104 protein-coding genes and 1 riboswitch (1 of these 105 cut by a window edge) are annotated in these 115,343 nt (G+C 36.2%); of the genes, 56 read left to right on the top strand and 48 right to left on the bottom strand.

Annotation, left to right across the window (positions count from 1 at the left end):
- A protein-coding gene (miaA, locus tag BXY58_RS02730; protein WP_185140457.1) for a tRNA (adenosine(37)-N6)-dimethylallyltransferase MiaA crosses the window boundary here: on the bottom strand, positions 1–560 show its 5' portion. 346 nt of this gene lie to the left of the window's left edge; the window shows 560 of its 906 coding nt (coding positions 1–560); the start codon lies at positions 558–560; the stop codon falls past the left edge of the window.
- 191 nt (positions 561–751) lie between these two features.
- Between miaA and BXY58_RS02725 the strand changes: the two genes are divergently transcribed.
- Positions 752–1,909 carry a methionine aminotransferase gene (locus BXY58_RS02725; RefSeq protein ID WP_120212526.1) on the top strand — a complete coding sequence of 386 codons (1,158 nt, stop codon included), beginning with the start codon at positions 752–754 and terminating at the stop codon, positions 1,907–1,909.
- Positions 1,909–2,475 (top strand): DUF2911 domain-containing protein, encoded by a 567-nt coding sequence (locus tag BXY58_RS02720; protein ID WP_120212261.1) that lies wholly within the window; start codon positions 1,909–1,911, stop codon positions 2,473–2,475. The genes BXY58_RS02725 and BXY58_RS02720 overlap by 1 nt, the downstream gene beginning before the upstream one ends.
- 57 nt (positions 2,476–2,532) lie before the next feature.
- On the opposite strand, the gene BXY58_RS02715 is transcribed toward BXY58_RS02720, so the two are convergent.
- Genes BXY58_RS02715 through hutI form a run of 4 tightly spaced genes read right to left on the bottom strand, consistent with a single transcriptional unit; the run spans position 2,533 to position 5,527 of the window.
- The gene (locus tag BXY58_RS02715) at positions 2,533–3,156 is read right to left on the bottom strand and encodes an HAD family hydrolase (protein WP_120212260.1); all 624 of its coding nucleotides are present in this window, start codon (positions 3,154–3,156) and stop codon (positions 2,533–2,535) included.
- A 3-nt stretch (positions 3,157–3,159) separates the two neighbouring features.
- Positions 3,160–4,074, bottom strand: a complete 915-nt coding sequence (hutG, locus tag BXY58_RS02710; protein WP_120212259.1) for a formimidoylglutamase — start codon at positions 4,072–4,074, stop codon at positions 3,160–3,162.
- 2 nt (positions 4,075–4,076) lie between these two features.
- Entirely contained in the window at positions 4,077–4,304 is a 228-nt protein-coding gene (locus BXY58_RS02705; protein WP_120212258.1) for a hypothetical protein, read from the bottom strand.
- Positions 4,301–5,527, bottom strand: coding sequence for an imidazolonepropionase (gene hutI / locus BXY58_RS02700; RefSeq protein ID WP_120212257.1), 1,227 nt, complete (start codon positions 5,525–5,527; stop codon positions 4,301–4,303). Before hutI ends, BXY58_RS02705 begins: the two co-directional genes overlap by 4 nt.
- A gap of 86 nt (positions 5,528–5,613) precedes the next feature.
- Between hutI and BXY58_RS02695 the strand changes: the two genes are divergently transcribed.
- The gene (locus tag BXY58_RS02695) at positions 5,614–6,285 is read left to right on the top strand and encodes a hypothetical protein (RefSeq protein WP_120212256.1); all 672 of its coding nucleotides are present in this window, start codon (positions 5,614–5,616) and stop codon (positions 6,283–6,285) included.
- Positions 6,286–6,313: 28 nt separating this feature from the next.
- Here BXY58_RS02695 and metF read toward each other — a convergent pair whose 3' ends face one another.
- From metF to BXY58_RS02665, 6 genes are all read right to left on the bottom strand, one after another.
- Positions 6,314–7,270, bottom strand: a complete 957-nt coding sequence (gene metF / locus BXY58_RS02690) for a methylenetetrahydrofolate reductase [NAD(P)H] (protein ID WP_120212255.1) — start codon at positions 7,268–7,270, stop codon at positions 6,314–6,316.
- A 19-nt stretch (positions 7,271–7,289) separates the two neighbouring features.
- Positions 7,290–9,971 (bottom strand): methionine synthase, encoded by a 2,682-nt coding sequence (gene metH, locus BXY58_RS02685; protein WP_120212254.1) that lies wholly within the window; start codon positions 9,969–9,971, stop codon positions 7,290–7,292.
- A gap of 3 nt (positions 9,972–9,974) precedes the next feature.
- Complete coding sequence (locus BXY58_RS02680) at positions 9,975–10,988, bottom strand: homocysteine S-methyltransferase family protein (protein WP_120212253.1); 1,014 nt, start codon at positions 10,986–10,988, stop codon at positions 9,975–9,977.
- Positions 10,989–11,183: 195 nt separating this feature from the next.
- Complete coding sequence (locus BXY58_RS02675) at positions 11,184–12,344, bottom strand: O-succinylhomoserine sulfhydrylase (protein WP_120212252.1); 1,161 nt, start codon at positions 12,342–12,344, stop codon at positions 11,184–11,186.
- Between the two features lie 83 nt (positions 12,345–12,427).
- On the bottom strand, positions 12,428–13,966 hold the full coding sequence (locus BXY58_RS02670; RefSeq protein ID WP_120212251.1) for an ACT domain-containing protein: 1,539 nt from the start codon (positions 13,964–13,966) through the stop codon (positions 12,428–12,430).
- Positions 13,967–13,970: 4 nt separating this feature from the next.
- Positions 13,971–14,912 (bottom strand): alpha/beta fold hydrolase, encoded by a 942-nt coding sequence (locus tag BXY58_RS02665; protein WP_120212525.1) that lies wholly within the window; start codon positions 14,910–14,912, stop codon positions 13,971–13,973.
- 52 nt (positions 14,913–14,964) lie between these two features.
- Positions 14,965–15,069: riboswitch (SAM riboswitch) on the bottom strand.
- A gap of 172 nt (positions 15,070–15,241) precedes the next feature.
- On the opposite strand from BXY58_RS02665, the gene BXY58_RS02660 reads away from it, so the two are divergent.
- Positions 15,242–16,048, top strand: a complete 807-nt coding sequence (locus BXY58_RS02660; protein WP_120212250.1) for a glucose 1-dehydrogenase — start codon at positions 15,242–15,244, stop codon at positions 16,046–16,048.
- Between the two features lie 352 nt (positions 16,049–16,400).
- Complete coding sequence (locus tag BXY58_RS02655) at positions 16,401–19,007, top strand: MGH1-like glycoside hydrolase domain-containing protein (protein ID WP_120212249.1); 2,607 nt, start codon at positions 16,401–16,403, stop codon at positions 19,005–19,007.
- 38 nt (positions 19,008–19,045) lie between these two features.
- Here BXY58_RS02655 and BXY58_RS02650 read toward each other — a convergent pair whose 3' ends face one another.
- The 7 genes from BXY58_RS02650 to BXY58_RS02620 form a co-directional block, all read right to left on the bottom strand.
- Positions 19,046–19,468, bottom strand: a complete 423-nt coding sequence (locus BXY58_RS02650; RefSeq protein ID WP_120212248.1) for an OsmC family protein — start codon at positions 19,466–19,468, stop codon at positions 19,046–19,048.
- A gap of 107 nt (positions 19,469–19,575) precedes the next feature.
- Positions 19,576–20,904, bottom strand: a complete 1,329-nt coding sequence (locus BXY58_RS02645; RefSeq protein WP_120212247.1) for a DUF58 domain-containing protein — start codon at positions 20,902–20,904, stop codon at positions 19,576–19,578.
- 206 nt (positions 20,905–21,110) lie between these two features.
- On the bottom strand, positions 21,111–22,106 hold the full coding sequence (locus tag BXY58_RS02640) for an AAA family ATPase (RefSeq protein ID WP_120212246.1): 996 nt from the start codon (positions 22,104–22,106) through the stop codon (positions 21,111–21,113).
- A 5-nt stretch (positions 22,107–22,111) separates the two neighbouring features.
- A complete protein-coding gene (locus BXY58_RS02635; RefSeq protein ID WP_120212245.1) occupies positions 22,112–23,281 on the bottom strand; it encodes a hypothetical protein in 1,170 nt (389 codons plus the stop codon).
- Positions 23,282–23,307: 26 nt separating this feature from the next.
- Positions 23,308–24,066 carry a DUF4129 domain-containing protein gene (locus BXY58_RS02630; RefSeq protein ID WP_120212244.1) on the bottom strand — a complete coding sequence of 253 codons (759 nt, stop codon included), beginning with the start codon at positions 24,064–24,066 and terminating at the stop codon, positions 23,308–23,310.
- Between the two features lie 13 nt (positions 24,067–24,079).
- Positions 24,080–25,051, bottom strand: coding sequence for an EI24 domain-containing protein (locus BXY58_RS02625; RefSeq protein ID WP_120212243.1), 972 nt, complete (start codon positions 25,049–25,051; stop codon positions 24,080–24,082).
- Positions 25,020–26,009: a stage II sporulation protein M gene (locus BXY58_RS02620; RefSeq protein ID WP_120212242.1), complete on the bottom strand. Its 990-nt coding sequence runs from the start codon at positions 26,007–26,009 to the stop codon at positions 25,020–25,022. The genes BXY58_RS02625 and BXY58_RS02620 overlap by 32 nt, the downstream gene beginning before the upstream one ends.
- Before the next feature lie 20 nt (positions 26,010–26,029).
- On the opposite strand from BXY58_RS02620, the gene BXY58_RS02615 reads away from it, so the two are divergent.
- The 6 genes from BXY58_RS02615 (at position 26,030) to BXY58_RS02590 (ending at position 32,964) form a co-directional block, all read left to right on the top strand.
- Positions 26,030–26,782: an RDD family protein gene (locus tag BXY58_RS02615; RefSeq protein ID WP_120212241.1), complete on the top strand. Its 753-nt coding sequence runs from the start codon at positions 26,030–26,032 to the stop codon at positions 26,780–26,782.
- Between the two features lie 212 nt (positions 26,783–26,994).
- Complete coding sequence (locus BXY58_RS02610; RefSeq protein WP_147366789.1) at positions 26,995–27,735, top strand: energy transducer TonB; 741 nt, start codon at positions 26,995–26,997, stop codon at positions 27,733–27,735.
- A gap of 119 nt (positions 27,736–27,854) precedes the next feature.
- The gene (gene miaB / locus BXY58_RS02605; protein ID WP_120212239.1) at positions 27,855–29,288 is read left to right on the top strand and encodes a tRNA (N6-isopentenyl adenosine(37)-C2)-methylthiotransferase MiaB; all 1,434 of its coding nucleotides are present in this window, start codon (positions 27,855–27,857) and stop codon (positions 29,286–29,288) included.
- A 53-nt stretch (positions 29,289–29,341) separates the two neighbouring features.
- Positions 29,342–30,628, top strand: a complete 1,287-nt coding sequence (locus BXY58_RS02600; protein WP_120212238.1) for a sigma-54 interaction domain-containing protein — start codon at positions 29,342–29,344, stop codon at positions 30,626–30,628.
- Between the two features lie 14 nt (positions 30,629–30,642).
- The gene (gene lptE, locus BXY58_RS02595; RefSeq protein ID WP_120212237.1) at positions 30,643–31,194 is read left to right on the top strand and encodes an LPS assembly lipoprotein LptE; all 552 of its coding nucleotides are present in this window, start codon (positions 30,643–30,645) and stop codon (positions 31,192–31,194) included.
- Positions 31,195–31,197: 3 nt separating this feature from the next.
- Entirely contained in the window at positions 31,198–32,964 is a 1,767-nt protein-coding gene (locus BXY58_RS02590; protein ID WP_120212236.1) for a hypothetical protein, read from the top strand.
- A 28-nt stretch (positions 32,965–32,992) separates the two neighbouring features.
- Here the strand turns inward: BXY58_RS02590 and BXY58_RS02585 are convergent, their stop codons facing one another.
- Together BXY58_RS02585 and BXY58_RS02580 are read right to left on the bottom strand one after the other, a co-directional pair.
- Positions 32,993–33,811 carry a GLPGLI family protein gene (locus BXY58_RS02585; RefSeq protein ID WP_120212235.1) on the bottom strand — a complete coding sequence of 273 codons (819 nt, stop codon included), beginning with the start codon at positions 33,809–33,811 and terminating at the stop codon, positions 32,993–32,995.
- A gap of 3 nt (positions 33,812–33,814) precedes the next feature.
- Complete coding sequence (locus tag BXY58_RS02580; protein WP_120212234.1) at positions 33,815–34,777, bottom strand: GLPGLI family protein; 963 nt, start codon at positions 34,775–34,777, stop codon at positions 33,815–33,817.
- 224 nt (positions 34,778–35,001) lie between these two features.
- Here BXY58_RS02580 and BXY58_RS02575 point away from each other — a divergent pair, with 224 nt between their 5' ends.
- From BXY58_RS02575 to BXY58_RS02550, 6 genes are all read left to right on the top strand, one after another.
- On the top strand, positions 35,002–35,331 hold the full coding sequence (locus BXY58_RS02575; protein ID WP_120212233.1) for a HesB/IscA family protein: 330 nt from the start codon (positions 35,002–35,004) through the stop codon (positions 35,329–35,331).
- A 3-nt stretch (positions 35,332–35,334) separates the two neighbouring features.
- A complete protein-coding gene (gene sufB, locus BXY58_RS02570; RefSeq protein WP_120212232.1) occupies positions 35,335–36,783 on the top strand; it encodes a Fe-S cluster assembly protein SufB in 1,449 nt (482 codons plus the stop codon).
- 35 nt (positions 36,784–36,818) lie between these two features.
- Positions 36,819–37,565: a Fe-S cluster assembly ATPase SufC gene (gene sufC, locus BXY58_RS02565; RefSeq protein ID WP_120212231.1), complete on the top strand. Its 747-nt coding sequence runs from the start codon at positions 36,819–36,821 to the stop codon at positions 37,563–37,565.
- 117 nt (positions 37,566–37,682) lie between these two features.
- On the top strand, positions 37,683–38,990 hold the full coding sequence (gene sufD / locus BXY58_RS02560) for a Fe-S cluster assembly protein SufD (RefSeq protein WP_120212524.1): 1,308 nt from the start codon (positions 37,683–37,685) through the stop codon (positions 38,988–38,990).
- A 212-nt stretch (positions 38,991–39,202) separates the two neighbouring features.
- Positions 39,203–39,715: a hypothetical protein gene (locus BXY58_RS02555; protein WP_120212523.1), complete on the top strand. Its 513-nt coding sequence runs from the start codon at positions 39,203–39,205 to the stop codon at positions 39,713–39,715.
- A gap of 9 nt (positions 39,716–39,724) precedes the next feature.
- Entirely contained in the window at positions 39,725–40,072 is a 348-nt protein-coding gene (locus BXY58_RS02550) for a tRNA-binding protein (protein WP_120212230.1), read from the top strand.
- 3 nt (positions 40,073–40,075) lie between these two features.
- Here the strand turns inward: BXY58_RS02550 and BXY58_RS02545 are convergent, their stop codons facing one another.
- The 6 genes from BXY58_RS02545 to BXY58_RS02520 all read right to left on the bottom strand — a co-directional run bounded on the left by BXY58_RS02545 (position 40,076) and on the right by BXY58_RS02520 (position 44,717).
- Positions 40,076–40,363 carry a hypothetical protein gene (locus BXY58_RS02545; protein ID WP_147366788.1) on the bottom strand — a complete coding sequence of 96 codons (288 nt, stop codon included), beginning with the start codon at positions 40,361–40,363 and terminating at the stop codon, positions 40,076–40,078.
- A 78-nt stretch (positions 40,364–40,441) separates the two neighbouring features.
- Positions 40,442–40,786 carry a DUF1801 domain-containing protein gene (locus BXY58_RS02540; RefSeq protein WP_120212228.1) on the bottom strand — a complete coding sequence of 115 codons (345 nt, stop codon included), beginning with the start codon at positions 40,784–40,786 and terminating at the stop codon, positions 40,442–40,444.
- Positions 40,786–42,624: an ABC transporter ATP-binding protein gene (locus BXY58_RS02535; protein ID WP_120212227.1), complete on the bottom strand. Its 1,839-nt coding sequence runs from the start codon at positions 42,622–42,624 to the stop codon at positions 40,786–40,788. Before BXY58_RS02535 ends, BXY58_RS02540 begins: the two co-directional genes overlap by 1 nt.
- Positions 42,625–42,680: 56 nt before the next feature.
- Positions 42,681–43,607 (bottom strand): M28 family peptidase, encoded by a 927-nt coding sequence (locus BXY58_RS02530; RefSeq protein WP_120212522.1) that lies wholly within the window; start codon positions 43,605–43,607, stop codon positions 42,681–42,683.
- 56 nt (positions 43,608–43,663) lie between these two features.
- A complete protein-coding gene (locus tag BXY58_RS02525; RefSeq protein ID WP_120212226.1) occupies positions 43,664–44,242 on the bottom strand; it encodes a hypothetical protein in 579 nt (192 codons plus the stop codon).
- A gap of 85 nt (positions 44,243–44,327) precedes the next feature.
- Positions 44,328–44,717, bottom strand: a complete 390-nt coding sequence (locus BXY58_RS02520; protein ID WP_120212225.1) for a DUF4293 family protein — start codon at positions 44,715–44,717, stop codon at positions 44,328–44,330.
- Positions 44,718–44,892: 175 nt separating this feature from the next.
- On the opposite strand from BXY58_RS02520, the gene rho reads away from it, so the two are divergent.
- Positions 44,893–46,638, top strand: coding sequence for a transcription termination factor Rho (gene rho / locus BXY58_RS02515; protein ID WP_120212224.1), 1,746 nt, complete (start codon positions 44,893–44,895; stop codon positions 46,636–46,638).
- Positions 46,639–46,715: 77 nt separating this feature from the next.
- Here rho and BXY58_RS02510 read toward each other — a convergent pair whose 3' ends face one another.
- Positions 46,716–47,009 (bottom strand): GNAT family N-acetyltransferase, encoded by a 294-nt coding sequence (locus tag BXY58_RS02510; RefSeq protein WP_120212223.1) that lies wholly within the window; start codon positions 47,007–47,009, stop codon positions 46,716–46,718.
- 82 nt (positions 47,010–47,091) lie between these two features.
- Complete coding sequence (locus BXY58_RS02505; RefSeq protein WP_120212222.1) at positions 47,092–48,303, bottom strand: type IX secretion system plug protein; 1,212 nt, start codon at positions 48,301–48,303, stop codon at positions 47,092–47,094.
- Positions 48,304–48,348: 45 nt separating this feature from the next.
- Between BXY58_RS02505 and BXY58_RS02500 the strand changes: the two genes are divergently transcribed.
- Together BXY58_RS02500 and BXY58_RS02495 are read left to right on the top strand one after the other, a co-directional pair.
- Positions 48,349–48,987 (top strand): MBL fold metallo-hydrolase, encoded by a 639-nt coding sequence (locus BXY58_RS02500; protein ID WP_120212221.1) that lies wholly within the window; start codon positions 48,349–48,351, stop codon positions 48,985–48,987.
- 12 nt (positions 48,988–48,999) lie between these two features.
- Positions 49,000–49,755: a hypothetical protein gene (locus BXY58_RS02495; protein WP_120212220.1), complete on the top strand. Its 756-nt coding sequence runs from the start codon at positions 49,000–49,002 to the stop codon at positions 49,753–49,755.
- A gap of 74 nt (positions 49,756–49,829) precedes the next feature.
- Here BXY58_RS02495 and pckA read toward each other — a convergent pair whose 3' ends face one another.
- The 12 genes from pckA to rimP form a co-directional block, all read right to left on the bottom strand.
- A complete protein-coding gene (gene pckA, locus BXY58_RS02490; protein ID WP_120212219.1) occupies positions 49,830–51,443 on the bottom strand; it encodes a phosphoenolpyruvate carboxykinase (ATP) in 1,614 nt (537 codons plus the stop codon).
- A 118-nt stretch (positions 51,444–51,561) separates the two neighbouring features.
- Positions 51,562–52,464, bottom strand: coding sequence for a GYDIA family GHMP kinase (locus BXY58_RS02485; protein WP_120212218.1), 903 nt, complete (start codon positions 52,462–52,464; stop codon positions 51,562–51,564).
- 172 nt (positions 52,465–52,636) lie between these two features.
- Positions 52,637–53,512, bottom strand: coding sequence for an ACP S-malonyltransferase (gene fabD / locus BXY58_RS02480; RefSeq protein ID WP_120212217.1), 876 nt, complete (start codon positions 53,510–53,512; stop codon positions 52,637–52,639).
- 126 nt (positions 53,513–53,638) lie between these two features.
- On the bottom strand, positions 53,639–55,645 hold the full coding sequence (locus BXY58_RS02475; RefSeq protein WP_185140456.1) for an amino acid ABC transporter substrate-binding protein: 2,007 nt from the start codon (positions 55,643–55,645) through the stop codon (positions 53,639–53,641).
- A 38-nt stretch (positions 55,646–55,683) separates the two neighbouring features.
- Entirely contained in the window at positions 55,684–57,258 is a 1,575-nt protein-coding gene (bshC, locus tag BXY58_RS02470) for a bacillithiol biosynthesis cysteine-adding enzyme BshC (protein ID WP_120212215.1), read from the bottom strand.
- A gap of 244 nt (positions 57,259–57,502) precedes the next feature.
- Complete coding sequence (locus BXY58_RS02465) at positions 57,503–59,425, bottom strand: putative porin (RefSeq protein WP_120212214.1); 1,923 nt, start codon at positions 59,423–59,425, stop codon at positions 57,503–57,505.
- An 87-nt stretch (positions 59,426–59,512) separates the two neighbouring features.
- Positions 59,513–60,949, bottom strand: coding sequence for a T9SS type A sorting domain-containing protein (locus BXY58_RS02460; RefSeq protein ID WP_147366787.1), 1,437 nt, complete (start codon positions 60,947–60,949; stop codon positions 59,513–59,515).
- 65 nt (positions 60,950–61,014) lie between these two features.
- Positions 61,015–62,469, bottom strand: coding sequence for a RagB/SusD family nutrient uptake outer membrane protein (locus BXY58_RS02455; protein ID WP_120212212.1), 1,455 nt, complete (start codon positions 62,467–62,469; stop codon positions 61,015–61,017).
- Positions 62,470–62,487: 18 nt separating this feature from the next.
- A complete protein-coding gene (locus BXY58_RS02450; RefSeq protein ID WP_120212211.1) occupies positions 62,488–65,451 on the bottom strand; it encodes a SusC/RagA family TonB-linked outer membrane protein in 2,964 nt (987 codons plus the stop codon).
- A 282-nt stretch (positions 65,452–65,733) separates the two neighbouring features.
- Positions 65,734–68,577 (bottom strand): translation initiation factor IF-2, encoded by a 2,844-nt coding sequence (gene infB / locus BXY58_RS02445; RefSeq protein WP_120212210.1) that lies wholly within the window; start codon positions 68,575–68,577, stop codon positions 65,734–65,736.
- Between the two features lie 107 nt (positions 68,578–68,684).
- Positions 68,685–69,917 (bottom strand): transcription termination factor NusA, encoded by a 1,233-nt coding sequence (gene nusA / locus BXY58_RS02440; protein WP_120212209.1) that lies wholly within the window; start codon positions 69,915–69,917, stop codon positions 68,685–68,687.
- A 46-nt stretch (positions 69,918–69,963) separates the two neighbouring features.
- On the bottom strand, positions 69,964–70,431 hold the full coding sequence (gene rimP / locus BXY58_RS02435; RefSeq protein ID WP_120212208.1) for a ribosome assembly cofactor RimP: 468 nt from the start codon (positions 70,429–70,431) through the stop codon (positions 69,964–69,966).
- A gap of 184 nt (positions 70,432–70,615) precedes the next feature.
- Between rimP and BXY58_RS02430 the strand changes: the two genes are divergently transcribed.
- The 15 genes from BXY58_RS02430 to BXY58_RS02360 are packed head-to-tail and all read left to right on the top strand — an operon-like array spanning position 70,616 to position 85,268.
- Positions 70,616–71,782 carry a nucleotide sugar dehydrogenase gene (locus BXY58_RS02430; RefSeq protein WP_120212207.1) on the top strand — a complete coding sequence of 389 codons (1,167 nt, stop codon included), beginning with the start codon at positions 70,616–70,618 and terminating at the stop codon, positions 71,780–71,782.
- A gap of 26 nt (positions 71,783–71,808) precedes the next feature.
- The gene (rfbB, locus tag BXY58_RS02425) at positions 71,809–72,888 is read left to right on the top strand and encodes a dTDP-glucose 4,6-dehydratase (protein ID WP_120212206.1); all 1,080 of its coding nucleotides are present in this window, start codon (positions 71,809–71,811) and stop codon (positions 72,886–72,888) included.
- A gap of 19 nt (positions 72,889–72,907) precedes the next feature.
- Positions 72,908–73,768 carry a glucose-1-phosphate thymidylyltransferase RfbA gene (rfbA, locus tag BXY58_RS02420; RefSeq protein ID WP_120212205.1) on the top strand — a complete coding sequence of 287 codons (861 nt, stop codon included), beginning with the start codon at positions 72,908–72,910 and terminating at the stop codon, positions 73,766–73,768.
- A 16-nt stretch (positions 73,769–73,784) separates the two neighbouring features.
- Positions 73,785–74,636, top strand: coding sequence for an ABC transporter permease (locus tag BXY58_RS02415; RefSeq protein WP_120212204.1), 852 nt, complete (start codon positions 73,785–73,787; stop codon positions 74,634–74,636).
- A 15-nt stretch (positions 74,637–74,651) separates the two neighbouring features.
- On the top strand, positions 74,652–75,908 hold the full coding sequence (locus tag BXY58_RS02410) for an ABC transporter ATP-binding protein (protein WP_120212203.1): 1,257 nt from the start codon (positions 74,652–74,654) through the stop codon (positions 75,906–75,908).
- Between the two features lies 1 nt (position 75,909).
- Positions 75,910–76,308, top strand: a complete 399-nt coding sequence (locus BXY58_RS02405) for a sugar 3,4-ketoisomerase (protein ID WP_120212202.1) — start codon at positions 75,910–75,912, stop codon at positions 76,306–76,308.
- A gap of 39 nt (positions 76,309–76,347) precedes the next feature.
- Positions 76,348–76,836 carry an acyltransferase gene (locus BXY58_RS02400; RefSeq protein ID WP_120212201.1) on the top strand — a complete coding sequence of 163 codons (489 nt, stop codon included), beginning with the start codon at positions 76,348–76,350 and terminating at the stop codon, positions 76,834–76,836.
- On the top strand, positions 76,829–77,929 hold the full coding sequence (locus tag BXY58_RS02395) for a DegT/DnrJ/EryC1/StrS family aminotransferase (protein WP_120212200.1): 1,101 nt from the start codon (positions 76,829–76,831) through the stop codon (positions 77,927–77,929). Before BXY58_RS02400 ends, BXY58_RS02395 begins: the two co-directional genes overlap by 8 nt.
- Positions 77,930–77,935: 6 nt before the next feature.
- Positions 77,936–79,456, top strand: a complete 1,521-nt coding sequence (locus tag BXY58_RS02390; protein WP_120212199.1) for a glycosyltransferase family protein — start codon at positions 77,936–77,938, stop codon at positions 79,454–79,456.
- Between the two features lie 34 nt (positions 79,457–79,490).
- Complete coding sequence (locus tag BXY58_RS02385; RefSeq protein ID WP_120212198.1) at positions 79,491–80,432, top strand: glycosyltransferase; 942 nt, start codon at positions 79,491–79,493, stop codon at positions 80,430–80,432.
- Positions 80,429–81,211 (top strand): glycosyltransferase family 32 protein, encoded by a 783-nt coding sequence (locus tag BXY58_RS02380; RefSeq protein WP_120212197.1) that lies wholly within the window; start codon positions 80,429–80,431, stop codon positions 81,209–81,211. The genes BXY58_RS02385 and BXY58_RS02380 overlap by 4 nt, the downstream gene beginning before the upstream one ends.
- A gap of 11 nt (positions 81,212–81,222) precedes the next feature.
- Entirely contained in the window at positions 81,223–82,302 is a 1,080-nt protein-coding gene (gene wecB / locus BXY58_RS02375) for a non-hydrolyzing UDP-N-acetylglucosamine 2-epimerase (RefSeq protein ID WP_120212196.1), read from the top strand.
- Positions 82,299–82,979, top strand: a complete 681-nt coding sequence (locus tag BXY58_RS02370; protein ID WP_120212195.1) for an NAD-dependent epimerase/dehydratase family protein — start codon at positions 82,299–82,301, stop codon at positions 82,977–82,979. The genes wecB and BXY58_RS02370 overlap by 4 nt, the downstream gene beginning before the upstream one ends.
- 3 nt (positions 82,980–82,982) lie before the next feature.
- On the top strand, positions 82,983–83,978 hold the full coding sequence (locus BXY58_RS02365) for an SDR family oxidoreductase (RefSeq protein WP_120212194.1): 996 nt from the start codon (positions 82,983–82,985) through the stop codon (positions 83,976–83,978).
- 3 nt (positions 83,979–83,981) lie between these two features.
- Positions 83,982–85,268: a nucleotide sugar dehydrogenase gene (locus BXY58_RS02360; protein WP_120212193.1), complete on the top strand. Its 1,287-nt coding sequence runs from the start codon at positions 83,982–83,984 to the stop codon at positions 85,266–85,268.
- Here the strand turns inward: BXY58_RS02360 and BXY58_RS02355 are convergent, their stop codons facing one another.
- Entirely contained in the window at positions 85,269–86,264 is a 996-nt protein-coding gene (locus BXY58_RS02355; RefSeq protein ID WP_120212192.1) for a glycosyltransferase family 2 protein, read from the bottom strand.
- An 80-nt stretch (positions 86,265–86,344) separates the two neighbouring features.
- Here BXY58_RS02355 and BXY58_RS02350 point away from each other — a divergent pair, with 80 nt between their 5' ends.
- From BXY58_RS02350 to BXY58_RS02335, 4 genes are read left to right on the top strand one after another with little or no spacing between them, the layout of a single operon-like run.
- Positions 86,345–86,902 (top strand): acyltransferase, encoded by a 558-nt coding sequence (locus BXY58_RS02350; RefSeq protein WP_120212191.1) that lies wholly within the window; start codon positions 86,345–86,347, stop codon positions 86,900–86,902.
- Positions 86,903–86,913: 11 nt separating this feature from the next.
- Positions 86,914–87,711, top strand: coding sequence for a glycosyltransferase family 2 protein (locus BXY58_RS02345; protein WP_120212190.1), 798 nt, complete (start codon positions 86,914–86,916; stop codon positions 87,709–87,711).
- Entirely contained in the window at positions 87,712–88,659 is a 948-nt protein-coding gene (locus tag BXY58_RS02340) for a glycosyltransferase family 2 protein (protein WP_120212189.1), read from the top strand.
- The gene (locus tag BXY58_RS02335; protein ID WP_120212188.1) at positions 88,647–89,762 is read left to right on the top strand and encodes a glycosyltransferase family 4 protein; all 1,116 of its coding nucleotides are present in this window, start codon (positions 88,647–88,649) and stop codon (positions 89,760–89,762) included. The genes BXY58_RS02340 and BXY58_RS02335 overlap by 13 nt, the downstream gene beginning before the upstream one ends.
- Here BXY58_RS02335 and asnB read toward each other — a convergent pair.
- Positions 89,757–91,580, bottom strand: a complete 1,824-nt coding sequence (asnB, locus tag BXY58_RS02330; protein ID WP_170144179.1) for an asparagine synthase (glutamine-hydrolyzing) — start codon at positions 91,578–91,580, stop codon at positions 89,757–89,759. The genes BXY58_RS02335 and asnB overlap by 6 nt on opposite strands.
- 59 nt (positions 91,581–91,639) lie before the next feature.
- On the opposite strand from asnB, the gene BXY58_RS02325 reads away from it, so the two are divergent.
- On the top strand, positions 91,640–92,449 hold the full coding sequence (locus tag BXY58_RS02325; RefSeq protein ID WP_120212186.1) for a glycosyltransferase family 2 protein: 810 nt from the start codon (positions 91,640–91,642) through the stop codon (positions 92,447–92,449).
- The gene (locus BXY58_RS02320; RefSeq protein WP_120212185.1) at positions 92,449–93,465 is read left to right on the top strand and encodes a glycosyltransferase family 2 protein; all 1,017 of its coding nucleotides are present in this window, start codon (positions 92,449–92,451) and stop codon (positions 93,463–93,465) included. The genes BXY58_RS02325 and BXY58_RS02320 overlap by 1 nt, the downstream gene beginning before the upstream one ends.
- Before the next feature lie 27 nt (positions 93,466–93,492).
- On the opposite strand, the gene BXY58_RS02315 is transcribed toward BXY58_RS02320, so the two are convergent.
- Positions 93,493–94,269, bottom strand: a complete 777-nt coding sequence (locus BXY58_RS02315) for a class I SAM-dependent methyltransferase (RefSeq protein WP_120212184.1) — start codon at positions 94,267–94,269, stop codon at positions 93,493–93,495.
- A gap of 90 nt (positions 94,270–94,359) precedes the next feature.
- Between BXY58_RS02315 and BXY58_RS02310 the strand changes: the two genes are divergently transcribed.
- The 5 genes from BXY58_RS02310 to BXY58_RS02290 all read left to right on the top strand — a co-directional run bounded on the left by BXY58_RS02310 (position 94,360) and on the right by BXY58_RS02290 (position 99,442).
- On the top strand, positions 94,360–95,505 hold the full coding sequence (locus BXY58_RS02310; RefSeq protein ID WP_120212183.1) for a glycosyltransferase: 1,146 nt from the start codon (positions 94,360–94,362) through the stop codon (positions 95,503–95,505).
- Positions 95,506–95,566: 61 nt separating this feature from the next.
- Complete coding sequence (locus BXY58_RS02305; protein ID WP_120212182.1) at positions 95,567–96,487, top strand: glycosyltransferase family 2 protein; 921 nt, start codon at positions 95,567–95,569, stop codon at positions 96,485–96,487.
- Positions 96,488–96,605: 118 nt separating this feature from the next.
- Positions 96,606–97,559, top strand: coding sequence for a 3-oxoacyl-ACP synthase III family protein (locus BXY58_RS02300; protein WP_185140455.1), 954 nt, complete (start codon positions 96,606–96,608; stop codon positions 97,557–97,559).
- A gap of 4 nt (positions 97,560–97,563) precedes the next feature.
- Entirely contained in the window at positions 97,564–98,757 is a 1,194-nt protein-coding gene (locus tag BXY58_RS02295; RefSeq protein ID WP_120212181.1) for a glycosyltransferase, read from the top strand.
- A 133-nt stretch (positions 98,758–98,890) separates the two neighbouring features.
- The gene (locus BXY58_RS02290) at positions 98,891–99,442 is read left to right on the top strand and encodes a serine O-acetyltransferase (RefSeq protein ID WP_120212180.1); all 552 of its coding nucleotides are present in this window, start codon (positions 98,891–98,893) and stop codon (positions 99,440–99,442) included.
- On the opposite strand, the gene BXY58_RS17185 is transcribed toward BXY58_RS02290, so the two are convergent.
- Positions 99,439–100,136, bottom strand: a protein-coding gene (locus BXY58_RS17185; RefSeq protein WP_425321069.1) for an IS1 family transposase whose coding sequence is annotated in 2 segments (ribosomal slippage) — positions 99,439–99,752 and positions 99,752–100,136 — 699 coding nt in all. Because the reading frame shifts where the segments join, the coding sequence is not laid out codon by codon here. The genes BXY58_RS02290 and BXY58_RS17185 overlap by 4 nt on opposite strands.
- 682 nt (positions 100,137–100,818) lie before the next feature.
- On the opposite strand from BXY58_RS17185, the gene BXY58_RS02280 reads away from it, so the two are divergent.
- The 4 genes from BXY58_RS02280 (at position 100,819) to BXY58_RS02265 (ending at position 104,407) form a co-directional block, all read left to right on the top strand.
- Positions 100,819–101,535 carry a polyprenol monophosphomannose synthase gene (locus BXY58_RS02280; RefSeq protein ID WP_120212179.1) on the top strand — a complete coding sequence of 239 codons (717 nt, stop codon included), beginning with the start codon at positions 100,819–100,821 and terminating at the stop codon, positions 101,533–101,535.
- 73 nt (positions 101,536–101,608) lie between these two features.
- Positions 101,609–102,034: a DUF4296 domain-containing protein gene (locus BXY58_RS02275; RefSeq protein ID WP_120212178.1), complete on the top strand. Its 426-nt coding sequence runs from the start codon at positions 101,609–101,611 to the stop codon at positions 102,032–102,034.
- A gap of 64 nt (positions 102,035–102,098) precedes the next feature.
- Entirely contained in the window at positions 102,099–103,229 is a 1,131-nt protein-coding gene (gene tgt, locus BXY58_RS02270) for a tRNA guanosine(34) transglycosylase Tgt (protein ID WP_120212177.1), read from the top strand.
- 83 nt (positions 103,230–103,312) lie between these two features.
- Entirely contained in the window at positions 103,313–104,407 is a 1,095-nt protein-coding gene (locus BXY58_RS02265) for an LptF/LptG family permease (RefSeq protein ID WP_120212176.1), read from the top strand.
- 73 nt (positions 104,408–104,480) lie between these two features.
- Here the strand turns inward: BXY58_RS02265 and BXY58_RS02260 are convergent, their stop codons facing one another.
- On the bottom strand, positions 104,481–105,191 hold the full coding sequence (locus tag BXY58_RS02260) for a biotin--[acetyl-CoA-carboxylase] ligase (protein ID WP_120212175.1): 711 nt from the start codon (positions 105,189–105,191) through the stop codon (positions 104,481–104,483).
- Positions 105,192–105,278: 87 nt separating this feature from the next.
- Here BXY58_RS02260 and rsfS point away from each other — a divergent pair, with 87 nt between their 5' ends.
- The 6 genes from rsfS (at position 105,279) to BXY58_RS02230 (ending at position 110,863) form a co-directional block, all read left to right on the top strand.
- A complete protein-coding gene (gene rsfS, locus BXY58_RS02255) occupies positions 105,279–105,641 on the top strand; it encodes a ribosome silencing factor (protein WP_120212174.1) in 363 nt (120 codons plus the stop codon).
- Between the two features lie 41 nt (positions 105,642–105,682).
- Positions 105,683–107,644, top strand: coding sequence for an ATP-dependent zinc metalloprotease FtsH (gene ftsH, locus BXY58_RS02250; protein WP_120212173.1), 1,962 nt, complete (start codon positions 105,683–105,685; stop codon positions 107,642–107,644).
- A gap of 133 nt (positions 107,645–107,777) precedes the next feature.
- Positions 107,778–108,356 carry an LUD domain-containing protein gene (locus BXY58_RS02245; RefSeq protein WP_120212172.1) on the top strand — a complete coding sequence of 193 codons (579 nt, stop codon included), beginning with the start codon at positions 107,778–107,780 and terminating at the stop codon, positions 108,354–108,356.
- Between the two features lie 9 nt (positions 108,357–108,365).
- Positions 108,366–109,241, top strand: a complete 876-nt coding sequence (locus BXY58_RS02240; RefSeq protein ID WP_120212171.1) for a phosphatidate cytidylyltransferase — start codon at positions 108,366–108,368, stop codon at positions 109,239–109,241.
- Between the two features lie 11 nt (positions 109,242–109,252).
- Positions 109,253–109,906: a phosphatidylserine decarboxylase family protein gene (locus BXY58_RS02235; RefSeq protein ID WP_120212170.1), complete on the top strand. Its 654-nt coding sequence runs from the start codon at positions 109,253–109,255 to the stop codon at positions 109,904–109,906.
- 162 nt (positions 109,907–110,068) lie between these two features.
- Entirely contained in the window at positions 110,069–110,863 is a 795-nt protein-coding gene (locus tag BXY58_RS02230; RefSeq protein WP_120212169.1) for an alpha/beta hydrolase, read from the top strand.
- A 32-nt stretch (positions 110,864–110,895) separates the two neighbouring features.
- Here BXY58_RS02230 and BXY58_RS02225 read toward each other — a convergent pair whose 3' ends face one another.
- The 3 genes from BXY58_RS02225 to BXY58_RS02215 form a co-directional block, all read right to left on the bottom strand.
- A complete protein-coding gene (locus BXY58_RS02225; RefSeq protein WP_120212168.1) occupies positions 110,896–111,273 on the bottom strand; it encodes a DoxX family protein in 378 nt (125 codons plus the stop codon).
- Between the two features lie 155 nt (positions 111,274–111,428).
- Positions 111,429–113,831, bottom strand: coding sequence for an endopeptidase La (gene lon, locus BXY58_RS02220; RefSeq protein ID WP_120212167.1), 2,403 nt, complete (start codon positions 113,829–113,831; stop codon positions 111,429–111,431).
- A gap of 270 nt (positions 113,832–114,101) precedes the next feature.
- On the bottom strand, positions 114,102–115,322 hold the full coding sequence (locus BXY58_RS02215) for an aminotransferase class V-fold PLP-dependent enzyme (protein ID WP_120212520.1): 1,221 nt from the start codon (positions 115,320–115,322) through the stop codon (positions 114,102–114,104).
- Positions 115,323–115,343 lie beyond the last annotated feature (21 nt).

The raw sequence follows: 115,343 nt of genomic DNA, 5'->3' as shown, positions 1-115,343 counted from the left end.
CTTCTTTTTTCTTTTGGTGAACTAAGATTTTCGGTGTAGGTTTTTCCGGTTTGCCAAATGATATCGATAGCTCGTAATAAACGCCTAGGATTGTCTTTATCTACAATTGAAAAATAATTAGGATCTAATTCTTCAAGCAATTTTTGCAAAGCTTCCAAGCCATCATTTTCCCAAAGTGATAATAATTTTTGTTGATTTTCTGCATTAGCTTCGGGCAAGTTATTCATTCCTTCCACAACTGCTTTTTCGTACATCCCGCTACCGCCAACCATTATGGCAATATCTTTTTCGGCAAAAATTTCATCAAGTTTTTTCAACGCATCAACTTCATATTGTCCGATTGAATAATAATCTTTGACACTAAGATTAGCCACAAAATGATGTCTGGCTTCCGCTAATTCTTCATCAGTTGGCATCGCTGTTCCAATTCTCATTTCCTTATAAAATTGGCGAGAATCACAGGAAATAATTTCCGTATCGAGATGTTTTGCCAAATCGATGGACAATCGGGTTTTCCCGATTCCTGTGCTGCCGATAATGGAGATGAGACGTTTCAACAAAAAATTTTTGCAAATTTACAATTTTGAATCACAAAGCCACAAAAGGTTTTTTTCAAACAAATTTTAAAGGCCCAGATAAATCGGAGATTTTGATTTTGCGGCTTAGGAGGATCTTTAAACTAAAAAATTTTGGGCCTTTGCGTTTAAATGCAGATACAATTCTGGAATTATTCGTTATTTTTACAGTCAGAATGTCATTCAGATTATCAAACTCCAAACTTCCTGATGTGAAAACGACGATTTTCACAGAGATGAGCTTATTGGCACAACAGGAAGGTGCAGTCAATCTTTCTCAGGGATTTCCGGATTATCAGCCTGATGAAAATTTAATCCAATATCTCGGAGATTTTGCAAAACAAGGACACAATCAATATGCGCCTTTGTCTGGAATCAAAGAATTACGAGAAGAAATTTCAAGGAAATTCAATGCTCAATATCAAGTGGATTATCATCCCGATTCGGAAATCAATATAACAGCTGGAGCAACTCAGGGAATTTTCACTATTATCTCTGCATTTGTGGGAAAAGGTGATGAAGTTATTATTTTTGAACCGGCTTACGATTGTTACGAACCTGCAATTATCCTGAATGGTGGAGTCCTGAAAAACGTCAAAATGCTTTATCCCGATTACGAAATCAATTGGGACGAAGTCAAAAATCTGGTTTCCGAAAAAACCAAGATGATGATTATCAACAACCCGAATAATCCTTCCGGAAAAATCTTTAAGCAAAAAGATATTGATGAACTAATTTCGATTGTAAAAAATACGGATATCATTATTTTGAGCGATGAAGTCTATGAAAGCATTATTTTCGATGAAAAAACTCATCTGACATTAGCCAAATATCCTGAACTGAAAGAAAGAACTTTCGTCGTTGGATCTTTCGGGAAGTTATTGCACATCACAGGCTGGAAAATCGGTTATGTTTGTGCACCATCGGATTTGATGACTGAATTCAGAAAAGTTCACCAGTTCAATGTGTTTTGTGTGAATACGCCGGCACAATTTGCAATTTCTAAATATTTGCAAAATGTGGATGATTTCAAATCCATCTCAACATTTTTCCAAACCAAAAGAGATTATCTTAAAAATGCTTTGAAAGAAACACCTTTCCAATTATTGGATTGCGAAGGAACTTATTTTTTATCTGCTAATTTTGGCGCAATTTCTGATAAGCAAGACAAGGATTTTTGCTACTGGTTAACCAAAGAATATAAAATTGCAACCATCCCGTTTTCTGCATTTTACAAGGATAAAACCGATGAAAAAGTCATTCGTTTTTGTTTTGCCAAGGAACAGGAAACACTAGACAAAGCCATAGAAAAGTTATTAAAAATTAAAATATAATGAAAAACCTAATCATCGCCACTTCTTTGTTAATAGGAGTTAGCGCATTTTCTCAAGCGAAAATTGACCCAACAAAACTGAATTATATGTCAGTTGACGTAAGTCCAATGGATGCGGTTTATTACCCACTTCAAGTGACTTCATCAAAAACGGAAACCCCAAAAGTAAAGTTAGAATACTCTCGTCCGCAGAAAAAAAACAGAGTAGTTTTTGGAAACCTTATTAAGTATGGAGAAATCTGGAGATTTGGCGCAAATGAAAATTCTGAAATCAAATTTTACACGCCAGTGACAATTGGTGGAAAAGAAATTCCTGCAGGAACTTACAGTATTTTCGCCATTCCGTTTGAAAAAGAATGGACGATTGTTTTAAATTCTGAAACCGATAAATGGGGTGCATATTTCTACGACAAAAGTAAAGATGTTGTGAGATTTAATGTTCCGGTTGAGAAAACAGCTTCTCCAATCGAATATTTTTCTGTGACGTTTGTACAGACAAAATCCGGAGCAGATTTGTACGCTGGTTGGGATAATACGCAGGTTAAATTCCCGATTGTTTTTAAATAATCTCAAAGATTTGTAATAATTAAAGCCTTGTCAAAATTTGATAAGGCTTTTTTGTTTTTAAAACTCTAAAGTCAACAAATCTTCAAAACTTTGAATCTGAATTTTTGGATTTTCGATTTTTCCAAAACCATAAGCGGCATAGATAAAATCAACGCCAGCTTTTTCAGAAGATTCTTTGTCCCAAATGGTATCGCCAACATAAACAGGATTTTGCAGGTTATTTCGTTCCACGATGAGCCTGATGTTCTTGTCCTTTGGGAAACCGTCGTTGCCAAAACATTCGAAATCCTCAAACAGATCTTCAAAACTAAAAAAACCGATGAAGTTCTCAATGTAACCCTTCATACAGTTGCTGACAATGAAAAGTCTGTAATGCTTTGTTAGTTTTTCTAATGTTTCCCTGACTTTTGGAAATAATTCGCCGCCGAACTCTTTGAGATATTGACTTTCTTTCTGAGCATAAATTGCCTCAAATTCTTTCAGCTTTTCTTTTGGAACAAAACTGAAATGTTGTGCAAAAATATCATCCATTTTCATCCCGGAAAAATCTCTCACAGTCTGAGATGTAATCCGGATATCGAACCCAACTTCCTGAATGCTATTATTAAAAGCTTTGACCACAGTTTCCGAAGCATTCCACAGTGTTCCGTCCAAGTCAAAAATAATACTGTCTCTTTTCATTACCTAAAACATAAACCATTCGTTCACCAAACTCGCTGCTAATCTTGCAGTTCTTTCCTGGATATCAAAGTTTGGATTCACTTCTGAAACATCTAGCGCTTTTATTTTTTCTGAAGATAAAATATGACGGTAAATCTGCATAAATTGACGGCCGGCAAAAATTCCGTTATAAGCAGGCGCACTGACTCCAGGCGCAATGGATGCATTGAAAACATCCATACAAACGGTGACGTAAACAATGTCCACATCTTCCAAAAATGAATTAATTGTAAACATCAGATTCGGAATATTTTCGGAGTAGATTTCGTCAGCAAGAATATATTTCATCCCAAAATCATCCGCAATTTCGAACAACTTTCTGGTGTTACTATTTTTCTGAATTCCTATATGTAAAGAGTGAATCTCGCCTTCCTGAGCGATTTGCCAAAATCCAGTTCCAGAAGTTGCCAATCCATTTTCCGGTTCTCGGTTATCAAAATGAGCATCAAAATTAATAATTCCGATTTTTTGATTGGGAAAAGCTTTTCTGATTCCGGAATAATGCGCAAAAGTAACTTCGTGTCCACCACCTAAAACAACAGATTTTCCTTGTTTTAATAACACTTTCGAAACTTTATCTGCTAATAAATTTTGTACAGCTTCAAGATCATTATTTTCACATTTGATATTTCCGAAATCTTTCAGAGAAAACTCAGAACTAACAACAGGAAAATTGGACATATTCTTTCTGATCAAATCTGGTGCATCCTGAGCTCCTACTCTACCTTTGTTACGTTTCACGCCTTCATCCACTGCAAAACCGTGTAAAACGAAATCATTAGGTTTAATATTTTCATAATCAGAATCTGTTGAAACTCTTTGAAAAATCCTGTGGTAAGATTCTTCTTCGCCATCAAAGCGGCCAGTCCAAATTTTCATTTTTAGTACTTTTTAATTAAATAAAATATTTGTTTGAAAAATTTATATAAAGAAAAAATCAACAAACCGATTATTGATAATACGACAGCTGTGATTAAAATATCTTGATATTTTATGGCACTATCTCCAGCTCTCTTGGTCATAACTGTAAATGCCCAAACAATAATTGCGTACCATAACATTCCTAAGGCAAGTAGAATCAGTATTAAATAAATTATTACTTTTTTCATCTTATTTTCTCTCCGTTGATATAAATATTTTTAGGCTTCAAACTTCCCTGATGATAAAGGATGTTCTGGAAATTATCCGTTTCGTAAGTAATGAAATCTGCTTTTTTTCCTTCTGCAAGAATTCCTCGGTCTTCTAAATCCAAAGCATAGGCCGCTCGGAAAGTTATCGCTGCTAAAACCTCAGCTGTAGTCAGTTTCTGATAAGTTGCCAAAATCGAAGCTTGAGTAACCAAATTTCCCATTGGCGCCGAACCCGGATTCCAGTCGGTCGCTATTGCTAAAATCCCACTTTTATCCAGAATTTTTCTTGCCGGAGCAAATGGTTCGCCCAAACCTAGACTTGCACCTGGCAAAGCAATCGCCACCGTATTTGAATTAGCAAGAAACTCAATATCTTCGTCTATAGTTGCTTCCAAATGATCGGCAGATTTTGCACCAACTTCCACAGCAATTCTGGAGCTTCCTGCCGTAAACTGGTCGGCGTGAACTGTAATTTGAAAGCCTAATTCTTTAGCTTTCAAAAGGAAAACTTTGCTTTCTTCCGGATGAAATGCTGATTTTTCAATAAAAATATCAACACGGCTAGCAAGGTTTTCTTCTTTTACTTTTGGTAGAATTTCATCCAAAATATAATTAAGATAATCTTCCGATGAACCTTCGAAATCTCTTGGTTTTAAATGAGCGGAAAGGCAAGTTGCAACTAATGTAACTTTTGTTAAACTTTGAGCTTTTTTGATGGACCGAAGCATTTTGAGTTCTTCATCGACATTCAATCCGTAACCACTTTTTATCTCGATGGTTGTGATACCTTGCTTAAGAAGACTGTCAACTCGTTTTAAAATTTCGTCAACTAATTCTTCTTCGGAAGCTGCTCTTGTATGCTGGACAGAACTCCAAATTCCACCGCCGGATTCTGCAATCTCGAGATAAGTTTTGCCTGCATTTCTCATAGCAAAATCATTCGCCCGATTTCCACCGAAACAAATATGCGTGTGTGCATCTACAAAAGCCGGAAGTGCGATTTGCTCATTATCAATAAAATCAATTTCAGAATCAGGAAATTTTTGCTTCAGAAAATCGAAATCGTTGACGTCTAAAATTTTTCCATTTTCAGTTAGAATTCCACCATTGGAAACGATTTCTAAAAATTCGTCATTTAACTTTCCTTTTAATGGAAGATTGTTGAGTGTGGTAATTTGCTTGAAAGGACCGGATAATTTCATATAATATCTTAAAAAGTAAAAATAATGATAAACTTTATCTTTTCTTAAAAAATTAAAATTGTATTTTTATAAAAATTTAAAAACAAATGAAAACTGTAATTATTACTATAAGTTTACTTTTCTGTGGGACACTTTTGCAAGCCCAGCAAATTGATTTTGCAAGGAACACGCAGTTTGTAAAATCTATGGACGAAATCAACAGCGGAAAAGCTGTATTAAAATATTCCGACATCAAAGGAAATGCTTTTTACAAAAACGGCTTCAATAATGCTAAAATAGGAGAAACAACTACAATTCTTCCGATCCGATACAATATGTTCAAAGATTCTTTTGAGATTCTTAATAATAATGATGTTTACGCCGTACCAAAAGACAATATATTTTCTACATTCACTTTTGTAAGCAGTAATGAAAAATTTGTTTTAGGAAAAGATGATGAAGGTTTTGCAGGATATTTTTTAGTGCTTTCAGAAGGCAAACATAAACTTTTGAAAAAAATGTTAGTTAAATTCTATCCAGAAGTTCCAGCACAAAATTCGATGGTTCCCGGAACGCCTGCAAAATTTGAAAAACAAAAGCCAATTTATTTTATAAAAACAGATGACAAAATTGTAAAACTCACCAAAAAGCCTGAAGACCTTATCAATGCTTTTCCTGAAGAAAAAAAGAATGAAGTTAAGGATTTTATCAAAAATAATAAAATAAAACTAACTGAAGAACTTGACCTAATAAAGCTGGTTAATTTTCTAAATAAATAAAAAAGAGATGCGTTTCGCATCTCTTTTGTTAAAAAACTTCTCTTCCTATCTTCAGAATATTATCACTTTTCCCCATCGAGTAAAAATGCAGAACGGGAATCCCAAAATCTAAAAGTTCCTTGCTCTGATTAATCGCCCATTCTATTCCAACTTCGCGAACATCGTTATTGGTTTTGCATTTTAGAACTTCATTAATGAGAGTTTCTGGTAAATCGATTTTGAAAACTTGTGGCAGCATTTGCAAATGTGTTTTGGTAGCAATTGGTTTGATACCCGGAATAATCGGAACATCAATCCCAATTTCTCTGGCTTGTTTTACAAAATCGAAGAATTTCTGGTTATCAAAGAACATTTGGGTCACGATGTAATCTGCACCAGCTTCTACTTTTTTCTTCAACATCTGAAGGTCATAATTCATAGAAGGTGCTTCAATATGTTTTTCAGGATAACCCGCAACACCAATGCAAAAACTATTATCTACGTCGGATTCTATCTTGCCGTGAAGATATTCTCCGATTCCCAAATCGTGAATCTGTTTAACCAAATCCGAAGCATATTTGTGTCCGCCTACAGAAGGTTCAAAATATTTTTCCCCTTTCATCGCATCACCTCTTAAAGCCACAATATTATTGATTCCCAAATACATACAATCCACCAAAAGATATTCGGTTTCTTCTTTTGTAAATCCACCACATAAAACGTGAGGAACGGTGTCAACATTATACTTGTTTTGAATTGCCGAGCAAATCCCCAAAGTTCCAGGGCGCATTCTCGTGATTTTTCGCTCCATCAAACCGTTTCCTCTTTCCAGAAAAATGTATTCTTCTCGAGAAGTCGTCACATCTATGAATGGCGGTTTAAACTCCATCAACGGGTCGATGTTCTTATATAAATCCGCAATTCCAACACCTTTTTGTGGCGGAACAATTTCAAAAGAAAAAAGCGTTTTGCCGTTGGCGTTTTTTATATGGTCAGTAATTTTCATTCAATAATTTTAAATAATATTAATCCGCTAAGTTTGGAGCCAGCCATTTTCTAGCATAATCCAATTCAACATCTTTTCTTTCAGCAAAATCTTTCAATTGGTCTTCATCAATTTTTCCTACCCCGAAATATTTAGATTTTGGATTCCCAAAATAATAACCTGAAACTGCAGCAGTCGGCCACATTGCCAGACTTTCAGTCAAAGTCACTCCAATATTTTCTTCAACTTTTAGTAAATCCCAAATCGTCAGCTTTTCCAAATGATCGGGACAAGCCGGATAACCTGGAGCTGGTCTGATTCCCAAATATTTCTCCTTGATTAATTCCTCGTTATCCAGCGTTTCATTTTCGGAATATCCCCAATATTCGGTTCTTACTTTCTTGTGAAGATATTCGGCAAAGGCTTCTGCAAAACGGTCAGCCAGAGCTTTTACCATAATGGCGTTGTAATCATCATTTTGTTCTTCATATTCTTTTGCCAATTCATCCGCTCCAAAACCTGTACAGACACAGAAAGTCCCAATATAATCCTGTTTTCCGGAATTCTCTGGTGCAATAAAATCACTTAAAGCAAAATATTCTTTGCCTTCGGATTTTTTATGTTGTTGACGCAGAGTCCTGAAAGTCGAAATTACATTCTGATTATCATCATAAACCAAAATATCATCTTGTTCATTCGCATTAGCTGGGAAAATTCCGAAAATACCTTTCGCTTTGAAACTTTTTTCTTTCAAGATTTTCTTGAGCATTATCTGAGCTTCATTGAACAAAATCGTTGCCTGTTCTCCAACAACATTATCAGTCAAAATCTCAGGGAATTTTCCGAATAATTGCCAACTTCTGAAAAATGGAGACCAATCAATAAATTCAACTAATTCATCCAAATTTTGGTCTTCGATAATGGTGATTCCTAATTTTTTTGGTGTTGGAATAATTTCATTTTCCCAATCGATTTTGAATTTTTTCTCACGCGCTTCTGCAATTGGAATGTATTCTTTATCAACTTGGCGATTTAGGAATTTTTCACGGAATTCATCATAATCTTTTCTGATTTCCAAAGCATAAGCATTGGATTTATCTCGATTCAAAAGTGCACTCACCACACCAACCGCTCTGGAAGCGTCATTAACGTGAACAACCGTGTTAGAATATTTAGGAGAAATTTTTACCGCTGTATGCGCTTTAGAAGTTGTTGCGCCTCCAATTAATAAAGGAAAATCGAGATTTTTGCGTTCCAATTCATCGGCAATATGAACCATCTCGTCCAGACTTGGCGTAATCAATCCGCTTAATCCGATCACATCCACTTTTTCATCAATGGCCGTCTGAATGATTTTTTCAGCCGGAACCATCACGCCCAAATCCACAATTTCATAATTGTTACAACCCAAAACTACGCTCACAATATTTTTCCCGATATCATGAACATCGCCTTTCACTGTTGCCATAAGAACTTTTCCGTTGGATTTTTGAGTCTGGTCTTTTTCTGCTTCGATGAAAGGCTGAAGATAAGCCACCGCTTTTTTCATTACTCTCGCCGATTTTACAACCTGAGGCAAGAACATTTTTCCGCTTCCGAAAAGGTCGCCGACAACGCCCATTCCTGTCATCAGATTTATCTCAATCACATCAAGCGGTCGTTTTGAAGTTTTTCTAGCTTCCTCTGTATCTTCTTCTATAAAACGATCAATTCCTTTGACTAAAGCGTGTGTAATTCTCGATTGTAAATCCTGTTCTCTCCAAGCGAGGTCTTCGGTTTTTTCTTTTTTTGTGGATTTATGTTTTTCGGAATAATCGAGCAATTTTTCTGTCGCATCGTCTTTTCTGTCAAGCATTACATCTTCCACCAATTCCAGCAAATCTTTTGGAATTTCGTCATATACTTCCAACATCGTTGGATTCACGATTCCCATATTCATCCCCGCTTTTATGGCGTGGTAAAGGAAAACAGAATGCATTGCTTCTCTCACAGAATCATTTCCACGAAAGGAAAATGAAACATTGGAAACGCCTCCACTTACTGAAGCGTTTGGAAGATTGGTACGAACCCAGCGTGTTGCTTCGATAAAGTCAATCGCGTTTCTGCGGTGTTCGTCCATTCCTGTTGCAACAGGAAAAATATTAAGGTCGAAAATAATATCCTCGGAAGGAAAACCAACCTGATTCACCAAAATATCATAAGACCTTTTGGAAATCTCGATTCTTCTTTCGTAATTATCGGCTTGTCCAACCTCATCAAACGCCATAATAATTGCTGCAGCACCATAACGTTTGATGGCTTTGGCCTGTTTGATGAATTCTTCTTCACCTCCTTTCAAACTGATGGAATTAACAACCGGTTTTCCTTGAACCACTTGCAATCCAGCTTGCAGAATTTCCCATTTTGAAGAATCTATCATAATCGGGATTCTGGCAATATCTGGTTCGGAGGCGATCAGATTCAAGAATCTGACCATTGCGGTTTTGCCGTCCAAAAGCCCGTCATCCATATTGACGTCAAGAATCTGAGCGCCGCCTTCTACTTGGTTTCTTGCAATATCCAGAGCTTCGGCATATTTTTCTTCTTTAATGAGACGAAGAAATTTTTTGGAACCAGCAACGTTGGTTCTCTCTCCAACATTGATGAAGTTGGATTCGGGTGTTATAATTAAAGGCTCGAGGCCTGATAATTTCAGATATTTTCTTTTACAATCTGTTTCCATAAATTATTGACTAATTACCGATAATTGTCTCGGCTTATAATTTTTTGCCAAATCAGCAATGGCGTTGATATGGTCCGGTGTTGTTCCGCAGCAACCACCAATGATATTAATTAATCCTTTTTCTAAATATTCTTCAACCTGATTGGCCATTTGCTCCGCAGTTTCGTCGTACTGACCGAAAGCATTCGGTAAACCGGCATTTGGATAAGCGGAGATTCCGAAATCTGTGTGATTGGCAAGAATTTCTAGATAAGGTGTCAATTGTTTTGCTCCTAAAGCACAGTTGAATCCGACACTTATCAAATCCATATGTGAAACAGAAATCAAAAATGCATCGGCAGTTTGTCCACTCAAAGTTCTTCCAGAAGCATCGGTAATCGTTCCTGAAACCATAATTGGAATAGTGATATTGCGTTCTTCTCTTATTTCATCAATGGCAAAAAGTGCCGCTTTTGCATTCAAAGTGTCGAAGATTGTTTCAACCAAAAGGATGTCGGAACCTCCATCGAGCAAAGCTTCTGCTTGTTGTTTGTAAGCGATTCTGAGTTCGTCAAAAGTGATGGCTCTGTAACCCGGGTCATTGACGTCCGGACTAAGGCTTGCTGTTCTGTTAGTCGGCCCGATTGAACCTGCTACAAATCTTGGTTTGTCGGGATTCTGAGCGGTAAATTCGTCACAGACTTTTTTAGCAATTTTGGCAGATTCATAGTTTAGTTCGTAAACCAAATTTTCCATATGATAATCCGCCATCGCAATGGTAGTTCCGGAAAATGTATTGGTCTCGATGATATCTGCACCTGCCAAAAGATACTTTCTATGAATTTCTTCAATAGCTTCAGGTTGCGTGAGAGACAGCAAATCATTGTTTCCTTTCAATGGCGATTTCCAGTCTTTGAATCGCTCGCCTCGGTAATCTTCCTCGGTGAAATTGTAGCGCTGAATCATCGTTCCCATTGCTCCGTCGAGAATGAGAATTCTGTTTTTTAGTGCGTTGTATAGTTGTTCTGAATTATTCATTTTTTAATTTAATTTTTATCGTCGATTGAAAGACCAATCTTCAACATAGCCCCGATAGGAACGGCATCCTTTTTTGTATTTCTGAAAATTTTCTATTGAGGACAAAACATCGTAAACAAAAAAGATATAGTGGATAGCGGGTTGGGAACTTGTTTCGAAGACGAAAACTTGTTGCTCCTAATTCCTTCGACTCCTTTAGTCTAAAGCTTGTTTTAAATCATTAATTATATCATCAATATTTTCTAATCCTACAGAACAACGCACCAATCCAGCGGTAATTCCAACTTCGTTTCTCTCCTCATCGGAAAGCTTGGAATGCGTTGTGGAAGCAGGATGTGTAACAATCGTCCTTGTGTCTCCCAAGTTGGCGGAAAGGGAACACATCTTAATTCTGTTCAGGAAATTTCTACCGCCCTCGATACCGCCTTTGATTTCGAAAGCAACAATATTTCCGCCTAATTTCATTTGTTTTTTAGCAATTTCGTAGCTTGGATGAGATTTCAGGAACGGATATTTTACCAATTCTACATTGGGATGATTTTCCAGAAACTCAGCCACTTTCAATGCGTTTTCGCAATGTTTCTCTACCCGAATCGCCAAAGTTTCTAAACTTTTGCTCAAAACCCAGGCATTGAATGGCGACATTGCCGGACCTGTGTTTCTCGCAAACAAATAAATCTCGCGAATCAAATCTGCTTTTCCAACAGCAACGCCGCCGAGAACACGACCTTGACCGTCAATCAGTTTGGTTGCAGAATGAACGACAATATCTGCTCCGTATTTAATCGGTTGCTGCAAGTAAGGTGTTGCAAAACAGTTGTCAACGATGAAAATCAGGTTATGTTTTTTTGCAATCTGTCCGAAAAACTCCAAATCCAACACTTCGATTGCCGGGTTTGTCGGTGTTTCCAGGTACAAGATTTTTGTATTTGGTTGGATATATTGTTCTACATTCTCAGCTTCCTCTGCTTTGAAATAAGATGTTTCGATATTCCATTTTGGAAAATATTTTGTGAATAATGTGTGAGTAGAACCAAATACCGACTGACAACTCACAATATGGTCGCCCGCATCAAGCAACGCTGCAAATGTTGAATAAATCGCCGCCATTCCTGTTGCGAAAGCGTAACCGGATTCCGCACCTTCCATTTTCGTGATTTTATCAACAAATTCTGTGACGTTTGGGTTGCTGAAACGGCTATAAAGATTTTTGTCTTTCTCTTCTGCAAAGCTTGCTCGCATATCTTCTGCATCCTCGAAAACGAAGCTTGAAGTGAGATATAACGGTGTGGAATGTTCGTCAAACTGAGTTCTTTCGGTTTGGGTTCTTATGGCTAGAGTTTCAAAATTTTCCATAAAATAATGTAACAATGTATCAGTTTAACAATTTACCAATGTCATTGTTACAATTTTACATTGGTAGATTGGTACATTATAATTTATTTTGTTTCACTTAATCTTAAAATATCTCCAAAAACGCCTCTGGCAGTTACTTTTGCTCCGGCTCCGGCTCCCATAATGACGATTGGATTTTCGCCGTAACTTTCTGTATAGATTTCGAAAATAGAATCAGAACCTTTTAATTGCCCCAATGCTGAATTGGCTGGCACAGAAATTAACTTAACATCCAACTCTCCTTTTTCTTTTTGTAAATCGCCGTGCAAATCGCCGACATATCTTAACACGTGGTCTGGTTGCTGATTTTCTTTGATGTTCTGGTAATCTGAATCCAGTTCTTGCAATCTTGAAAGGAATTCTTCTTTGGAAACTGACAGCAGAGTTTCCGGAACAAGATTCTGAATATTGATGTCATCAAATTCATTAATCAAATCCAGCTCTCTTGCCAGAATCAACAATTTTCTTGCAACATCATTTCCAGATAAATCTTCGCGTGGGTCCGGTTCGGTGTAACCTTTTTCCAAAGCTTCGTTGATAATGGTTGAGAATTTATCGTTACGAAGCGAAAAATTATTGAAAACATAACTTAATGTTCCGGAAAAAACACCTTTGATTCTTGTAATATTTTCTCCTGAAAGATGCAATAATTTAATGGTGTCAATTAGAGGTAAACCAGCACCAACATTGGTTTCGTAAAGATATTTCTTTTTATTTTTTTCTAATAATTTCCTGAAATTTCGATATTCTGAGATGGGTAGTGTGTTGTAGATTTTGTTAGAGCCAACGACATCAAATCCGTTCTCCACAAAAACCGGATAACTTTTCACAAAATCCTTACTCGCTGTATTATCTACCATCACCAAATTTTCCAAATGATGTTCATTTACAAAATCTACCAAAGACTGGACACTGGATTCTGTTTGAGAATATTTAATTTTCTGTCTCCAATCGCTTCCGAAACCTGCTTTGTTGAAAGCTACTTTCCTGGAATTGGCAATTGCAACGATTTTCAAATCCACTCTTTTACGATTCAGAATATCATAAGCTGAATCCAGAATCTGCTCAACCAAAGTTCCGCCAACATTACCGTGACCAATTAACGCAAGATGAACGGTTTTCGGTTTTCCGTAGATTTCGGTTTCGATGATATTTTTTGTGATTTCGGTCTGATTTCCGGTTACTACAATGTTGACTCTTCCGGCAGAAGCGATTTGACTCAACAACAAAGGGAAAATTTTATTTCTCTGAAGCTCTGATAAAATCTTGTTATAATTATCCGAAACAAATCCGATCACACTAAGATTTTCAATACTATAAATATTGCTAACGTGACCTTCGGCTTTTTCTTTTTCAAATTCTTTTTTCAAAACATCCACTGCATCCTGCGCATCATCTTCATCGACCAAGACAGAAATTCCGTTTTCAATCGCTTGCTGGGAAATTACACCAACGCTGATTCCGCCTCCATTCAAAGCATTAAAAATACGTGAATCCACACCGATTTGTCCAAGGAAATCTTTTCCTTCGAAATTCACTAAAGCTTTGTTTCTATAAATATTAATTGCGTTCTTGTCTGTCATCAGTTCAAAAAATTGGTTTTAAAATTGTGTTCAGTTGTTGGTATTCCATCAGGAAAGCGTCGTGTCCGTGAATAGATTTTATTTCGTGATACTGAACGTTTTTGTTTTTATTTTGTAAAAGTTGATAAGTATTTTTAATCTCAAAAGCCGGATAAAAAAGGTCTGAATCTACCGACACCAAATGGATTTCTGCATTGATATTTTCCAATTCTTTTTCTTTTCCGTTGATGTTCATCAGAAGATGATTGACGAGTTTGTAAGCTTTTAAACTAAATCTTTCGTTTAGCCGATCTCCGTGGAAGTTGAGCCAATCGTGAGATTTCAGAATTTGTTTTTCAGAATCTATTTCTCTATTGAATCTTGAGTTAAGAGATTCCGGTGTTCTGTAGCATAATATTGCGTGAACTCTAGCTTTTTCAAGAGGCTTTTCTTCTGATTCCAAAAGAAATTTCTGAACTAGACATTGGGAATGCAACCAATCCGAAGTTTTGAAATCTGTCGCAATCGGGATGAATTTTTCGGCTAAATTATTGTCTAAAGCCTGCATTTCCCAACCGATTGAGCCTCCAATTGAGCCTCCAACCAATGCGAATAATTTTTTGATTTTAAGTTTTTTCAATCCTTGCAGAAAAACCGATGCGATATCCTGAACTGTGAAATCTTCATAATTATCAATGAAAAATCCGTCAAAACCATTGCCTGGAATATTGAAACAGATAATTGTAAATTGATTAGTATCAATCACTTTTCCTTCTCCAACCAAAGATTTCCACCAGCCGTTTTCGCCAGCAACATCCGAGTTTCCGGTCAATGCGTGATTGATTAAAACAATCGGAGCCGAATACAGTTCTTTTCCAAAAAGCTGATAGCTTAATGGGATATCGAGAATTTTTCCGTTCTGAGTTTCGAAGTGTTGAATGTTGATATGTTGTAGCTTGTTTTCCAATTTCGTCTTGTAAAAAATTGAAAATGCTACGGGAAATGTAGAATAAATGTCTAGGTTATCTTTTCCGCCATTGCGGATAGAATTTAGCACCTTCTTCGTTTCCGAAGGGTTGCCAAGGTTTCACAGAGTCTAATCTCTCCACCTTTCTCGATAACATTTTCAATATGTGAATGAACAAATCTGGGCGCAAAGATAGATAAGAAATTATTATTTTTCCAAATAAACTGAAAAAAGTCAGTATAAATTTTTTATTAACAATCCAATTTAAGAAATTTATAACAGCAATTGTGTACAATATTTGCTTAACCAACTTCACCAAAAAATAAACAATGAACATTAATCTTAATAAACAAGTTGCTATTGTTACGGGTTCCAGCAGCGGCATAGGGAAAGGAATTGCTATCAGTCTGGCAAAATCCGGAGCCATTGTTATCGTGAATCATTCATCAGAACATTCTCGTCCGGAAGCTGAAGATACCCTGAAAACCATTGAGGAAAACGGTGGCGAAGGATTGATTATTCAATGTGATGTGAGTAAGGAAGACCAGGTTCTGGCGATGTTCCAAACAACTATTAATCAATACGGAACTGTAGATATTCTTATTAATAATGCCGGTTTACAGCAAGATGCAGCTTTTGTTGATATGACTCTTGCCCAATGGCAAAAAGTAATTGATGTGAATCTTACGGGGCAATTTTTATGTTCAAGAGAAGCAATTAAAGAATTCCTGAAGCGTGGAATGACCGAAAAGTCCAAAGCGCTTGGAAAAATCATCAATATCAGCAGTGTTCATGAGACGATTCCGTGGGCTGGTCACGCCAACTATGCTTCCAGCAAAGGTGCATTAAGAATGCTGATGCAGACTTTAGCTCAGGAATATGGAAAACAAAAAATTCGAGTGAATAATATTTGTCCGGGCGCAATACAAACACCAATCAATAAATCGGCTTGGGATAACAAGGAATCTTTTGATTCTCTGATGACCTTGATTCCGTATGACAGAATTGGGCAACCGGAAGACATTGGAAATTTAGCCGTATTTTTGGCGAGTGATTATTCAGATTATATTACTGGTGCGAGTATCTACGTGGATGGCGGAATGACGACGCTGGAGAGTTTTGCAGACAACGGATAATAATTATTAATGATGAATTATAAATTATTAATGTTTTTTTGTTGAATGTTAATGCAAAGATTTTTAAAGGGCTAAGGATTTTAATAAGGCTGAAAATCGATATTTTTTTATTTTGTCATTTATCTATTTCGCCAATCATTTATGGTTGAAAGAATGGAAAATCGTCAACATAGCCCCGATGGGAACGGCATCCTTTTTTGTTTTTTTTAGATTCCTGACTTTGTTCGGAATGACAAAGCGCCTGAAAAACAAAAAAGATATAGTGGACAGCGGGTTGGAATGTTCTAACAAATGTACAACCGTGTTGCTCCTAATAAAAATGAATAATTATTCTTGAAAAATAATTATAAAAATGAATGAAGAAGAAAAATTAAAAAATCCAAATTGGAAAAAGTGGGGACCTTACGTAAGCCACCGCCAATGGGGAAATGTACGTGAAGATTACAGTACCAACGGTGATGCTTGGGGATTTACCGGTCACGATACAGCGGAAGCGTGGACTTACCGCTGGGCTGAGGAAGGCATCGCAGGAATCTCGGATGAGAAGCAACAGATGTGTTTTGCACTTTCTTTTTGGAATAAAAACGATTGCAGAGTCAAGGAACGTTTTTTCGGACTGAGCAATTATCAGGGAAATCACGGCGAAGATATCAAGGAGATTTTTTATTATCTGGACAATACGCCGTCTCATAGCTATATGAAGATGGTTTACAAATATCCCATCAATGCATTTCCGTACGATGACCTCATCAATACGAATGCGCAGCGCTCCAACAAAGATCCAGAATACGAAATCATTGATACAGGAATTTTCGACAACGATGAATATTTTGACATTTTCATTGAATATGCAAAAGCTGGCGAAGATGATTTTTTAATCAGAATCGATGTTCATAATAGAAGTAATGAACCTGCTCCAATAGTAGTATTGCCAACACTGTGGTATAGAAATAACTGGATGTGGGGTTATAATGATTACAAAGCGAAACTTGGCTTTTCTAAGCCGGGCGAAATTGATGTTCATCACGATAGTCTGAGCATCAAAAAATTATATTCCAGAAACAGAAATGTGGATGCTTTGTTTTGTGAAAATGAAACGAATAGAGCAAGGTTATTCAATCTTCCGAAAACAGAAGGTTTTTTCAAGGATGGAATCAATCAATATATTACAAAAGGTTTAGATACTATTAATCCATCTAAAACCGGAACAAAAGCGTCTCTTCATTGTGAAGAAACCATAGAAGCAAATAGCAACAAGGTTTTCGAATTCCGATTGTCGCCTCATATTATGGATGATGCGTTTTGGGATTTTGATGAAATCGTTTCGAGACGAAAGCAGGAAGCCGACGAGTTCTATGCGAATATCCAAAAAGATATTGAAAATGAGGATGAGAAGAATGTCCAGAGACAAGCGTTTGCGGGTTTGCTTTGGAACAAACAATTCTACCATTACAATATCGGAAAATGGCTAAAAGGTGACCCTAATTTTCCAATCCAAAGGAAAGGTTTTGTACGAAACAGCAACTGGGAACATCTTCATAACAAAGATATTATCTCGATGCCCGACAAATGGGAATATCCTTGGTATGCGACTTGGGATTTGGCGTTCCATTGTGTGAGTTTTTCTGTGATTGACTCAGAATTCGCTAAGAATCAACTGATTACATTAACAAAAGAATGGTATATGCATCCGAACGGACAAGTTCCGGCTTACGAATGGAATTTTGATGATGTTAATCCGCCAGTTCACGCCTGGGCAACTTTCCGAGTTTTCAAAATCGATGAAAAAAACAATGGAAAACCTGACTTGGCTTTCCTTGAAAGAGTTTTTCAAAAATTACTACTGAATTTCACCTGGTGGGTTAACCGAAAAGATTACAATGGGAAAAACCTTTTTGGAGGCGGATTCCTTGGTCTGGATAACATTGGAGCGTTCGATAGGAATATGGAATTCAATGAAGGTGAACATCTCGAACAGGCCGACGGAACCAGCTGGATGGCAATGTACGCCCTGAATATGATGCGTATCGCAATGGAACTCGCGACTTACAATCCGGTTTATGAAGATATGGCGATTAAATTTTTTGAGCATTATCTTTATATCGCCGAAGCAATGGAAAACATTGGGGAAGACAAGCAAGGACTGTGGAATGAAGAAGACGGATTTTTCTACGATTTGCTCCAATTGTCTAACGGAGACAGTGTGAATCTGAAACTGAGAAGTATTGTTGGACTGATTCCGATGTTTGCCGTAGAAGTTGTGGAACATAGTATGTTGGAAAAACTTCCGGAATTCAAGAAAAGAATGGAATGGGTTCTGAAAAATAAACAGGATTTGACCAAATTGGTTTCTCAATGGTATGTTGAAGGCGAAGGCAACAAACATCTTTTAAGTATTCTAAGAAAAACAAGATTAACAAAAGTTCTGACCAGATTGGTGGACGAATCTGAATTCTTGAGTGATTACGGAATCCGCGCGATGTCTAAAGTCTATGAGGAAAATCCTTTCAGATTTACCGTTCACGACCAAGAACACGTAGTTTATTACACGCCTGCAGAAAGTGACAGCCGAATGTTTGGTGGCAACAGTAACTGGCGCGGACCAATTTGGTTTCCGATTAATTTCCTGATTGTAGAAAGTCTGCAACGTTTTCATTTCTTTTTTGGCGATGCTTTGACGATTGAATATCCAAAAGGAAGTGGTGTTCAGAAGAATCTGGAAGAAGTTTCAAAAGATATCAGCGACAGACTTTGTAATATTTTTCTGAAAGACGAAAACGGAAACAGAGCCTTCAATGGTGGTGTAGAGAAATTTAACCAAGACCCGCATTTCAAAGATTACATTATGTTCTTCGAATATTTCCACGGTGACAATGGTCGCGGTGTCGGCGCTTCCCATCAAACCGGATGGACTTCTACGGTGGCGAAGTTGATTCAACCGAGACTTTCCAGTCGATAAAATAAAAACCTTATCAAAATCGGATAAGGTTTTTTCATTTATTCTACAACTTGTCCATTGACACTGACTTCATAAGTGATTTCAACATTTGGCTCAAGCGTTTTTGAAACAGAACAATATTTTTCAAAAGATAATTCTGCTGCTTTTTTTGCTTTTTTCGGATCGATTTCACCTTCTAGGAAAAATTTCACTTTGATAGATTTGAAAGGCTTTGCTTCATCTACCTGAACTCTTTCGCCATCTACTTCCGCTTTGAAATCTGTAATCTTCTGACGTTGTTTTTTCAAAATCGAAACCACATCTATTCCGCTGCAACCGGCAACCGCCATTAACAAAGATTGCATTGGCGAAACACCTTTTGCGCCTGGCAGAGTCGTGTTGTCAAGTAAAATTGAGTTGCCTTGTTCATTGGAACATTCGAATAAAAAGTCGTCGTTGATTCTATTAAGTGTAATTTTCATTTTTAATTTTTTTAACACAAAGCGCACAAAGATTTTTCTACTTAATTTAATGCTTTTAAGTTCATAAAGACGCTTCGCTTAGATAAGATTTGTAATTAAATTCAAATTTACAAAATTCCTCTTGCTTTTATCTCCAGATATTTATTAATCACTTCTATATTGAGATTTTCCGGAAGTGTGTAAATGCTGTAAATCCCATATTTTCTGAGTTCCTGAATAATCAGTTTTTTTTCAAATTCAAATTTCTCAGCAATGATTTCGTCATAAATTTCCTGCATATTTTCCGGATTGATATTCAGCAATTTGTGAACCTCAGAATTCTTGAAAAATACAACTACCAAAAGATGATTTTTAGCGATGCCTCGCAGGTATTTCATTTGACGATTGAGGGCGTCCAAAGTTTCAAAATTGGTAAAAAGCAAAACCAAACTTCTTTGATTCAAATGGTATTTCGTATCCTGATACAGCCTTCCGAAATCACTTTCGAAGAAATCGGTTTGAACGTTGTACAAAGCTTCGGAAATCTTTTTTAATTGTCCGGATTTATTATCTGCAGCAACCTTATTTTCTGTCTTTTTAGCGAAAGTCATCATTCCGGCGCGGTCGCCCTTTTTCAGAATAATATGCGACAAAGCCATAGTTGCATTGATCGAATAATCCAGCAAACTTAAACCATTGAAAGGCATTTTCATTGTCCTGCCTTTATCAATTAACATCATAATCCGTTGTGATTTTTCATCCTGAAACTGATTGACCATTAATCTATTGGTCTTGGATGTCGCTTTCCAGTTGATACTTCGGATGTCATCGCCCTGAACGTAATCCCGGATTTGCTCAAATTCCATCGTGTGTCCCAGCTTTCGGATTTTCTTGATTCCGCCCAACAAAAATTCGTTTTGAAGCGCCATCAATTCATATTTTCTGAGATGAATAAACGACGGATAACTTGGCAACTTCGCGTCTTTTTGAAATGCAAATCTTCTGGAAACCAATCCGATTGGTGAATTAACATAAATATTCAGATTTCCAAAACTGTATTCACCACGCTCTTTTGGTTCCAGAATATATTCGAACAATGAATGATTTCCACTTTCGATATTTTTCTTGATCAGGAAATCCCGTTTTTGAAACTGGAACGGAATTTCGTCAATGATCTTAGTATTGATATTAAAATTATAGTTGTTCCGGACATCAATTTTCACCGAATTTTCATCGCCATTGGAAAGTTTTTCCGGCAAGACTCTCTGCGCATTGATTCCTTCTTTGTTTTGAAATAAAATTAAAGCATCCAAAATCGTTAACAGCAAAACAAAAACCAGTAACGAATTGGCTATCCACATCACCGGAAAGAAAAATGCCAAAACATAGCAGATTCCGACGCCGAATAACGCGAAGAAGAATTTGTTATTGAGGTATGTTTGTTTTAATGTTTTCACTTGAATCTATTCGTTAATTGAACACAAAGTTCACAAGTTTTTTAAATATTTAATGTTTTAATGTTCACAAAGGCGTAAAATTTAAGCAAGATATTATGAAAGGCTTCGACTCCGCTCAGCCTGACACTGTTCAAGTATTACTGTTAGTATTAGCGATGTCATCCTGAGCTTGTCGAAGGATTTACCTCTAATCATTAATGTAGTTATCACCTCGGAACTTCGATGCTTTCTAAAATTTGCCTGATGATTTCGTCCGCAGTTAAGCCTTCCATTTCACGTTCCGGAGACACAATAATTCTGTGTCTTAAAACCCCAAACGATGCTTCTTTAATATCTTCCGGTGTCACAAAATCACGACCCCGGATAGCAGCAAAAGCTTTACTTGCCGTCAGCAAAGCCAAACTTGCTCTTGGCGAAGCGCCGAGATATAAAAACTGATTTTCTCTTGTATTGATAATGATTTTTGCAATGTATTCCAGAAGGTTTTGCTCGACAATGATATCTTTTACCAATTGCTGATATTGCTTCAATTGTTGTCCCGAAATCACGGTTTGAACCACATCCGTCTTGTCTTCTAACTTATTGTGATGTTGATTTTTGATGATTTCAATTTCCTGCTCCAGATTCGGATAGCCGACTTCAATTTTGAATAGAAAACGGTCGAGTTGTGCTTCCGGCAATCGGTAAGTTCCTTCGTGTTCGATTGGGTTTTGAGTGGCAACCACCAAGAATGGTTCTTCCATTGGATATTTGATGCCGTCCATCGTGATTTGGCGTTCTTCCATCACTTCGAACAACGCAGATTGCGTTTTCGCTGGAGAACGATTAATCTCATCAATCAAAACAAAATTCGAGAAAATAGGACCTTTTTTATATTTGAAATCCGCTTCCTTCACATTAAAAACCGAAGTTCCCAAGATATCAGACGGCATCAGATCCGGCGTAAACTGGATTCTGCTGAAATCGACCGAAATTGTTTTCGCCAACAGCTTTGCAGTAATGGTTTTGGCGACGCCCGGAACGCCTTCTATCAAAACGTGGCCATTAGATAATAAAGCTGCGAGCAAATGCTCAATCATATTCTCCTGACCGACAATCACTTTGGCGATTTCTGCTTTTACGCGTTCCAGGTTATTTCGTAATTCCGTCATATCCAGCCTGGACTGGAATTCGGGCGCCTGATCTTGATATTGTTCTTCCATAATTGTTATTTTAAAATTTGATCCAGAAGCTGATTCATCTTTATCAAATCCTCCTTCATCACACTGGCGTAAGGGTCTTGTCCTTTTTTCACCAATGCAACTGCTTCTTTTATAAGTTCTATGTTTTTTCCGGTTTTCAAATGTAATTTAATAATGAATTGCTCATCCAGATGCTGCGTATCGATCAGTAAATCCATTCTTATTCTGTTCAAAAAGTATTGAGCTTTTTTGGCCATCATCTCGTGAAAATCACCTTCCTGAAGGTAAAGATTCCCTATGCTTCTGATAAAATCGAGAGATGTGTTTTTTAATGGTTCGATCACCGGCACAATCCGTTGTTTTCTTTTCGCATTGAAGAGCACAAAAATTAACAATCCCAGCAATAACAAATACCAGGCATATCTCAACGGTGGATTATTGAGAATAAAACGCATCGGCGACATAGACAACGGCGTGTCCGTTTCCACAAACCAAACCGTCTGTCTATCTGGGAGATATGACAAAATGCTTTCCAGGTATTTATTTTTTGACTTAAGGAGATAGTAATTTGTCAAAATCAATGGCTCCGAATGAACATAAAAATGTCCTTTTCCAAAGTTGATTTTAACAAAATCTGCACTTATCGAAGATTCGTTATTATTTTTTTTATGCAAAGTTTTTCCAAGAATTTCAATGTCACTTCTGATGTAAGAAAAACCCTGATTATCCGGAAGCTTATCAATCAGTAACCAACTGTCTGTTAATTTCTTATCCGTTAGCTGAAGGTAATAATTGTCCTCGAAACTCACTGTTTTGAATCGAAAACCCAGCGTATCTCTCAATTTGGCGGTTGTGTTGTTGGTGAACCACATTACATCGGAACCGTTAGCCACTTCATTCATAATATATTCCCAGGAAACATCATCTAGTTTTTTCTGAATGATTAAAATATTATGTGGTTTTTTATACTGTTTTTTTTGATAATAAGCATAAGGTGATATTCTTGCTTTTTCCAATTTGCCTTTGAATAAAGCGGTTGATTCCTGATCAAAAATATAAAGTCCAAAGGGTGTTTTTTTCTCTACATTATAATTTTTCCGCCAGTCCAAAACCGGCTTTTTGTTCATCTCAAACATACCCATCACAATCAGAATGATGATGAAAATGACAGCGTATATTTTGAAAGTTTTACTCATTAAGGTTAAATAATAAAATAGTTTTATCAGAATTTGTTAAAATAAGCTTTATAATGTTGATAATCTTTTTCTTCGGTTTTAAATTCTCCGTACCAGATGTAATCATAGATGTAAATGATGCGTCTGAAATCTTCCTTCAATTGATTGTTTTTCAATTCCCCAAGATAATCCCGATTGGTTTTTTCAGGATTCCAGGTGATGAGATTTTTATCTGATAATTTTTTCAGGGCCTGTAGAAAATGATAGCGGATTGCTGAACGGTAATCGTGTTGTTTTTCTAATTTCAAAATAGCTTCCGGAAAGTTGATTTCGTGGATATTTTCTTCCAGATCCTGATTCTTGATATTGATTTTCCTATTCTTCTTTCCAAACAAGAAATTTCCATCTTTAGACATCAGATACCGAACTAAAAGAAACAGCAAGGTTCCTATAATAGCGATTCCAAAAAAACGCAGGATATTGACTGTATAATCATTAGCCTTGTTGGGATCGATATCTTTAAAAATCTTTGATAGTAGTTTAGCAATCTGTCTTTTGACTTTATCCCAAATAGATTCTTTCGGTTTCAGGACTTCATAATCAAATTCGTTTCCTTTGTATTTGCTTTTATAATTAGGCGCAAAATTTTTAGGATAAAGCGTATTATCCGTAGAGTAATGGCTTTTGACTAATGAATCCGTCAGAATAAACTCTGACTCTGAATAATCTGCAGAATCGGTCACAACAACCTCTTCCACCTCTTCGTACTGAGAAAAAACAGGCGTTGCTAATGAAAAAGAAAACATTAAAATAAAAAATCTAAATCTCACCCTGTCCTATTGTATCAATTTCATTGAGATCCAGATTTCTGTGCAGATCTGTACGGCTGTCATAATATTGCAGCCCGGCATTAACATACATCACATTATACAAAACAAAGGTCACCAGTATCGATATCCCATACATCAGGAACATAAATATCCCAAATCCTCCGGAAAAAACCTGCGTCGGATCTTGCTGCGTTCCCATCTGTGGAATTGTAGCAAAACCGAAAATCATTATCATATATGGGATCATCGTAAAAATGGTCAAAACTACATAAACCATCACAAAAGTGATAACCGTAGATCCCCAATATTTCCAAAACTTGGCTTTACGGGAATCAAACATATCTGCAAAATTGACTCTCATTGCATAACTCAGAGAATCGAAAAAACCTCTTTTTGTACTCAAATAATCGAACAATGTATGATTAACGATATTGACAAATGCCGGCATCAGCAAAATCAATAAGAAAAATCCAATAATGATAATCATTAGAAAAGACGAAATCGCCATCATAATGAGCATCAAAGGTGTGACAATAAATAACATTCCCAAAAAGAAAATGATCATTTTTCCCACATTCTTTCGGATATCAGACAGCATTTGATCCGGTTTAACATTTTTATCTCCGGTTTCTGCAACCCGCTTCATATATAGCACAGGAAAAGCGTACATAATAATGCTAAGCGCAAGAATTAATATAAAAAAAATTGCGAAACCTAAAATCAATAATAAACTGTTATTCTGGAAATAAGCCTGAAAAAAATAAGTGTCTCCATTGACATTAGCGTTCATCAACTGTAAAAAGAATTCCCGATAACCAAATATGAAAATGATGACAAACAACAGCAACAGAATGCCATTAAGCGCAAAATAGTTCTTAAAATAATTTTTACCATATTCTTTGAAAAAGGTAAAAGTATCGCTAATCAAATTACCGAATTTTCTCTCCTGGTACAGCTGCATAGTTTAGTTTTTTGAATACAATATAAGGATATATAAAATAATAAAAGGCAATAACAGATAATGTTCCAAAAATGATAATAATGTTCAGCATCAAAGGCATTGTCTGTGCATATCTTGTCACAAAACCTTCTATAAGCCCTGCAAATATGGTAAATGGAACTGTGCTGAGATAGATTTTGAAACTATTTCTGAAACCCTGTTTAAAAGATTCTGATCTTGATAAAGTTCTGGGAAACAAAATGGAAGCTCCCAAAACAAGTCCGGCCATCGCTTCTACAACCATACCGAAAATCTCGAACGCACCGTGAAGCCAAATTCCTTTTGCACTTTCTAATAGAACATTCTGTGTTTTGAAAAAAAACTGAAATGCTCCTAACATAATGCTGTTCTGCATCAATGCATACAAAGTGCCGATTCCTCCGAAAATCCCGTAGATATACAGCTTTGTGCCTACCACAAGGTTATTAATGATAATCATAAGAGAGGTGCTCCAGTTAGCTCCTGTTCCATAGATAGCTGTCGGATCTCCTTTTTTGATATTTTCCAACGTCTGATTCACATAACCTTCGCCCAATATAAGCGTAGCAAAATCCTTATCATAAACAGACGAAATAACACCAATTCCTACGAATAAAATAAAGAAAACAAATGCATAATACAGATAACGTCTATATTGGTAAACTGTCAGTGGCACTTCTGTAGTAAAAAAGTATTTGATCCGGTTCTCCTCTATCCTTTTAGTTTTATAGATCTTCTGAAAAATCTGTGAGGAGAGAAAATTGAGGTAAACCGTTGTTTTACTTTTCGGATAATAGGTTTGTGAGAATGAGAGATCATTAATCAGATTGATGTAAAGCGACGAAAGATCATCCGGATTTTTTTTCATTTTTCCGTTGATCACCTGCTCGATTTCCAACCATTTTGCTTTATTTTGCTTTATAAAAGCCACTTCTCTCATAATGCTAAAATAATAAAAATATGAATCAGATTGCCATTAATACTTCGCAAAATGTGAATGTTAATTTCACATTGGCCGGTGTTGGAGAAAGGATCTTAGCTTTTTTTATTGATTTGCTGATCAAGGGACTTTATGTATTTATTATATTTTGGCTGATTCGTAATCTTTTTGATTTCGCAGGTTTTGTTAATGGTATGGATGGATGGTCTATCGGCGCCATCATATTTATTATCACATTACCGGTTCACATTTATACTTTAGTTTTAGAAAGCATAATGGAAGGTCAAACCGTCGGAAAAAAATTAATGAAGATCAAGGTGGTGAAGATTGATGGTTATCAGGCTGGATTTGGTGATTACCTGATGAGATGGATTTTCCGGTTAGTTGACATCTATACCAATTCCGGAATTGTTGCCATCTTAAGTATGATTATTTCTAAAAATCATCAACGTCTTGGCGATATCGCAACAGGAACGGCAGTTATTTCCCTTAAAAACAATGTGAATATTTCGCACACTATTCTGGAGCAATTGAAAGAAGATTATGTCCCGACTTTCCCACAGGTTATTTTGTTAAGTGATAATGATGTAAGAATCATCAAAGAAAATTTCCAAAAAGCAGTCAGGGCAGATGACCGTCAAATAATTAATCGATTAACTCTTAAAATTGTAGAAATCCTCAAACTAGATCCCGATTCTATCAAGCTTACCCAAAGACAATTCATCAGCATTGTCATCAAAGATTACAATTTCTATACAGGGAAAGATTTTTAGTAGATTTTGAATCCAATAAGTATATTTGCAGTAATAACCAACTTAAATTGAATCACGTGAAGAAATATCTTTTTCTCATTTTTTGCTTATGTTCCGGCTTTCATTTTTCCCAGACTAAAGAACAGACTGAAACTGCACAACTAGGCGGAATTTCCAGACCGAATTATCGAAATCAACTTATCATCTAACCACACAGACCACGGGAATAAACAATGAAAAATAAACTTCTAACATTAATATTAATGCTCTCATTCGTCAATTTATTTTCTCAAAATAAAGTTCTAACGGAATTTCCTAAAAACCAGCTTCCCTATATTGGTGGTTATGAAGCTTATTACAACGATTTTCATAATATTATTGCAGAACAAAATCTTCAGCCTTGCAATAATAAAAATGAACTCTATCAGTTCAGCGTACTCATAACTTCGGATGCTAGTATCAAATTTATAAAGGATGTCAATGAACAATACGTTGAAAAAAATAAATGTGCTTATAACTTAGCAAGACAAGTTGCACAATACCAAAAAAACTGGAATCCAGCAATTGTAGATGGCTTAAAAGAAAATGCCATAGCGAGATTCATTATATATCCGGATGATCTTTTTGAAAATTTCAGAAATGGCTACACTCCTGTTTTTACAGCTCCTGTTTTTAATTTATCAGAAAAAGATCATTTGGGTGAATTTCAAAAAGACCTTTTAAGCAAGCTGGATCTCAGACGTTTTGACTGGAATGACATTTTCACTGTTGAGACAGAATTCATAATTAATAAGGAAGGGAAAATGGAAAATATCATTCTGACTAAACCTTCTGGATTACATGAATTTGATAAAATGATAATCAACAGCTATAAGAGTATTCGCAAAAAATGGAAACCGGCCACTATAAATGGTATTCCCATTGATTATAGATTTAAACATACTTTGAGAGCTGTTACAGATCCACAATATTAAAATTAGTTCTATTTAATTTCTTATTTTTCAATTTACTGATCTGCCATTCTGTCACAATATTTTGTATCTTTGCAAATTAAATCAACTCAGAAGCTATTCTGAAAATTAAGTTTACAAAAGTGCAGGAAAAATATATAGACGAAACCAAACAAGGAGAAGCTTTTGCGATAGCAGAAAAACCCGAAAACAGCAAAAAATTGTTTTTGGAAAGTTATGGTTGTCAGATGAACTTCTCCGATTCCGAAATCGTTGCATCCATTCTTAACGAACAGGGCTATAATACGACGTTGAAACAGGAAGAAGCAGATTTGATTTTGCTAAATACTTGTTCCATACGTGAAAAAGCAGAGCAAACAGTTCGTATGCGTTTGTCTCAGTTCAAAAATCTTAAAAAAGAAAAACCAAATCTTACCGTTGGTGTTCTTGGCTGTATGGCTGAACGTCTTAAAACCAAATTCTTGGAAGAGGAACAATTGGTTGATTTGGTTGTTGGTCCGGATGCTTACCGAGATCTTCCAAATCTCCTTAAAGAAACCGAAGACGGCAGAGACGCCATCAACGTTATTCTCTCAAAAGAAGAAACTTATGCTGACATCAATCCGGTTCGTTTAGGCGGAAATGGCGTTACGGCTTTTGTGACGATCACAAGAGGTTGTGATAATATGTGTACTTTTTGCGTGGTTCCTTTTACAAGAGGCCGTGAAAGAAGCCGTGATCCGCATTCTATTATTGACGAATGTAAAGATCTCTGGAATAACGGTTATAAAGAAATTACTCTTCTAGGCCAGAATGTTGACTCTTATCTTTGGTATGGCGGCGGTCCGAAAAAGGATTTCGCCAAAGCTTCAGAAATGCAAAAATTAACAGCTGTGGATTTTGCACAATTGCTTGATTTAGTTGCCAATGCCGTTCCTGAAATGAGAATCAGATTCTCGACTTCCAATCCTCAGGATATGAACATTAATGTTTTTGAGGTGATGGCAAAACACAAGAATATCTGCAAATATGTTCACTTGCCGGTTCAAAGCGGTAGCGACAGAATTCTTCAATTAATGAATCGTCAGCACACGCGCCAGGAATATCTGGACCTGATTAAAAAAGCTAAGGAAATTGTTCCGGACATTTCTTTTTCACAAGATATGATCATCGGATTCTGTACAGAAACGGAAGAAGATCATCAGGATACGCTTTCATTGATGAGAGAAGTGGAATATGACTACGGCTATATGTTTGCTTATTCCGAAAGACCGGGAACGCCTGCTCACAAAAAAATGGAAGACGACATCCCAGCAGATATCAAACAAAGACGTCTGGCAGAAGTCATTGCTTTACAAGGTGAACTATCCAGAAAAAGAATGGCTTCTTATGTCGGTAGGGTTCACGAAATACTAATTGAAGGGGTTTCCAAAAAGAATAAAAACCAATGGAAAGGCCGCAATTCTCAAAATGCTGTTTGCGTTTTTGATATGTTGGAAGGACAAAAAATTGGTGACATTGTTTCCGTTTTCGTTCACGGGAACACGCAAGGAACGCTTTTGGGGGAAACGGTTTAATCATTCATAGCCTAGAATTTTTAAACTCAAATTTCAAAAACATCAATTAAACAATGGCAGACTTACAATCTATAAAAAACCGCTTCGGAATCATCGGTAACTTTCCTGCGCTTAACCGTGCTTTGGAAAAAGCTATTCAGGTAGCGCCGACCGATATTTCCGTTCTTGTAATTGGGGAAAGTGGTGTCGGGAAAGAATTCATCCCGAAAATCATTCATTCAGAATCCAGAAGAAAACATCAGCCTTACATTGTTGTCAACTGTGGTGCAATCCCGGAAGGAACGATTGACTCCGAGTTATTTGGTCACGAAAAAGGAGCGTTTACAGGTGCTACCTCTACCAGAAAAGGTTATTTTGAAGTTGCTGACGGCGGAACTATTTTCCTTGATGAAGTCGGAGAATTGCCTTTACAGACTCAGGTTCGGCTTTTGAGAGTTTTGGAAAGCGGCGAGTTTATGAAAGTCGGTTCTTCCCAGGTCCAGAAAACCAATGTAAGAATCGTAGCGGCTACCAACGTTAATATGATGAAAGCCATTCAGGATGGGCGTTTTCGTGAAGATCTGTATTATCGTTTAAACACGGTACAAATTGATATGCCTGCTTTGCGAGAAAGAAAAGGCGACATCCATTTGTTATTTAGAAAGTTTGCGATTGATTTTGCTGAGAAATACAGAATGCCTGAGCTAAGACTGACTGATGATGCGGTTTCTTATCTGGAAAATTATTCATTCCCCGGAAACGTTCGTCAGTTGAGAAATCTGGTAGAGCAAATGACTGTTGTTGAGCAGAATCGTGAAATTAATTCTGTGAAATTAGCAGAATATATCCCGATGAATGCCAACTTACCTGCTGTTGTCCAGAAAAATTCCGGTGGAAACTCCGGGTCAGACTTCAGTTCGGAAAGAGAGATTATGTATAAGATCCTTTTCGATATGAGGAGCGATATTAATGATTTAAAATCCTTAACTTCGGAACTGATTAAAAACAGAGGAAACAGCGATCTGAGTTCTCAGGAAAAAAATCTGATCAACAGAATCTACACACCAGAAACTCAAACTGCTAATCCTAATTCTTTGCTATATTTCGAAAATAATAACCAGAATGAAGTCCATCATCCGACAATCATTTCGGACAACGATGATCATCATTATAATGATGTAGAAGATATCGAAATTGAAGAAGCTAAACCAGAATCCTTGTCACTTCAGAACAACGAAAAAGATTTAATTATCAAAGCTTTGGAAAAACATAAAGGCAGAAGAAACAGAGCCGCGGATGAGTTGGGAATATCGCAAAGAACACTTTACAGAAAAATTAAACAATATAATCTTGAGGATTAAAAAGACTCAGAAAAATGATTCCAATATATCATCGTAATTTATTATTAAGGGCATTCAAAACTTGTATACTGTTACTTGTTTCCTCTTTTTTGATTTCCTGTTATAGTTTCTCGGGCTCTTCTTTGCGGGAAGACATGAAAACGGTAAAGATTAATCCGTTTCCGAATAACGCGGCGAACAACCTGCCAAGTCTGAGTCAGGATTTTACAGTGGCTTTGCAGAACCGTTTTCTACAAAGATCAGGCTTGAAAGGAGCAGTCGAGAATCCGGATCTATTGATCGAAGGAGAAATTACGGATTACAACATTACACCTACGAGTGTTGGAGCTTCCACAACCACGACAACAGGAAACATCATCCAGGCACAGCAAAATAAGCTGACCATTACGATAAAAGTTCATTACGAGAATATTAAAGATCCGACTTTGAACTTTGACCGAACTTATAGTGACGAAGCTGTTTTCAATAGTGATCTAGACCTTAATACAATAGAAACTGCGCAAGTGAAAATCGTGAATGAAAGAATCATCAACAAGATTTTCAATGATATTGTAGCCAACTGGTAAAATATGAATACAAGAGTTTTAGAATTAATCAAAAATCCGAAAATAATTACCGAAAATGACCTGCGGATTTTGGAATCGGAATCGGCAAAAATGCCTTATGCACAAAGTATAAGAGCACTTTACCTCTATGGAATCAATCTTTATCAATCAGAAAATTATAAAGAAAATCTTTCTAAAACCGCCGCTTACACAACTGATAAAAAAATACTTTATCACTTCATTAATTCGGAAAAGAATTCGAAAAAAGAGGAAATTCTACCTCAGATTAGTCCAGAAGAAAGCACTGAAACTCCAACAGTTAATAATACGATCCCGGAAGAGATAAAACCCGCGGAACCTGAATTAATTGCTGAAATTGAAAATGAAGAAAAGCCAGTTCTGAACAAGTTCGATGTTGAGAAAATCATCGAAGTTGAAGAAAAGAATCAGAGTCCGGAATTTGTAGTAGTTGACGGCGAAAAGAATCGTCTTCTGTATGAAGGTGAAGAAAATTTTCTGGAAGAAAAAGCACCAGAAGTCGATCTTGATGCGAGCAAGGAATCTGGTCAATTAATTCTTAAGGAAGAAATTAAGGACATCAACGCTCAGATCGAAGTTGATGAAAACAGATCCGAAGAATCAATTGCTGTACAAGAAGAACCAATTGTTGAAGAAATCAAAACAGAACAATCTGTTGAGGAAGCTGAGTTGGAAACTTCTAACGATATCAGTTTTGGCGGCATTCAGGATTTTCTTCCAGATGTCAAATTCTCGGTCCCAAAAAACCATTTGGATTATCTCAATCCTCCTAAAAAAGAGAAAAAAGAAGAGAAACCGTTTGAAGTAAAAATCAATTCTGAATCTGAAAATAAGGAAGTTTTCGTTGATAAAATTCCGGAAAAAGAATTAGAAATTGATGATGCTAATGGAATCAGTTTTGAAAACACTCAGGCTTTTGAAATCGAAGCAAATAAAAATCAAAACATTGAGTCCGAAATTTTAGAAAAAACTCAGGAAATCAGTTTCGAAAACACACCAACTTTTGAGACAGAAGAAGCTAAAATTGAAGAAACAGAACAACCTGAACCGGAAATAATTTCTCAAACTCCAGAAGTTAAAATTGAGGAAACAATTGAAGAACCTGTTTCTGAATGGAAACCGATGCAATTTTCCAATAATATTCCGGATGCTTTAATCGGAAAAACAGAAGAAAGAGAAATCCCGAAAATTATAGAAAAGACCGAAGTTACTGCATCAATTGAGATAAAGCCTCAAATTGCATCAAAGCCAATTGTTGAAGAAGAAATAAAACCGGTTGAAGAACGTAAAGCCGAAACAGATTCGGAAAGACCTGTTTTCAATGTTTCATTTTTTGGAAACGAAGTTTCTAAAATCGAAGAGAAAAAAGAAGCTCCGCCGATTGAGGAAAAAACCGAAGAAACCACATCAAAAGAAAGTAATGTAGGAACTTTCATCAACACCTGGCAAAGCTGGCTGAAAATCGAAAGACCTGCTGAAGACACTTCAAAAGTAAAAGAAAAAATCATTGATAATTTCATCGAGAATAATCCTAAGATCTCTCAGTTAAAAGAAGAAAGCAACTATGTTGTAAAAGAGAAAAAAGACGATATTTCTCACCTGATGACAGAGACTTTGGCGAAGTTATATACAGAACAGAAGCTGTATTCCAAAGCCATAAAAGCTTACGAAACACTTTCTGAGAAACATCCCGACAAGAAAAATTATTTCGAAGAAAAAATTGAAGAGATTAAAGAAATTAGAAAATCTTAAAACAAAAGTCCCAAATTTGGGACTTTTTTTATTTCAATTCGATTGGATTATTTCTGCTTTTGATTTCTGCTTCCATTTGTTTTTGTCTTTCCTGCTGCTGTTTCGGATCAAAAGAAGGTCCACGCCCACCGCCAGCCGGACCTCTTCCACCGCCACCAGCCTGAGAGCTAAAAAAGCTCATAGGATCTTTCTGGAATTTTTTCTCCATATCCGCATACTTATTTTTCGGAAGATTAATAAATTGACCTCTGGTTTGTGGCTGCTGAACTTCAGCAATTTTCTTAGTCTGCATCAGGTCAAAAGAATAATCGCCTTTTGCATCCTGAACTTTTACGATCAGACCTGGTAATCCGGAAAATTTATACGGTCCATCCTGCAAAGGAACTTCCTGAGTAAACCAGGCATACCAAGTCCTTCCTCCGAATTTAGTCTCGGCTTTTTGGGTTTGATAATCTCCGATTTTCACCGTTTCCGGTAAAATTTTCCAGTCAAAAACAGGCGATTCGTTATAAGAATATTGATCTCTTCCGATTCTTGATTTGTAGACCAAACTTTGATTGGTCAGGTCCTTTTCAATCGTGAATTGCATATTACTCCGCAAATTCTGCATCTGGGTTCTGTCAAAATTTTTGGTTGCTCTCATTCTTTCCATCAGAGAATCTCTCTTCAAAGTATTTTCTGCGTAGAAAAAAGATTTTTTCCCGTCCGTATCCAGATAGGCCTGTTCGGTTTTCTTTTCTGTGTTGGTAGAATCCGGCGTTAATGTCACCTGATAAACAAAACGTGTGCTTTGCTGGGCCATCAGCATTGGCATTGCTAAAACACTTAGTATTTTTAATAATTTCATATCTTATTTATTACTTAATTCTATTGGGTTTGTATTTCCAAAACTCATCATATTACCATTTCCTGTAGAACTTCTTGGTGTACTTCCCATTTGCACATCGGGAGTTCCCATTTCTCCATTCGGCATTCCGCCATTCATTCCTTGTCCCGGTTGACCGCCGAATCTGCCGTTCATTCCATTTCTTTGATGCATCCCTCTTCCACCGCCCGGACTGAAATTATCCAAATCAATTTCAGCATCTTTATTCTTTGCCATTTCCATTTTTACAGAAGCTTTATCACCTTGGAAATTAATTCTTGTCGATTTTCTCGCATCCGGTTTTATATCTTCAGAAAAAGAATTTGGAATTGATAATTTTTTGACGAAATTAAATTTGTAATCGCCTTTATCATCTTCCAATTTCAAAATAAGGCCTGGCAATCCTGATAATTTGTAAGGTCCGTCAGAGATTTTGATTTCCGGCGCAAACCAAGCTGTCCAGATTCTTCCTCCAAAATTGATCGTTGCCTTCTGAACTTTGTAACCATTATAATCCGAGGTTTGCGGAGAAATATTCCAATTCAATTTCCTGTCTTCCTGATAATACACCTGCTTAGAACCAATATTTTCAACAAAATTTATCGTTTTATCAGCGTAATCTTTTGTAATAAAGTATTCAAAAAAAGTCGGCTGAATTGATTTTCCATTTGCTAGTTTTGGAAATTCCGGTTTATTTTTTTTTGATTTTTTGATTTCCGGCTTTTCCTGCTGCCTCAAAACTGTTTTCAAAGAATCCCGCAACAATTTGCTTTCACTAATGAATAATGATCGATTATTTCTCACATCAAGAAAAGTGGTTTCAACCTTCATATCGACAAGATTGATCGTATCCGGATTCACTTCCGTACGATAAACATATCTTTCGGTCTGACTCATCATTTTTCCCAAAAAGGAAAACAGCATCATCAAAATAAAAATCTTCTTCATAAACTAATGGTTTGATTAACAAATCTCAGCAAAGTTAATTATAAGAACAATCAGAATTAATAATTGTTTCTTTTTTGACAACGATTTAACATTAACAAACTGTAATTCATTATAAAACGAAATGATAAAGTCTATTTAAAAATCGTTAAAATAGATGCCGTCGATTTGAGATTGCGAAAATTAGTTCGTACTTTTGTAGACTAAAATCAGTCTAAATAAAAACAATGATACAAGTAAGCGATCAGGCAAAATCCAAAGCAGCTCAGTTGATGACTGAAGAAGGCTTCAACCCTGAGACTGACTATATAAGAGTGGGCGTAAAAAGCGGCGGTTGTTCCGGGCTGGAATACGTTCTGAAGTTTGATAATGTAAAAGGCGAAACCGACCAGATTTTTGAAGACAATGGTGTAAAGATCGTTGTTGACAAAAAGTCAATCCTTTATCTTGCAGGAACCACGCTGGAATATTCCGGAGGATTGAACGGGAAAGGTTTTGTTTTTAATAATCCGAATGCGGCAAGAACTTGCGGCTGTGGAGAATCTTTTAGTTTATAAAATATGTCTAAATACACCGAAGACGACCTGAGAGTCGATCTCGAAAATCAAAAGTATGAATTCGGATTTGAAACAGATATCGAATATGAAGATTTCCCGATAGGTCTGAATGAAGATATCATCCGTGCGATTTCTGCCAAAAAAGAAGAACCGGAATGGATGACCCACTGGCGTCTGGAATCTTTTCGAATCTGGCAAAAAATGGAAGAGCCGAATTGGGCCAACATCAAATATCAAAAACCTGATTTCCAAGCTATCCGATATTATGCTGCGCCAAAGGCAAAACCAGAATTGGCAAGTCTTGATGAAGTGGATCCGGAATTACTGAAAACTTTCGCAAAATTGGGAATCAATATCGAGGAACAAAAAAGATTAGCGAATGTTGCGGTTGATATTGTTGTAGATTCAGTGTCTGTAAAAACAACGTTTCAGGAAACCCTAAAGGAGAAAGGTATTATCTTTTGCTCTATTTCCGAAGCGATCAAAGAACATCCGGAATTGGTAAAACAATATATTGGAAAAGTCGTTCCAAGAGGCGATAATTTCTACGCCGCTCTGAACTCCGCAGTTTTCTCTGACGGAAGTTTCTGCTACATTCCAAAAGGTGTAAGATGTCCAATGGAACTGTCAACTTATTTCCGTATCAATCAATCAGGAACTGGTCAGTTCGAAAGAACTTTGGTCATTGCAGACGAAGGAAGTTATGTATCTTATCTTGAAGGTTGTACAGCACCATCGAGAGATGAGAATCAGCTTCACGCTGCGGTTGTTGAATTGATTGCCTTGGATAATGCGGAAATCAAATATTCTACCGTTCAGAACTGGTATCCTGGTGACGAAGAAGGTAAAGGCGGCGTTTTCAATTTCGTAACGAAAAGAGGACTTTGTGAGAGAAATGCAAAAATTTCCTGGACTCAGGTTGAAACAGGTTCTGCTGTAACTTGGAAATATCCTAGCTGTATTTTGAAAGGAGACAACTCGGTTGGAGAATTTTATTCAATTGCCGTTACCAATATGCACCAATATGCAGATACAGGGACGAAGATGATTCACATCGGGAAGAATACCAAATCAACCATTATTTCCAAAGGTATCTCTGCGGGTAAGTCCAATAACTCTTATCGAGGTTTGGTAAAAGTAATGCCGACTGCAAAAGGAGCGAGAAACTTTTCTCAGTGCGACTCTTTGTTGATGGGTAACGAATGTGGTGCACACACTTTCCCTTACATCGAAATCAAAGACCCGACTGCACAGTTAGAACACGAAGCAACGACTTCGAAAATCGGGGAAGACCAGATTTTCTACTGTAACCAAAGAGGAATTGATACAGAGAGAGCAATTGCTCTAATTGTGAATGGATTCAGTAAAGAAGTTTTGAATAAGCTTCCTATGGAATTTGCCATTGAAGCTCAGAAGTTGTTGGAGATTTCGTTGGAAGGTTCAGTTGGGTAAAATTTAAATTAAACATAAGATATTAAACATATATAATGTTACAAATCAAAAACTTACACGCCAAAATTGAAGACGGCGACAAAGAAATTTTAAAAGGAATCAATCTTGAAATAAAACCAGGCGAAGTTCACGCTATTATGGGACCGAACGGAGCTGGAAAATCGACTCTTTCCTCTGTGATTGCAGGAAAGGAAGATTATGAAGTAACGGATGGCGAAATTATTTTCGAAGGAGAAAAAATCGGCGAAGACGCGCCTGAGGAAAGAGCACACAAAGGCATTTTCCTTTCTTTTCAATATCCAGTGGAAATCCCTGGAGTTACCGTTACCAATTTCATCAAAGCTGCTCTTAATGAGACAAGAAAAGCAAACGGCTTGGAAGAAATGGGCGCTAAAGAAATGTTGGGATTGATTCGTGAAAACTCTGAGAAATTAGGCATCAGAAAAGATTTCCTTTCCCGTTCTTTGAACGAAGGTTTTTCCGGAGGTGAAAAGAAAAGAAACGAGATTTTCCAAATGATGATGCTAAACCCGAAATTAGCAATTCTTGACGAAACCGATTCAGGATTGGATATCGATGCTTTGAGAATCGTTGCTGATGGCGTTAACAAATTCAGAAGCGAAGGCAACGCCGTTTTGTTAATCACGCATTATCAAAGGCTTTTAAACTACATTCAGCCGGATTTCGTTCACGTTTTGGCGGATGGAAAAATCATAAAAACAGGAGATAAATCTTTAGCACTTGAATTGGAAGAAAAAGGTTACGATTGGCTTTTGAACTAATTTGAATATTAAATATAATTGTCATTCTGAATGCAGTGCAACGGAATGAAGAATCTAGATTCCTCGTTCTTCGGAATGACAAAAACCACTCAACCGATGCAAAATCAAACCATTACAATGGCTTTATTTGAACAAACAACAAATCAACATTCAGATTTTTTGGAATCGCTTCGTCATACTTTTTTGAATGAAGAAAGAAAAAACGCTCTTCAGAAATTTGAAGCAAAAGGTTTTCCGACCAAAAAAGATGAAGAATACAAATACACGAATCTGAAGGAAATCACGGAGAAAGATTACAATTTTTTCCCTTCAGAAGCGCATCACATTACCAAAGAGCAATTGGACGAATTGCATTTGGGAGAAGAACATTTTGACTGGATTGTCTTCATCAACGGAAAACTTCACAAAGAATATTCTAATATTTCTATTGAAAATGCAGAATTTTTGACATTGAACGAAGCTCTCAATGATTCAGCAAAAAAAGAAACTTTCAACCAATATTTCAATACGATTGCGAGCAAAGAATTAGCATTCACAAACTTGAATCTGGCTTACTTCAATGAAGGATTTTTCCTGAAAGTTCCAAAAAACATCGTCATCGAAAAACCGATTCACGTTTTTTATATCTCTGACAGTCAGGAAGAAAATACATTCTACAATACAAGAAACCTTCTGATTGTAGAAGCTGGCGCCAAAGTAGAAGTGATTGAAAGTCATCATAATTTTGATGAGTCTTTTGTTTTCACCAACTCTGTGACGGAGATTTTCACATACCAAAATGCAAAAGCAGACTGGCACAAATTACAGAACGACAGTGATACTTCTTACCTTGTAGACCACACATTTGCGAAACAGGAAAGAGACAGCTTAACGACTGTGAACACGTTCTCTTTCGGAGGGAAATTGGTTCGTAACAATCTGGATTTCATCCACAACGGAGAAAATATCAATTCCTTTATGAACGGTATCACGATTATTGGGAAAGACCAATTGGTAGACCACCACACCGCTGTTCATCACAATACGCCAAACTGCGAATCTTACCAGAATTACAAAGGAATTTTCAAGGACAAATCGCACGGTGTTTTCAACGGAAAAGTGTTTGTGAACAAGATTGCTCAGAAAACCAATGCTTATCAGCAGAACAACAACATTTTGCTGGACGAAGGCGCAACTATCGATACAAAACCTCAGCTAGAGATTTTCGCAGATGATGTCAAATGTTCACACGGCTGTACCGTTGGTCAGTTGAACGAAGATGCGATGTTCTACCTTAGAGCTCGTGGAATTTCCAAGAAAGAAGCAAGAGCATTATTGCTTTATGCTTTCGCCAACGATGCGATGCAGAATATTGACATTGAGCCACTCAAAGTAAAAGTTTCCAAACTTCTGGCAGAAAAACTGGAAGTCCAAATGGAATTTTAAATATATCAAATCGCATCTCTCAGGTGCGATTTTTCATGGGCGGACATTTCGCGCTATCCACTCCTACTCCTCACTCGGCGGCTCCACTGCGTTCCGCCGCCTCGCTGTGGGGTAACCGTTACTATCACGGCCGCAGATACAACTTCTTTTGAAATATTTGTCGTTAAATTGTAAATTTGAATCTTCTCAGAACAAATTTAATTTTAGCACAAATGAACTACGAACAATTACAATTCAACCTCAACGCTTACAAAGAAACCGGCGAAATCCTGGACGCCGCAAGATTCCTCATTCACGAATTTGATTTGGATGACGAGAATTTTTTAGGATTTGGTTTTCGAGAGGAATTAGAAAAAAACTCAATTCTGTTAACTGCCAATGGCGAAATCGGGGAAATGCAGGAAGTTTTGATTCCAAGAAATCTTTTCGATTTTGATTTGACTTTGGTTCTCAATATGCTCGCTCACGAGATGCTACACGTCCGCCAGAAATCGCCAAAAATGATGATTATGGACAAAAATGAACGTGAATGGCAAGCATACTACGAAATGTTATTTCACACCAATTTTCCACAGATTCCAGAACTTTCCGATTATTATAAAAACTTCTTTGGTGAAAAAGCGTTGATTTATTACGGAAGAATAGGCGAAGGGAGTGAATTGCAATTAAAATATTTGGAGCAAAAACGTGAAGTTGAAAAGCTTTTGCAAGACATTAAAAAATAAAACCAATCAATAATGACAAAACCTGAAATAGCCTGGAGTGATTTTGAGAAAATCGACATCAGAGTCGGAACCATTATTTCCGTCAATGATTTTGAAAAAGCCAGAAATCCTTCCTATCAATTGGAAATAGATTTTGGAGATTTGGGAATCAAAAAATCTTCAGCTCAAATCACAGCTTTGTATCAAAAAGAGGATTTGATAGGAAAACAGATTCTCGCAGTTGTGAATTTCCCAAAGAAACAAATCGCCAATTTTTTCAGCGAATGTCTGGTTCTTGGTGTTTATGGAGAAAATAAAAGTGAAGTGACTTTATTGAGTCCGAGTTTGCCTGTGAAAAATGGATTGGAAGTTGGGTAATACTTATTTAATTAATCCTTCTTTCCATAAAATATAAGTGTATAAGGAATAAAGTTTTCTTTGATTGCTTTTATTAATCCAATTATATTTTTTGAACACTTTTTCTTTCAGAAGATTATCTAATTCATTAACTGTAATTTCTTTCCCTTGAAAATCAATTGAGTTTGAACAATCATTTTGGACATTATCACACAAAGTTTTATAATATTCTATTTCCGAAATATTTAGTTCGGGAAACTTTTTTATTAATCTTTCTGATATACCTTTTCCAAAATTCTTACCCCATTCCAATGACAACTTTAATGCAAAGTTTTCTATTTTGAACGGTTTATTTTTTCTGAATAATGAAAACATAATTTTATTCTAATTTTATTTGATATAAGTTTTCACTTCATCAAGAATATTGAAAATCAATTCCATTGGTAAGTCTTCATCCATATCCAGAAGTAAGATTTTAAACTTTTTTCTGCCTTCAGATAATAATTCTGGATAATCAACTCTATCACCGTGGTAAAAACTGAGATAATGCTTTTGATGTTGTTTGCTGTAATAGAAATAGCAGAGCATTTTCTTTTTATATTTCAAGAAAGGAAGTCCAAAACTGAACGTTTCGGTTATCAATGCATCAGAATTTAAAATCTTCTCTCGGATAAACAAAAGTGCACTTCTCGCAGGTTCATCTATCCGATAAAAATATTCCTGAATTGGATTCATTAATCAAAATTCTGAAGCTCAACCAACTTTTTGTAAGTTCCATCTTTGTCCATCAATTCCTGATGAGAGCCTTGTTCGATAATGTCACCTTTTTCCATCACAACAATATGATCAGCCTTCTGAATCGTCGATAATCTGTGCGCAATAACCAAAGACGTTCTATTTTGCATCATTTTTTCCAGTGCATCCTGAACATATCTTTCGGATTCTGTGTCTAATGCAGAAGTTGCCTCGTCGAGAATCATAATTGGCGGATTTTTAAGAACCGCTCTCGCAATAGAGACACGCTGTTTCTGCCCACCAGAAAGCTTGTTTCCATCATCACCGATATTGGTATGATAACCTTCCGGAAGTTGTGAGATAAAATCGTGAGCATTGGCAATCTTAGCCGCTTCTATGATCTCCTCTTCGGTAGCATTTGGATTACCCATCAGGATATTATTGTACACCGAATCGTTGAACAACACAGATTCCTGAGTTACCATTCCCAGAAGTTTACGATAGTCTGTTAGTTTAAGATTTTTGATATTATGTCCGTCAATTAGGATTTCGCCCTCGGAAACGTCATAGAATCTTGCCAGCAGATTGGCAATCGTCGTTTTTCCACTTCCCGATTGTCCAACCAAAGCAACCGTTTTTCCCTTCGGTAAATCGATGGAGAAATTCTTCAGAATTAGGTTTGATTTTTCGTAATAGAAACCAATATTTTTGAATTCAATTTTATCTTTTAACTCAGAAATTGGTGTTGGATTCGGAACTTCATCCACTTTCAAGTCGTAATCCAAAACTTCGGAAACTCTTTCCAGACTCGCCATTCCGCCTTGAATATTAGAAACGGCATTCGACAAACGTTTGGCCGGGTCCAGAATCTGGAAAAAAACTGCAATGAAGGCAAGGAAAGTTGCAGGATCACGATTGGTTCCATTAATGATTTCTGTGCCCGCGTACCAAGTGATTAGTAACATCGTCACAGAACCCAAAAACTCGCTCATCGGCGAAGCCAGTTCCCGTCTTCTACTCATTGCAATAGCGTGATGCTGCCATTGGTTTGTCGTTTTGTTAAAACGGTTTTTCAGGATTTTATCGGCGTTAAAAATCTTAATGACTTTTGACGATTTCAAAGTTTCATCTACCAAAGAGAAAAGATTTCCTAATTCTTCTTGTGCATTCTTGGCTTGTTTTTTTAAGCTTTTCCCAACCCACGAGATAATCCAACCCATAATTGGAAAAACGATTAAAGAGAATAATGTCAACTTTGGAGAAAGGAGAAATAACGCTGTTAATGAGGAAATAATCATAAACGGCGAGTTCACAATATCCACCAAAGAACCCATGATACCGCCTTCTACGCCGCCGATATCGTTGGAAATCCTGGACATCATATCGCCTTTTCGTTGTTCTGTAAAGAATGAAACTGGTAATTTCAGAAACTTATCGTACATCGCTGTTCTCAAATCTCTCGTAATCCCAACCCTGTAGTTAACCAATAAATACGAACCGATGTAACGGAAAATATTCCTCAATAAAAAGGCAATGGCTGTGATACAACAAAGAATCGCTAAAACTTTGATTCCGCCGTGTTCATCAATATTAACCTGAATTGTATAATAAGCCCAATCTTTGACATAAGCGAAATAATCCCCCATTCTACCATTCCAAACCGGTGCTTTAGTCGTATCGATGGCATCTACTGTGCCGAACATTATGCTCAAAATCGGGAGCAAAGTTCCAATAGAAAAGATTTGCAAAAGCGAATAAAGAATGTTGAAAAACATACTTCCCCAAAGGTATTTCTGATGTGGTTTTGCAAACCCTAAAATTCGTTGGTATGGCTTCATTAAAAAAAATTGAAAGGCAAAAATACGGAAAATAAATAGCTTAGTTCGGTAAGACGTTAGAAATCATATTTTACCTTATCGTTATATTTTGGCTGGAAGTTTTTAGTATTCAACTTATTGATTGTCTTTGCAAAGTTGTTGATGATATTCGTCAAGTTATCGGCATCTACAATATTGATATCATCATTCACAGCATGATAATGGGATGCCTTGTTCATATCAACAGTGGAAATAGAATGGGCGATGATTTTCTTTTTGACAAAATTCACATTGTCTGACCTGTAAAATAAATGCTGACCCTGATATGGGTCTGGATAAACTTTCAATCCATTTACTGCACTGGCATTAATCAATTCATCGAAGTCAGAAAACTCGTCACCTGTCATAAATACGGCATTTTTCCCGAATTGAGATTCGGTTGCCAACATTTCGAAATTGAAAAGTGCCTTAATATTACTGAAAACCGGGTTCAGACTTTGATTCTCGGATAAAGCTTTGGAACCAACCAATCCAATCTCTTCCGCATTGAAAGCCATAAAAACCATTGAGAAGTCTGTTTTTTTATCTTTGAAATAATCTGCTAAACCAATTACCGTAGAAACGCCACTAGCATCGTCGTCTGCACCGTTGTAGATATTATCGCCTTCTTTGTTATTGGTTCCGATATGATCAAAATGTGCTGAATAAGCTAAACTTTGTTCTGATTTTCCTTTCTTGATTCCACAAACATTGTAGCCCTTTTGTCCTTTGTATTCGAAAGGAATCAGATAAGAATCTCCAAAGCAGTAATCCAGATTATTTTTTTTGAATTCCTGAGCGATGTATTCCGCCGCTTTATCATTTTCAGGCGTTCCGAATTTACGACCTTTCATTTCGTCTGAAGCAAGCGTTGATACAATATTAATGACACGTTCTTTAGAAACTTCCTGCGCAAAAGTAAATAGAGAATTGGCTGCTAGAATAAAGAAGATTATTTTTTTCATTGATGGATTAATTTTAAAATGATAAGTCGATGTTTTACGGGATTTGTTACCAATCATTATGCATAAAGGTAATAGCGCTTGTAGATAAAGAAAACCTCGAATAGAATAAAAAAGATTAAAACACCTGCATAATAGCTATTCTTTTTAGAATTAATGAAAACCAAAGCTAAACTCAACGGAATGTGTGTCAACACCCGGATTCCATACAACGGCATCAACGATTCCAGATAATCCTTACCTTTATAAAGCGTATCGACCAGATCTAGGCAAAACATCACGGCGAGAAATCCGAAAAGCCACTTTCTGCGGGAAAAAAAGTAAGTTTTGTAATCGTTGTTATGGTCTTTCAAATCGGCAGGATAAAGCAGTGTACACAAGACAAAAAATAAAATAATATAACCAATAATGAAAATGTACTGCGTGAAAGTCCACGACGTGATCGCACGCAAACGGTATTCCCACCACCAGAAATGGATCATCAAAATAAAAATATACAGTACAAACAGCAAGTGAATCCAGAATGGCTTGTTCCTACCGGGATGCTGGATGAATTTGACGCTACCATTCAGCAAAGTTCCGATTCCCAGACTTAGGATAATGCTGATGATTGTTTTTAAGTGATTGAATGTGTCCACGTTATTAAGCTTCTAACAAATCTATTAAAATAAAAAACAGCCTCCAAAAAGGAAGCTGTTCTCACTCAAAAAAATCGTCGTAAGTCTATCGAAGTCTGTCTACAGATTTTACGAGCCTCTCATCTTTCTTGATGTAAATATTTGCCAAAAGCAAACATATTACCGAGATTAATGGGAAAATCGGCTCAATACCCTTCTCAGGAAATTGGATTCCTCCGGATAAGTTTAATAGCCAGTAAGTCAAAAGACCAATCAACAAAGCGTTTATAAAAATGCTGATGTTATTCAGCAAGATTTGTCTTTTACGGTTTTTGAAACTAAAAATGCTTAATACCCCAAACAAAATTAATATAACTGTCAGAGCATTAATCGTCAAATATCTACCAAGAATGTCAAAATCCTGTGCGGTGATGTTCAGGAAAACACTTCCCAAAACTGCTAAAAATATCCAGACTGTTTGTATTCTTTGTAACATCTTTATTATAAATCCTTTATAAAAAAGCTTAAAATCGTTTGCAAAAGTAAAATAATTTTTGCTTAATTCAAAAATTAATGTAGATTTGCATTGTAATCACCTATTTAAAAATGATAACCTCCTGGTTTTCATTCTTACTTATACACAAATAAAAATTTACCCTTTACGTATTTATATGTTTAATATTGAAACGCTACGGTCAAAATCCGATGAGGAATTGGCTCAACTTTCTAAAGATTTAGGCGTTAAATTGGCAAAGAAAAGCTCTCCGGAAGACACGGTTTTCGCCATTCTGGACTATCAGGCTTCTAATCCAAAAATCATCAAAGATTATCTAAACGCCACTCAAGAGAATATGACGAAAAAAACAGAAGAGAATTCTACTGAAAAAGCTTCTCCTGCCAAAAAAAGAGGCAGGAAACCTGCAGAAAAACCACAGGAACCAGTTGAAGCGACTCCAGTTGCAGAGACATCTGTAAAAGAAGAAGCACCAGCTGAAGAAAAAAAGACACAAAGCACTCCAAAGAAAAAACCAAGAGCGAGAATCAATCAAAATCAATCAGAGGAAGCAACAACTTCTGAAACCGCTCCCAAAGCTGAGGAAGTAACAGAGGAAGTCAAAGCACAGCAACAGCAACCTCAGCAACAAAACAATCAGCAGCAAAAGGCTAATCACAACAAAGGCCAGCAAAAAACACAAAGACCTCAACAGCAAGCGAATAATCCTCAACAAAATAGTTCGCCGCAAAACAATCAACCCACAGAAACGCAACAACCACAGGAAGCACCGAAAAAAGAATTCAACTTTGACGGTATTGTAACCATTGAAGGTGTTTTGGAAATTCTTCCTGATAATTACGGATTCCTACGTTCTTCAGATTTCAGCTATATCTCTTCTCCGGACGACGTGTATGTTTCTACCAACCAAATCAGAAATTATGGTTTGAAAACCGGAGATACAGTCAAAGGAATTGTGAGATTGCCGAAAGAAGGTGAAAAATATTTCTCGCTACAGAAACCTACAGAAGTTAATGGAAGAGATTTGGCTTTTATCAAGGATAGAGTTGCTTTCGAATATCTGACACCGCTTTTCCCTCAGGAAAAATTCAATTTGGCGGGTAAAAACTCAACACTTTCTACAAGAATCGTTGACCTGTTTGCGCCAATCGGAAAAGGACAAAGAGCAATGATTGTTGCACAGCCGAAAACCGGTAAAACTATTTTACTAAAAGATATTGCTAATGCTATTTCTGCCAATCACCCGGAAGCTTATATGATGGTTCTCCTCATCGATGAAAGGCCGGAAGAGGTGACGGATATGCAAAGAAGCGTGAATGCGGAAGTGATTGCTTCTACATTTGATGAAGCAGCTGACAAGCACGTCAAAGTGGCCAATCTGGTTTTATCAAAAGCACAAAGAATGGTAGAATGTGGTCACGATGTTGTGATTCTTTTGGATTCTATTACGCGTCTGGCTAGAGCTTATAACACGGTAACACCAGCTTCCGGGAAAATACTTTCCGGTGGTGTGGATGCTAATGCGCTTCACAGACCAAAACGTTTCTTTGGTGCGGCTAGAAAAATCGAAAATGGCGGTTCTTTAACCATTATCGCAACTGCTTTGATTGACACAGGCTCCAAAATGGATGAAGTTATCTTCGAAGAATTCAAAGGAACCGGGAATATGGAATTGCAATTGGATAGAAAAATCGCTAATAAGAGAATTTATCCCGCCGTGGATTTGGTAGCATCCAGCACAAGACGTGATGATCTTTTACAAGACGAGGCAACTCAGCAGCGTATGTGGATTATGAGAAAATATCTGGCTGATATGAATCCTCTGGAAGCTATGGAATTTGTTCAAAAACAAATGAAAGTGACCAGAAACAATGAAGAGTTTCTGATGTCTATGAATAAATAATTTTTCAGATTAAATAAAAAAGCTCGGCTCGCAATTGCGAGCCGTAACTTTAGTATTACCAAGGTAATAATTTATCTTTAGGCGACGAAAACGTCTTTCACATCTGATTTTCTGCTGAGAACGGCGTGGGCATAGGAACAATGCGCTTTGATAGACCAGCCATTCTTCCTTGCAAAATCTACAGATTTCTCAACAAGCATTTTTCCTAGACCTTTCCCTTCGAATTTTGGAAAAACCATCACATAACTTACAATCAGTTTTTTGAGTTCAGGAACGATGGTGTAAGTCAATCTTCCAATTTCTTCCTGTTGATTCTTCATTGATATAAATCCGCCATTTCCAGACTTTTTGTTTTCAAAGAGAAGTTCCATAAAATTCGTTTTGAAAGTTATTAGCTAAAATTATTCCAAAAAACCAGATTATTAGCAATGATTCACAAAATAATATAAATAATTATCTCACAGGCGTCCTGAACTCTCCATAACCAAGCAATCCATCGAAGTTTCTTCCGAATGGTGTGTAATATAAGAAGGCCTGATAAAGGTTTTCTGTTTGCCAGAAATTTCCATTGACTTCACCGTAATTCAGTTTGCCATCAGAACCTTTTGTCGCAATGATATAATTATAAAAGCCTTGTTTCAGATAGATTTTTGCAATATACTTCTGAGCTTTCTCATCATATTGCATTTGGCTGGTTTTGTCAGCTTTATAATCATTGAACATCCCAAGAACATAGAATTCTTTATCCGACTTCTGACTATCAAGAGCAAAATAAACCCAGGAATAATCCGCTTCTCTGTCCGCATTCCTTTCGATCCCTAAATCATTTCTGCGGAAATAGAAAGCACCATTCACGTCCGGCTGATATTGGTAATCACCAGGATAAGCCCAGACCGGATAGAGATAAGTGTAGTTTCTGCCATCGATGTTTTCTGTATTGGCCACCATATCCATCGCCTGATTCATAATCTTATTATCAAAATAATAGAACTCATTATTTCCCGGAAAAGCCAAATTCAGTTGTTGAAACAAAAGCTGATTTCCCATTGTTGAGCTGGCGCGCAGGTTTTTCAAAGCAATATCCCAATTGTTATTTTGAATCACACTTAACGAGAGCGATGACAAATTATTGGTAATTCCAGAACCATTTCCAGTTGCCTGAATTTCAATCCTTTGTTTCAGGTTGGGATTTTTAGCATCAATAAATCTTGTGACATTGATTCCCAAATTAGCCCCATCTTCATAGATACAAAATCTTCTTGTAAACAAAGGTTTTTCCTGAGAATCTTTGTAAACGATAATCTCATAATTTCCAGATATTTTTGGCTGAATTTTCTCATTCGGGAAAGCTAGTTCGTAGTGCGTATATTTCTGATAAGTATTGAAAGAATATTGGAAATTCTCAATCAAAGCATTCATACTTCCATTGGCAAATTCTGTGAAAAACAAACCGTCTTCTTCCCAGTTTTTATTGTAATGCTTGTAAGTATATCTATACAATTGGCTGCTGTTGGACAAATCATCGAATCTTAAAATCAATTGTCCACCTTGAGCAATAACCGGCGTTTCATCATTGGTTTTAGGATTAAAGATTTGGATACTTTTGATTTCCTGTCCAAAAGAAATTGCACTTAAAAAAAGAAAAAATAGTTTAATTACCTTCATCTTGCTAAGTTAATGTTTTATATTTTTACATCTAAAATAAAAAGAATGTTGCACGTAAAATCCTTTGCATTTAACCCGTTTTCTGAGAATACATACGTTATTTATAACGATGAAAAGGAGGCTTTTCTTATAGATCCGGGAAATATGCCCGAAGCAGAAACCGAAACTTTGTACAATTTCATCAAAACCAATGGGCTTAGTATCAAAAATATTCTGCTGACGCACGCACACATCGACCATATTCTTGGTTTGCAATGGGCTTATGATACTTTTGATGTTCCGATTTTAATTCATTCCAATGAGATGGAAATTCTTGACCGAGCTTCTTTCACTGCTAAAAATTATGGCTTTTTCTTTCCTGCTTTCAAAGGGGAAATTCAGCATATTAAAGAAGGTGATAGATTAAACTTAGGTTCTGAAACCATTGAAATTTTCGACGTCCCTGGACATTCGCCGGGAAGTGTTGCTTTTTATAATCAAAATAACGGATTTGTGATTTCCGGCGATGCGCTTTTTATGATGAGCATTGGGAGAACCGACCTTCACAAAGGCGATTATGAACAATTGATTTCGAGTATTAAAAATAAATTACTGACTTTGCCGGAAAGCACAAAAGTCTACAGCGGACACGGAGAACCAACATCAATCGGTTTTGAAAAAGAGCATAACCCTTTCCTTAAATAAAATTAATTAGTTATGAAATACAAGATTTTATTTTTCTTTTTATTGATTTCCAGTGTTGTATTTTCCCAAAACGAAAAGCTGGATAAAATTAAGACTGAAAATATTCAGAAAATAATTAAGTTATTTCAGACCAAAAATATTGACGGAATTTCTAAAATTGTCAATTATCCTCTGAGAAGAGAATATCCAATTCCTGATATTAAAAACAATGCTGAATTAAAGAAGAGATTCAATCAGATTTTTGATGCGAAAATCATTAATAAAATTTCAAATTCCAAAATTGAGCAATGGTCAGAAGTCGGCTGGCGAGGAATAATGTTGGACAACGGAGATTTGTGGATTGATACAGATGGAAGAATTACAGCCCTGAATTATCAAAGTCCATTTGAAACAAATCAAAAAAACACCATTATTGTTAACGAAAAGAAAAATCTATTTTCCACTTTGAGACAATATAAATCGCCAGTTTATAAATTGACAACTAAAAGTTATTTGATTAGAATTGATGAACTAGGCAATGGAAAATACCGTTATGCTTCTTGGAAATCAGATAAAAAAGAATCTACAAAACCCGATTTGATTTTGACTAATGGTGAAATCAGAATGGAAGGAAGCGGCGGTAATCATACCATTACTTTCAAAAAAGGCGAGTTCAGTTACATTATTTACAGAGGAATTATTGGCGAAAAAGATGCACCGGAAATCGATTTGACCGTTGAACAAAACAATAAAGTTATCCTTCAACAAGACGGAAAATTGATACAATAGTTTATGTTGTCAGGCTGAGGCTCTCGAAGCCCATTAATAAAAAAACGCTTCCAAAATTGGAAGCGTTTCTGTTTCTAGTCCTGATGAACTTCTGATAAAATCGGTCCCGAAGAAACCAATTCCAGAGCTTCGTCATTATCTGTAAATTGCTCAAAATACTTAATATATCTCGCAGCCAAATCTTTAGCCTTAGCTTCCCAATCAGAATTATTCTCATAAGTATCTCTTGGATCCAAGATATTTTCAGAAACATTTGGTAATGCAACAGGGAATTCCAAATTCATTACAGGAACTTTATTAGTTGCTGCATTATCAATGCTTCCATCAATAATAGCATCGATAATCGCTCTCGTATCTTTAAGAGAAATTCTCTTTCCAGTTCCGTTCCAGCCTGTATTTACCAAATAAGCTTTTGCGCCGTGCTCTTTCATTTTTCCAATCAACGTTTTGGAATACATCGTGGGATGCAATGTCAAAAATGCTTCTCCAAATGCCGGTGAAAAAGAAGGTGTCGGTTCTGTGATACCGCGTTCTGTTCCTGCTAATTTTGATGTATATCCGCAAAGGAAATGATATTGCGCCTGTTGGTCTGTCAAGATAGAAACCGGAGGCAAAACCCCGAATGCATCTGCCGACAAATAAATGATTTTACTCGCGTGACCAGCTTTGGAAGGCAGAACAATTTTGCTGATATGATAAATTGGATAGGAAACTCTTGTATTTTCCGTAATCGAACCATCAGCATAATCTACATTCCCTTCGTCGTCTGTTACGACGTTTTCCAATAATGCATCTCTTCTGATAGCGCCATAGATATCCGGTTCTTTTTCCTTGCTAAGATCAATTACTTTTGCGTAGCAACCACCTTCGTAATTGAAAACACCATTGTTATCCCAGCCGTGCTCATCATCGCCAATCAGATAACGTTTTGGGTCTGCAGAAAGCGTTGTTTTACCTGTTCCGGAAAGTCCAAAGAAAACCGCTACGTCACCGTCCTCACCTACGTTGGCTGAACAATGCATAGAAGCCATTCCTTTCAAAGGGAGGTAATAGTTCATTATTGCGAACATTCCTTTCTTCATTTCTCCGCCGTACCAAGTTCCGCCGATAATCTGCATTTTCTTGGTCAAATCGAACATTACAAAAACTTCAGAATTAAGCCCGTGTTGTTCCCAATTTGGATTGACAGATTCGGAAGAATTAATCACTACAAAATCCGGCTCTCCATAATTTTGAAGATCATAATGAGAAGGACGGATGAACATATTCATCACAAAATGAGCTTGCCAGGCCACTTTTGTCACGAACCTCACTTTCAGTCTTGTATCCTCATTAGAACCACAAAATGTATCGATAACGTAGATTCTGTCGCCGGAAAGGTCTTTGGTAACGATGTCTTTTAACTCATCAAAAACTTCGACTGTAGTTGGACGATTGATATTGCCGTCCCACCAAATCGTATCCTGAGTGATATTGTCTTTTACAATATATCGGTCTTTTGGAGACCTGCCGGTAAAAATTCCCGTTTTTACAGCCACAGCTCCCGACTTTGTCAAAACGCCTTTAGCAAATCCGGAATTATTCGGATCCATTTCCGCCTGGAAAATTTCTTCATAAGTTGGATTGTGGATGATTTCTTTCGGATTGAAAATACCTTGACGTTCAAGATAAGATTTTAACTTGTCCATTTTTAATTTTTTTTGAAGATTAAAGGTGTTGCGACAAATGTAAAAATATCAGCGAATTATCAAAGTTTTTATAAACTGACATTCATCAGTTAAAATAAAATTTATAATTAGTTAATAATCAATTAATTAAATCCGGCCAAGAAAATATTCTGGGGAAACCTTGCTTTTTGAAATAGCTTTCATAATCTCCAAATTTGGACGCAAGGACGAAATCTCCACCCCAAGCTCCCAAACTTTTGACAAAGCTCGGGCAATTTTGGAAATATTTTTCTTTTACAGTTGGGATTCCGAGAAAATCAGACAGTTTTTGCTCGTGAATTGTCATTAATTCTGAAAATTCTTCCAAATTTTGACTATTGACAATCATTTTGGTTAATTTAGAATAGTCATTGATTAATTCCGTTGAAGTTGGCTTAGACTTGTAATGAGAAATCCCTTCTCTTGTATCTTGTTTTTGATTGAGATGAATGAAAATCAGTTCATTTTTAAAACTCGGATTGAAATCAATTTTATGATAAGTCCTTTCCGGAAAACGGCTGTAGAGAACTGCAGATTTTTCTTTGGCAACAGCAACGTCATAACCACTTCCGCCTAAACTGATTTCGTTCAGAATAAAAGCATCGATGTTTGCCCATTCTGCAAGATTATTCATCAAGGTAGAACTGCTTCCTAATCCGAAGTCTGAAGGAAACTGAAGATTAGTTTTGATGTGATAAGAAGTATCACTTTTTAGTTTGGTATCAGAAAGATTCTGAACATTTTTGAGTGTTTTAAGAATGAACTCCGAAGCTTTGGAATCATTGGTTTCGAAGATTTCCCAATTTTTATAATTGATAACAGCTTTGAGCCATACTTGATTCTGATGATAAGCTTCCCAAACAATCAATGACTTCTGGTCTTCATTCTCTGTATAAAAAAGCTCTTGTCCCAGCTTTGTTGGAATAGCCAGGACAAGAGCGCCATCAACAGCAACATATTCTGAGGTAAGCATTAACTTGCCTGGTGAAAATATCCTGCTCATTTGTTGATTGTTTTATTTTTTAATAATCGTTTTTTTGGAACATTGAATTGCAGCAACCCGACTTGAGCGGAAATCCTTTTTGCTTTTTTGCTAAAAATTAAAAAGATTGGGAGCCCTTCGACTTCGCTCAGGATAAACTACAGGCGGATTAAGCTGCTCTAAAATTCTATTCTTAGATTGCAGAAGCAACCGTTACTTCCGGATTAATTTTTTTAATCAAACCTTGAAGCGTTTTTCCAGGTCCAACTTCTACGAAGTTACTTGCTCCGTCTTTTATCATATTCTGAACACTCTGAGTCCATTTTACCGGACCTGTCAACTGAGCAATCAGATTTTTCTTGATTTCTTCCGGATCAGAAACCGCAGTTGTTGTGATGTTTTGATAAACCGGAATCGTTGGATTTCTGAACTTTGTATTTTCAATCGCCGCAGCCAATCTCTCTTGGGCAGGCATCATCAATGGAGAATGGAAAGCACCATTTACAGGTAGCAACAAAGCTCTTTTTGCACCAGCCGCTTTCAAAGCTTCACAAGCTTTTTCTACAGACGCTGTTTCTCCAGAAATTACTAATTGTCCTGGACAGTTGTAATTGGCAGGAACAACAATTCCCTCGATTTCTGCACAGATTTCTTCAACTTTCGCATCTTCCAGACCAAGAATTGCAGCCATAGAACTAGGATTAATATCACAAGCCATTTGCATTGCCTGTGCTCTTTCGGAAACTAATTTCAGTCCGTCTTCGAAAGACAAAACACCGTTAGCAACCAAAGCAGAAAACTCGCCTAAAGAATGTCCGGCAACCATCTGAGCGCCTAAACCGTTCGCTACTTTTACAGCAGCAACCGAGTGTAAGAAGATAGCAGGCTGAGTTACGCTGGTTTTTTTAAGGTCTTCGTCTGTCCCATTGAACATTACTGAGACAATATCAAAACCAAGAATATCATTGGCAGAATCCATCAGGTCTTTCACATCCTTTCGGGAATCGTAAAGTTCTTTTCCCATCCCGACAAACTGTGAACCCTGCCCAGGAAATACAAGTGCTTTCATATATTTATAAATGATAATTGATGAATGATAAATGATTATATCATCAATGTTTTAAATTTTATTTTATTTCTACGGGTGAAAGTGCGAATCCTGAATCAATTATCATTCATCACATATCAACTATAATTATTGCATCAATCTCACCACTCTGTAACCGTTGTTGATGTAAGCGCCGTTTGGTTTTGCTTTTACAAACTCGAATTTGGTAGCCAGCTGTGTTTGTGATTTACCGATTTGTTTGAAGATTTCTCCTTTTTTATTTTCTCTCGTTAGCATATCATTCATCACGTCGAAACCGATTACCGCATATTTTGAAGGTGTTTTGCAGTATTTTACTTTGTAAGCAGCAAGAATTTCTTTTTCAAAATCTCCGTCATAATTAATTTTTCTGTCCATCAGATAAACCAGACTTGCTCTGGAAAGGTCATCCACATTTTTCTCAAAACTTGGACTGTAGAACATACTGAATGCTTTTACACCTTCTGTTTGTTTTCCAAGATTAATGATTTTGGAAGCAAATGCAGCACCTGCAGATTCGTCATCATCAGCCAAAATCGCAATCACAGGAACCGATTGTCCAGTCATCATATTATTTTCCAGCTGAATTTCTGATGAGGAATTAACAATAACTACATTCGGTTTTGACAATGATTTTTCCAACCCGGCTTTAATTGCGTTAGCATTCGCTTTGGAATTGTCTGCAACGATATAGATTTTCTGGTCCTGATAAACCTGACCAACTTCTTTTACGATTCTGTCTGAATAAACCGAATTTTCAGTTTCGACGATAATCAGATTGCTGTAATCAAAAAGGTCTTCGGAGTTAGCAAATGGTGCAACCACAGGAATCTTTTTGTCATTGACGAATCTTAGAACTTCAAGAACACTTGATTTGAAAAAAGGTCCAACAATCAAATCTGTATTATCCGGATTGATTTGAGAAAGGCTATTTTTAAAAGTCGTTTCGTTTCCCGCATCTACCACTTTGATGTCCAGTTTTTGTCCGTTGGTTGCATTTCTTTCCGCAGCTAATTTCGCACCTGTCAGGAAATCCATAGACATTGTTCTGTACTTTGCATCATTAGCATCAAACCCGAAAGGCAACATCAAAACAACACTCAAAACATCACCTGCTTTTTTAGAATACATCGGATCTTGCTTCTTGATTTTCAAAGTCATTCCAGCTTTCAAACCATCGGCAAGATTTGGATTAAGGCTAATCAATTGGTCCAGCGTTACATTGAATCTGTTCATAATACTGAACATTGTATCGCCACTTTGAACGGTGTAAGTTACATAATCATCTTCTGAAGAAGCTGTGTTTGAAGAGTTTTTCACAGGTTCTGAAAGCGTAGTCTGTCTTGTCGTTTCCGTCACCGGAGCCGAAGTTGTATTGCTTTGAGAATTATCTTCAACTTTGATAGAATTATTAGAAGAAGTTGCAACAGAATCAGAACCCGAAACTCTGATTGTTTCACCTGGTTTCAAACCAGAAGATTCCAATCCCGGATTCAATGCGAATAACTGCTTCTGAGTCAGGTTGAACTGTCTCGATATTTTATAATAATTGTCTTTTGCCTGAACAACGTATAAGCCTTTGTCAGAAGAAGCTGTTTCAGTTTTCGTTACCGTTTTTACTTCCGCAGGTTTTTCTGTAATTGTTGTGGTCTGAACAGCTGCTGTTGCTGCAGGTGCAGAACCACCGAACTTCTGAATGTTATCTAAAGGCAAAGTAATCTTATCCCCTATTTTCATATGAGAATCCAGTTCAGGATTCAGTTTTCTAAGGTCAGCCTCAGAAATCTGATATTGTTTTGTAATGCCGTAAATGGTTTGCTTTGGCTGCAACGTAATGGTTCCTGTTTTTCCTGTTTTAGTTACAGAATTTGTAGAAGCAGGCGTGGAAGCTACGGTTTTTGTACCGCCACTACTTTTTGAAACGACAATAATATCGCCGATTTTCAGCCCATTATCTTTAGCGGAAGGATTCATCCGATACAATTCATCTACCGTCAAACCATATTGTTTAGAAATCCCGTAAGGCGTTTCCTTAGCTAAAACGGTGTGGGTTTTCTGCGCAGAAAGCCCCAAAAAGCTGATAAGTCCCGATAAAATGAAAATCTTTTTAATCATCCCTTTCTTTATATGGTTACAAAAATAATGCTTTCAATTTAAATGGGCGAAATAATCAATTCCGATTTTTGAACATCCATTTGTTGATAAGTTTCAGCAATCCATTCTTTTCCCAAATCTGCGTAAAACACGCTGAAATTCAAAACTCTTTCCTGCCAGGTTCCGCCCGGATGAACTTTCAGAAATAAATTCTGCATCTGTTCAAATTTCTCAGACTGCTTTATTTTCTCAGCTTTCAAAAGACGTTTTTGCATTCTTTTGAAAGATTTTAATTGTCGAGTTTCCTCTGCATTCACAAGGTTTACAAACGTTTTGTCTGTTTGTTCTGCCTTTGTTTTTATTTCTGAAAACGAATTAATTAAATCTTGTTCTTTCTGTTGAAGAAGCAATTTGATTTCGTTATTATCTAATATTTTTTGATTGATAACTTCCGCAAAGTTTCCGAAGAAATCTTCAATCTTCAATCCTGAATTTTCAATTTTTCTGAAGGTTTTTTCTTCCAGAAACAACATCGAGTTTCTCGGAATCAAAATCGGGAAAGGAAGATTAATGGATTCGAAATAATCTTTCAACTCTATCCAATACATAATCTCAGCGTTTCCGCCAACATAAGCCAGATTTGGCATAATCGTTTCCTGATAAGCAGGACGAAGAACCGCATTGGGACTGAATTTTTCGGGATGATTTTCCAGTTCGTTGAGAATTTCCTCTTGAGAAAACTTCAAATCGGTTTCTAGAATAAAACAATCATTGTTAATTTTTTCTATCCGATTTCTGGTTTCCGTCAAATAAAAAAGATTGATTTCTCTTGGATTGACCTGAACTTTGTGATATTCTTTCTCGAGAAATTCTCTTTGATTTTTAGTTGTTTCGAAAAGCTGATTGGATAATAATTCTTGACGGAAGATTTTTTTAACCTGACTTTTCAGTTCTTTTTCGTTTCCGTCAATCGTCAGTAACCCGTAATCTGCAAATAATTGATTGACCAAATACCGAATGGCTTGCGTGTGGGTTTTCCCTTGTTGATAGGCTTTTTTAATCCAGAGAATCAATTCGGTACCATAAACATTATCTTTGAATTCTTTCTCAAATTCCTGAACAAAAAAGTTCTCATCGATTGTAATCCTACCAACATCGCCACCAGCATTACCTTTGATTTCGTAGTAATGGTCACGTGTTTTGAAGTGGTTGATTTCTTCAAAATCGTGGTCTTCTGTTGCCATCCAAAAAACAGGAACAAAATTATACTCTGGGAAATTGGATTTTAAAAATTCTGCAGTTTTGATAGTCTGCAAAATCTTATAAACAAAGAAAACCGGACCTGTAAATAGATTGAGCTGATGTCCAGTCGTAATGGTAAACGTATTTTTATCTTTTAGAGAAAACAGATAATCCAATTGTTTTGGAGACATCTGCTCTTCCTGATTCTGTGACAAGATTGCATCATAAAGCAATTCTCTCTTATCATCGGAGTACGAATTTTGTTTCTCAGAAATTTGATTTTTGAAGTTGTCTAAATCGAATGTTTTATTCTGAAATCCGTCCAGTTTTTTTCCCAAGAAATCTTTGATAAGTTTTGGAATGCTGTTTATATGTTCGAAACCGATGGTCATTTGGTTGATACTTTTTATATTTTTAAACGCAAGGTTCGCAAGGTTTTTTTAACAACTTATTGTTTTTAAGATACGCAAAGGCGTTTTACTCAACAAAGTTTTAAGCTTCTATTTATTTACAAATGTTGTTTTTATGTTTTAATTGCAGCCCGACTTGAGCGGAAATCCTTTTTGCTTTTTTGCTAAAAAGTAAAAAGATTGGGAGCGGAAGGCGGAAATAGCTGCCATAATTACTCTAACAAAATTAGTGGAAAAGATACCAAACCACACCCAGGTTCAGACGAAAATCATAAATCGGATAATTGGGCACTGTAAACGATTTGTTCTGCATAAAGGTCTGGTTAATATGCTGCCCCTCGACGTAGAAAAACATCCTCTTGACTCTCATATTGATGTAAACATCAGCAATCGGCTGTCCACCAATGGAATATGCGTTTGTTCCTGGTAAAATATACTCATTAAGAATTGGTGAAAATTCTCGAGACGCAAATTTGGAAAAGTAATATAATTTCACACCAGCCTGAATTTCTGCTGCTTTTTTGAACGCCGGCGCCTGATAATATAAATTGACTCTTCCAATAAAATCGGGCATCGGCAAAAGATTATCGTTGGTCAAAGCTTTTTGGAACAATACCCTTCCGTTCAAGTGAAATCTTTTATAGTTGGCTGTCGCTTCTCCACCAATCTGAGAAATGTTGAGCGAGGAAGAACTCTGTTGTGGCTTTGCAGAATTATCAAAATAAGTATAATTATCGATTCTGAAATAATCTACAAAAAGCTGGGTATTGAACCATTTTGCCAACCTTAACGTTCCTCCAATTTGGGTTACGACTTCGTTATTCGGGTTTTGCAGATAATAATTGTAGTTGAGATAATGCGAAGAGTTAACCAAATAGTTAAAGCTTGGATAAGCGGACTGGAAATTAACCCGACCTTCTACCAAATAATCTTTGATAGGTTCAAAAACCAATTCGTTGGTGGTTTTGATATAATCTCCGAATTCTGAACCTTTGGAAATTTCCAAGAAAGATTTGAGTTGAATCTTATCTAACAATTTGATTTGTAAATTCCCAACCGCACCAAATCTCTGTTCTTTGAAATAACCCGGAATATTGAGGACTGGATAAGCATTTTTGTTCCCGAAAGTGATGTATTGATGTCGGAATCCTGCATCCAGCTTAAATTTCTCATTATCCCAAACCAAGCTGAAAGTGTTGCTGAGATTGTTGGAGAACTTTTTATTAGTTAATGGAAATCCTGAAATATCCATTCCGCCAAAAAAATCTATAGCCGAAGCTGTTTCTGAGAAATAATATTTATTACCCTGATGATAAATCGTATGTCTTAACTTGAATGGATATTTAGCCGGATCAAAAGGGGCGAACTCCTGGCTGAAATAGTATCTCCTGTAAGAATATCTTGATTCGACGCCGGATAAATTGGTTTCAATATTTTGCCTGTTATTGAATCTCGAGTCACCGCTTAGAAATACATCCAAATCAGCAATTCCTCCATTTTCCTGGTTGTTGACATTCTGGTGAATGTAATGAGCATAAGCTTCGTATTTGTTATTTTTAGAAATATAATGTCCGCTAAAAATGGTGTTGTTACTCGAAGCCAGACTGTTCCGATAAAGTCCTTGTGACCGTAGACCCATATACTCTATCGCAAAATTGAAATTTTTGCCGACATTCTGAGTATATGTGGTTTGTAATTGACCACCATTTTTCATTGCATTGTTGTAGAAAAATGTAGTCGTTGGCGTTTTTACATCGTAATAATTGATGTCATTTTCGCCTAAAAGATAGAATGATTTGTTTTCTGGGAGAAGACTGAGATTCTGTTCAGAATTCTTTTCATAAACTAAATTTTGAAATCCGGATCCAATATTGGCATACTGAATTTTGCCAAAATTATCCTTCTTGTTATACTGAGTAACGATATATGATCTCTCAATAGCAAAAGTGGTGTCATAGATTTTCTTTTCGGAAAATCTTTTTTTCACCTGATAATCATATATGGTAGGTTTGTATATCTCTAACGAATCTTTTTCCCCAGAGTCTATTTTTAAGGTATCTGAAGGCAATTGGTTAGAATCTGTTTTGTTGACTTGCTGTGCATGAATCAAAACACAAAAAACAAGGAACAGTATTGATAAATATTTCATCAAGGAAATTTGAGTACAAAAGTAGTAATTATCCTCCAATAAAAAACCCCGCAATTTGCGGGGTTGGATTATGTAAAATAATTGAAATTATTTTTTGATCACTTTAGTGTTTTCAACACTTCCGTCAGTATAAATAGCTTGTGCTACATAAGTACCTTTTGCAAGATTAGAAACATTAACTTGTCCGTTAGATTTTTCTCTTTTAACAACCTTACCAGAAAGATCGATAATCGCAATTTCTTTGATATCTTTAGAAGATTTTAAGTTAACAACATCAACAGCTGGATTTGGGAAAGCAGTTAATTTAGTTTTGTTAACATTAACATCAGAAACTGCTAAAGTAAGATCTCCAGAAAGAACACTGAAAGAAGGGAAAGGTAATCCGGTAGCAGTACTTTGAGCTTGGCTAACCCCACCAGTAAAACCTACAGTTGGACTAATGAAAGATAATGAACCAAAATATTTTTCATATGTAGGATCATTTCCTATCTCCGTCCAATTTAATCCTCCATCTGTTGAATAAGAAGATCCCAAATCATATCCTGAACTTACATAAGTGTTTGCTGTTCCTGGCACATATACTATATTATTAGCATAAAAAGGTCCATTTGGTGTAATTGGAGTCCAGTTCGCTCCACTATCAGTTGTTGAATACAAAAGCGATACACCATCTTCGTCAGATGCCAATAAACCATTTGTTGAATCTCTAAATGCAACATCAGCTGTAAATCCTGAAACTGTTACACCACCAAAATCAACAGCTGGAGTTTGAAACGCCTGCCAAGAAGCCCCTCTATTTGGAGAATAAAGAACTCTTCCTAAATCTGTTCCCAACCAGATATTATTACCTTGAACCGTGATTTTGTTTGTATATCCAAATTCAGCTCCATTAAGTGGTGCTGGTGCAGTTCCAGCAGGAATATTTGTCCAAGTCGTGCCTCCATTTGTAGTGGTATACATTTCAAATCTTTGATTTGCTCCAGACTGAAATGGATCACCAGCTGCAAAACCAACATTTTCATCCCAAAAATGAACGACATTAGCAAAAGAAACACCTGTGTTAAAAGAAGCTGTTGTTTGTTTAGTCCAAGAAGTTCCTGCATTGGTTGATTTCCAAATACCATTTTGAGATCCTGATCCAGAGCTAACAATCCAAGCAGTTGTTGCAGAAATTGGATGCATATCACCTATAGTAGCAGCTGCAACAGGCCCCGTTACTAATTTGTTTGTCCATGTGTTTCCGCCATCAGTTGAAAGGCCAATATATCTCCCCGTATCTGTGGCTGAAGAAGAAGCAGTATCACTAAACCATATCGTATTAGCGTCTACCGCTTTAACGTTAGTTGCAAAATGTAGAGCGGGAGCTCCAGTCGTTTTTGTAACCCAAGTTGGAGTTTGAGCTTGTGCTAAGCCGGTGATAGAAATCAAAGCTAAAGAAAATAATATTTTTTTCATAAGTAAAATTTTTAATTTAATTGTAAATATAGAAAATAAAATTGATTTATAAGCAATTTTAATAAACAAAGCTCACTATTAATCAATATATGACAAAAAGCTCATCTAAAAAATGAGCTTTTTTACAAATTATATTAGTTGTATCCTGGATATTGAGTTAGATTTTTATTGGAATTAAGATTACTCAAACTGATAGGTAGCACATACAATTTGTCCCCTGGTTGGACATCACAATTCATCACACAGTTTGTGGATTTAGTAATTGGTAGATTATATCTTTTCAGATCTAAAAATCTCTGACCCTCACCAAAGAACTCTTTACTTCTTTCCGTTAAAATATCATTTAGTAAATTAGCACCACCCGTATAAGTAGAGCCATTCCTACTTGTTACAGAAAATGCATTTAATTCCTGAAGAGCTAAATCGTTTTGTCCTGTTAAATACAATGCCTCAATTCTATTAAGTTGAGCTTCTGCAAATCTTAATATTTTAATATTTCTCGTATAAGATGAGTTTACACCATCTTCATCATTTGTTTTCACTGGATATTTTCTAAGCCAATATCCTTTAGGTGTCTCTGTACTTCCGGAATTTAATGAAAGTAAACCTCTTCTAACATCTACATTTCTGAAGCTATTATAGAATGCTTGTGTAAAGTTTAAACTTCTTCTGCTTCCATCGGATCCCCCACCTTGACTATCATAGTAAACTGGTAAAGCACCATTCGCTCCAAGTCCTGTTACAATATTTGAGTTCTTATTCTGGTCTAGCTCCCAAATAGTTTCCGGTTGCCCCTCAGAAATGGCATCATTTACAGACGTAAAATAAGCAGCATAATTAGCTCTTGGAACGGCTGAATATTGTGTACTTGTAGTTACTTCTGTTGCATATTGTAAAGCTAATTGAGCATCACCAGGAGCTCTTCTTGTTAAATATACCTTGGATAATAGTAATTTTGCAGCTGTTTTACCGAGTGTTGTTCTAGTTCCGTCTTGTGCACCATCAACTCCTGCTTTAAGATCAGAAATAATTTGTTCAAAAACTTCTGCAACACTTGCCCTTTTTGGCAATGCTAAAACATCATAATTCTCTAATACAATTGGGACACCATATTCCTGGTTAACACCAGATTGCGGCGCAGGAGAATAATAATTCACTAATGTAAAATAAGCATATCCTCTCAGTATTTTTGCTTCAGCTTTCATCCTTTCGACATTAGAATTTATAGCAACATTTTTGTCATTAATGACCATATTACACTTCATTATGACATTGTACATTAGAGCATAGAAGCCAAAATCACTTTGATTAGAGTTATAATTTTTATTTCCAGTAAGAGCAAATGTCGTATTGAAGGTAAAAAGCTTATCACCTAATAGGTCTCCAAAAACCATTATTTCCGTACCATATCCATTGACGCTTGACATTTGATAATAACCGCCGTTTAATAACAATTGTAACTGTTCTTCATTTCTTGGCTCTTCAATATTTACTATGCTATTTCCAGTAAGATCCAAATCACTTTCACTACAAGAATTTAAAAAATTAATTGCAAATAATGATGATATTATAAATATATATTTTTTCATTTTCAAAGTTTTAAATTATTAAAATCCTAATTGAATACCCATTGAAACTGTTCTTAAAACAGGTGATGCATACCAATATCTTCCTTTTCCTAACCAAGACCAAGAGTTGGTATTAGATTCTGGATCATAATTAAGATCTTTATCAAAAACATAAGTCAGTAGATTAGTTCCTCTTAGATATATCGTAAAGTTATTTAATCCCACACTTTTTTTGAAGACATCTCCTAAAGAATATGCTATTCTCATTTCTTTTAATCTAATATGATCGCCTTTATTTAAAAATCGAGATGATTCTAGTCGTGAAGTACTCGGATTTGTCAAGATCGCTTTTGGATTGCTCGCATTAAAATTTTCCATGCCTGGTGCATCTGTCCAGCTATCATATAATGCATCAGTTATTTGGTTACGAGTAGGAAATGCGCCATCGTGGATTGTATATGAATGTACACCATTAGAAACATAGAAATCGAATTGTCCAGAAAGTAAGAAACTTAATGAGAGATTTTTATATTTAAATTCGTTAGAAATGCCAACATTGTAAATTGGAAAAGCACTTTTACCCATCCAAGCTCTTTGTGCATCTGTTCTTACATTAGTCACATCTGTTTTAGAACCATCAGTATAAAATAAAGCATCTCCAGCTTTTATTCCTTTCGTAGGGTCGTCTTGCTGTGCAATTCCTGCCCACTGTACCACATAATATTCTCCTAATACGTGTCCTTCAGCAAGAGCTACCAATTCATTTGAGCTATCTGATGTATCACCATTGAAAGTAACAAGTTTTTGTCCCTCTAATCTATCTACCATTGTTTTAGAATATGCTCCATTTGCACTAACATTCCATTGAAAATTACTATTTTTAATTGGTGAACCTTCTATTACTAATTCAAAACCAGAATTATTTAATTTTCCAATGTTTGCATATTGAGCACCTGGTCCTCCTGATTCTGCTGCAGGGTAAAAATCAAAAATCGTTTTATCAGTAATTTTTCGATAGTAATCTAATGTGAATTTCAAGCGATCATTGAAAAATCCAATTTCTCCTCCAATATCCAGATGTTTTGATTCTTCCCAAGATAAGTTAGGATTCCCAGCATTATTGAATCCAGCATAACCAGGATTCCCTCCCCATCCATATGTATAATTATAGAATAGGTTAGTCGCAGAATTATACTGAGGCCCCCATTGATCAGCATAAGGAATATTACCTAAAACACCGTAACTAGCTCTCAAATTAAAAGTAGAAAACAACGCAGGCGCAAATGATTCTTGAGCTACATTCCAAGATCCCCCCAATGACCAGAATGTTCCAAATTTTTCATTGCCTAATGTTGAATTACCATCTCTACGAAGTTGCCCAGTTACCGAATATCTTTTATCATAACTATAGCTCAATTTTCCAAAGTAAGACAACTGCCTCCATTGAAGATCGTCATTAGACACGAACTGCTCATTAGAATATTGAAAATATGGATCGGGATTATTCATTGTGAATGTCTGGGCACTTAAAACATTATAAATATGATCTTGATATTCTATACCTGCGGCAGCACCAATAGTATGTTTGTCAGCAATTACTTTATTATAGCTTAGAGAGTTTACCCAATTATATTCAAAAATAGTTGTTCTGTGATCTCCCAAAAAGCCCTGGTTATCTTCCATTATGGTGTATACAGGATGTCCGGCTTGGATATTTGTCATCTCTTTCATGAACTGAGTCTGCGTGCCAAACGTAGAATTAAATGAAAAATCTTTTGCAAAAGAGTAATCCATGTTTGCAGAAGCTATAAATGTATTAATTCTAGAATCCTGTCTTGCCTCATTTAATATTGAAACCGGATTGAATCCTGACCTTGCTCCTACATCATCACTTAATTCTTGGTTATAGCTACCATCATCATTATAGATAGGTCTTAAAGGAGACAACATTATTGATTGGGTAACTGGATTTGCTGTTGCTCTACCACCAAAATAAGTGCTTCTTTTGATATTAGAGTAATTTACATTCATCCCAAATTTTAATTTCTCTGAAGCTTTGTGATTCACAGCAGCATTTAAACTTATTCTATCAAAACCAGCTGTTAAGACCAAAGGCTTGTTTTGATAGTATGATCCACCAATTCTAAAAGAAGTATTTGAATCCCCACCTGAAACACCAAAATTATATGTATTAACAACTGAATTATTTCTGTTTACAGCTTTTGTCCAATTTGTATTTGTATTTTTTAGCTCACCATTATTATAATAGGTCGGCTCATAAACACTTAAGAAGTATCTTCTAGCGTCATCCATATTTTGGATAAGATCAGCCGATGTTTTTATCCCTCTACTATTCCACATCAATATTGATCCATACTTGATGTACTCCTCATCATTCATTACTTTGAGTTTATCAAATGCTCTATCTTGAATTCCAGTTTCAGTGGAAAACTCAAATCTGGTTTTTTGATTAAACTTACCTTTCTTAGTTTTAACAATAATGACACCATTTGCTCCCCTGGAACCATATAAGGCTGTTGCAGAAGCGTCCTTTAAAACATCTACTGATTCAATTGCATTTGGATCAATTGCAGCTAATGGATTCCATGACTCCATTACTTGAGCATTGTCAGCTCCTTTCCCAATAACGACACCATCAATTACATATAAAGGATTGGGAGTTCCTATCAAAGAGCTCACACCTCTGATAATAACTAAATTAGATGATCCAGGGTCGCCACTGGCAGAAGAGAAATTAAGACCAGCTACTCTACCATTTAACACCTCATCGATAGAAGAAAAAGGTGTAGACTCAAAATTAGCTTTAGAAACTGTATTGTAGGAACCTACTTTTTGAGCAGGATCTAATTTGATGTTTCCGATTACTACAACTTCTTCAATATCTTTTGTAGAAGCAGTATCTTTCTTTGCTTTCTGTGCCATTAATGCCTGTCCCGTAAAGAACAACACGCCAACGGATAACAATCGTAATTTTACATTCATATTAACACTATTTAATTATAATCTGCAAATATGTTAAAAAAAATTAACACAGACAATGTCTAAAAAAAGATCTTGTAATCAAATTATATTTTCATTAAAAAATATCCATCCAAAAAACAATAAAATTTACAAATTAATCAAAATATAAACATAAAAATAAAAATTAAACAAACTACAATCATGTTAATTATTGAATTAAATAGAATTTTAAAATATTTATTTAGAATAATTCTAAATAAATATTTTAATATAAAAAAACCTGCTTCTCAGCAGGTTTTAATATTATTTCAACTTTTTCTTAACAGCTACTTCTTCGTAGACTTCAAGAATATCGCCGACTTCTATATCATTATAGCCTTTGATATTAAGACCACATTCATAACCTTTGGTTACTTCTTTAACATCATCTTTAAAGCGTTTCAAACTTTCCAGCTCTCCATCGAATTTCACAATGCCATCTCTTAAAAGTCTAATCTTAGAATTTCTGGTTACTTTTCCTGTAAGAACCATACATCCTGCAATCGATCCGACTTTAGAAATCTTGAACACTTCTCTGATCTCAACATTACCAATAACTTGTTCTTGTATCTCCGGAGAAAGTAATCCTTCCATCGCTTCTTTCACTTCATCAATTGCTTTATAGATAATAGAGTAAGTTCTGATTTCAACTTCTTCTTTATCAGCAATATCTTTTGCATTTACACTCGCTCTTACATTAAATCCGATAACAATCGCATCAGATGCTGCAGCTAGTAGGATATCACTTTCCGTAATCTGTCCTACTCCTTTGTGAAGAATGTTAACTTGTATTTCCTCAGTTGACAATCTTTGTAACTGATCAGACAATGCCTCTACGGATCCATCCACGTCACCTTTAAGAATAATATTCAGTTCTTTGAAATCTCCTAAAGCGATACGACGGCCAATCTCATCCAACGTAAGATGCTTCTTAGTTCTGATAGATTGTTCACGTTGAAGTTGTTCTCTCTTATTAGCAATAGATTTCGCTTCTCTTTCGTCAGCAAAAACCCTGAATTTATCACCCGCAGTTGGCGCTCCGTCCAAACCAAGAATGGTAACAGGAATTGACGGCCCTGCCTTTTCCATTGGTTTACCTCTTTCATCCAACATAGCTTTCACTTTACCGTGATTTTTCCCAGCCAGTACATAATCACCAACTGTTAAAGTTCCATTTTGAACTAACATTGTAGCAACATATCCACGACCTTTATCCAAAGCTGCTTCAATGACTACTCCACTTGCTTGTTTATTTGGATTAGATTTCAATTCCAAAAGTTCAGCTTGTAAAAGAACCTTTTCTAATAACAACTCAACATTGTTACCAAATTTAGCTGAAATTTCTTGTGCCTGAACATTTCCACCCCATTCTTCAACCAATACATTCATAGCAGAAAGCTGCTCTCTGATTTTATCAGGATTAGCATTGGGCTTATCCACTTTGTTGATGGCGATAATCATCGGAACACCAGCAGCTTGTGCGTGTGCAATAGCTTCTTTGGTTTGTGGCATTACATCATCATCGGCAGCCACTACAATAATCGCAATATCGGTAACTTGCGCACCTCTCGCTCTCATCGCTGTAAAGGCTTCGTGACCTGGTGTATCTAGGAATGTAATTCTCTGTCCGTTTTCCAGTTTCACGTTATATGCACCAATATGCTGCGTAATACCTCCGGATTCACCGGCGATAACATTTGTTTTTCTAACATAATCCAGCAATGATGTTTTACCGTGGTCAACGTGTCCCATCACCGTTACGATAGGTGCTCTTGGTAACAAATCTTCTTCTGCATCCGGCTCTTCTTCGGCTGCAGCTTCTTCGATATCAGCATCCGAGAATTCGATTTTATAACCAAATTCATCAGCTACTAAGGTTAAAGTATCAGCCTCAAGACGCTGGTTCATTGTTACCATCACGCCTAAGGAGAAACAAGCAGAAATAACTTCTGTTGCACTGACGTTCATTAATGAAGCCAATTCACTTACCGTAATGAATTCTGTAACTTTTAAAGTTCTGTCCTGTGCGTCAATCTCTTGCTGAAGTTCGTCTTGCTCTCTTCTCCAGGTTCTCTTTTCTTTTCTATGTTTAGATCCTTTAGACTTACCGCCTTTGTTAGTCAGTTTTTCTAGAGTTTCTTTAATTTGATTTTTAACTTGCTCATCGGTAAGCTCAACAGGCATCACACGAGCTTGTCCTCTGTTGTTACCGCCGCGGTTGTTATTATTTCCACGGTTGTTATTATTTCCGCCACGGTTTCCGCCTTGATTATTACCACCTTGGCCTTGTGGTCGGTTTTGACCGCCTTGACCTGGTCTGTTTCCTCCACCTTGTTGATTGTTTCCTTGACCTGCGTTATTCTGTCCCGGAACATCCTTAGTAATTCTTTTTCGCTTCTTCTTTGCAGCATTGTTAGAATTACCAGAAGGTTTTGGTTTATTAAACTGAGAAAGGTCGACAGTCTGTTTTAAAATTTTCGGGCCGTCTAATTTTTGATAAACCGTTTCAATTTTTTGAGGTTCGTCCGACTCAGGGGTAGAAGGCGGTTCTGGTTCAGCTGCTTTTTCAGCTTTCACTTCAGGTTTAGCTTCTTCCTTAGCAAATGGAGCTGGCGTTTCCTTCACCTCTTCTTTTTCCTTAGAAGCTTTTGGTTTGTTGCTTTCCAGTTTTGATAAATCGATTTTATCCAAAACTTTGAACTCTTGTTTCTCTTCCTTCTTAACAACTTCCGGCTTTTCCTCTTGTACTTTTTCCTGCACCGGTTCTGCTGGAGCTGTCTCTTCAGTCGGTTTTGCAGAATTAAGATCTATTTTTCCTAGAACCTTGGTCTCAGGTCTTAGATTTGCTTTGGCTCTTATTACCTCAGGAGCTTTTTCTTCAATTGCTAATTTTTCATCAGGAACTTTAGAAATCACAACCTCATGAGAAGCTTTTCTTTGTTCTCCATCTTTTCGGAACTCAGCTTCCAATGCAGAAAATGCCTGGTCTTCTAATAGAGCGTTAGGATTACTGTCCACAGCTATGCCTTTGCTCTGGAGATATTCCACAGCTCTGGGTATAGATATGTTCAGTTCTTTAACGGCTTTATTTAATCTTATTTTTGGCATAAATATTAATTTGCTTTGGCTTTTAGCGTTTTAAGCTTTCAAGCTTCTATTTTTCTTTTTATTAAGTTATTTGATTCTCAGAATTAATTCTGAAATAAATTTCAATCTTATTCTAATTCTTCTCTTAGAATATTTTTCACTTCTTCAATTGTTTCCTCTTCCAGGTCAACAATATTCAGCAACGCTTCTGTATCTTTATCAAGAACACTTCTTGCCGTATTCAATCCGACTTTTTTGAACTCATCGATAATCCAAGATTCGATCTCGTCATTGAATTCTACCAATTCAACATCATCATCTTCCGAAGTTTCTCTGTAAACATCGATCTCATATCCTGACAACCATGATGCCAATTTGATATTCTGACCTTGTTTTCCAATCACTTTAGAGATCTCGTCAACCGGTGTGTAAACCAAAGCATAATTAGTTTCCGGATTAACCTCAATCTTATTAATTGTAATGTTTCCTAAAGCTCTTTTCACAAGAATCTCAGGATTCTTAGACCATTGGATCACATCGATATTCTCGTTTCTTAATTCTCTTACGACTCCGTGGATTCTTGAACCTTTCACACCGACACAAGCGCCAACCGGATCGATTCTGTCATCGTAAGCATCTACAGCAATTTTCGCTTTTTCACCCGGGATTCTAACTACTTTTTTCAAGATAATTGTTCCATCCTGGATTTCCGGAATCTCAAGCTCTAATAATTCTTCAAGGAATTTAGGCGCTGTTCTGGAAACCATAATCTGAGGTTTTGATCCTCTGAAGTCAACACTTTCTACAATTGCTCTTACATTATCACCTTTTTTGAAAAAGTCAGAAGGGATTTGGTTTTCTTTTGGAAGGATGAATTCATTGCCTTCATCATCCAGCAAAATAACATGTTTGTGACGGATGTGGTGAACTTCTCCAACGACCAATTCTCCGATCTTATCACGGAACTGATCGTACAATGCTGCATTAAAATGCTCCTGGATTTTTGTAGCCAAGATCTGCTTAAGTGTTAAGATATTTCTTCTTCCTAATTTGGATACAGGAATCTCTTGCGTATATTCTTCACCTACTTCAAAAGTCGGGTCAATTTTTCTAACTTCAGAAATCTCGATTTCCAGGTCATCATCCTCAGACATCTCATCCTCAACAATGACTTTGTTCAAAAAGATCTGAAAATCTCCTTTATCAGGATTCACAATCACATCAAAATGGTCATCAGAATCATATCTTTTTCTAAGAAGAGTCTTAAGAGAATCTTCGATAATAGCCATTAAATCTATTTTGCTGATATTTTTTATCTCTTTAAAATCACCAAAGGCTTCTATTAAAGCTAAATTATCCATATTTTTATATCAATGATAATGAGCAATTCTTCAATCACTCTATTTGTTAAAATTTTATTACTACTAATGCTTTTTTGATTTCGGAATAAGGAATTTCTTTATCTTCAACCACATCTTCTTTTCCTTTCCCGATTAATTTTGGGCGTCTGTATTCTAACCGGATTACAATTTTCTCATCATCCACATTCACCAACTCTCCTTCAACTTTGGAATCATCGCTTAACAATATATCAATTGATCTTCCAATATTTTTCCTGAATTGTCTTGGAAATTCCAATGGCTCACTCAATCCCGCAGACATCACCTGAAGGCTAAAGTCGTGAATCTCACGATCCATATTGAATTCAATCGCCCTGCTTGCATCTAAACAATCCTGAAGCGTAACACCATTGTCACCATCCAAAATCACTGTGATATCCGAAGAAGCAGAAATTTTAAGATCTACTAAAAAAAGATCTGGTCTTGTTAAAAGAAACTCGTTAAGCAAACGATGTATTTCCGATTTAAAATCCATAATTATCACCTCCTAATTATATCTACGAAAAAAGGCATTCTTGCGAAAGCCTTCCCATTTTTCCCGTAAATCTTTTGCAAATATAATTATTTTTTCTTTAATATACAAGAAACCAATTATTTCAATTATATATACTGCAAGTAATTTTTTCTTATTTTTGCCTGAATTTTAAAAATTATTCTTTGTGAATATTACAATTGTTGGAACCGGATATGTTGGACTGTCTAATGCTGTTTTGTTAGCGCAACATCATAATGTAATTGCCCTGGACATTATTCCGGAAAAAGTTGAAATGCTCAACAATAAGCAATCTCCAATTGATGACCCTGAAATTACAGAATTCCTAAAAACAAAAAGTCTCAATCTAAAAGCAAGCCTTGATAAAGAAGAGGCTTATAAAAATGCGGATTTTATTATAGTTGCCACACCAACAGATTATGACCCTTCAACCAATTACTTCAATACGAATAGTGTTGAAAATGTGATAAAGGAAGTTAAAATAAACAATCCAAAAGCAGTTGTTATTGTAAAATCAACTGTTCCTGTTGGGTTCACCGAAAACCTGAAAAAAGATTTAGACTTTAACAACATTATATTTTCTCCAGAGTTTTTGAGGGAAGGAAAAGCACTTTATGATAATCTTTATCCCTCGAGAATTATTATTGGAGAACAAAGTGAGCGGGCAACAGTTTTTGCAAATCTTTTGAAAGAAGGCGCTATAAAAAAAGATATACCCACTCTTTTTACCAATGCAACAGAGGCAGAAGCTATCAAATTATTTTCAAATACCTATTTGGCAATGCGTGTAGCTTACTTCAATGAATTGGATAGTTATTCCCAAATACACGGATTGGACAGCCGTCAAATTATAGAAGGCGTAGGACTAGATCCAAGAATAGGTTCTCATTATAACAATCCATCTTTTGGATATGGTGGCTATTGTCTCCCAAAAGACACCAAACAATTGCTGGCCAATTATAATTCGGTTCCCAATAATCTTATTCAAGCTATTGTGGATGCTAATCGCACAAGAAAAGATTTTATTGCGGATTCTATTTTGGAGAAAAAACCGAAGAAAGTTGGTGTTTATCGATTAATAATGAAATCCGGATCAGACAATTTCCGGGCATCAGCAATACAAGGCATTATGAAAAGGATTAAAGCAAAAGGCGTGGAAGTAGTTGTTTATGAACCTGTTCTGAAAGAAGATTCTTTTTTTGGATCGAAGGTATCTCGGGATTTGGAAGCTTTTAAACAAGAATGTGACATTATCATATCCAACCGAAATACTCCAGAATTGGAGGATGTAAAAGAAAAAGTATATACCAGAGATTTATTCGGAAACGATTAAATTTAAAATTATTTTATAAAACATTTATGAAAAACATTATAATCACCGGAGGTGCCGGTTTCATAGGTTCTCACGTAGTTAGAGAATTTGTGAAGAACAATCCAGATTCAAAAATCATCAATCTTGATGCTTTAACCTATGCTGGGAATCTTGAAAACCTGAAAGATATCGAAAACGAACCTAATTATGTTTTCGAAAAAGCAGATATTACAAAGCCAGAAGAGCTTAGAAAAGTTTTCGAAAAATATAATCCCGATGCAGTGGTACATTTAGCTGCTGAAAGTCATGTAGACAGAAGTATCACTAATCCCAACGCATTTATTAATACGAATGTCAACGGAACGGCCAATCTTCTCAATCTTTGTATTGAATTCTGGACTTTGAATCCAGATCACACGCACGGAAGATTCCCGAATGAACCGAGAAAAAACTTATTCTATCACGTTTCTACAGACGAAGTTTATGGAAGTCTTGGCGAAACTGGTTTCTTTTTGGAAACAACGCCTTATGATCCACAGTCACCATATTCAGCTTCAAAAGCAGCTTCTGACCATTTGGTAAGAGCTTATGGAAACACTTACGGAATGCCTTTTATTTTGTCTAATTGTTCTAACAATTACGGACCAAACCATTTCCCTGAGAAACTGATTCCGCTTTGTATTTCTAATATTCTGAACGAAAAACCATTACCAATCTATGGTGACGGAAAATACACAAGAGATTGGTTATTCGTAATTGATCACGCCAAAGCAATTCATCAGATTTTCAACGAGTCTAAAACCGGAGAAACTTACAACATCGGAGGTTTCAACGAGTGGCAGAATATTGATTTGGTGAAGGAATTAATAAAACAATTGGATGCAAAACTAGGTAAACCAGAAGGTTATTCAGAAAAACTGATTACTTACGTTAAAGACAGACCTGGACATGATAAGAGATATGCTATTGATGCTTCAAAATTAAATAAAGATCTAGGTTGGAAGCCATCTGTAACCTTTGAAGAAGGTCTTGGAAAAACAATCGACTGGTATCTGGAAAATAAAGAATGGCTGGAAAATGTAACTTCCGGTGATTATCAAAAATATTACGAAGGTCAGTATTCATAAAAACACAAACTAATACCAAATGAAAGGAATTATTCTTGCCGGAGGCTCCGGAACCAGACTTTATCCATTAACGATTGCTGTGAGCAAGCAACTGATGCCTGTTTATGACAAACCGATGATCTACTATCCGTTGTCGACATTATTGTTAGCCGGAATTAAGGATATTTTAATCATAACGACTCCGCACGATCAGGAGGGATTTATTAAACTTTTGGGAGATGGTTCTCAAATTGGTTGTAATATCCAATATAAAATACAACCAAGTCCGGATGGTTTGGCGCAAGCTTTTATTCTTGGTGATAAGTTCATAGGAAATGATGCGGCAGCTTTGGTTTTGGGTGATAATATTTTCTATGGTTCCGAAATGGGAACTTTATTAAAAAACAAAACCAATCCGGATGGCGGTGTTGTTTTTGCCTACCATGTTTCTGACCCCGAAAGATACGGTGTTGTAGAATTTGATGATGATTTCAAAGCACTTTCTATTGAAGAAAAACCTCTGAAGCCAAAATCAAATTATGCTGTTCCTGGATTATATTTTTATGATAATGATGTTGTAGAAATTGCAAAAAATATAAAACCCTCTCCAAGAGGTGAGTTGGAAATTACCGATGTGAACAATGTTTACTTAAGTAAAGGCAAGCTTGAAGTTGGTGTTTTGGACAGAGGTACTGCTTGGCTAGACACAGGAACTTTCGATTCTCTTCAGGACGCTTCAGAATTTGTAAGTGTTATCGAAAAAAGACAAGGTTTCAAAATCGGGTGTATAGAAGAAATTGCCTTCAGAAACAAATTCATTAATGAAGAAAAACTTCTGGAAACAGCAACAAAATATGGTAAAAGCGGCTATGGTGAATATCTGAAAAACCTTATAAAATAATTAAACACAAGCACAAATGAGTGATTCTCATAATCAGCAGTGGACAGAAACAATTGAGTCTAATCATTCTCTTTTTGATCTTAATCTTAAGGAAGTTTGGCGTTACAAAGACCTGGCTTATATGTTTGTAAAGCGTGATTTTGTTTCCAGCTTTAAGCAAACAATTTTAGGCCCTGTTTGGTTTTTTATCAATCCAATTTTTACAACCGTTGTTTATCTGGTTGTTTTTGGAAATATTGCAAAACTATCTACGGATGGTGCTCCAAAAATCCTTTTTTATCTTGCCGGAATTACATTATGGAATTATTTTTCATCTTGTCTTACTTCAACATCCAATGTTTTCACAACTAATGCAGGAATATTTGGCAAAGTTTATTTCCCTAGATTGATTATGCCTATATCCATTGTACTTTCCAATTTGATGAGATTCGGCGTACAGATGGGACTTTTTCTGGTTGTATTTTTTTATTATCTATTCAAAGGAGAAGTACAGCCTAACTGGTGGATTCTTGCCACTCCTTTTTTAATTATATTAATGGCGGTTTTTGCTTTGGGAATGGGAATGATATTTTCTTCATTAACAACCAAATATCGTGATTTACAAATGCTGCTAACCTTTGGTATCAGCTTGTATATGTATGCCACTCCAGTTATATATCCGGCTTCCAGCTTAAGGGGAATTTTCAAAACTATCGCATTTTATAATCCGCTGACAGGTATTTTCGAATGTTTCAAATATGCCTGGTTAGGTGTTGGAGATTTTAATGCTACAATGTTGATGATAAGCACTATTCTTATTTTCTTAATACTCGCAATAGGTACTGTTATTTTCAATAAGGTTGAAAAAGGCTTTATGGATACTGTTTAATTTTAAAATTAAAAAATGGCATTAGCATTAAAAGCTGAAAATATATCAAAACAATACCGTCTGGGGCAAGTTGGAACAGGTTCGCTCTCCCATGATCTTAATCGTTTTTGGCACCAAATCCGGGGTAAAGAAGATCCTTATTTAAAAATTGGAGAATCAAACGACAGAACTCAGAAAGGAGAAAGTGATTATGTTTGGTCTCTGCGCGACATTAATTTTGAAATAGAGCAAGGTGATGCGGTAGGCATTATTGGACGAAATGGCGCAGGAAAATCAACTTTATTAAAATTATTAAGTAAAGTTACAAAACCAACGACCGGAAGAATATTAACCAGTGGTAGAATCGCATCATTATTAGAGGTCGGAACGGGTTTCCATCCGGAAATGACGGGCAGAGAAAATGTTTTCCTTAATGGCGCAATCTTAGGAATGACCCGAAAAGAAATCGTAAGAAAATTTGATGAAATTGTTGATTTCTCCGGAGTAGAAAGATATATAGACACTCCTGTAAAACGCTATTCGTCAGGGATGTACGTCCGATTAGCTTTTGCAGTTGCTGCTCATCTTGAATCGGAAATATTGATTGTTGATGAGGTCCTGGCGGTTGGTGATGCCGAGTTCCAAAAAAAATGCCTCGGAAAGATGGGTGATGTGAGTAAAGGAGAAGGAAGAACAGTTCTGTTTGTAAGTCATAATATGACAGCTGTTAAAGAATTATGCAATAATGGTATTTTATTAAATCAGGGACAATTATTATATACAGGAAGTGTGTCTAATACAGTTGCAGAATATCAGAAAAACAACGAAAAAAGAAGCTCTTATATTGACAATGGTAACCCAGAGGAAGCCATTGGTAATGAAAATATTAAAATCCTAGAATTCACAGTTGTACCAGCAAGTGGAAAATTTTTAGATATAGAATCTGGCGCTCGTGTCAAACTTCGTTTTTTTAATTATAAAGAAAACATCAATCTTGATGCAACATTTGAATTAAGAACCTATGAAGAAAATGTGGTGTTCCATACAGGCGCATTGATTTCTACTAATAATGATTCGAAAAGAAAAGAATATACTGTAGAGTTCGAATTACCTCAGAATCTTTTAAACGCAGGAAATTATTATTTCAAACTTATTTTTGGGGAAAACCAAAGAACTGCTTTATTTATAGCGAATGAGATTGTCGGTTTCGAGGTAGAAAATATAAAAATCGGTAAAAATATGAAAGTTTTACCCGGTGTTATAAGACCCAATTTTGATTATAAAATATCTTGAAATGTTAAAAGAACCTCATATCATTAAATTCGATAAAATCGGATCCTCACAACTTGGCTTCATAACCGTAGCAGAGTATCCGCAAAATATGCCATTCGAAGTTAAGCGTGTCTACTGGACCTATTATACTCCACAAGACGTGACGAGAGGTGGACATGCTCATAAAGAACTACAACAGATCATTTTTGCTGTTTCAGGAACAATAGAATTTACGACAGAAGACAAAGAAGGAAAAAAAGCAACTTTTATCTTGGATGAGCCATCCAAGGGACTTTATATACCAAAGCTGATTTGGAGAGATATCAAGTTTTCTCACAATGCTGTACTATTATGCTTAGCTTCTGAAGAATATAGTGAGACAGATTATTTCAGGAACTATGAAGATTTTAAGGCTTGGTAATAGCTAACATTATTCTTATTGCTAATATTATATTGAATTATGATTAAGATCCACCCTTTAGCAGATGTTCAATCTGAATCAATTGGAGAAGATACTATGATTTGGCAATTTTGCGTAATTCTAAAAAATGCAAAAATTGGAAAAAACTGTAATATCAATTGTCAGGTTCTTATAGAAAATGATGTTGTCATTGGAGATAATGTTACTATAAAGCCCGGCGTTCAGGTTTGGGATGGCGTCACAATAGAAGACAATGTTTTTATTGGACCTAATGTTACTTTTACAAACGACCTTTACCCTAAATCCAAAAATACGGAGTTTGAACTTCTGAAAACAACGGTTAAAAAAGGGGCTTCCATTGGCGCTAACGCTACAATATTGGCAGGAATAACCATTGGTGAAAATGCTCTTGTAGGTGCCGGAAGTGTTGTGACGAAAGACATCCCAAGTGATACGGTTTGGTTTGGAAACCCTGCAAAACAAAAAGGAACAATAAATAACGGAAAAATATCATACACAAATGATTAAATTCTTAGATCTACAAAAAGTAAACTTACTTCACCAAGAAGAAATTGAGCATAAGTTAATAGAAGTATTCCGCTCAGGGTGGTATCTTTTGGGTACTGAAGTTAAAAATTTTGAAGCTAATTTATCTCAATATATTGGGACCAAAGAAGCTATAGGTGTGGCTAATGGCTTGGATGCCCTGCGTCTAATCTTCAAAGCTTACATAGAATTAGGTTTTATGAAACCCGGAGATGAAGTTATCGTTCCAGCTAATACATATATCGCATCTATCCTTGCATTATCGGACAATGGTTTAACTCCAGTTTTGGTTGAACCAGATATTAATACTTATAATATCGATATTTTTAAAATCGAAGAAAAAATCACTCCAAAAACCAAAGCCATTTTTATTGTACACTTACAAGGCCGGGTTGTTTTTTCTGAAGCATTAAAGAGCCTTGCAACCAAGCATAATCTTAAAATCATCGAAGATAATGCTCAAGCTATTGGTGCAGAATGGAATGGGATCAAAACCGGAAACCTTGGAGATGCTGCTGGATTTAGTTTTTATCCCGGTAAGAATCTTGGCGCTCTTGGTGATGCAGGTGCTGTTACAACCAATGATGATGAATTAGCAAAAACCATCCGCGCCCTTGCCAATTATGGATCTAATGAAAAATATGTGAATATCTACAAAGGTCTTAATTCCAGATTAGATGAGATCCAAGCTGCTGTTTTAGATATAAAATTAAAATATATTGATGCAGAAAACTTACAGCGTAGAAGAATTGCAGAACAGTATATTTCTGAAATAAAAAATTCGAAAATAATACTTCCGGAAAATCCTGAAAATGATAAAGAACATGTCTGGCATGTCTTTGTAATCAGAACTTCGGAAAGGACATCTTTACAAGAATATCTTACCAATAACGGGATCCAAAGTTTGATACACTACCCAATCCCTCCACATCAACAAAAGGCTTATCAAGAGTGGAATAATTTGTCTTTCCCTATTACAGAAAAAATACATGAAGAAGTTCTGAGCTTACCCATCAGTCCTGTCATGAGCACTGATGAAATCTCAAAAGTAATTGATGTATTAAATAAATTCTAAAGAATAATGTCTATTCTAGAGAACAATAGAAGATATCTTAAAACAAGGATTAAAACAGCTCAAGAATTATATGAAGAAGGTTTATACGAAGATTGTATAAATTATATTGAGTTAACAGCTGTTTTTGCCTGGCTAAATTTTAGTGGATTTTATAAGCTGCATTCTTTGGAGAAAATCCTCGTTGAGATTGGTAAGACATTGAAACCATTCGAGAAAAAATTACCCAAAGCCGATCCTAAAGAAAAAAATGTATTACACATCTGTACCGAAATAAAAAAAGTAGGTGGTCACTCTGCGCTTTTATTCAATTGGATAAGATTAGATTCTGACAATAAACATACAGTTATAACAACTGCTCAAGATCTAAGGGATGCAGAAAATATTGCTTTTTCTTATAATGAGAAAAATGCAGCAAAATTGATTAGCTTAAAACACCAGCCCAAATTACAAAAGGCTGAAGAGTTGAAACAATATATTGCTAATGGTGATTATGATTACATCGTTTTGCACACCAATCCCAATGAGGTTATTCCGGTTTTAGCACTGTCAGATGAAAATATAAAAACGCCTGTTCTACTCCTCAATCATGCTGACCATACTTTTTGGTTAGGAACCATAATTACTGATATTTTGATTCAAATAAGAGAATCAAATATTGATCTTGATAAGCAAAGGAGAAATATATCTGACCAATCTGTTTTACCAATCCCACTAAAGTCTCCTGATTTCATAAAAAATTATCAGAACGACGGTCATAATGATCAAATTAATATTATAAGTACAGGGAGTTTGTATAAATATACTCCAAATGAAAATTATAATTTTTATGAAGAGATACTTACTATTGCACAAAAGCATTCCAATGTTAAAATAAATATTGTTGGCGTTGATAAAACCTCCGTTTTTGCAAAACAATATCAGCATCCTAATATCAATTATCTTGGCGTTTTAAATCCTGAGGAATTAAATAAGATTGAAAATCAAATGGATATATTTCTAGAAGGATTTCCTTTACCTTCGTTCACCGCATTACTCCAGGCCGCTCAGAAAAAAATTCCATTTGTCTTGCATTATAATCCTTTGAGTTCTCTTAAGCTTTTCAATGACGATAAAAGTCACGGAATCATTTATCCAAAAAACAAACAAGAATGGAGAGACCTGGTCAGCGATTTGGTAGAAAATTTCAATACCCGTAAAGAAATTGCTGAAAAACAGTATGGTCTTGTAGAAAAATTATATTCTGAAAATGCCTGGAAAGATTTATTAAAAAAAATCTACCAAAAAGCAGATTCCAAACAACATCGCATCAGTAATTTTACGGAAGATGTTTTTTACAGTACAGAAAACGAAAGAATGCTAAGTAAAATTGACAGCTACATGATATCTCATTTCAGATACACGGAACAGCTCGGTTTTTTAAAAAAAATAAAAAAATTAGCCCAAGTATATCCAAAAAACAAAAATGTAAAATACGCCTTAAGCAAGACTCAAATTTTTAATTATATCTTTGAAAAACATATTAACTAATAATCCTATTTTATAAAACATTCGGAAACTAAAGATGAATAATAATCCTCTGGTCGCGGTTTTTATGATTTCTTATAATCAGCAGGATTATATAGTAGAAGCATTATCAAGCGTACTTAATCAAAAAACAAATTTTGATTATCATGTTTTTTTATCAGATGACGCTTCAACAGACAGTACGCAACAGGTTGTAGACAATTATTTGGAAAACCATCCGAAAAAAAGAAATGTAACTTTCATCAAACAAAAAAACAATCTTGGATGGATGCCCAATTTCATTTACACATTACAAAGGTGTCAAGATTCCGGCGCTAAGTATATAGCGCTGTGTGAAGGTGATGACTTTTGGTCAAATGAGGATAAACTTCAGAAACAAATAGACTTATTGGAGTCCAATGACGATATTGTAATGGCTTGTCACCGTTACAAAGAATTATACAATGACGGCTCTACCTCGGATTGTCCCTTTTTTAGAAAGGATTTTTTTCAGGGTAAAGATTCATTCAAATTTACACAGGCAGATTTTGAAAAATTTATCCGCATCCAGACAATGACAATTGTTTTCCGATCAAATGCATTGGATCTCAGTCTTAGAACGAAGTATCAATTTTACTGCGACACCCATATCAAACATCATATCCTTGATCACGGCGCTGCCATATATACAAAAGATAATGATGCTGTTTACCGAGTTCATGGCAACAATGTTTTTTTATCTCAGGACGAAAGAAAAAAAATTAAGTTCACTTACGATGTATACAAAGATCTCATAGAGAAAAACAACTCTGTAGGTTATAAAAATTTGTTAAATATATCAATGAGGCAAAGAATTAACAGTGAGTTAAAGAACAAAAGATTAAATGTTTTCGATTCCTACTACAGACAACTATTGCTTCAACAATTGAGGGATACAGGATCTGTGGCTCTATTCGCTAAAAATTTTTTCAAAGGACTGATAAATACTAAGAATACATGATCCCAAAAAAAATACACTACTGCTGGTTCGGAGGCAATCCAAAACCGGAATCTTTCTACATCTGTCTCGATTCTTGGAAAAAGAATCTTCCGGATTATGAGATCATAGAATGGAATGAATCCAACTTCGATATCAATTGTTGCGAATATGTTCGTCTTGCTGCAGAAAAGAAGAAGTGGGCTTTTGTATCAGATTACGCCAGAGCATTAGCTCTATTTGAGCAGGGCGGCATCTATATGGACATTGATGTAGAAGTGAAACTTCCATTGGATGAATTTCTAGTTCATCGTGCCTTTTCCGGGTTCGAAATCAAAGGTTCTCCATTTACTGCACTTTGGGCGACAGAACAAAATCATCCCTGGCCAAAAATGGTTTTGGATTTTTATCATCAAAAAAATGATTTTGATTTAACCACCAATACTGTATTTGTTTCGGACTTGCTTACAAAACATTACCAAGCCGACCCTGAAAAAGACGAGTATCAGGAGTTAGCAGACGGCATTGTTATCTATCCCTCAACATATTTTTGTTTAGATTTGCCTAAGAATTATGCTAGTCATCATTTTGTAGGAACGTGGCATGAGAGAGATACTCCAAACCCATTTAAAGATTATGTGCATGCTTATCATTCAATGAAAAATTTGGCTGACATAAGAGAAGGAAAAAAAGAAATCCATAATGCTGTGAACAATATGCATATCATTTCAGCTGATGAGATGTTGAATCAATTTCCTTTAAAAATGTTGATCAAACATATCTTGAGAAGAATCAAACCTTAAAAAACACTGTTATGAATGATAAAATTGCCATCATCTACGGAACCAGGCCAGAGTTTTTGAAAATTTTCCCTGTTGTTAACCAATTTCGTCAGCAGAAAAAAGATGTTTTTTTGGTGAATACCGGTCAACACGATGATCTTCTTACCAAGATGGAAGAAAGTTTTGGTATCATTCCTGATGCAAGACTTGCCGTACAATCTTTAGATTTTACAAATTCTAATTTGGTTGCAAAACTTATTAATAGCATATCAGATCTTGTTCATAAGGAAAGCATTAATAAGATTGTTGCTCAAGGAGACACATTTACGGTTTTAGCTTCTTCTATTGTCTCTTTCATGGAACAGAAAAAATTCTATCATATTGAGGCAGGCCTAAGAACCTCGGATATCAAACTCCCTTTTCCAGAAGAGTATAACAGAAGAGTCGTTTCATTAGGTACGGATATTAACTTTGCGCCGACCGAACTTTCAAAAACTAATCTTATAAAAGACGGCATCGCTGCCGAAAAAATTCTTTTAACGGGAAATACGATTGTAGATATGATACAACTGATTCTTGATAAGGAAAACATTGAGATAGAGTATCAAAACAAGGTTTTTATTACAGCACATCGTCGTGAGAACATAGGCCAGCCTTTACAGCAAATATCCCGGTCTATTATGGAGCTGGCAAATGAAAATCCTGACATTATTTTTGAATGGGCACTTCATCCAAACCCAAATACAAGAAAAATTATTCTCGACACTTTCAACTCAGAAAAACCTGAAAATCTAATCTTTCTAGAGCCATTGGCGTATGTAGAAACGATTAAAAGAATGGCTGTTGCAAAACTTATCATTTCAGATTCCGGCGGGATTCAGGAAGAAGCTCCCAGCCTTCGGAAAAGAGTCTTGATTCTCCGTGAAGAAACAGAAAGACCGGAAGTTTTGGATTGTAACTGTGGTATCTTGGTTGGCAGTGATCCGAATAAAATAAAATCCACATTCAGACAAATTTGGAATGATCCCAAGGCTTATATTTTTGAAAATAAAAATAATCCGTTTGGTGACGGAAAAGCCTCTGAAAGAATTGTAAAAACACTATTAATATGATAGTCGGAAAAGGTCTTATAGCATCATTATTCCACGAAAGTGAATGGAAAGATACCATTTTCTTCGCATCTGGAGTTTCTAATTCCCTGGAAACCAGAATTTCCGAATTTTTGAGAGAAGAAGATCTTGTAAAAAAAACAATATCCGAAAATCCGGGTCAATTATTCGTGTATTTTTCTACTTGCAGCGTTTATGATTCATCCAAAACAGGCAGCGATTACGTTCTTCATAAACTGAAAATGGAACAACTGATAAAAAACTCTTGTCAGAAATATCTGATTTTAAGAGTTAGCAATGCTGTTGGAAAAGGTGGTAATCCTAATTTGTTGATGAATTATCTTATCCGTTCCATTAAGAACAGCGAAACCATTAACGTTCATACAAAAGCAACCAGGAATCTCATAGATGCTGATGATATAAGAAACATCACTTTCCAATTAATAGAAAAATCAGAGTTCAATAAAATAGTGAATGTGGCTTATGTTCAGAATTATAGTATTATCGAAATACTGGAAATCATTGAACGTTTTTACAATACCAGGATCAATCTTAATCTTATTAAAAGTGGTTCCGGCTATGATATTAATATCCCGGATGTTGAAGATTATTTTAGAATTAACAATCTTAATAACAAAGAATCATATCTTTGCCGAATATTAGAGAAATATTACTCTTAAACTATGAACGATTTCAAAGAAAAACTTAATAATAAAAATATCTTAGTCACTGGTGGAGCCGGTTTTATCGGTTCCAATCTTTGTGAAGAACTTATAAAACTCGGCGCAAATGTGACTTGTCTGGATAATTTTTCCACAGGCTTCAGAGAAAATCTGGAAGCAATCAAAAATCACCCAAATTTCAAATTAATTGAAGGTGATATCCGCAATTTGGAAGATTGTAAAAAAGCTTGTGAAAACCAGGATTTTGTTTTACACGAAGCGGCGCTTGGCTCTGTTCCAAGGTCAATCAATGATCCGATTACAAGCAACGATGTGAATGTAGGTGGGTTTCTGAATATGTTAGTAGCTGCCAGGGATGCCAGCGTAAAAAGATTTGTATATGCCGCAAGTTCATCAACTTATGGCGATTCCGAAAGTCTTCCAAAGGTTGAGGATGTGATCGGGAAACCATTATCACCTTATGCGATTACAAAATATGTCAACGAGTTATATGCTGATGTTTTCAAAAGAACTTATGACTTTGATACCATTGGTTTGAGATATTTCAACGTTTTTGGAAGAAAGCAGAATCCGAATGGTGCTTATGCAGCGGTAATTCCTAAATTCGTGATGCAATTGATGAATCACGAATCTCCCGTAATCAATGGTGGCGGAGAATATTCCAGAGATTTCACTTATATCGATAATGTCATCCTTATGAATCTCTTGGCAATAACGTCTGACAACTCAGAATCCTTAAATCAGGTTTACAATACGGCTTTCGGAGAAAGAACAACCCTTAATGATCTCGTAAGCAATCTGAAAGAATATTTATCCGATTTTGATCCTAAAATTGCAGATATAGAAGTGATCTACGGCGATTATAGAAAAGGCGACGTCCCGCATTCTCTTGCGAGTATCGACAAAGCAAAAAACTTATTGAAATATCAGCCAAAACACTCTATGAAAGAAGGTTTGAAAGAAGCTGTAAAATGGTATTGGAATAATCTTAAATAAACAATGAATCATAAAATTACAATAATAGGTCTTGGTTATGTCGGTTTGCCATTAGCAAGATTATTCTCTACAAAATATCCAGTCGTAGGATTTGATATTAATGAAAAAAGAATTGCAGATCTCAATGCAGGAAAAGATGATACTTTGGAAGTTGAAGACGATTTGTTAAAATCTGCTTTGGTTGCAAACAATCCAGATTTTGGAGCAACAGGATTATTCTGTTCCAATCAATTGGAAGATATTGCAGATTCTAATATTTATATTGTAACCGTTCCGACACCTGTCGATAAAAACAATCGTCCGGATCTTACCCCGCTTTATAAAGCAAGTGAAACAGTTGCCAAAGTTCTTAAAAAAGGAGACATTGTCATCTATGAATCGACTGTTTACCCCGGTGTTACAGAAGAAGAATGTATTCCTGTGCTGGAAAAAAATTCGGGTTTGAAATTCAATGTGGATTTCTTTGCCGGTTATTCACCGGAAAGAATCAATCCAGGCGATAAGCTACATACAGTTGAAAAAATCCTGAAAGTAACGGCCGGCTCTACTCCGGAAATCGGAAAAATAGTTGATGATCTTTACAAATCGGTTATCATCGCAGGAACGCATTTGGCTCCAACCATCAAGGTTGCAGAAGCGGCAAAAGTGATAGAAAATTCTCAGAGAGATATTAATATTGCCTTTGTTAATGAATTGGCAAAGATTTTCAACCTGATGGGAATTGACACGCACGATGTGTTAACTGCTGCAGGAACCAAATGGAACTTTCTTCCGTTCAAACCAGGTTTAGTTGGCGGACACTGCATTGGCGTCGATCCTTATTATCTCGCTCAGAAAGCTCAGGAATTCGGCTATCATCCGGAAATCATTTTGGCTGGAAGAAGGATGAATGATTCTATGGGACAATATGTTGCCAGCGAAACTGTGAAGCAAATGCTGAGACAAGATCTAAAAGTTAATGGTTCGGATGTTTTGGTTTTAGGTTTCACATTCAAAGAAAATTGTCCTGACGTTAGAAACACAAAGGTCGTAGATGTTGTTAAGAATTTAGAAGATTACGGCATCAATGTTTCCATCTATGATCCGTGGGCCAATCCGGAAGAAGTAAAACACGAATACGGTCTCGAAACCTCAACCAAACCACCTTTCAAAAAATACGATGCTGTAGTTTTAGCAGTTTCTCATAAAGAATTTGAAAGTCTTAATATCAAAAATCTCCTTTCTGAAAACGGCATTATCTATGATGTGAAAGGGATTTTGGAAAAAGAAAATGGAATAACGCGATTGTAATTAACGATCAAATCTCCATCGGAAAAATGGATATCCAATAAACAAAGGCAGGCGGTGAAATAAGTCCTGCTTTTTTATTTTCAGAGAGTAGTCTGAGGAAAAATAGTCAATTATACTCAACGATTTCATTTGATTGTAAGCCTTGTAACTTTTTTTCCAGAGTGCTTCATTTTTTTGTCCTTTCCAATTCATCTGCAACGTTGAAGCCTTAAAATCGATCAGATACTCAAGGATCATTTTCTTCTTATAGGAATCTTTCTCTTCACTGTACGCTTTATCCATATAAGACGCAATCGTGATCCAGTTGCCAAAATGCTTCTCTCCCCTGTTATGAATAATCGATGCGCCATGGAAATAATACAGATAAGTATCTTCTCTAAGGAAAGCAATTTTCTCAAATTTCAACATACTCTGGAAACTCCACAGAACATCCTGAGAAAACAGATCTTTTACAAAATATAATTTGTGTTTCATAAGAAAATCCATTCTAACCAGCTTATCGCAAGCCATGACAGGATACTGGCCTTTTACAAAATTCCGGACGATTTCTTTATTCCCTTCAAGAATATCTTTTTTGGAACTGACCGGGAAATAATTTCGTTTCCAGTTTTCTTCTTCATTGATGCAGACACTTTGCCCCAGGACCATTTCCGCATTGGTTTCTTCTGCCATTTTTACAAGATGATCAATTGCATAATTTGTGATCTCATCATCGCTGTCAAGAAAATAGATGTATTTTCCTTTTGCCCGATCAATCCCTGCGTTTCTCGCCATCGACAGACCCTGATTTGTCGACTGATCAAATACAATAAAATTAAACTCCGGATTTTTCTGAATAAATGCCTCTGCGACCTCCATTGACGCATCTGGTGTTACATCATTGACCAAGATACATTCGATATTTTTGTAGGTTTGATTAACAACCGACCGCAGACATCTTTCGATAAATTTTTCAACGTTATAAACAGGTATTACGATGGTAACAAGAGGAGTCATCAGGTGTATTTTAATTTTAAACAAAAATATTGAAATAAACCTTAAAACTCTATCTTTGTATTAAATGATTTGAAAATAAAATGAAATCACTCCTGGGCTTGTTATTTATCAAAATAAAAAACTTTGTTAGACTTTGCATAATTTCTAAACAGCGTGATTCTTTTTTTACGCCATCCAGCCGAATTCATCCCAGTTTCAAACTTGGTTCCGATAATGTTTTAGATATTTCTCCAAATGCGAGATTTGACATCGAAGAAAGTGTGATCATCAATCAAAATAATTTCATTACTGTAAAACCAAATGCCAAATTGAGTATTGGCAAAAATACTTATATCACAAGAGCAACAATTTCTTGTCTTGGAGAAATTGAAATTGGCGAAAACTGTATCTTAGGCGAAGGGATGAAAATCTTTGACCACAATCATCAATACACAAAAGAGCCTTTCTCGGTTTCCAAAACAGATTTTAATATTGGTAAAGTAAAAATAGGCAACAATGTTTGGACTGGTGCAAATGTGGTAATACTAAAAGATGTAACGATAGGAGATAATGTAATATTGGGGGCCGGCTGTGTAATTCATAAAGATGTTCCTGACAACACAATTATCATTAATAAGCAAGAGCTGATAATACATTAAATTGATTTTTTATGAAAAAAAGAATTAATGAACTAATCAATTTTTTTTACTATCGTTTCCTACAATTAACAAGTAAAACCGTTCGCAGGCAATTAAAAAATCCTAAAGAGATTCCTATAATTATCATCAGCTTCAATCAGCTTGAACATTTGAAAAATTTAGTAAGTTTTTTCTTAGATAGAAATTTTACGAACATAGTTATTGTAGATAATTGCTCAACATACGGACCTTTGCTAGACTATTTTGAAACAATCAAGGATAAGGTAACTTTAGAGAGACAAGCTAGCAACCTAGGTTATAGAGTATTTTTTAACTCTCCGGAATTGATAGAAAAATATACCCAGGGCTATTACATCATCACTGATCCTGACATTTTACCCAATCCCAAATTACCAGAAAATTTTCTAAAAAGTTTTATTTCAGAATTAGGGAATAACTTTAATAAAGTTACCAAGGTTGGCTTTGCATTAAACTTACAGAATATCCCTGATTTTTATCCTAACAAGGACAAGGTAATACATTGGGAAGAAAAATATTGGAAAGATGAAATTAAACCAGAAATATATAACGCTGATATAGATACTACATTTGCTTTATATAAACCTCTTTATCCTAAACGTTTTAAAAATGTAAACTATTATCAAGCATTACGATTTGCAGGGAATTATACTTGTGAACATATGGGCTGGTTTATAGATCCTAATAATTATAATAATGAGCAACGTCATTATTTTGGAGTCGCAGATAATTCTGCCTCCTGGAAACTTAACCAACAAGGAGAATTAACTGGTTATAAAAAAGATTATTAAATGTTCTCTATCATCATTCCTAATTATAATCACGCGAGATTTTTGAAAAAAAGAATAGATTCTATATTGAATCAATCTTTTGTTGACTTTGAAATAATTATTCTGGATGATTGTTCTACTGATGAGAGTCTATCTATACTGGATTCTTACAATGACCAGAGAATAACACATAGACTCTATAACAAGAAAAACTCAGGAAGCCCCTTTTCACAATGGAAAAAAGGCGTGGAACTTGCAAAGTATGATTATATTTGGATTGCTGAAAGCGATGATTTTTCCAGTTCTGATTTTTTAGATACTGCTAATAATATCCTTTCTGATAATACAGATGTTTCACTTTATTATTGTGATACCAACCTGATTGGAGAGAACGAGGAACCTTTTCATAACACTATCCAAAAATACACCCAAGAGCTTGATGAAAATCTGTGGAATAATGATCATAAAATAGATGGATCTATTTATGTTAAGAATTATTTATCTAAAAAAAATTTCATCCTTAATGTTAGTTCCGTTATTTTTAAAAAAGATCTGGGTATAAAAGCAATCCAGAAAATACAAAATTTTAAAACATCAGGAGACTGGCTTTTTTACTCTCACATTCTCCTGGAAGAAGGCAATGTTTATTTCCGAGCGAGTAAACAAAATTTTTTCAGACACTCTCCTCAATCTACCAGAAATTACAATACTCTTGAAAAAAGAGAATTGAGAATCTTAGAGAAAATTAAGGTGAATCAATTTTTTATTGAAAATATAGATTATACCATTAAACAGAAAAAAGAAATTTCTACAAGCCTTGTAGACGAGTGGATCCGTTATCATTCTTTGAAAGAATGTTTTCTAAATTCTTTTTTTACTATTACACAATTTCCTCTTTTAAATATTTCAAATATTGATCTACTGACAAAAGCTATTTTAACCAAATTAATTAACCGATGGAAAAAATAAAAATTGCTATTGCAACAAACGGGAGACTGAAGCCGATGGGAACCTTTAGCAGAAATTACATAGAATATCTACCTTTTTCAAAAATAGTACTTTTCGGCGGTTTTGTTCCTTATTTTTATATGGGAACATCTCAGAAACAGCAAAAAATTCTTAGATATTGGTATTCTTTACTGTCGTTTAAAAATCAAGAAAAACTTAGTCAATTAATTAAAAACAGATTTAAAAAAATATTACAGAAAGAAAAAATTGATTGTGTCTTAGCTGAGTTTATGAACACAGGGTCAGCAATTCGTGAAGCTTGTGAGGAGTTAAATATCCCAATCGTTTCGAATGTGTTAGGCTATGAAATACACCAGGATGCAGTTTTGAAAAAAAACTACGAAAGCTATAAAAAGCTTGCAGCTTATAAGTCTATTGTTGTTCCTGTTGCGAAGAACATGGTTCCCAGGTTAAAAAAAATTGGTTTTCAAGAAGAGCAAATCATTTTCTCTCCACTTGGAGCCAGAGATGAGTTTTTTGAAATACATCCGGATTATTCTTCTCAAAATTTTGTTGCAATAGGAAGATTTGCTGAGATGAAATCTCCATTGTCAACGATCAAAGCTTTCCATAAAGTATTAAAAGAATGTCCAAATGCTAAACTACTTTTTGCAGGTGAGGGAGAACTTTTTGAGGACACAAAAAACCTCGTTAATCAACTGAATATCCAGAACTCTGTAGAATTCGTGGGTTGGGTCACGCCGGAAGAACAGATTAATTTACTTTCTAAGAGTGCCATCTTTATTCAACATTCAGTAACCACTTCTACAGGGGATGCAGAAGGTACACCTGTAGCAATATTAGAAGCCTCTGCCGCAGGTCTTCCAATAGTTTCTACCAGACATGGCGGCATTGTTGATACAGTAATAGACGGAAAGACAGGTTATCTCGTAGAAGAAAATGATTGGGAAGAGATGGGAAATAAGATGATTGAACTTCTACAAAACCCTGATCGTTTAAAAGAATTTGGGCAAAACGGCAAAAAATTTATTTCCGAGAATTTCTCTATGAGAAAACATATCGAAGAGGTAGAAAAAGCAATCCGCAAAGCTGTCAACTTATGAATGTTCTTCCATCCAAATTCCAAGTACCAATAACGACCAGTGTTTATAGTTATAATTTAATTGCTTCTGAACCTCATCAAAATTCAATTTATTAAAGATTTTCGAAGTAGAATTCTTTAAAATTTTTGTTGTCAAGTCTTCCATTTCGGTTATTTTTAACCAATCAGCAATGGGAGCACCAAAACCCTGTTTCTTCTTATTTAGAATGTTTGATGTTAATAGGTCTCCAAATGCCTTTCTCAGAATAATTTTGGTCTGACTGGAATTAACTTTATATTTTGTTGGAAGCGCAGAGCAAAACTCAACTAAATTTTTATCTAGGAAAGGCGTTCTTAATTCAATAGAATGCATCATTGCAATACGGTCATCTTTAACCAGATAGTCTCCCGGAATCACATTCGTAAGATCCATTTTCAGACAAGTGTTCAGGTTGTTCTTATCTAAATTAAAGAAGTATTGATGTTCATAATTCTTATTAGTTGTGAGTAACTTAGATGTTTCTTCATTAGAAAAGTTATTATGAACTTTTCCTTTCTGATAAGAAACAATATCCGGAAATTTGGATCTAAATATCTTATCCAGGAAATATTGTCTCTGTTTTTCCAATCCTAGCTTCTCGCTAACCGTTGACCCAATTTTATACAGAGGTAATAAAGCAGAGTTTGCACTTCCTTTCTCAAGAATCTCTTGTTCTTTTTGATACCAACCATAACCACCAAATAATTCATCTCCGGCATTTCCGGTAATTACTACAGTCATATTCTTGGCTGCTTCTTTACAAATGGTATATGTTGCCAATATCGCCGTATCTGCGATAGGCTCGTCCATTTTTTTCAGAACCTCAACCAGGACTTGCGGTATCTCAGAGTTTTGTAAACCAACCTCTTTGTGATCAGTCTTATATTTTCCGGCGATACTTCTTGCATCAGGCATCTCGTCCCAGTCCCCTTGATACTGAAAGCCAAGAGTTGTTAGATTTTGATTTTTGTTCGCAGAGAGTGCCACTAATGTTCCGGAATCCAATCCGCCGCTAAGGAAGGCTCCAACTTTCACATCTGCCACCAACTGTTTCTCGACAGATTTTTCAACTAATTTTTTAAAGTTTTTAATCGCTTCCTCCTCAGAGATCTGTAATTCATCATTCGGAAAATTCCAATATTGAGAAATCTCAATTTCACCATCTTTATAAACCAATTGGTGCGCCGGAGGTAAGACATTTATGTTTTTATAAATACTCTGCTGGCTATTGACGTACATATGCCGTAAAAAGTGATAAATAGCTTCGTCATTCAATTCAGCATCAATAAGATTGGTAGCCAGAATGGCTTTGATTTCAGAAGCAAAAATAAATTCTCCATTTTTCCCAATAGCATAATAAAAAGGCTTCTCTCCAAATCGATCCCGAGCACAAAATAGCTGTTGCTTCGCTTCATCCCATATTGCTAAGGAAAACATGCCATTCAGTTGTTGGGGAAGTTCGAAACCACTTTTCTGGTATAGAGACAATATTACTTCTGTATCTGTATTACTTTTGAAAGGATAATCTGATATTTCTGTCTTTAGATCGCGGTAACCATAGATTTCGCCGTTGAAAACAATACATTCATTCTTTGTGTTAGAATACATAGGCTGGTGTCCGTCACTTGAAAGGTCGACGATTGCTAATCTTCTGAAGCCTAAGAAGCAGTTTTGAAAAAACTCGTGACCTTCATCATCAGGACCGCGGTGGATTATAGAATCGGTCATTTTTTTCAGAGTATCTCTGTAGGAATTTTCCTCAAAAATATTTTTCTTTACAATCCCAGCAATTCCGCACATATAGCAATATTTAAGGCACAAATCTAAGATTATTTTGTTAATTTTGAGCATATTATTAGATGATGAAAAAATTTTCGGTTCTTATAGCCCACTATAATAATTTTGAATATTTCAAGGATTGTTATAAAAGTCTTATGAAGCAAACCTTCGAAGATTTTGAAGTGATTTTGGTAGATGATTGTTCTACTGATGGTTCATTCGAAAAGATAGAAACCTTGGTAAGGGATGATGCTAGATTCTATCTTTATAAAAATGAAAAAAACCAAGGCGTTGGATATACTAAAAGAAGATGTATAGATATGTCCAATGGTAAAATCTGCGGATTTGTTGATCCGGATGACGCTCTGGCCGAAAACGCAATAGAAATTAGTTTAAATAATCATACAGAAAAAAATGTAGTAACCTATTCTAGATTTTTGCTATGTGACGATCATCTAAATCCAATAAAGTTGTTCCCTCATTCGCGAGCGGTTAAAAATGGGGATAGCAAGTTTTTCAATGTATTTTTAGAAGCTAATCATTTTTTCACTTTCAAAAAATCAGCTTATGACATAACTTCCGGTATCAATCCGGATCTCACTTCAGCTGTAGATCAGGATTTATATTTAAAATTGTATGAGACGGGGTGTTTCACGTTCATCAACCAGCCGCTATACTATTATAGATTGCATTCAAACGGAGTTTCTCAGGACTCATCAAAAAAAATCAAACTCAATGAAAATTGGCAGCGGGTCATTCTAGACACTGCAAAGAGAAGAAATATCCAATTTTTGTATGGAAAAAACATCAACGATGTAACCAATCTTCCAGAATTTATTTTAAAAAAGCAGAATACATTTCTAAAAAAGATTCAAAGAAAACTGCAGTAATGGATATAATTATTAAGTCTTTCAATCGTCCTTTTTACCTTGACAGATGCCTGTCATCTATCGAAAGATTGGTTTCCGGTGATTTTAACATAAAAGTTTTGGATGATGGAACTCCGAAAAAATATTTGGATAAGATTCGTCAAAAACATCCTGCTGTTCAAATCCTTCTCTCAGACAATTATCCCAAAAAGATCAAAGCTATAGAGGAAAATTTAATTTCTGGCAAAGCAATTGACGGTTTTGAGATCCCAACCCACTTTTGGTATAACAGTGTGAGCAACGCTTCGGATTATGTTATTGTAACAGAAGATGATGTTTGGTTTACAAATCCTGTCAATGTTGATGAGCTGCAACAGCAAGCCCGTCAATTTGACATCCATCTTCTAAAACTGGGATGGCTGGGAAATGAAAACGAACGAAAAGATTTGATTCTTAATTCGGTATCAAATGAGATAGAATCTGCGAAACCAAAAGATTTATTGTTGCTGAACAGAACACTGATGACGGCTTTTTTTCATAATCGATACAAATTCTTTACGCTACTGTACAAATTAAAAATTGTAGATAATTTGACCGCACTGAAATATTGGTCTTTGAACTCGATACTGATGGGATTTTTCAAAAAAAATTATTGGCTGGAAATATGGAAAGATATGGACGGTAGGGTTGATGAGAAAAAACAATTGATCAATGCTTCTGTTTACTATAAAAAACATCAGCAAAACCCCAATTTTATTTCCAGGCTGAAAAAAGAATCCCTGAAAACAACGTTTCAGTCTTCTGCCACCAATTCTTACCACGAATATGGTTTTGATTTCGATGTTAATCTATTCAATCATTTGATTAATGAAGCTTGGTTCAATGACAAATTGGATGCTATGGAGAATTTTCCGAAAGACTTTTCTATGGATTATCTTAAGAGCTTTGTGTCAGAAAAAATCAATATTGTGGAATTTGAAAAATGGGTTACCAAGTTCCGGAAACAATATGAAGATATGGGCTGTAATACCAATTAAAAAACGCTTCAAAATTGAAGCGTTTTTTTATTCTTTTATAATAACTCCGGCAAATTTGCCATCGAATTCTATGATATGAGGCTGATGATTATTTTGTTCACAATAATCTTTGAAAGCGGCATTATCACCCACATCATCACTCATAAAAACACCTCCCTTCCTTAGCTTACTCCACAATAATTTGTATGCCCACATCCTTCCATCATAGGTTTTATCACTATCATAATGCACAACATCAAAAGAACTTGCTTTTTCAAAAATCTTGGGAAGAGATTCCTTATCTGCAAAGCGGTAGAGATCCCAGTTGCTTCTGTACTTTTCCGGGATCACACAGCCTACAAAATCCTCGCTTTGATTTTGCAGGATATAAGGCATATCCGAGCTGTACAGCATTCCGTTTCTGTGAACCAATGATGCCAGAGCGGCAAAAGAAGACCATCCGTAAGCAACACCGGTTTCTATAGATTTTTGAGCATTTGCATATTCGTTAATGTAATAGATCACACTTAAAGAACCTGCGCCACCCATTTTCACCGGCGCTTTCGCCTGAGCTTGTAATGCCCCTGCAAACTCCTGGGGGAATAATTTTTCGAAAGGAATAAAGGTCGTATTCAGAACTTTTTCAATGAAGTGCTTCTCAGAAATTGCAATGCTTTTGCACCATTGTTCGGCTTCTTCCTTGCCTCGCAATCCGGATGAACGGTTGAAGATGTTTTTCCATATTTTACGTCTCAGTTCAGGATACAGATCAGGACGTTTCAGATAGGCAAAAAAAGTAGATGCAATTTCGGAGACCTTACTCATACAATTATGTTTTGAAATGCAAAAATACAAAAGAATTGGTCAAACAATGCTTATATTTGTTTTTTAGAATTATTTTTTTGGAAACACCCGATGAATCAGAAAATAAAAGTGTTATTCATACACCGTTCTATGGAGTTTGGTGGTGTAGAAAAAGTTGTCATCAATCAATTAAAGAATATTGACAAAAATATCTTTGAAGTTACATTATTGCTAAAGCTCTATCAGGGCGGAATGAGGAATCAGATCCCCAAAGACATCAAGCTCAAGTATCTTACAAGAGGCAAAGAGGATTTCTCCAGATTCAAGCTGTTGTTTCTAGTCCAGTTGGTAATTAGAAATCTAAAACTCAGACTACTGTCCAAATTCCCTTTCCTGATTCGGAAATTCTATTTGAAACAAAATTTCGACATTATCGTTTCTCCTACTTATACAAGCTTTGATGATGTACTGAACTATGACCAAAAAACCAAAAAAATCGCGTGGTTCCACACCGATATCAGAGATGGTAAAGACCATAACAACAATCTATTATTACTCAATAAGCTTAAAAAATTTGATTGGGTAGTATTTGGCTCCAAGCAGACCCAACGGGTTATTGCCGATCAATACAATATCTCATATCCCAATAGCCAGGTTATTTATAATCCGATTGACATCTCTGCAACCCGGGATAAATCAAAGGAATTCGAAGTTGATTTTGACAAGAGACCAGTTTTTTTGTCAATTGGACGATTAAACAAAAGGAAAGGTTATCATACGCTGATGCGGGCACATCGGATGCTGTTGGATGAGGGTGTGCAGCATTCCGTTGCGATTATTGGTGATGGCGAGGAAAACCAGAACTTGAAAAACCAGGCAAAAGAACTTAACGTAGAAGATACTTTCCTGTTCTACGGAGCCAAGGCCAATCCCTACCCTTACATCAAAGCATCAGACTTTTATATATTATCCTCTGACTCAGAGTCCTACCCTCTCACAATAGGTGAAGTTTTGATCTTAGGAAAACCCATCATCAGTACAGATGTGGGCGGAATTTCGGAAATGATGACACATAATGAGAATGGTTTACTGATAGAGTACTCGGCAGAAGCGATGGCAGAGGCCATGAAAAGATTTATTCAGGATCAGGATTTTATTAATAAGATTACTGATAATAATAAAAGCATCGAATCAAAATTTGACAATGCCATCATCAATAAGCAGATCGAAGACTTATTTATTAGATTTGCTCGCTAGAGAACTCAATTACCCTATTTCTTAAAATTACACAATACAGTATTTTTAATACGCCTGTTTTATGGAAAATCCTTTGATCACAATTTTCTCACCGACTTATAATGCCGAGAATTTCCTTCCTTATGTTTTTTCAACGTTAGAGAAGCAGGCTTATAAGAATTTCGAATGGTTAATTGTAGACGATTGTTCCACAGACAATACGGTTGGTTTGTTAAAAGAACTACAAAAAAGCGCCTCGTTTCCTATTAGAATCATCCAGAACGAAACCAATCAGATGGTTACAAAAAATATTGAAACCGGCATCCATAATGCTAATGGAAAATTCTTATACCTTACAGGTCACGACGATGGTTTGAAGGATGATTGCTTGTCTACATTCGTCGAAGATTGGAATAGTCTGGACGCCGCTACGCAGGATAACATCTGTGGATTGGTGTACCATTGCGAAGATCAGAATGGGAATTTCATAGGAACAGAATATCCTTTTAACTACTGGATTTCCAATGATTTTGAAATGCGTTTCAAATACAATGTAAAGGGCGAAAAAAGCAGTTTTCATAAAGTGGAATTGTTGAAAACCATCCAATATGCCTATCCAGAGATTGATGTTTACATCCCTGAGAATCTTTTCTGGTTTGAACTGAGTTACCAATATAATTTTATGTATATCAATAAGGTTATGAGGATCTATTTTCAACACGATACGCACGACAACATTTCCAAATCCATAGGGCCGGGTAAAAAATATATGGCCGGTTTTTCCTTTTTCTTTCACGAAATTATACGGAAGTACAATCTCTATCTCAAAAAAAACTATTTCAAAATTTGGCTTGTATTCCAGTTCAATTACATCCGGTATTCGCGGTATAATCTGCAATCATACAAAGAGATTATCCAACGTGCCGAAAACAAAAATTTAATTGTATTACTCATTCCTTTTGCAATGATGTATGAATTGATAAAATTCAGACGATTTATTTAGACTTTTTTTTACAGTTGACCGGCAGCTTCATAATATTATTCTAGGTATAATATATTTGTATTTTGACCTATATGGAATAAGAGTTTCTTATCTTTGCAAAAATTTAGGAAAGAGTATAATGATTAATATTGCAGCAATAGAGTATTATTTGCCCAATAATATATTAACGAATGAAGATATCTCGAAGGAGTTTCCGGAATGGAGCGCCGAGAAGATCAAAGCAAAAATCGGTGTAGAGTCCAGACATATTGCTGATGATGATGAGACAGCTCTGGATTTGGCATTTCAGGCCTGTGAGAAGCTTTTCAAAACCTATGATAAAAGCAAAATAGATTTTATTTTATTCTGCACCCAAAGTCCCGATTACTTTTTACCGACAACTGCCTGTATCTTGCAGGATAGATTAGGCCTTTCCAAGAACATTGGCGCATTGGATTTCAATCTTGGATGTTCCGGATTTGTCTATGGGTTAACACTGGCTCAAGGACTTATAGCTTCTGGCGTTGCAAAAAATATCCTACTAGTTACTGCTGAAACGTACAGCAAGTTTTTGGATAAAAATGATAAATCCAACAGAACCATTTTTGGAGACGGTGCCGCAGTCACTATTGTTGAAAAAGATGATTCTAAAGAACAGTACAAGTTTTCAGTAGGCACAGACGGCAGCGGCTTCAATAACCTGATCGTAGAAAAAGGGGCTTCCCGAAACAAAACGCAGGAGCAGCCTACCCTTTTTATGAAAGGGCCTAAGATTTTCACCTTTGCTGTAGAAAATATCCCGACTTTGATTCAGGATACGCTTAAGAAGAATAAACTCAAATTGGATGAGATCGACCTATTCGTTTTTCACCAGGCGAGTTCTTATATGCTGAATTATCTAAGAAACCTCTGTAATATCCCGGAGGATAAATTCTTCGTCGATATGAAAAATATAGGCAATACAGTCTCTGCAAGTATTCCTATTGCTCTGAAGCAGGCTTTTGACCAAGGCAAAATCAAAGAAGGATTCAAAGTGATGGTGGCTGGTTTTGGCGTTGGTTATTCCTGGGGAGCAGGCGTTTTAGAATTTTAAAAATTTGAAAAAGAAAATCCTTATCAGAATTGGTTCTCTTCGTCACGGCGGCGCAGAAAAAGTTCTGGTGACGTTCTTAAAAAATCTCCCAAAAGACAAATATGAAGTTGATCTTTTACTGAATCTCTATTCGGGGAAATATCTTACGGATGTCCCCGATTGGGTGAATGTCATGTTCCTCAATCGTGGTGAGATGATCACTACCAACCGACCAAAGGATATCCCAAAAAAAATATACCGCGTTGTTTATCAGCGGTTACTGAAGAAATATCCAAAGATTCTCTACAAAAGAAAACTGAAGAACAGACGATACGACATCGAGTTTGCTGCCATCCATGGCTTTATGGACGAGGTGCTGAACAGCCCGTTAAAATCTTCCAAAAAACTGATGTGGATCCACAATGACCTGACACAAGTCAGTGGCTACACACCGGAGAAAATCAGGCGTTTTTTCAATTATGATAAAGTGATGGTAATTTCTGAAAAGATTCAGGAAACCTTTTTATCCCTAGCCAAAACTGAAGAAGAAAGATCAAAGATTGTAAGAATTTATAATCCTCTGGACACTGATGAAATCCTGACCAAATCCCAAGCTGAGATTCCCCATCAACTAACAAATAACAATACCAGTCTGAGCGGAGCAGAAGACCATCAACAATCAACCATCAACCATCAACCATTATTCATCTCCGTAGGTACTGTGTTCCCTCAAAAAGGATTTGACCGATTATTGAAGGTTCATAAAAGATTACTGGACGAAGGTTTCCAACATAAAGTATTGATTGTGGGAGACGGTTATGATTTCGAAAATGTAAAGAAGTTGAAAACAGAATTAGGCGTTGATAAATCAGCAACAATGTTAGGTTTTACAGACAACCCTTATCCTTATTTCAAGACGGCAGATTTTTATATCCTGAGTTCCCGTTACGAAGGTTTTCCGACTGTTCTGTTCGAAGCTATTACCCTTAAAAAAAACATCATTGCAACCGATGTCTCTGGCGTGAGCGAAATGCTGGAAAACGGAAAACTCGGATCAATCATAGAAAACTCAGAAGACGGTATCTACCAGGGAATGAAACAGGCTTTAATCAATCCCGAAAGTTTCAAAACCTATCAGGAGAATTTACAGAATTACGAGATGCCTTTCAACTTAGAAAACTCGGTCAATTCGATTATGCAAATCATTGATAATTTGTAATTAAAACTCTTTCCCTTAAAGCAAAACATCTTTGTGTCCTTAGAAACATTGAATCTCTCAAAAAACTTTGTGAACTTTGTGTTAAAATCATCATTATTAAAAAAGATATTTTTGTAATTCCTATTTTTACACTATGAGTTATTCTATTATTCAAAAAGATTTTTACAGAGAAAGCGGGCGCTACCTTTCATCTTTTCAGATTCTGAAAAAGTGTTTCAGTCCCAATCTGCATTACATTTATCTTTTGAGGAAAACTCAGAGACATTACAAAAAACCGGTTATCGGCTTGTTCTACAAGTTGATTCTTCGTCATTATCAAATCAAGTATGGTTTCCAGATCTATCCCGAAACTCAGATTGGCGAGGGACTCTATCTAGGGCATTGGGGACAGCTGGTCATCAATCCGAAAGCTAAAATTGGAAAGAACTGCAACATTGCTCAGGGTGTTACTATCGCCCAGGCTAACCGCGGCAAAAACGAAGGCGTTCCTATAATAGGTGATGAAGTTTGGATTGGCCCAAACGCAGTGATTGTAGGCAATATCACTATCGGCAATAATGTTTTGGTTGCGCCTAATGCTTATGTCACGACGGATGTTCCTGATAACTCTATCGTTGTTGGTAATCCTGCGGTTATTTCTTCAAAAGCCAATGCTACGGAGAATTATATTAATAATAAGGTTTAGCTCCAAAAGTAGATTTTCAAAATAACGGATAGAATCGTGATACTTCTGCTAAAACCAATAGTTCTTCTGTTCAATCGTTTCAGATGGGTTCTCAGCGTGAGATTCATCCTTTCGATGCCATTCGTTTGATATCTTTGGGTACTATGAATCGATTTCGGAATCAGATATTGATAATTCTTCAATTGGTCTGTGAATATCGTTGCCGCTCTGGCATTCAATAAGGTTTTCACAACAGTGTTGAGAGTTTTATTATTCCTTTTTCCAATATAGAAAGTAGCGATTTCTTTCGTCACTTTATCAATAGCATAAACAGCCACATCGGGTTGCTCTTTTTCCTGATAAAAAACCGCATCTCATCCAATTCATAAATCTTTCCGAATGGTAAAACAGGAGGTACAATATTTTCTGCTATACTTTTAATTCTTCTGAGTACTGTCGTAGCTGATATTTGCAATACTCTTGCCATAGAGCGGATACCAAGACCTTCTTTGATTAATTGGATAATTAATGGATTGATATTAGAGTGATAAGCCTTGTAAGTATAGCAGTCCAAAAACCTTTTATGACAATTTTTACAGATGTACTGTTGTTTTCTGGTTTTTGTACTCCCATTTCTAATGATCTTGCCCGAGTAACAAAAAGGACAAATTCCTGTATCACTAACTCTGACACACCTATAATGATTCTCAATCATTTGCATTCTATTTTTTCTCCAAAAATAAACGAGAGCAGGTAATCCCTACTCTCGTTTTTAATATTCTAATTTATTATTTTATTTGATTATCAATAAGTTAATATTGAAAGCCATGCCTATCACTAATTATGACACATTACCATTATTAGTTATCATTCACGGTGCAATAATAGCACAGCAATGCGCCAAATCTTGTCGCATTATAATTTTGTGAGCAAAAATAATATTAATTTCTCAAATCCCTGTTACTGCAAAGCTAAAAACCCCAAACATCAAAACATCTTTTCAGAATTAATGCCACATCGAACAAACATCGAACAAAGGATATGGAAGGGATATACAACGGATATAGAATGGTTATACAACTATCGAAGAATGGATATACAACCAATCATATTATGTTAAATAAAATATCATAAGCAACAAAATATCAGTAGATTACAACAGAAACCTGTAACTATAAACACTCAGTATCAGAAATGTCACACCGAGCGCAGTCGAAGGGTCTTAAACGCGTCATCAATTCATTACCATTTAAGAAACCGCTGTCAGACTGAGGCTTTCGAAGCCCACTTAAATAACGCCTTGATGAGCCATAACTTTTTCTATTAAAAAAAGTTAATTTACGATCCACCAAAAAAGATTAACGTGTAAAAGATTATCTTTGCGAATTATTTCACGGATGAAGAAGCTTGTCATAATTCCAACTTACAACGAAAAAGAAAACATCGAAAAAATTATTTCGGCTGTTTTTGATTTGCAGCAGGATTTTCATGTGTTGGTGGTAGACGATTCTTCTCCTGATGGGACTGCGGAAATTGTAAAAAGATTGCGCGAAAAGTATCCGGTACAGCTTCACCTGACTGTTAGGAAAGTTAAGGATGGCTTGGGAAAAGCTTATATCCACGGATTCCAATGGGCGATCCACAACGATTATGATTTCATTTTCGAGATGGATGCCGATTTTTCTCACAATCCAAAAGATTTGATCAAGCTTTACGAAGCTTGTAAAAATGCCGATATGTCCGTTGGATCCAGATATTCTCAGGGTGTGAATGTGGTCAACTGGCCGATGGGAAGAGTGTTGTTGTCTTATTTCGCTTCAAAATATGTACGCTTTGTCCTCGGATTGCCGATTCACGACACAACGGCGGGATTTGTTTGTTTTAGAAAAGAAACCTTAATGGCAATAGGCTTGGATAAAATCAAACTGAAAGGTTACGGCTTCCAGGTTGAGATGAAGTACCGCGTTTTCAAAAAGAATCTGAAAATTGTTGAAGTTCCTATTATTTTTACCGACAGAACGGAAGGGGAAAGCAAAATGAATGGCGGCATCATACAGGAAGCTGTTTTTGGGGTTTTAAACCTCAAATGGAAAAACCTGATCGGAAAATTATAGATATTAAAATCTCATAGACACGTAGAGAGCAGTTTAAAAATGAAAAACAAAGAACAAATAGTTATTTTAACTAATGAAGAAATTTTTCTTTCTAAAATCTATTGTGCCTAAAAATTATGATATGAGGCATTTTATTTTTTCTTTAATGATGATTTTCTGTGTCTTGTCTTGTACAGAAGCTATAGAAAAACCGAAGGATATTATACCGAAGGATAAAATGTCCGAGATTATTGCGGACTTTGCCATTAATGAGCAGAGTTACAGCATTGGAGGTAATATTAATTCTGAAAATGCAACAAGATTTATTCTGAAAAAGTATAACATCAAGGGAGAATTATTTACAGAGAGTTACAAATACTATATGACAAAACCGGAAACGATACAGGAGATTTTTGATAAAGCTCAGGAGATTATTATATCCAAAGATCCGAAAGCTGATGGATATATCCGGAAAAAGTTGAAAGAAGCAGGCGGCACGCTTCCGGCACAAGCGAGATAATTATATAAAAAAACAAGTTCTATTCGGCAGAATAAATGCTGAAGATGAAATTTAAGATATACGAATGAAATTTTTTGAAATCGAAAAAACTTCAGAGTCAAAAGCAAGAGCTGGAGTCATTACGACAGACCACGGACAGATCCAAACCCCTATTTTTATGCCGGTTGGAACTGTTGCATCGGTGAAAACCGTTCATCAGAGAGAACTGAAAGAAGATATAAAAGCACAAATTATTCTTGGAAATACTTATCACCTGATGCTCCGTCCTGCAATGGATATTATGGAGCAGGCTGGTGGGCTTCACCGATTTATGAATTGGGACAGACCAATCCTGACGGATTCCGGTGGCTATCAGGTTTTTTCTTTGGCAAAAAGCAGGAAAATTACGGAGGAAGGTGTTAAATTCAAATCGCATATCGATGGGAGTTTACGCTTTATGTCGCCAGAGATTTCTATGCAGATCCAAAGGCAGATTGGCGCAGATATCTTTATGGCTTTTGATGAATGTATTGCCTATCCGAGTGATTACAATGCTGTGAAAACCTCGATGGAGCTTACGCACCGTTGGTTAAAAAGATGTATTGACTGGACTAATGAGAACAAAGAATTGTACGGTCACAAACAAAGACTGTTCCCGATTGTTCAGGGTTCTTGTTTTTCGGATTTGAGAAAAATTTCGGCTGAAGTGATTTCAGAAGCCGGAGCAGAAGGTAATGCGATTGGTGGACTTTCCGTCGGCGAACCTGAAGAGGAAATGTACAGAATCACCAACGAAGTAACGGATATCCTCCCAAAAGAAAAACCAAGATATCTGATGGGTGTCGGAACACCTTGGAATATTCTGGAAAGCATTGGTTTTGGTATCGATATGATGGATTGTGTGATGCCAACGAGGAATGCGAGAAACGCAATGCTCTTCACCTGGCAAGGTGTGATGAATATGAAAAACGAAAAATGGAAAACCGATTTCTCGCCTTTGGATGAGTTTGGGACAAGTTTTGTGGATCAGGAATATTCTAAAGCTTATGTACGTCACCTTTTCGTAGCGAAGGAATACCTTGCAAAACAGATCGCATCGATTCATAATCTTGCATTTTATCTGGATCTGGTGAAAGTAGCGAGAGAACATATTGTTGCGGGGGATTTCTATCAATGGAAGGACCAGATTATCCCACAATTGAAAACAAGGCTTTAGAAGACACAAGAAAAAAGTAAAAAGAATCCAGTTTAAGCGTTGAATATTTATCATCCGACTTCTGACATCCAACATCTGACCTTATGAAAATCATAGACCTTTATGTCATCAAAAAATATTTGGGAACCCTCATTTTTATGTTGGCGTTGTTGTCTATTATTGTATTGGTGGTTGATGTTCAGTCCAAAACACCAAGGATCGAGAGCAATGGTTTCACGGTTGGGTATTTTCTACTGAATTTTTATCCGTTCTGGATTCTGAATCTGGTTCTGACCTTTATGTCGATTCTGGTTTTCATTACCGTGATTTTTTTCACGTCCAGGATGGCGAACAATACGGAGATTGTTGCGGTCATCAGTAGTGGCGCAAGTTTTCACAGGTTTGCAAAACCATATTTGATAACATCGATTCTCATTGCATGTATCACACTGGCGCTCAATCACTTCATTTTACCTTGGTCCAATATCAAGAAAAATGTTCTGGAGCCTTATACCTATAATGCGATTAACAAAGAAAAGCTTTTGGGTAATATGACCATTGCGTCCAACATCAACCCCAGCGAATATATCTTTGTCAACAGCTATAACAAAAAGGAAAATCGTGGTTCAGGCTATATGTACCAGAGATTTGATAAGAACAAAAAACTGATCTATCAGATCACGGCGATGGATATCAGCTGGGATGCAAAGAAAAAGCATTTTGTGATAAATAATTACGTAGAACGGACTGCATCAAAAAATAACACCGAGATTCTTGGTAACGGCACAACCAAGATTCAGGATTTTAAGTTGCCGCCTTCAGAATTATTTCCCGACAAGCTTGTGGCACAAAATAAAACCACGCCGGAACTTCTGGAAATGATCAAGCGTGAAAAAATGAAAGGAAATAACAACGTAACATCCTTTTACAATGAGCTTTATCAAAGAACATCGATGCCGGTTTCCATTATCATCTTAACGTTTTTGGGATTGTCATTGTCTTCCCAGAAAAAACGCGGTGGACTGGGGCTCAATCTGGCTTTGGGAATTGCCTTGGCGTTTTTATTTGTATTTTCCTTTCAAGTTCTGAATGTCGTTTCCGAGAACAAGACATTACCGCCACTTTTAGCAATGTGGCTTCCGAACATCGTTTTCGCACCGATTGCGGCGTATCTCTATATCAAGAGAGCGAATGAATAAAATTTAATTAAATTTTGTTTATCCGAATTTCTTTGCGGAGTTGATGATGATGATCTGTAGAATTTTCATAAGACTAATAAAACATTTCTATCTCTTTGTGGAAGAATTTTTGTAAACCTTCATTTTCCAGATCAATCCAAAGGAAGCCGTTTTCGTCAGCATTTTTGATGATGCCATTTTGGCGCACATTATTTTTCTGGAAAACACTGATCTCATTTTTTCTAAAAAGAAACCGGTTATATTGGTTTAAGATTTCTTTTTCAGAAATGTTATTATTCAATCTAGAAATCAGAGTCTGATGAAAATCCGTCGCAAATTTCTGTAAATCAAACCTTAATCCTGTTGCCGTGAAAACCGATCCCGCTTTTGGCAGTTGGGAATAATCTTCCTGCAGCACATTGATTCCGATTCCGAGGATGTAATATGTTTGTTGATTCACTTTCTTTTTTTCGATAAGAATGCCACAAACTTTTTTTCCGTTAAGGATAATATCGTTGGGCCACTTGATTCTGGCTTGGGATTTTGTCAGATTGTCAAGAAAATCCCGGACAATAATAGCGGTATAATAATTGAGGGAAGTAGCGGAGATATTGATTTTATCATTTCTAACTGCCAGTGAGTAGGCAAGGTTTTGATTAGGATTCACCTTCCAGATATTGCCATATTGCCCGCGACCTTTTAACTGATTAAAGGTAAAAACAGCAGTTGATTCGTCATCATTTATGAGGGTAATAATTTCATCATTCGTAGAAAAACAACTTTCGAGATGGATTAATTGACTCATTTATGAAAACTTTAAGATATTATAAGCGATGAAACAAAAGATAAATAGATAAAAATCAATAAATTTGCAATTAGACAATTTTTTTGAATGAGTAAAAGTACAGAAAAACAATTATTAATCGACAAAATCGTAGAAGCGATTCAGGATACTAAAGGAGAAGACGTTCAGATTTTCGACTTATCAGGCATAGAAAACTCAGCAGCAGACACGTTTATCATCTGCAGTGGAAACTCAAACACTCAGGTTTCTGCAATTGCCGGCAACATAGAAAAAAAAGTAAGAAACGACATCAAAGAAAGACCTTGGCACGTAGAAGGTACGGAAAATGCCATGTGGGTATTAGTTGATTATGTTTCTGTGGTAGTGCATGTTTTCCAAAAACAAATCCGCGAGTATTATGATATCGAGGAGCTTTGGGGCGATGCAAAGATCACAAAAATAGAAAGCTAAAAGATGCAGCTTTTTGCATCTCAATTATTTAAAAAACAAGAATGAATAACAAAGGATTCAATTGGTTCATACCCGTTTTATTGGGACTTATTTTACTCATATTTCTTCCGGGACTTCTGGGAGATTCTATGGTAAAAAATATAGATGAAAAAGAATTTTACGGTTTGGTTCAGCAGGGGAAAGTCAACGAAGTGATGGTTTACAGAGACAACTTCAAGGCGGATGTCTACCTTACCAAAGAAGCTAAAACCGAATTACAAAAAGGAGAAAAGAAAAGCGATCCGCTATCTGTAATCAATATCAAGCCAAGTCCGGATTTTGTATTGACTTATGGAGATTTGAGATATTTCCAGGAAAAATTTGACAGTATCAATTCCAAACTTCCAAAACAGGCAAGAATGGAATTCGGGAAAAGCCAGGGGTTTTTCTCAGATCTTCTTTTCACAGCGCTTTTCTGGATAGGAATTATGGCATTGTTCTATTTTGTTCTTTTCAGAAAAATGGGCGGTGGTGCTGGAGGTCCTGGTGGACAAATCTTTAGTATTGGCAAATCAAGAGCAAAATTATTCGATGAAAAGGATAAAATCCAGGTAACGTTCAAAGATGTTGCAGGATTGGAAGGTGCGAAAGAGGAAGTTCAGGAAGTTGTTGACTTCTTGAAGAATTCTGAAAAATATACAAAACTGGGAGGTAAGATCCCGAAAGGTGTTCTTTTGGTAGGGCCTCCGGGAACTGGTAAAACATTGTTGGCAAAAGCGGTTGCTGGCGAAGCCAAGGTTCCTTTCTTCTCATTGTCAGGTTCTGATTTTGTGGAGATGTTTGTGGGCGTTGGTGCTTCCAGAGTTAGAGATCTTTTTGCTCAGGCAAAAGCAAAATCGCCGGCCATTATCTTTATCGATGAGATTGATGCCATTGGTAGAGCAAGAGGAAAAGGTAATTTCACAGGAGGTAATGATGAGCGTGAAAACACATTGAATCAGTTGCTTACCGAGATGGACGGTTTTGGAACGGATACCAATGTGATTGTAATGGCAGCAACCAATAGAGCGGACATTTTGGACAAGGCTTTGATGAGAGCTGGCCGTTTCGATAGGTCTATTTACGTGGATTTACCGGAACTCCATGAGAGAAAACAAATCTTTGAAGTTCATTTGGCGAAAATCAAATTAGACCCGAACATCGACAGAGAATTCTTAGCAAAACAGACACCGGGATTCAGCGGTGCTGATATCGCAAATGTTTGTAACGAAGCGGCATTAATTGCAGCAAGAAACTCACACGAATCTGTTACAAAACAAGATTTCCTGGATGCTGTTGATAGAATTATTGGTGGCCTTGAAAAGAAAAATAAAGCCATCAAACCTTCTGAGAAAAGAAGAGTGGCTTTCCACGAGGCCGGTCACGCAACCATTTCTTGGCTGGTAGAACACGCTGCGCCACTTCTTAAAGTTACGATTGTTCCTAGAGGACGTTCATTAGGAGCTGCTTGGTATCTTCCGGAAGAGAGACAGCTGACAACCACAGAGCAGATGTTGGACGAGATCTGTGCAACCTTAGGAGGTAGAGCTGCGGAGCAGGCTGTTTTCGGGAATATTTCTACGGGTGCTCTTTCTGATTTGGAGAGAGTAACTAAGCAAGCTCAGGCAATGGTTACAATCTATGGTCTGAATGACAAAGTGGGTAATATCTCTTACTATGACAGTTCCGGACAGTCAGAATATAGTTTCGGGAAGCCTTACTCTGAGCAGACTGCAAAACTGATTGATGAAGAGATTTCTAAATTGATCGAAACACAGTATCAAAGAGCCGTTAACATCCTTACGGAAAACAGAGATAAATTAGACGCATTAGCTCAAAAATTATTGGATAAAGAAGTGATTTTCCGCGAAGATCTTGAAGAAATTTTCGGAAAAAGGGCTTGGGATCCAGAATTGACAGAAAAACCAGTATCAAGTGTGGATAATCCTGCAGAAGCTGGAAACGTCTTAAATACAGAGAGTTAATTGCTACTCTAATGAGAAATAATAAAAAAAATCCTAATTTGTTTAGGATTTTTTTTATTAAAACAAAGTTTTGGTTTTTAGAGTATTATAATAATTCTTTACATTTGTAATAATTAATAAAAAATTACAGAAATTGAGTCTGTTTAAGAAACTCGTTAATAAGATAATGAACCAGCCCGAGGAGGCCGAGCCAGACGTTACAAAACTGGCGGATCAGCTTCGCGATGCCGATTTGGATTATAAGTTTGCGCAACTTTTTACGCATTCCGGTGGTTTTTTTAATTATTGTGCGGACGAGTCCGAAGCGCTGCAGACCTTGAATCAAATCATCAAGATCGAGCAGATCAGCAACGTATTTTGCTGGGATCAGGATTTGAAAAATTTCTTGGACGTTATCAAAACACCATATTCTCCCGAGCTGACAGAGGAAAACGATGCAGCTTTCATCACCTGCGAATATCTGATTGCTTTTGATGGCAGAATAATGCTTTCTCACAATAATATTCTTCATTACCATTCTTCAAGATTGCCGAGTAAAATAATCATTATGGCAAATGTATCTCAAATCGCCAGTAACCTGAATGAAGCAATGATGAAGGTGAAACGTGCAGGGAATCTTAAGAATTTGACCTCTATCAGCGGTAGCCAATCCAAATTAGACACGCCTAATAAGGATAATACCAAACTTTTCTTACTTTTGCTGGAAGATTAAACTTCAGTTTTGGATAAAAATTTAATTCAGCGGACGATTTCGGGACTTGTCTATGTTTTTGTTATAGCAATTTGTACCACGCCTTTGGGGGAATATTTGTTAGGTAATATTTTTCCTGATGTAAAACAACAATATCTTTTTTACGGATTGATAACATTTTTTTTGGTTGTAGGACTTTACGAATGTATCAGGATTATGAAATTTGATAACAGCCTATACAAATGGCTGGTGTTTCCCGTTGCTGCGATTATCTATTACCGTTTCAGCAAGCGTTTTTTCTACCACGGCTTTTTCTTTGATCTTAACTTTAGCGAGATTTTAGCTTTAGCATTAATTCCCATTGCTGCGATTACACTTTTCAAATACTCAAGAGAACTTTATTTCGAAAATGGTAAACTGATTTTCACCGTTATTTATCTGGCATTGCCTTTTGGTTTCGCTTTAGGTTTACCGAAGTTCAGTACGCTTGATCCGGACAAACCATTTACCTTAGAAGTATTTATGCTTTTTGTATTGATTTGGAGTAGTGATACGTTCGCTTATCTCACAGGAAAATTCTTCGGAAAACATAAGATGGCGCCCAAAGTTTCTCCTAAAAAAACCTGGGAAGGATTTGCCGGAGGCGTGATATTGACATTGATTTTAGGATTTTTTGTAGAGCAACATTTTCCCGAACTGAGAGGAAACTGGATGATTGTCGGGCTGCTGATTTCCATTTTTGCACCGCTGGGTGATTTGGTAGAAAGTCAGCTAAAGCGTAGTTTTGCAGTTAAAGACAGTGGGAACATCATTCCCGGACACGGTGGGATTCTTGATAGGCTGGATAGCTTTATCATTTGTGCGCCGGTGATTTATCTATACTTTATCTTAGAAAAACTATTTTAGAAACTACATTTATGAAACTACATAAAGAATCGAAGGGGACATTGATCGTTGCAATTTTGTTTATTGCATTTATCGGAACCATATCTATTTATTATTTACAATTATGGTCATTGGTGGTTTTAATTCCATTATTGGTGATGTTAGGATTGATTTTCTGGTTTTTCAGAGTTCCCAACAGAGCCATTCTAGATCATACAGAAAATGTCATTGCGCCGGTTGATGGAAAAGTGGTAATGATAAAAGAAGTTTTTGAAGATGAGGTTTTGAAGGCTAATTGTATTCAGGTTTCTATTTTTATGTCACCGCTTAATGTCCACATCTGTCGTTATCCGGTAAGTGGTGATGTAACATACAAAAAATATCACCCTGGAAAATATCTTGTAGCGTGGCACGAAAAATCTTCTACCGAGAACGAAAGAACTACCGTAGCTGTACAAAGTTTGACCAACCATCAAGTGGTTTTCCGTCAGATCGCTGGTTATGTGGCCAGGAGAATTGTTTTCTACTGTAATGTTCAGGATAAGGCAAAAGCCGGACACGAGTTTGGATTCATTAAATTTGGTTCCAGAATGGATGTTTTCTTGCCTTTGGATACCGAAATTCTTTGTAAAATTGGCGATAAGACCAAAGGCGGATTGGATATAATTGCCAGACTTAGAGATTAAAAATTCAAAATTCATAAAATTAGAAGAGACTTTTTTAAAGTCTCTTTTTTGTTTCATCCGTTAAATTGACAATTCGGTCAGTGTTTTTTACAGTTCGGTCGAATCATTTTCTTTTTGATAGGCAATCATCCTATTTTTGAACCATCAAATAAATTTAAAACAATGAAAACATCAGTATTCTTCTCTCTATTCTTAATCCTATTATCAAATTTTTCTAAAGCTCAAATGGATGATAAATTCTACCAGCCTAAGAAAGAAATGCAGCCTCTGGAATTCAAACATATCGAAAATGTAAGCCTGCCTGTAGAAAGTGACACTATTACGGCAGTCGTTTTAAAACCGGAATCCACATCTATCCAGAAAACGATTCTTTTTTTTCACGGCGCTGGCGGTAATATTTCTACCTATCAGTTTATGACCAAGCCTTTGGTAGAAAATGGATTTCAAGTTGTAATGGTGGATGTAAGAGGTTATGGGAAATCAACCGGAAAACCAACCCATCTGAATGTTGCAGAAGATGGTCAAAAAATGTTCAATTATCTCTTAACCAGGAAAGATATTCAGAATACCAAAGTTTATCTTTATGGAGCTTCATTAGGTTCTCAAATAGCGACGCATTTGGCTAAAGAAAATCAGTCAAAAATTTCAGGATTAATTCTGGATGGCGGGATGTCATCTTTCACAGATATTGCAATCAAATTCAAACCGGAAATGAAAGACATTATCGAAAAATATGTGGTTTCTCCTTACTCTGCAAAAGAAGATGTTAAGTCTTTGAAAGGTCTTCCAAAGCTATTCATCTACAGCAAAGGCGACTCGACAGTTCCTTTTGAACACGGGCAAGTCATTTATAATAATGCACCGGAGCCGAAACAGTTTTTGGAATTTTCCGGAGAACATCTTCAGGCAATGATGGTAGAACCTGGCCAGATTGTAAAAGCTATTAAAAAATTGTAAAAAAAGGGAAGATTAGTCTTCCCTTTAATTTTTTAGCTCAACAAAGCTTTATATTTTTCCCGGTTATCAATCAGTATCCAAAGATTGATTAGTAAAAGAATAACTGCTGTTATTCTGCCTTCATTTGTCGGGAACAAAGTAAAGTTATGAAGAACAATTCCTACCAGCACAGGTAAGATCACTATTGCGCCAAGAGCTCTGGTTGTGGGAATAATAAATAATAATCCTCCAATAATTTCAACTGTACCAATTAGCGGCATCAGCCAAACGATTTCTCCAAAAGCAGCGAATAATTTCATTTGCTCAGGTTTCATCTCCGGCATTGGCATATAATGCAGAAACTTGTCTAATCCGGCATTGATAAACATTAATCCGAAAAGAAGACATAGAATAAATTTAATGTATTTCATAAAATGTATAGTTTTTTTAATTCAATTCTAAATTAATTCTTTTTCCCCATTCAAAAATTGCCTTGGGACAACTTTATCAAAAATAAGCCTTAAAAAAATCCGCTTGCGAAATTTCACAAACGGATATTATTTTAAATTGAATTTATTAAAAGTACTTATTTCAAAGCGATTTCTATAACCTCGCTCATATTGTTGACATAGTTGACTTTCAGGTTTTTCAGATAATCCTTTTTGATTTCTTCCACATCTTTTCTGTTCGCTTCACAAAGAATCACTTCCTTGATTCCGGCTCTTGTTGCAGCCAATAATTTTTCCTTGATTCCGCCAACAGGCAATACTTTTCCGCGAAGTGTAATTTCGCCGGTCATAGCCAAGTGAGGTTTCACTTTTTTGTTCTTATAGCTGGAAACCATCGATGTTAGCATTGCAATTCCGGCAGAAGGCCCGTCTTTCGGCGTTGCACCTTCCGGAACGTGAACGTGGATGTTTTTTTTCTCGATATCTCCTTCCGAAATCCCTAACTCTTCATAATGCGCTTTGATAAATTCTAATGCGATTGTTGCGGATTCTTTCATCACGTTGCCGAGATTTCCGGTCATCGTCAGACCACCTTTTCCTTTGGACAAAATACTTTCGATGAATAGAATATCGCCACCAACGCTAGTCCAGGCTAAACCTGTTACAACACCGGGAACATCCGTTATTTCCGACAATGTTTTCGGTCTTGGAACACCCAAAATTTCATCAACTTTATCGACAGAGATTTTCGGGTCAAATTCTTTTTCCATTGCAATCTGGAGCGCCACCCAACGCGCGATTCCGGCAATTCTTTTTTCCAAAGTTCTCACACCACTTTCCGAAGTATGAGCATCAATGATATGTTTTAATTCAGTACTTCCTAATTTCAAGGATTTTGCATCCAAACCGTTTTCCTGAAGTTGTTTTTTAACCAAGTGTCGTTTGGCGATTTCAATCTTTTCTTCCAAAGTATAACCGGCAATGCTGATGATTTCCATTCTGTCCAACAAAGGTCGCTGAATGGTTGACAATGAGTTGGCTGTCGCGATGAACATCACTTTGGAAAGGTCATAACCGAGTTCAAGGAAGTTATCGTAAAAATTATTATTTTGTTCAGGGTCAAGCACTTCCAGCAACGCCGAACTTGGGTCGCCGTGGATACCTTGTCCAATTTTATCAATTTCATCCAAAACAATCACCGGATTGGATGTTCCTGATTTCTTAATGGATTGCAGAATTCTTCCCGCCATTGCACCAATATACGTTTTTCTGTGACCACGGATTTCACTTTCGTCATGCAAACCACCCAAAGAAACACGAACATATTTTCTACCTAAAGAATCCGCAATCGATTTCCCGAGAGAAGTTTTACCAACACCCGGAGGACCAACCAGACAAAGGATTGGCGATTTCATATCGTTTTTCAGTTTCAGAACGGCCATATGTTCCAGTATCCTCTTTTTGATATCTTCTAGACCAAAATGTTCCTTGTCCAAAAGCTTCTCGGCCTTGATAAGGTCAAAATGGTCTTTGGAATAATGTTCCCAAGGCAAATCTGTGAAGAAATCCAGATAATTGCGCTGAACATTATAGTCCGGAGAATTAGGATGCTGGCGTTGTAATCTTTGCAATTCTTTCTGGAAATGCGCTTCCACATCAGCATTCCATTTGACTTTAGAGGCTTTTTTCTTGATTTCGTCCGCATCAGATTCTGCACCGCCTCCCAACTCTTCCTGAATGGTTCTGATTTGCTGGTTCAAGAAATATTCGCGTTGTTGCTTGTCAAGGTCTTTGCTTGTTTTCTGATGAATCTGATTTTTAAGTTCCAGATGACGGAAATCATCATGCATCAGTTCATACAAAGCTTTCGCACGTCCAGTCAAAGTTTTTTCCTCCAGCAATTGTTGTTTTTTATCTGAAGAAAAATTGCCATTTGCCGAAACGAAATTCAGTAGATCTTCCTGCCCTTCGATATTCTTCAGTGCAAATTGTGCAGCATTCGGAATGTTTGGGTCGATATTGATAATTTTTTCTGCCAGATCTTTGATGTTATCGATCAAAGCGAGAAATTCTTCTTTATCTTTTGGTTGTGAATCTTTTTGCTTGGTAATTTCAGCTTCGAAATAAGGTTCCTGAGACACTATTTTTTTGATTTTGAAACGTTGAACACCTCTTGTAATCGCCGTGATGTTACCTTCCGGAAGCTTGATAATTTTGATAATCTTTGCCAAAGTTCCGATTGTGTAAAGGTCTTTCTCCGTTGGATTTTCCTCATTCGGGTTTTTCTGGCTGATGATACCAATGAATTTATTTTCTTTTTGAGCTTCCTCCAGCAGTTTTTTAGATTTTTCTCTTCCGGCTGTAATTGGAATCACTACTTTTGGGAACATTACCATATTTCTTACTGGAAGAATTGGGAAAAGATTTTGAGATTCATCACTTTCCTTAGTATCGAAGTCAGAAAAATTAATTTCTTCCGCAATGATTCCCAGACCTTCGTCAAGAATCTCTTCAAAATTGATATTTTCAAATTCTGTCATAATATAGTTGATGACATATTGTCATTAATCTTAATGGATATAAAGATTGATTCTCTATATTTCTTAGAAAATCAATCTGGTTCTATGTTGTAGAATAATTTCGCAAGAGGTATGCCACAGGGAAAAACGATACAATTTGGCAGAATACAAAAATCCTTTCAGAAATTTTGAAAGGATTTATTTGATTCGTCTCGCTTATTTTATAGATTATGCTGATTAATTTTTTAAAATCCATCCAATTTGCTTAATCTACGAGAAATATTTTACTTATTAAACTAACATTCTCTGCGCTTTTTTCACACCTTCAACCAGAATATCTATTTCTTCCAAAGTGTTGTAAACCGCAAAACTTGCACGAACAGTTCCTGCGATATTGAAAAAATCCATAATTGGTTGTGTACAATGATGGCCTGTTCTCACCGCAATTCCCATTTTGTCAAGAATCATTCCTGTGTCAGAAGCAATTCCAACGCCATCCAGATTGAAAGAAACTACACCAGTTCTATTGGCTTTTTCGCCATAGATCTTGATTCCGTCAAGTTCAAGAAGTTTTTTCTGAGCGTAAGTCAAAAGTTCGTTTTCGTGAATTTGCAGATTATCGTGACCGATTTGTTCGATGAAATCAACAGCTGCGCCGAGAGCAATATTTCCGCCAACATTCGGAGTTCCAGCTTCGAATTTGAAAGGCAAGCCTGCGTAAGTTGTTTTTTCAAAACTGCAAACTGCAATCATTTCTCCACCGCCGTGGAACGGATGAAGATTTTCCAAAACGGATTCTTTCCCGTAAAGAATTCCGGTTCCCATTGGCGCGTACATCTTGTGTCCTGAGAAAACGAAGAAATCACAGTCCAGTTTCTGAACATCGATTTTGAAATGTGGAGCAGATTGTGCACCATCTATCAAAACATAAGCATTGGAAAGTCGTCTTGTTTTTTCGATGATTTCTTCGATTGGATTAATGATTCCCAAAGCGTTAGAAACCTGATTGACAGAAACAACCTTTGTTTTTTCGTTCAGCCAGGAATCTAAAACGTCGATTTGAAGGATTCCGTTTTCGTCCATTGGAATAACGCGGAGTTTTGCGCCGGTTCTTTCGCAAAGCATCTGCCACGGAACGATGTTGGAATGATGTTCCAGATAAGAAATGATAATCTCATCATCTTTCTTAATTTGATTCGTCAAAGCATAAGCTACCAAATTGATTCCTTCAGTTGTACCTTTTGTGAAAATAACTTCATAATCGTGTTTGGCGTTGATGAATCTCTGGATTTTCTTTCTGGAAAGTTCCATCTCTTCCGTCGCCAATTGGCTCAAAGTGTGAATCCCACGATGAACATTCGCATTGATGGTTTCGTAATATTTTTCCCAAGTTTCCAGAACTGAAATCGGTTTTTGTGATGTTGCAGCATTGTCCAGATAAACCAATGGTTTTCCGTTGACTTGCTGATTCAGGATTGGGAATTGTGCTCTGATATGATTGATGTCGAACATTTCTTTAATTAGATTTTTGAT

This window comes from Epilithonimonas arachidiradicis (genome assembly GCF_003610695.1).
Lineage (GTDB): Bacteria > Bacteroidota > Bacteroidia > Flavobacteriales > Weeksellaceae > Epilithonimonas > Epilithonimonas arachidiradicis.
Note: the sequence above shows the minus strand (reverse complement) of the source record. Positions and strands in the feature narration are given on the sequence as shown.

What these genes read in the sequence shown, in the direction of transcription:
- BXY58_RS02575 (WP_120212233.1), top strand. Translation starts at nt 35,002, where the DNA reads ATGATACAAGTAAGCGATCAGGCAAAATCCAAAGCAGCTCAGTTGATG.
- BXY58_RS02225 (WP_120212168.1), bottom strand. Translation starts at nt 111,273, where the DNA reads ATGAAATACATTAAATTTATTCTATGTCTTCTTTTCGGATTAATGTTT.
- BXY58_RS02615 (WP_120212241.1), top strand. Translation starts at nt 26,030, where the DNA reads ATGAATCAGATTGCCATTAATACTTCGCAAAATGTGAATGTTAATTTC.
- BXY58_RS02510 (WP_120212223.1), bottom strand. Translation starts at nt 47,009, where the DNA reads ATGGAACTTCTCTTTGAAAACAAAAAGTCTGGAAATGGCGGATTTATA.
- wecB (WP_120212196.1), top strand. Translation starts at nt 81,223, where the DNA reads ATGAATGATAAAATTGCCATCATCTACGGAACCAGGCCAGAGTTTTTG.
- rimP (WP_120212208.1), bottom strand. Translation starts at nt 70,431, where the DNA reads ATGGATTTTAAATCGGAAATACATCGTTTGCTTAACGAGTTTCTTTTA.
- BXY58_RS02725 (WP_120212526.1), top strand. Translation starts at nt 752, where the DNA reads ATGTCATTCAGATTATCAAACTCCAAACTTCCTGATGTGAAAACGACG.
- BXY58_RS02215 (WP_120212520.1), bottom strand. Translation starts at nt 115,322, where the DNA reads ATGTTCGACATCAATCATATCAGAGCACAATTCCCAATCCTGAATCAG.
- BXY58_RS02300 (WP_185140455.1), top strand. Translation starts at nt 96,606, where the DNA reads ATGATTAATATTGCAGCAATAGAGTATTATTTGCCCAATAATATATTA.
- BXY58_RS02715 (WP_120212260.1), bottom strand. Translation starts at nt 3,156, where the DNA reads ATGAAAAGAGACAGTATTATTTTTGACTTGGACGGAACACTGTGGAAT.
- BXY58_RS02540 (WP_120212228.1), bottom strand. Translation starts at nt 40,786, where the DNA reads ATGAATCCAATTCAGGAATATTTTTATCGGATAGATGAACCTGCGAGA.
- BXY58_RS02320 (WP_120212185.1), top strand. Translation starts at nt 92,449, where the DNA reads ATGGATATAATTATTAAGTCTTTCAATCGTCCTTTTTACCTTGACAGA.
- BXY58_RS02520 (WP_120212225.1), bottom strand. Translation starts at nt 44,717, where the DNA reads ATGTTACAAAGAATACAAACAGTCTGGATATTTTTAGCAGTTTTGGGA.
- BXY58_RS02335 (WP_120212188.1), top strand. Translation starts at nt 88,647, where the DNA reads ATGGAAAAAATAAAAATTGCTATTGCAACAAACGGGAGACTGAAGCCG.
- BXY58_RS02655 (WP_120212249.1), top strand. Translation starts at nt 16,401, where the DNA reads ATGAATGAAGAAGAAAAATTAAAAAATCCAAATTGGAAAAAGTGGGGA.
- BXY58_RS02680 (WP_120212253.1), bottom strand. Translation starts at nt 10,988, where the DNA reads ATGAATAATTCAGAACAACTATACAACGCACTAAAAAACAGAATTCTC.
- BXY58_RS02530 (WP_120212522.1), bottom strand. Translation starts at nt 43,607, where the DNA reads ATGAAAAAAATAATCTTCTTTATTCTAGCAGCCAATTCTCTATTTACT.
- bshC (WP_120212215.1), bottom strand. Translation starts at nt 57,258, where the DNA reads ATGACCATCGGTTTCGAACATATAAACAGCATTCCAAAACTTATCAAA.
- fabD (WP_120212217.1), bottom strand. Translation starts at nt 53,512, where the DNA reads ATGAAAGCACTTGTATTTCCTGGGCAGGGTTCACAGTTTGTCGGGATG.
- BXY58_RS02410 (WP_120212203.1), top strand. Translation starts at nt 74,652, where the DNA reads ATGGCATTAGCATTAAAAGCTGAAAATATATCAAAACAATACCGTCTG.
- BXY58_RS02310 (WP_120212183.1), top strand. Translation starts at nt 94,360, where the DNA reads ATGAATCAGAAAATAAAAGTGTTATTCATACACCGTTCTATGGAGTTT.
- BXY58_RS02385 (WP_120212198.1), top strand. Translation starts at nt 79,491, where the DNA reads ATGAATAATAATCCTCTGGTCGCGGTTTTTATGATTTCTTATAATCAG.
- BXY58_RS02290 (WP_120212180.1), top strand. Translation starts at nt 98,891, where the DNA reads ATGAGTTATTCTATTATTCAAAAAGATTTTTACAGAGAAAGCGGGCGC.
- BXY58_RS02360 (WP_120212193.1), top strand. Translation starts at nt 83,982, where the DNA reads ATGAATCATAAAATTACAATAATAGGTCTTGGTTATGTCGGTTTGCCA.
- BXY58_RS02260 (WP_120212175.1), bottom strand. Translation starts at nt 105,191, where the DNA reads ATGAGTCAATTAATCCATCTCGAAAGTTGTTTTTCTACGAATGATGAA.
- BXY58_RS02485 (WP_120212218.1), bottom strand. Translation starts at nt 52,464, where the DNA reads ATGAGCAGGATATTTTCACCAGGCAAGTTAATGCTTACCTCAGAATAT.
- sufC (WP_120212231.1), top strand. Translation starts at nt 36,819, where the DNA reads ATGTTACAAATCAAAAACTTACACGCCAAAATTGAAGACGGCGACAAA.
- BXY58_RS02535 (WP_120212227.1), bottom strand. Translation starts at nt 42,624, where the DNA reads ATGAAGCCATACCAACGAATTTTAGGGTTTGCAAAACCACATCAGAAA.
- BXY58_RS02390 (WP_120212199.1), top strand. Translation starts at nt 77,936, where the DNA reads ATGTCTATTCTAGAGAACAATAGAAGATATCTTAAAACAAGGATTAAA.
- BXY58_RS02695 (WP_120212256.1), top strand. Translation starts at nt 5,614, where the DNA reads ATGAAAACTGTAATTATTACTATAAGTTTACTTTTCTGTGGGACACTT.
- BXY58_RS02455 (WP_120212212.1), bottom strand. Translation starts at nt 62,469, where the DNA reads ATGAAAAAATATATATTTATAATATCATCATTATTTGCAATTAATTTT.
- BXY58_RS02365 (WP_120212194.1), top strand. Translation starts at nt 82,983, where the DNA reads ATGAACGATTTCAAAGAAAAACTTAATAATAAAAATATCTTAGTCACT.
- BXY58_RS02670 (WP_120212251.1), bottom strand. Translation starts at nt 13,966, where the DNA reads ATGACAGACAAGAACGCAATTAATATTTATAGAAACAAAGCTTTAGTG.
- BXY58_RS02305 (WP_120212182.1), top strand. Translation starts at nt 95,567, where the DNA reads ATGGAAAATCCTTTGATCACAATTTTCTCACCGACTTATAATGCCGAG.
- BXY58_RS02620 (WP_120212242.1), bottom strand. Translation starts at nt 26,009, where the DNA reads ATGAGAGAAGTGGCTTTTATAAAGCAAAATAAAGCAAAATGGTTGGAA.
- rho (WP_120212224.1), top strand. Translation starts at nt 44,893, where the DNA reads ATGTTTAATATTGAAACGCTACGGTCAAAATCCGATGAGGAATTGGCT.
- BXY58_RS02635 (WP_120212245.1), bottom strand. Translation starts at nt 23,281, where the DNA reads ATGAGTAAAACTTTCAAAATATACGCTGTCATTTTCATCATCATTCTG.
- BXY58_RS02660 (WP_120212250.1), top strand. Translation starts at nt 15,242, where the DNA reads ATGAACATTAATCTTAATAAACAAGTTGCTATTGTTACGGGTTCCAGC.
- BXY58_RS02350 (WP_120212191.1), top strand. Translation starts at nt 86,345, where the DNA reads ATGAAATCACTCCTGGGCTTGTTATTTATCAAAATAAAAAACTTTGTT.
- sufB (WP_120212232.1), top strand. Translation starts at nt 35,335, where the DNA reads ATGTCTAAATACACCGAAGACGACCTGAGAGTCGATCTCGAAAATCAA.
- asnB (WP_170144179.1), bottom strand. Translation starts at nt 91,580, where the DNA reads ATGTGCGGAATTGCTGGGATTGTAAAGAAAAATATTTTTGAGGAAAAT.
- sufD (WP_120212524.1), top strand. Translation starts at nt 37,683, where the DNA reads ATGGCTTTATTTGAACAAACAACAAATCAACATTCAGATTTTTTGGAA.
- pckA (WP_120212219.1), bottom strand. Translation starts at nt 51,443, where the DNA reads ATGGACAAGTTAAAATCTTATCTTGAACGTCAAGGTATTTTCAATCCG.
- BXY58_RS02590 (WP_120212236.1), top strand. Translation starts at nt 31,198, where the DNA reads ATGAATACAAGAGTTTTAGAATTAATCAAAAATCCGAAAATAATTACC.
- BXY58_RS02355 (WP_120212192.1), bottom strand. Translation starts at nt 86,264, where the DNA reads ATGACTCCTCTTGTTACCATCGTAATACCTGTTTATAACGTTGAAAAA.
- BXY58_RS02280 (WP_120212179.1), top strand. Translation starts at nt 100,819, where the DNA reads ATGAAGAAGCTTGTCATAATTCCAACTTACAACGAAAAAGAAAACATC.
- BXY58_RS02505 (WP_120212222.1), bottom strand. Translation starts at nt 48,303, where the DNA reads ATGAAGGTAATTAAACTATTTTTTCTTTTTTTAAGTGCAATTTCTTTT.
- tgt (WP_120212177.1), top strand. Translation starts at nt 102,099, where the DNA reads ATGAAATTTTTTGAAATCGAAAAAACTTCAGAGTCAAAAGCAAGAGCT.
- BXY58_RS02395 (WP_120212200.1), top strand. Translation starts at nt 76,829, where the DNA reads ATGATTAAATTCTTAGATCTACAAAAAGTAAACTTACTTCACCAAGAA.
- ftsH (WP_120212173.1), top strand. Translation starts at nt 105,683, where the DNA reads ATGAATAACAAAGGATTCAATTGGTTCATACCCGTTTTATTGGGACTT.
- metF (WP_120212255.1), bottom strand. Translation starts at nt 7,270, where the DNA reads ATGAAAATTACTGACCATATAAAAAACGCCAACGGCAAAACGCTTTTT.
- BXY58_RS02325 (WP_120212186.1), top strand. Translation starts at nt 91,640, where the DNA reads ATGATGAAAAAATTTTCGGTTCTTATAGCCCACTATAATAATTTTGAA.
- nusA (WP_120212209.1), bottom strand. Translation starts at nt 69,917, where the DNA reads ATGGATAATTTAGCTTTAATAGAAGCCTTTGGTGATTTTAAAGAGATA.
- BXY58_RS02265 (WP_120212176.1), top strand. Translation starts at nt 103,313, where the DNA reads ATGAAAATCATAGACCTTTATGTCATCAAAAAATATTTGGGAACCCTC.
- rfbB (WP_120212206.1), top strand. Translation starts at nt 71,809, where the DNA reads ATGAAAAACATTATAATCACCGGAGGTGCCGGTTTCATAGGTTCTCAC.
- BXY58_RS02235 (WP_120212170.1), top strand. Translation starts at nt 109,253, where the DNA reads ATGAAACTACATAAAGAATCGAAGGGGACATTGATCGTTGCAATTTTG.
- BXY58_RS02555 (WP_120212523.1), top strand. Translation starts at nt 39,203, where the DNA reads ATGAACTACGAACAATTACAATTCAACCTCAACGCTTACAAAGAAACC.
- BXY58_RS02380 (WP_120212197.1), top strand. Translation starts at nt 80,429, where the DNA reads ATGATCCCAAAAAAAATACACTACTGCTGGTTCGGAGGCAATCCAAAA.
- BXY58_RS02705 (WP_120212258.1), bottom strand. Translation starts at nt 4,304, where the DNA reads ATGAAAAAAGTAATAATTTATTTAATACTGATTCTACTTGCCTTAGGA.
- lptE (WP_120212237.1), top strand. Translation starts at nt 30,643, where the DNA reads ATGATTCCAATATATCATCGTAATTTATTATTAAGGGCATTCAAAACT.
- BXY58_RS02495 (WP_120212220.1), top strand. Translation starts at nt 49,000, where the DNA reads ATGAAATACAAGATTTTATTTTTCTTTTTATTGATTTCCAGTGTTGTA.
- hutG (WP_120212259.1), bottom strand. Translation starts at nt 4,074, where the DNA reads ATGAAAATTTGGACTGGCCGCTTTGATGGCGAAGAAGAATCTTACCAC.
- BXY58_RS02585 (WP_120212235.1), bottom strand. Translation starts at nt 33,811, where the DNA reads ATGAAATTATTAAAAATACTAAGTGTTTTAGCAATGCCAATGCTGATG.
- BXY58_RS02400 (WP_120212201.1), top strand. Translation starts at nt 76,348, where the DNA reads ATGATTAAGATCCACCCTTTAGCAGATGTTCAATCTGAATCAATTGGA.
- infB (WP_120212210.1), bottom strand. Translation starts at nt 68,577, where the DNA reads ATGCCAAAAATAAGATTAAATAAAGCCGTTAAAGAACTGAACATATCT.
- BXY58_RS02600 (WP_120212238.1), top strand. Translation starts at nt 29,342, where the DNA reads ATGGCAGACTTACAATCTATAAAAAACCGCTTCGGAATCATCGGTAAC.
- BXY58_RS02405 (WP_120212202.1), top strand. Translation starts at nt 75,910, where the DNA reads ATGTTAAAAGAACCTCATATCATTAAATTCGATAAAATCGGATCCTCA.
- BXY58_RS02345 (WP_120212190.1), top strand. Translation starts at nt 86,914, where the DNA reads ATGAAAAAAAGAATTAATGAACTAATCAATTTTTTTTACTATCGTTTC.
- hutI (WP_120212257.1), bottom strand. Translation starts at nt 5,527, where the DNA reads ATGAAATTATCCGGTCCTTTCAAGCAAATTACCACACTCAACAATCTT.
- BXY58_RS02275 (WP_120212178.1), top strand. Translation starts at nt 101,609, where the DNA reads ATGAAGAAATTTTTCTTTCTAAAATCTATTGTGCCTAAAAATTATGAT.
- BXY58_RS02315 (WP_120212184.1), bottom strand. Translation starts at nt 94,269, where the DNA reads ATGAGTAAGGTCTCCGAAATTGCATCTACTTTTTTTGCCTATCTGAAA.
- lon (WP_120212167.1), bottom strand. Translation starts at nt 113,831, where the DNA reads ATGACAGAATTTGAAAATATCAATTTTGAAGAGATTCTTGACGAAGGT.
- BXY58_RS02230 (WP_120212169.1), top strand. Translation starts at nt 110,069, where the DNA reads ATGAAAACATCAGTATTCTTCTCTCTATTCTTAATCCTATTATCAAAT.
- rsfS (WP_120212174.1), top strand. Translation starts at nt 105,279, where the DNA reads ATGAGTAAAAGTACAGAAAAACAATTATTAATCGACAAAATCGTAGAA.
- BXY58_RS02340 (WP_120212189.1), top strand. Translation starts at nt 87,712, where the DNA reads ATGTTCTCTATCATCATTCCTAATTATAATCACGCGAGATTTTTGAAA.
- BXY58_RS02675 (WP_120212252.1), bottom strand. Translation starts at nt 12,344, where the DNA reads ATGGAAAATTTTGAAACTCTAGCCATAAGAACCCAAACCGAAAGAACT.
- BXY58_RS02610 (WP_147366789.1), top strand. Translation starts at nt 26,995, where the DNA reads ATGAAAAATAAACTTCTAACATTAATATTAATGCTCTCATTCGTCAAT.
- BXY58_RS02640 (WP_120212246.1), bottom strand. Translation starts at nt 22,106, where the DNA reads ATGGAAGAACAATATCAAGATCAGGCGCCCGAATTCCAGTCCAGGCTG.
- BXY58_RS02625 (WP_120212243.1), bottom strand. Translation starts at nt 25,051, where the DNA reads ATGCAGCTGTACCAGGAGAGAAAATTCGGTAATTTGATTAGCGATACT.
- BXY58_RS02650 (WP_120212248.1), bottom strand. Translation starts at nt 19,468, where the DNA reads ATGAAAATTACACTTAATAGAATCAACGACGACTTTTTATTCGAATGT.
- BXY58_RS02580 (WP_120212234.1), bottom strand. Translation starts at nt 34,777, where the DNA reads ATGAAGAAGATTTTTATTTTGATGATGCTGTTTTCCTTTTTGGGAAAA.
- BXY58_RS02720 (WP_120212261.1), top strand. Translation starts at nt 1,909, where the DNA reads ATGAAAAACCTAATCATCGCCACTTCTTTGTTAATAGGAGTTAGCGCA.
- BXY58_RS02500 (WP_120212221.1), top strand. Translation starts at nt 48,349, where the DNA reads ATGTTGCACGTAAAATCCTTTGCATTTAACCCGTTTTCTGAGAATACA.
- BXY58_RS02450 (WP_120212211.1), bottom strand. Translation starts at nt 65,451, where the DNA reads ATGAATGTAAAATTACGATTGTTATCCGTTGGCGTGTTGTTCTTTACG.
- BXY58_RS02370 (WP_120212195.1), top strand. Translation starts at nt 82,299, where the DNA reads ATGATAGTCGGAAAAGGTCTTATAGCATCATTATTCCACGAAAGTGAA.
- metH (WP_120212254.1), bottom strand. Translation starts at nt 9,971, where the DNA reads ATGGAAACAGATTGTAAAAGAAAATATCTGAAATTATCAGGCCTCGAG.
- BXY58_RS02475 (WP_185140456.1), bottom strand. Translation starts at nt 55,645, where the DNA reads ATGATTAAAAAGATTTTCATTTTATCGGGACTTATCAGCTTTTTGGGG.
- BXY58_RS02630 (WP_120212244.1), bottom strand. Translation starts at nt 24,066, where the DNA reads ATGTTTTCTTTTTCATTAGCAACGCCTGTTTTTTCTCAGTACGAAGAG.
- rfbA (WP_120212205.1), top strand. Translation starts at nt 72,908, where the DNA reads ATGAAAGGAATTATTCTTGCCGGAGGCTCCGGAACCAGACTTTATCCA.
- BXY58_RS02415 (WP_120212204.1), top strand. Translation starts at nt 73,785, where the DNA reads ATGAGTGATTCTCATAATCAGCAGTGGACAGAAACAATTGAGTCTAAT.
- BXY58_RS02465 (WP_120212214.1), bottom strand. Translation starts at nt 59,425, where the DNA reads ATGAAATATTTATCAATACTGTTCCTTGTTTTTTGTGTTTTGATTCAT.